This is a genomic window from Reyranella sp. GW821-FHT14A01 (assembly GCF_058803965.1).
Map to the genome: position 1 here is coordinate 1 of NZ_JBXAPM010000012.1, position 109,489 is coordinate 109,489.

Sequence of the window (109,489 nt, forward strand, 5' to 3'; positions counted from 1 at the left end):
GCCAGGTCATCGCCATCGACCGCGATCCCGATGCCATCGCCGCAGGCCAGGCGCTGGCCGAGCGCTATGCGGCGCGCTCCATTGAGATGCCGGTGTCAGACCGGCGTGATGATGAAGCCGGCGCGGGGGAAGTGGACCACCACGTCACCGACCTGATCATCACGACGCTGGATCGAGACGCGGTCGTTCGTCAGCCCGACCAGCACGCCGCTCACCGGCACCTTGCCGGTATCGTCGGGCGTCACGCTGATCGTCTGGCCCGCCTTCAGGCCGCTGGGATCGTTGGCGTCGACGCTCGTTGCTTCAGGTGTCGCGGCCTTCGCGATGGCGATCGCATCGGCGGCGCTGATCTCGGTCGGGCTGCCGCTGCCGGCCGCCTTCATGCGCTCCGACCAGGCGGTGATCAGCGGCAACCGGTCGAGCGGCGGCACGGTCTTTCCGCCGCCCAGCCGCTCCTTGATGAACCACACCGGGTTGTAGAGGGCGCAGTCGGCCAGGCACGGCGCATCGCCCAGAAGATAGGGCCGCCCGTCGGCCAGCATCTGCTCGGCCATCGCGAGCTGGGCGTAGGTCTGCTGCAGCGCCATCGGCGCGGCGGCCTTCAACGAAGCCGGATCGAAGGAGCGGCCGGAGAACGCGGCGCGATCCTTGAGGAAGGCTTCCGGCAGCTTGTCGCCCAAGGCACCCATCACCACGCCGACGGCGGCCCAGAAGATGGTGCGGTCGATCCACATGGCGAGCGCCCGCGCCTCGCCCTCCTTACCCTTGGGCAGGAGCGGCGGTGTCGGCGCGCGCTTCTCGATCTCCAGCATGATGAGCTGCGTGTCGCAGTAGATGTCGGCGCCGACCTGCATCACCGGCGTCTTGCGATAGCCGCCGGTCAGCGGCATCAGGTCGGGCTTGGGCAGCATGTTCGGGATCACGACCGACTTCCACGCGGCCTTCTTGACCCCGAAGGCGATCCGCACCTTCTCGGAATAAGGCGAGTTCGGATAGTGGTGCAGGATCATGTCGCTCATGAGCGCAGTGCCTCTATGTTGGCGGCATAACGTTCCGGCCCGCCCGTGAACACGGCGGTACCGGCCACGAGGACATCGGCACCGGCCTGGATGCAGCGCTTCGCCATCTCGACGTTGACGCCGCCATCGACCTCGAGGTCGATCGGCTTGCCCAGCGCATCGATCGCCTTGCGCAGGGCCGCGATCTTGGGGAGCTGGCTTTCGATGAAGGCCTGGCCCCCGAAGCCCGGATTGACGCTCATCACCAGCACCAGGTCGAGATCGCCCAGCACATGCTCGATGGTGGAAAGCGGCGTCGCGGGATTGAGCACGATGCCCGCCTTGCGGCCGAGGCTCTTGATGAGCTGGATCGTGCGATGGACGTGCGGGCCGGCCTCGGGATGGAACGAGATCACGTCGGCGCCGGCCTCGACATAGGCCGGCACCAGCGGATCGACCGGCGAGATCATGAGATGCACGTCGAAGGTCTGCTGGCTGTGCTTGCGCAGCGCCTTCACCACCATCGGGCCGATCGTGAGGTTGGGCACGAAATGCCCGTCCATCACGTCGACATGGATCCAGTCGGCGCCGGCCTCGGTGATGGCCTCGATCTCGCGGCCGAGGGCGGCGAAATCGGCCGACAGGATGGACGGCGCGATGCGGACGGGCTGTTGCGGCATGAAAGAGACCTCAGGTGCCGGGACGGGTCGGGGCTTCCCAGCCCTTGCGTCGGAAGGGATTGGTCGGGAAGGAGCCCAGCAGCTTCAGCTCGTCGGAGAAGAAATCCAGCTCCTCGAGCGCCAGGCTGACATTGTGCTGCTCCGGATGGCCCTCGACCTCGGCATAGAACAGCGCCTGCTCGAAGCGCGCACCGGAGAGGTAGCTTTCGAGCTTCACGATGTTGACGCCGTTGGTCGCGAACCCGCCCAGCGCCTTGTAGAGCGCCGCCGGCCGGCTCCTGACCCGGAACATGAAGGCCGTCATGCACTGGACGGTGCGCCAGTCGGGATGGGCCTCCTCGCGCGAGAAGACCAGCATGCGCGTGGTGTTGTGGTCGGCGTCCTCGATGTTCTTGGCCAGGATCTTGAGGTCGTAGATGCGGGCAGCCAGCGACGAGGCGATGGCGCCGACGCTGGCGTCGCCGATCTCGGCGATCTCGCGGGCGGCCCCGGCCGTGTCGGCATGGACCACCGGCTGCAGCCGGTGCTTGCGCAGGAAGTTGCGACACTGGGCCAGCGCCTGGACGTGGCTCTTCACCGTCCGGATGGATTTCAGCGACGCGCCCGGCAGGGCCACCAGGCAATGCTCGACCCGCTGGAAGTGCTCGGCCACGATCTTGAGCTTCGTGTGGGGCAGCAGGCTGTGCAGGTCGGCGACACGGCCGGCGATCGAGTTCTCGACCGGGATGATGGCCAGCTCCGCCTTGCCGGCCTGGACGGCGCCCATGGCGGCGTCGAAGGTCGGGCACGGCAGGGTCGTCATGTAGGGAAAGGCCGCCCGGCAGGCCATGTCGGAATTGGCGCCGGGCTCGCCCTGGAAGGCGATGATGTTGCTGGCGGCGGCCTTGCCCTGCCGCTTCTCGCCCCGACTTTTTGCCATTTCCCGAACTCTCCCGTGCCCCGTTCCGAGGCCCACCGATAGGCGAAAAACCTCGTAATATCCGGCACTTGCGACGTTCCGCCGCGCGATCAACCGGACACGATGGAATACTACTGACGGCCGTGCGGGCATGCTACAGCAGCGTCCGTAGAATTTGCCGCTTCGGGATTTGATATGGCCAGTTTCAACACGATCGCCGGCTGCGTTTTGGCTTCCGCCCTCTTCGCGATGGTGGTCGGCAAGGTCTCCAATGCCGTCGTGCATCCGCACAAGCTGGAGAAGCCCGCCCTCGCGGTCACCGACGACGCGCCCGTCGCGACGGCCGCCGCGGCCGCCCCCATTGAGATTCCGCCGATCGGACCGAAGCTGGCCGGCGCCAATGTCGAGGCCGGCAAGGCGATGTTCCAGAAGCAGTGCTTCACCTGCCACACGGTCGACAAGGGCGGCGCCAACAAGGTCGGCCCGAACCTGTGGGGCGTGGTCAACCGTCCGAAGGCCAGCCATGCCGGCTTCAGCTACTCGTCGGTGCTGACCGCCAAGGGCGGCGACTGGAACTACGAAGACATCGACCACATGATCTTCAAGCCGACCGCCTATGTGCGCGGCACGAAGATGGCGTTCGCCGGCCTTCCCAAGGAGCAGGATCGCGCCGACGTGATCGCCTACCTGCGCACGATGGCCGACACGCCGGCGCCGCTGCCCTAGGTGGTCCCTTCCGACCTCGTCGCGTTGGCCCATCAGCTGGCCGACGCCGCCCGGCCGATCGCGGCCCGCTATTTCCGTACCGGCGTCACGGTCGACGACAAGACCGACCAGAGCCCCGTCACCATCGCCGACCGCGAAGCCGAGACGGCGATGCGCGATCTGCTGACCCGCCACGTGCCCGATCATGGCGTGTTCGGCGAGGAGCATGGCGCGGTCCGCACCGATGCCGAGTATGTCTGGGTTCTCGATCCGATCGACGGCACCAAGGCCTTCATCACCGGCCTGCCGCTGTTCGGCACGCTGATCGGCCTGTTCCATCGCGGCAAGCCGGTGCTGGGCATCATCGACCAGCCGATCCTGCAGGAGCGCTGGCTGGGCGTCGACGGCGAGCGCTCGACCCTGAACGGCCAGCCGATCTCGGTGCGCGCCTGTGCAAGCGTCGCCAGCGCCTACATGTATTCGACCGCGCCGGCCATGTTCGCCGGCGGCTACGCCAGGCCGCATCAGACGCTCACCGAAAAGGTGAAGCTCTTCCGCTGGGGTGGCGACTGCTACGCCTACGGCCTGCTGGCCGCGGGCCATGTCGACCTCGTCGTCGAGGCCGACCTCAAGCTCTACGACTATGCCGCGCTCATTCCCGTCATCACGGGCGCGGGCGGCATCATCACCGACTGGAAGGGCGGCGCGCTCGACATGCAGTCCGAGGGAGCAGTCGTCGCGGCCGGCGACCGCGCCGTTCACCGCGCCGCGCTGGACATCCTTTCGGCATAAGTCGCGCGATCGACGTCGTACCAGACGATGTCGGTGAAACCCTTGTAGTCGACCCGCTTGCGGTAGGTGAGGCCGATCCGCTCCATCACGGCACGTGACGCGCGGTTCTCCTCCAGCGTGATCGCGAAGATATGGTCGAGTTCGAGCGTCTCGAAACCATAGGCCAATGCGGCGCGCGCCACTTCCGTCGCATAGCCCTTGCCCTGGGCCTCGGGATGCAGCGACCACAGGACTTCGACCCCGTCGAACTGCTCGATGAAATTGAGGCCGGCATGGCCGATCAGCCTGCCGTCGAGGAACACGCCCCAGGGCGCGTAGCGGCGTTCCTGCCAGGAAACGTTGAAGCGCTCGATGGCGGCGTGGGCCAACGCCACGAAATCGCCTTCCTGCACCTTGCCCGGCGCGGGCGGCAGCCACTTCGCCACTTCGGGATGAAAGCGCATGGCCGCGTAATCTTCGGCATCGGCGGGCAGTAAAGGTCTGAGCGACAGGCGCTCGGTCGTCACGATCGTCATGGTGGGGGCACTTTACACAACTTTACCGCCGCGAGATGGGCGCGAAACCGGGACCCTCCATCTTGGCTTCACGGGGACAGCAACCCGAAACAGATGGAGACAGACATGACGAACCTCAGCATCAAGACGGTAATGGCCGCCCTCCTCGCCGGCAGCCTCGCGGCCACGGCCGGCATGCCGGCCTTTGCCCGGGCGGACGGCGGGTCGGTCGATCCGGCCAAGTTCCAGCAGGGCATCGAGAAGCGCGTGGACAAGGCGCTGAACGGTACCGACGCCACGCAGGACCAGAAGAAGCAGATCGTCGGCATCCTGAAGGCCGCCTTCACCGACCTGAAGCCGATGCACGCCCTGCGCAAGGAGAACCGCGACGCGATGCGCGCGGCGCTCGAGGCCCCGACCATCGATCCGGCGAAGATCGAGCAGATCCGCCAGGCCGAGATGAAGATCGCGGACGACAGCTCTAAGCGCTTCACCAAGGCGCTGACCGACGCGGGCAACGTGCTGAACGCCAACCAGCGCCAGGCCTTCTTCAAGACCTGGAGCGAACGCAGCCACGGCCCGAAGAAGGGCTAACGGCAGATGACATCGGGGCCGCGCCGGTCGGATACTGAGCCAATGGCCGAGCGCATCCTGATGATCGACGACGACGACCGCCTCGCCGGGATGGTTTCAGACTATCTCGGCGGGGCGGGCTTTCGCGTGACCGTTGCCGGCACCGGCCGCGACGGCGAAGCCCAGCTGAAGCGCGAGACCTTCGATGCGGTCATCCTCGACCTCATGCTGCCCGACGCCGACGGGCTCGACCTCTGCCGCCGCCTGCGCGGCACCAGCGACGTGCCGATCCTGATGCTGACCGCGCGCGGCGAGCCGATGGACAGGGTCGTCGGCCTCGAACTCGGCGCCGACGATTATCTGTCCAAGCCGTTCGAGCCGCGCGAGCTGCAGGCCCGCCTGCGCGCCATCCTGCGCCGCAAGGGATCGGCCGCACCGAAGGCGGACGTGCTGCGCTTCGGCCGCCTCGAGATCGACAAGGGCGCGCGCGTCGTACGCGTCGACGGCGAGGAGCGGGCCATCACCTCCTACCAGTTCGCGCTGCTGCTGGCGCTGGCCGAGCGCGCCGGTCGCGTGCTCTCGCGCGATGCGCTGATGGACGTGCTGAAGGGCGAGAAGCTCGAAGCCTTCGACCGCTCGGTCGACGTCCATGTCAGCCGCATCCGCGCCGCCATCGAGGACGATCCCAAGAAGCCGCGCCGTATCCTGACGCTACGCGGCACCGGCTACGTCTTCGCCAAGGACCAGGATCGTTAGGAATGTCGTCGCAACGAAATACCTGTCATCCCGAGCGTAGCGAGGGACCTTTGAGGCCACAGGAAAGGTCCCTCGCTACGCTCGGGATGACAATTTTCGTGTCGCGCGCATCCCGCTAACCATGCAGCGCCTCTACCTGCAGTTCTACGTCACCATCCTCATCGTGCTGGCGGTGTTCGTCGGCGCGGCGGTGCTGTTGTGGCGGCTGGCCGATGACGACAACCGCACGCCGCAATATCTCGACGTCGCCGCCGAGCTGACCGGCGCGCTGCTGCCCGACATCAATGCACCACGACCCGAGCAGCAGCGCGCGATCGAGGGGCTGCAGCGCAAGCTGCGCTTCGACATCGCGCTCTACGAGCCCGATGGCGACATGATCGCCATGGCCGGAAAGCCGCCGCCGCGCTTCGAGCCCAGCCGCGCCCGCACCGGCTGGCGGCGCGGACCGGCCGGGCCGAACTTCGTGCTGCAACTGCCGGACGGCCGCTGGCTGGTGGCGCGCCAGGTGCGCGAACGGCCCAATCCTATCTTCTGGATCGCCGCGGCGCTGGGCATGGTCGCCATCGCCGTCGCGATCGTTTCCTTTCCCGTCGTGCGCGGCCTCGGAAGGCGGCTCGAACGGCTCAAGGCCGGCGTCGACCGGCTGGGCCACGGCGATCTCGGCGCCCGCGTGAAGGTCGAGGGCCGCGACGAACTGGCGGCCCTTGCCGCCAGCTTCAACCGCTCCGCCGAACGCATCGAGGAGCTGGTGGCCGCTCATCGCCTGCTGCTGGCCAATGCCAGCCACGAGCTGCGCACGCCGCTCACCCGCATCGCCGTCGCCGCCTCGCTCCTGGGCGACGCCGCCGATCCCACGACCCGCGAATCGCTGAAGCGCGACGTGGCCGAACTCGACCAGCTGATCGAGCAGATCCTGCTGGCGAGCCGGCTGGAGGCGCTGCCGACGCTTGAACAGCGCGAGCCGGTCGACCTGCTGGCGCTGGCGGCCGAGGAAGCCTCGCACTACGACGTCGAAGTCACCGGCGAACCGGTGACCGTCTCGGGCGACCGCACCCTGCTGCGCCGCCTGGTCCGCAACCTCGTCGAGAACGCCCAGCGATACAGCGGCGCCACGGAGGGCGACGGCTCGATCACCGTTTCCGTCACCCGCGAGTCCAACTGCGCAGTCCTCGACGTCACCGATCGCGGCCCCGGCGTGCCCGAGGCCGAGCGCCAGCGCATCTTCGAGCCCTTCTACCGCATGGCCGGCGCAGCCGAGAGCGGTCGCGGCAGCGGGCTCGGCCTCGCTTTAGTCCTCGACATCGCGCGCCGCCATGGCGGCGACGCCGTTTGCCTTGCGGCAGAGGGCGGCGGCAGCCGGTTCCGGGTCGACCTACCGGCGGCGGCCTAGTCGTTACGAGCAAAAGCCTACGGTGCACCGAGCGGCTCAACTAGAACACGTGCAGGCGACGAACCAGGAAAACGAGAAGCATGCAGTAAGCTATGAACAAAAGCGCTAGTTTCGCGTGGAAAAGGAGGTCGACTGGCCAGACCAGCAAGGAAGAATGCAGCGGCAAATCTTTGTCGACCGTGTGCCCGTCCCTTTCGAGTTCCCGCACGTAGGCGCCCCAGATAATGCTCTTGACTACATACTGAAAGAAGTCGGTGGCGAGCGTCAGGACGAGAAAAAGAGAGGGCCAAACAAGTCCCGGCGGAACACTCCTTGCAGTATCCTTGCCTTCCGCAAACACCCAGACGACGGCAATACCGGCGAATGCGAGCTGGCGGCATACATCGCTCGCCTTGGTAGAGGCTTCTGCGTAGAATTTCCTGTAGTCTTCAATCTTCATCAGCCTGCGCCCGCGCCTCCGGTGACACTCTTGATCGCGTTCACAGCGTCGGTGCCATAACCGAGAAATTTGTTCGCCTTTTTCAGGACCTCGGTCACGTTGGGCATGTTCTGGGCGACAGTGTTCAAATTCGTCGTCGCGGTCTGCAGACGCATCAACGCCTGATCGAGTACCGGGCTGTCGAGGATATCATCGGCGGCTGCGGTCATGATATCGGCCTGCTTGTTCAGCATATTCTGCAGGCACTGTAGCTGGGCCGGCGTTGGCTGCTGGATCGCGCCCAGCTTGGCGATCGGTCCGTCGAACTGGTCGGCCGCCGCCTGGGCCTCTAGAACAATGTCGCCTGTCGTCGCCATGATCTATGCTCCCTTCTTGCTGGAACCGGCAGCCGGCGTAGCGGCCTCGAGCGCGGACTGCAGCGCCGACACCTTTTCCTTCAGGTCACCCAGAGTCTTCACGAGCTGCGCGAAATCGACCTTCGGATTGTTGACGGCCTTGACCAGTTCCTCGTGAGCCTTGGCTAAACCCTGGGCCGCCGCCATCGGATCGGTCTTGCGCAGGGCATCGACGTTTGCGAGGAGGAACTCCAGGTCAGCAAGGCGTGCTCTGTAGGTTTCCTCGCTCATGCCGGGGCCAATCTTAGTGCGCACGAGATCGGCATCGGCCAGCAGCTGATTTCGACGCCTGAGGGTTAACGCTGCGAGCCTCGGGCCTAGTTCGTTGGCGAAAACCTGCATGGGCTTCTCGCCGTTGTCCAAGGGCTTGTCGACATAGTCGACCGCTTGGCGCAGCGCGTCGTAGCGCTGCTGGTCGAGTGCAGTGCCGACCAGCCAACCGAAAAGATTGATGCCGACACCAATAACCGGGGCAGCCGTGGCACCAACACCTGTGGCCGCGACGAGACCCTGGATTGACTTGCTGAGGGTGGCGACTTCTTTGTCGAATTCGGCGCGGTCACTCGCCTTGGTGACCGCTGCGAGCGCGCCGGTATAGCCCTTCAACGCGGCGAGCATGGTCTTGAGCTTGGGCGCGATGGGCGCCGGATCCGCTGGAATGGGCGTGCCGCCGACAGCAAAGGCGAGGCATGGCGGGTCGCCCTCGGTGGCCCGGCCCGGCTGCTGCCGGCAACTCGGCGGAATGGCGACAGGCCGTTGATGATAGATGAGGTCGCGGCGCTTGCTAGCCGCGGTATCGTTCAGTAGCGACTGATGTCCCGAGTTCACCGACGCGGTCAAGCCGGAGACACTACTATCCAAGTCACCGACTTCTTTGGAAAAGCCGTAGGGCGAGCAGCCCGACAGTGTGGCCAGCAATACTGCCAGCACGACTGAACGAAGATTCCCCATAAGCCCCCCTTATTAGCGATTAGCGCTAGCCAATACTCTCTTTGGTTGAGTTAGCAGTCAAACAATATTCACGCATAACGCGCCTTCTCTCGGCCCGACAACCTCCAGATGAATCCGAGGAACAACCCCAACATCGCTGGCATTCCTGCGGTTCGGAGAAATCAACTGCCGTCGCTTTCCTTCTTTGCACCTCGGCCTCGCGCACGCGGCGCGTCGGGTCTGGGGGATGGGTCTCGCCCTGGTCCTCGATATCGCCCGCCGCCACGGCGGCGACGCCGTTTGCCTTGCGGTAGAAGGTGGTGGCAGCCGCTTCCGGGTCGACCTGCCGGCTGCGTAAACTCTTCCGGCAAAGGGAGGAGCACATTCATGGATTTCAATATTCCCGCGGAGATCGCGGCGTATCTGCGCGAGCTCGACGAGTTCATCGAGCGCGAGATCCGGCCGCTCGAGCGCGAGAACGACAATATCCGCTTCTTCGACCATCGCCGCGAGCATGCGCGCACCGACTGGGACAATGACGGCCAGCCGCGCCACGAGTGGGAGGAGCTGCTGGCCGAGATGAAGCGCCGCGCCGACAAGGCCGGGCACCTGCGCTTCGGACTCCCCAAAGCGCTGGGTGGCAAGGACGGCTCCAACCTCGCCATGGCGTTGATCCGCGAGCATCTCGCGCACAAGGGACTCGGCCTGCACAACGACCTGCAGAACGAGAGCTCGATCGTCGGCAACTTCCCGGTGGCCCTGCTGCTCCATCGCTTCGGCACGCAGGAGCAGAAGGACCGCTACATCGAGGGCATGTTCCGCGGCACCGAGCGCATCGGCTTCGGCCTCACCGAGCCGCTGCACGGCTCCGACGCGACCTTCATGGAAACGACGGCGGTCAAGCAGGGCTCGGACTGGGCGATCAACGGCATGAAGCGGTTCAACACCGGCATGCACACCGCCACCGTCGACCTCGTCTTCGCGCGTACCTCGGGCAAGGTCGGCGAGGCGCGCGGCATCTCGGCGTTCCTGGTGCCGGTGAAGACACCGGGCTTCAGGATCGAATACATGTGGTGGACGTTCAACATGCCGTCCGACCATGCCGAGGTGTCGCTCAGCAACGTCACCGTGCCGGGCTCGACCATGCTGGGCGAGGAAGGCCGCGGCCTCGACGTGGCGCAGACCTTCGTGCACGAGAACCGCATCCGCCAGGCCGCGTCGAGCCTCGGCGCCGCGCAATACTGCATCGACATGTCGGTGGCCTATGCCAGGAACCGCAAGGTGTTCGGCAAGGCGTTGGCGACCAACCAGGCGATCCAGTTCCCGCTGGCCGAGCTGCACACCGAGGCCGAGATGGTCCGCGGCCTGGTGCGCAAGACCGCCTGGCATCTCGACCACCAGCACCACATGCAGGTGAGCGAATGGGTGGCGATGTCGAACTACCGCGCCAACCGGCTGGTCTGCGATGCCGCCGACCGCGCCATGCAGGTCCATGGCGGCATCGGCTATTCGCGCCACACGCCGTTCGAGCACATCTACCGCCACCATCGCCGCTACCGCATCACCGAGGGCTCCGAGGAGATCCAGATCCGCCGCGTCGCCGGCACGCTGTTCGGCTTCTGGGGCGCGCAGAAGGCGTCGACCGCTCCGAAATCGTAGACTGAATGTCGAAAAGACGAAGACCCACCTCACCTACCCCGCGCTCCGCGCGGGTCCCCTTCCTCTCCCCCCGCTGCGCGGGCGGAGAGGACTGAGGAACGCGTGAAAGCTGAACGCCGCTACACCGGCGACCTCGTCATGTTCGGCACGGCCATGCTGATGGGATCGAGCTATCCTTTCGCCAAGGACGTGCTGCAGGTCATGAGCCCGCTGCTCTACAGCGGCTCGCGGTACCTGATCGCCAGCCTCTTCCTGTTCGTCGCCATGGCGCTGATGCGCCGGCCGCTCGGGCTGGCGCGGCGCGACTGGCTGCCGTTGTTCCTGCTGTCGCTGATCGGCGTCACGCTCTTCCAGGCCTGCTGGGGCCTCGCCATGACGCGCACGGCGCCGAGCCTCGGCTCGATCGTGATGACCACGACCACCGCTTTCTCGGCGATCCTCGCCTGGTTCGGCGGACGGCGGCTGCCCGGGTTGGGCTGGGCCGGCATCGGGCTCGCCTTCGCAGGCGTCGTGCTGGTGGTGAACAACAGCCTCGACCGGATCACGCTCTCGTTCGGCAGCCTCGACGGCACGCTCCTTTGGATGCTTTCAGCCTTCGCCTGGGCGCTCTATGTCGAGCGCTGCGCGCCCTACAACCAGCGGCTCGGAGCATTGCCGGTCATGGCCTGGACGACCCTGTTCGGCTCGCTGGTGCTGGTGCCGATTTCGCTCGCCTTCGATTCCCTCTCCGAGTTCGCGAAACTCGACGACCGGCTGCTGGGCTTCTGGTTCTACACAGCCATCTTCCCCGTGGGCGTCGCCTTCCTCGGCCTCACGGCCGGGCTGGAGCGGCTCGGGGTCTCCAGGGTCATGGTCTACATGTACCTGATCCCGGTGGCCGGCGTGGGCCTGTCGGCCGCCTTCTTTGGCGATTCGCTGACCGCCGCCCGCGTGCTGGGCGGGCTGATCGTGCTGTCCGGCGTCATTCTGACGCGTGTCGCGCTCGACCGTGCCGCCCGCGTTCCTGTATGAACCTGCCCATGGCCACGACCACCCAACTCCCCCTGGCGACGCCCGGCACCGGCGGACGACGTGCGTCCGTGGAGCGGGCGACGAAGGAAACCCGCATCGCCGCCGCCATCAACCTGGACGGCACCGGCGTCTACGACATCAAGACCGGCATCGGCTTCCTCGACCATATGCTGGAGCAGCTCTCGCGCCACAGCCTGATCGACATCACGCTGCGGGCCGAGGGCGACCTGCACATCGACTACCACCACACGACGGAAGATGCCGGCATCGTGCTGGGCGAGTGCCTGACCAAGGCGCTGGGCGACCGCAAGGGCATCCGCCGCTACGGAAGCGCCACCATCCCGATGGACGAGACGCTGACCGAAGTCGCGCTCGACGCGTCGAACCGGCCCTACCTGATCTGGAAGGTGAATTTCACCAAGCCCAAGCTCGGCACGATGGACACGGAGCTGTTCAAGGAATGGTTCCAGGCCTTTGCCCAGCTCGGCGGGCTGACACTGCATGTGTGGAACCACTACGGCGAGAACAACCACCACATCGTCGAGAGCTGCTTCAAGGGCATCGCCCGGGCGCTCCGCGTCGCGGTCGAGATCGACCCGCGGCAGACGATGGCGGTGCCCAGCACCAAGGGCGTGCTCTAGTTGTCCGTCCTGATTCAGCGCTGGGGGCGCGCCACTCCAGTGGCGCGTCATGTGTCCGGGGAAGCGAAGACGCGCCACTGGAGTGGCACGCCCCCGGCAAACCGACTCCACCATCTCCCATGACTGTCGCCATCGTCGATTACGGCTCGGGCAATCTCCGCTCCGCCGCCAAGGCCTTCGAGCGCGCCGCGCGCGAGGCGGGTGCCGACGATCGCGTGCTGGTCACGTCGTCGCCGGCCGAGGTCGCCGCCGCCGACCGCATCGTGCTGCCGGGTGTCGGCGCCTTCGCCGACTGCCGTGCCGGCCTCTACGGCGTGCCGGGCATGGTCGACACGCTGCAGCGCGAGGTGATCGAGCGCGGCAAGCCGTTCCTCGGCATCTGCGTCGGCATGCAGCTCATGGCCACGCGCGGTGTCGAGTACGGCATCCATGCCGGCCTCGACTGGATCGCGGGTGACGTGGTGCGCATAGAACCCGGCAAGGATCATCTCAAGATCCCGCACATGGGCTGGAACGAGCTGACGGAGCTCAAGCCGCACGCGCTGCTCGAAGGGATTGCGCCGCGGGCCCATGCCTATTTCGTGCATTCCTTCCAGCTCGCGGCCAGCAAGCCCGAGACGGTGCTGGCGCTGACCGATTACGGCGGGCCGGTCACGGCCGTCGTCGGCCGCGACAATCTCGCGGGCACGCAGTTCCATCCCGAGAAAAGCCAGGCGACCGGCCTGCGGCTGATCGCCAACTTCCTGCGCTGGAAGCCCTGATCCCGTAACCAACCTTCGATGGGCGCGTTTCTCCGCTGTTCATGAACAGAGGAAACGTCCCCATGCACGCGCGTGAAACGCCCTCCCGCTTCCCGCCGGCCCGAGGCTTGCTCGACGCGCCGCTCCAGCGCGCCATGGAGGCCTGCCACACCTGCGCCGAGGCTTGCATCGACTGTGCGGAGGCCAGTCTCGACGATCCGGCGGCGATCCAACTCGAACATTGTATCCAGCTGACGGTCAGTTGCGCCGACGCCTGTTCCACCACCGGCCCTGCCCTGGCGCGCCGCAGGACTGCAAATACAGCCCTGCTGCGCCAGATGGTCGGAACCTGCGCCGACCTGTGCCAGGCCTGCGCCGCCGAATGCGACCGCCATGCCCAGGAACACGAGCCTTGCCGCCTGTGTGCCGAGGCCTGCCGGAGCTGCGAAACCGCCTGCCGGGAAGCCGCGACCGCTCTGGGCGCAACCGGCCCCTGAGCGCTTGTCCTGAGCGGGCGGATCGTCGATGTTCCGCCTGCATGTCCCTCGGCCCCTTCGACGCGTTGTTCAGCTTCCTCCAAGGACTGGCCAACGGAAACCTTCACCTCGCCGGCTTCCTCGTCCTCCTGCTGCTGCTGGCGGCCCTCGAAACCGGCGTCCAGCTCGGCAAGTTCGTCAGCCGGCGAAGGTCGCCGACCGACGGCGAGAAATCCTCCGTGAACTTCGCGACGGCGGGCCTGATGGGCCTGCTCGCCTTCCTGCTCGGCGTCTCGCTGTCCATGGCCTCGGATCGCTACCAGCAGCGACGCGATTCGGTGCTGGCCGAGGCCAATGCCATCGGCACCGTCTGGCTGCGCGCGTCGGTGGCGACCGGCGCCGAGGGTGACGCCATGCAGCGTCTGCTGCGCGACTATACCGAGACGCGCATCGCCTTGGTCCGCGGCAGTACCGATCCGGCCGAGGTCGATCGGCTCAACCAGCGCACCAACACGATCCAGAACGAACTCTGGCGTCTCGCCCGCGGCGTCGCCGAGCGTTCGCCGACGCCGATCTCGGGCCTGCTGCTCTCCTCGCTGAACGACATGATCGACCTGTCGCTCACCAACCGGCGCAACTTCACCAGCCACGTGCCGCCCTACATCCTGCGGCTGCTTCTGACCGTCTCGCTCTTTGCCGTCGGCGCGGTCGGTTACGGGTTCGGCCTGGTCGGCAGTCGCCAGCCGACGCTATCGATCCTGCTGCTGGGTGTCTGGACGCTGGCCATCGTGCTGATCATCGACATCGACCGGCCGCAGACCGGCGAGGTGCGCATCGATCCGGCCCCGCTCGTCTGGACGTTGCAGGGGTTCGGGCCGGCGAAGTAACGAACCGACTCATCCGCGCAGGAATGCCCGCAGCGAGCGCTCGATCGCGGCGCGCTCGAGACCGTCGATGATGAACACCAGTCGCGAGCGGCGCTCCTCGTCGGGCCAGGCGGCCATGTGCACCGGCGGATGCACGAGATGCTGCACGCCATGGATCGCCACCGGCGTGGCGCTGCCCTCGACGTTCAGCATGCCCTTCACGCGCAGGACCTTCTCGCCATGCCGGTTGAGCAGCATGGTCAGCCAGAGGCCGAAGCGGGTCCAGTCGACCGCATCGTCGAGCACGAGCGCGAACGCCTGCACGCCCGCGCCATGCGCCGCTGCGCCCGCCTCGATCGTGAACCAGCGACGCGCCGATTCGCTGCGGGCGGCGGTCGCGAAGAGATCGTGTGCCAGCAGCGAATCGGCGTCGATCGCACCCTCCGCCGCGCGCACCAGCGGTGCCGAAGGATTGAGCCCACGCAGCCGCGCGATCAGCGTGTCCGCCACTTCCGTCGCAACGAGGTCGGTCTTGGTGAGCACGAGCCGGTCGGCGACCGCGGCCTGCTTCACGCTCTCGGGCCGCGAGTCGAGCTGCGAGCCGCCGTTCACCGCATCGATCGTGGTGACGATATTGCCCCAGCGGAAGTGGTGCCGCAGCACCGGATCGGCCTGCACCGTCGACAGGATGGGAAAGGGGTCGGCAAGCCCCGTGCTCTCGACGACGAGGCGCCGAAACGCCGGTACGTCGCCGCGCTCGCGCCTTTCGTGCAGATCGCGGATCGCCGCCGAGAGTTCGCCGCGGATCGTGCAGCACAGGCAGCCCGACGGCAGCAGCACCATGGTCTCGTCGATCCGGTCCAGCAGATGATGGTCGAGCCCGACCTCGCCGAATTCGTTGATCAGCACGGCCGTGTCGGCCAGCGCCGGGTCGTCCAGCAGGCGTTGCAGCAACGTCGTCTTGCCCGATCCCAGGAAACCCGTGATCAGGTTGACGGGCGTGAAAGCGGGCACGTCATCCATCGCCGTCCCGCAGGCGTGCGATCGTCGCGGCATCGAGCGGATCGCAGGGCCGCCCCGTGAGCTTCTCGGCCGTGGCCCAGAGGTGGGCGAGATTGTCGACCAGTTCGGTCTTGCCCGTCGCCGTCGACAGCACGAACGACGCGCCTTGCCAGTCGGAAAGCGACAGGCCGTAGAGCCTGAGGATGCGGTTGGCGCCTGCGACGCGGGCCATGCGCTCGCGCCGCCGGGCAAGCCCGTCGGTATTGCGCGTGAAAACGCCGGGGCGCGGCGCGGCATCGGTCCAGTGCCCGTCGCCGCCCAGCACACCGCAGAGCGCGCACATCGTTACTTCTTGCGCGGAGAACGTTTGGCGAAGTCGTCGGCCATCTCGTTCATGGTGACGAACTTCACGCCGGGATGGCCGGCCATGTAGTGATAGAGCCGCTCCAGCATCATCAGCACATGCGGCCGGCCCGAGACGTCGGGATGGATGGTCATGGGGAACACCGCATAGTCGTATTCGCGATAGACCCAGTCGAACTGGTCGCGCCACATCTCCTCGATGTCGCGCGGGTTCACGAAGCCGTGGCTGTTGGGCGACTTCTTGATGAACATCATGGGCGGCAGGTCGTCGAGATACCAGCTCGCGGGAATCTCGATCAGGTCCGTCTCCTTGCCGCGCTGCAATGGCACCATCCATTCGCGTGGCTTCTTCGAATAGTCGATCTTGGTCCAGGCATCGCCCACGCGCACGTAATAGGGCTGGTGGTCGTGATGCATCAGCGAATGATCGTACTTGATGCCGCGCTCCAGCAGCAGCTCGTTGGTGACGGGCGAGAACTCCCACCATGGCGCGACATATCCGGTCGGCCGCTTGCCCGAGAGCTGCGTCACCAGGTCGATGCACTTGTCGAGGATCTCGGTTTCCTGCTCACGCGTCATGGCGATCGGGTTCTCGTGGCTGTAACCATGGATGCCGATCTCGTGACCGGCATCGGCGACCGCCTTCATCTCCTTCGGGAAGGTCTCGATCGAATGGCCGGGGATGAACCAGGTCGTCTTGATGCCCAACCGCTCGAACATCTTGAGCAGGCGGGGGCTGCCGACTTCGCCGGCGAACAGGCCGCGCGAGATATCGTCGGGCGAATCCTCGCCGCCGTAACTACCGAGCCAGCCCGCCACCGCGTCGACGTCGACACCGAAACCGCACAGAATTTCCTTGGCCATGGTCGCTCCTCCTCTTTTTCAACCGCGGAAGCCCAGCAAGAAACGCGCCTCGATTGCTCCACCGTATCGGCATGGATATCGTGGACGAAGTGCTGAATTCGATCCTCCGCCACGTTGCCCTGCTGATGGCCTTCTGCCTCGTTGCGAACTCTGCCGAGGCGCAGCAGCGGCAACGACAGGCTGCCCGGGCGGCGCAGACCTCGCAGACGCAAAGCGGCGATGTCTGGGAGACGCCGACCGTCGGGCTGCAATACCGGATCGACAGGAACTGGTCGTTCAACCTCGAGGGCCAGCTGCGCTTCGACCAGAACATGAGCCGCCTGCGCGCGCTGCAGGTCCGCCCGGGCTTCGAGTATGCGCTCACGCCCAACTGGGCGCTGGCGGCGGGCTACGTGCAGAACACGCGATATCTCCCGGGCGCCCGGCAATCGCGCGGGCCCTTCCAGGACATCCTCTACCGCACCCGCATCGACGGTCTGCCGGTCACCGGGCGGCTGCGCTGGGAGGAACTGTTCTTCGACAACAACACGGTGCTGGTGCGTACGCGCGCCCTGGCCGGCGTGCGCATTCCCCTCGGCAAATCACCCTGGGAACTCGCTTTGTCGAACGAGGTCTACATCAACCTCACGATCGAAAGACCGGGCCTTCCGGCAGGCTTCGCCGACAACCATGCCTTCGTGGGTTTCGGGCGCCAGCTGAACGCCTGGAGCCGGGCGTCGATGGGCTACGAACTCGTGACGTCGCGCGAGCGCAACGGCTTCCGCAACAACCACAACATCAAGCTGAACCTTATCTTCAGCCTGAACTGACCGTCGCCACGTTGCCGGTGCGGCTTGCCGCCGAGGGCAGTGCCTGGCGGTGGGGATTGCGCGCCGCGGCATCCCACATCAGGCGTGGATCGAAGGCTTCGGCCGCGAAGATGGTGACGATCACCACGGCGCAGAAAGCCAGCGCACCCATGCCGGGATCGATCGTGACCGCGCGGCCGAACTGGACGAGCGCCCCCAGCAGCGACTCCATGAAGATGTCGACCATCGACCAGCGGCCGATCCAGGCAACGATCCAGTAAAGCTTCGTGCGCTGGCGCAGCAGCACGCCGGCATTCTCCGCCGTACCCGCGAGCGAGGTCGCGCCGATCATGCTGACGAGGCCGATCAGCTTGAACAGCGGCACCAGGACGCTGGCGAAGAAGACCAGCAGCGCCAGCGGATACATCTTGGACGAGACCAGCTCCTCGACGCCGCCCATGATGGTGCTGGGCGCGCCGGAGCCGAGCTGGATGACGGTCAGCACAGGATAGATATTGGCCGGGATGTAGAGGATGACGCCGGCGATCACCAAAGCGAGCGTGCGGTTGATGGCGTCGGGCTTGCGCTCGTGCACGCGGGCGCCGCAGCGCGGACAGCGTCCGTCATGTTCCGCCGGCACGCAGACCAGCCCGCACTCCTCGCAGCCGGCAGCGCCCGGCCGGTACTCCAGCGGCGCAGCCGGCGGCATGGGCGCATGCGTCTGGCCGCGACGCTCGATCTCCTCCCACACCGCCTGCGGATCGAGCGCGAGCTCGGCCCAGACGACCACCACGGTGAGGATGCCCAGCGCATAGACCGCCGGACCGAGCTGGATCGTCACCAGGTCGCCCAGCTTGGTGTAGGCCACGAACACGCCCAGCAGCAGCACCTCGAGCATCGCCCAGGTGCCCACGCGGCGGGAGATCAGGAAGATGCCGCGCAGGTTGGGCGGCAGGGTCCGCATGCGCAGGCCCACCAGCACATAGAGCGTGCCGGCGAACTTGATGAGCGGCGCCAGCGCCGTGGTGAAGGAGACGGCGATGGCCAGCGGCCACAGCCCGTGTCGCACCAGCTCGGCCGGTCCGGAGAGGATCGTCGTCTCGTGTACGATGCCGGCCGTCGAGACCTTCATCAGCATGGAGAGCCACAGGACCCCGAACAGCACCAGCGACGCGAAGGTGAGCGCCAGGCAATGGCCGGTCGGATCGGCGCGCGTGGCCCGGAGCGGCGTGCCGCAGCGCTGACAATCGGAGCGCATGTTGGCCGCCATCGCCGGCACGATCTGGAACAGGCCGCAGCCCGGACACTCGCGCAGCTGCGGCGGCGTCACCAGCGGGCCGGGATCGCGTCGCGCGGCGAAGGCCCGCAGCATGGCGTTACTGGAGAAGCGTGGCGATGCCGTCCGACAGCTCGCCCAGGGCATCGCTCATGGCGGCGACATGGCCCGGCGTGTCCGGCGTCGGCACGGGCCGGGTGATCGAGAAGTTGCGCGCCGCCGTCCGGGCCGGCCGGTTGAACTGGATGGCGACCTGGGCCAGCAGGACGACGTTGCCCGCCTTGTCGGCGTCGAAGCGCTGGATGTCGATGCCGACGGTGGCATAGGGATCCATCGTGATCGAACCGGCCTCGCTGTAGACTTGGCTGCCGGGCAGGCGCTGCGAGAGTTCGAGCACGATCGTGCGCGACAGCATCCCGCCCACCGGCTCGCCCCACCAGGCATTGGAACGGACGTCGAGCTTGAAGTCCTCGGTCGAGCGGACGATCTCCTTGCGGTCGAGATAACCCGGCAGGCCGATGTCGCGCACCTGCACGATGCGCGGTCCGCGCGACAGCACGGGACCGGGGCGCACCGACAGCGTGTAAAGCGTCGGCTCCGGAGAGGAGCCGCAGGCCTGCAGCGCCGGCGCCGCGAGGAGCGGAAGGGCGAGGAGGCCGAAACGGCGGCGGCCGAGGCGAGTGCCGAAGCGAGTGGAGATCATTCCTTGCCCGTGTTGGTGCGGCCCTTGATCAGGGCCTCGGGGTGACGCGACAGAAGGTCGGCCAGGGCGCGGATCGAGCGCGCGGCGTCGGTGATCTGCGGCAGCAGGCGGTCGAGGTCGCGATGGAACTTCGACGTGTCGCCGTAGCCCTTGTCGACGGAGCCGATCAGCTTGTTGGCCTTGGTGACGGCGTCCTGCAGCTGAAGGGCGATGTCGGGCAGGCGCTTCAGCGCCGGCGTCGCGTCGGCATCGAGCTTGCGGGCGATGTCCTGCACGTCGATCATCGCCTTCTCCAGCGCCGCCAGGGTCGCCTTGATCTGCGGCCCGTTGACCGTCTGGTCGATGCCGGTGGCGGCGCTGAGCAGGCTATTGCCGATCCTGTCGAAGTCGATGCGGTTGATCTTGCTCAACAGTTCGCTGGCCGAGGCGGTGATGCTGTCGAAGCCGCCGACTTCAGCGGCCGGAATGACGTAGTGATCGCCTTCCTTGGCGAGATCGGCCGGCTTGCTGTCCGGCACGACCTCCAGCGAGATGATCTTCTGCGGGCTGATCAGGCTCGGCGCCTGCAGGGTGGCGCGCAGGCCGCGCTTGATCATCTCCTCGGCGACGTTGATGGGCTCCATGCCCTGCGCCTTGGCAAGGTTGCTGACGCGACCGGCTTCGACGCGATAGTGGACGGGCGCCACGACGCGATCAGTCTTCGGGTCATAGACCAGTCCGACACGGGTGACCTCGCCGATCTTGAGGCCGTGGAACCTGACTTCGGCCCCTTCGGTGACACCGGCGACCGAGCCCGGGAAGTAGGAGATCAACTTGATCTGCTGGCCGAAGCCCGCCGACTTGGCCTCCTCGATATTGGGATAGAGCCTGAAGCGCTGGCCCTCCGAGCTGATCGGTGCAGTCGAGTCATGCGCCGTGTCGAATGCGATGCCGCCCAGCAGGATGGCGCGCAGCGATTCCATCTGGATGTTGAGGCCGTTGGCGCCGAGCGAGACCGACAGGCCGGACGCATTCCAGAAATTGGAGTCGTTGCGCACGTAGCGGTCGAATGGCGCGCGCACGAAGGCATGGATGGCGACGCGGCTGGCGAGATCGTGGAGATCCCAGCCCAGCACCGTGCCGACCTCGATGTCGCGGAAGAAGATCGGGGCGCCGAGGCTGATCGACCCCAGTCGTGCCGTATCGAGCCGGAACGTGGTGCCCTTCACCGAGGCCTGCAGGATCGGCGGATCCTCCTGGCCCACGAAATCGCGCTTGGCCACGCCCGGCGCGGTCGAGGGCCGCATGCCGATATAGGAGCCGGACAGGATGGTCTCGAGACCGGAGATGTTGCCGGCGAAGAGCTGCGGCTTCACCACCCAGAAGATCGTCTTGTCGGTGAGGAGCGCTTCGGCTTCCTTCACCGTCTCGATCTCCACCAGCACCTTGGACAGGTCGGGCGGGATGGTGATGCTCCTCACCGTGCCCATGACGACGTTGCGGTACCGGAGCTGCGACTGGCCGGCCGTGAGGCCGGCGGCACTGTCGAAGGAGACAATGATGGTCGGGCCGCGCTTGGAGAAAGTGTCCCAGGCGAGCCAGCCGGCGATCAGCGCCGTCAGGATGGGCACGATCCAGACGAGCGGGAGGCGCCGCCGGTGACGGACCGAGGCCGTCGCGGCGGGCGCGCTTCCCGCAGCTTGTGGCCTCGGGATGGATCCTGGCGGGGCTTGATCGCTCATCGTTCCTCGTTCGCCCCGGGTGAGGGGGGCTCAGCGCTCGCGATTGTCGATGTCGCGGGCCAGGACTTCGCGCTTACCGACGTGGTTGGCGGAGCTGACCACGCCCTCGCGCTCCATGCGCTCGACGATGCGGGCGGCCCTGTTATAGCCGATCTGGAGGTAGCGCTGGATGAAAGACGTGCTGCATTTCCGCTCGCGGGCGACCAGGGCGATGGCCTGGTCGTAGAGCTGGTCGCTCTCGCTCTCCTCGCCCTCGCCCGGTAGCCCCGTACCTTCGCCCTCGCCGTCGGGATCGTCGGTGACCGATTCGATATAGGCCGGCGCGCCCTGGGCGCGCAGGTGGCGGACCACCTCCTCGACCTCGCCGTCACTGACGAACGGGCCGTGAACACGAGCGATCTTGCCGCCGCCGGCCATGTACAGCATGTCGCCCTGGCCCAGCAGCTGCTCGCCGCCCTGCTCGCCCAGGATGGTGCGGCTGTCGATCTTGGACGTCACCTGGAAGGAGATTCGGGTCGGGAAGTTTGCCTTGATGGTGCCGGTGATGACGTCGACCGACGGGCGCTGCGTGGCCATCACGACATGGATGCCGGCGGCGCGCGCCATCTGCGCCAGGCGCTGCACGGTCGCCTCGATCTCCTTGCCCGCGACCAGCATCAGGTCGGCCATCTCGTCGATGATGACGACGATGAAGGGCAACGGCGAAAGGTCCATCTCCTCGTCTTCGAAGGTGGGCTTGCGCGTCTCGGGATCGATGCCGGTCTGGACCTTGCGGGTCAGCACGCCGCCCTTGCGCGCCGTCTCGGCGAGCTTCTCGTTGTAGCCCGCGATGTTGCGCACGGCGACCGCGCTCATGGCGCGATAGCGGTCCTCCATCTCGCGCACCACCCACTTCAGGGCGACGATCGCCTTGCGCGGCTCGGTGACGACCGGCGTCAGCAGATGCGGGATGTCCTGGTAGACGCTGAGTTCCAGCATCTTCGGGTCGATCATGATGAAGCGGCACTGGTTCGGCGACAGCCGGTAGAGCAGCGACAGGATCATGGTGTTGACCGCCACCGACTTGCCCGAGCCGGTGGTGCCGCCGATCAGCAGATGCGGCATGCGGGCGAGGTCGGCGATGACCGGATCGCCGCCGATATCCTTGCCCAGCGCCAGCGGCAGGGCGAGACGGCCATCCTCGTAGTGCTTGGTCGACAGCAGCTCGCGCAGGAACACCGTCTCGCGCTTGGCGTTGGGCAGCTCGATGCCGATGACGTTGCGGCCCGGCACGGTCGCGACGCGCGCGGAGACCGCACTCATCGAGCGGGCGATGTCGTCGGCCAGACCGATGACCCGGCTCGACTTCGTTCCGGGCGCGGGCTCCAGCTCGTAGAGCGTCACGACCGGACCCGGCCGCACCTTCACGATCTGTCCCTTCACGCCGAAATCGTCGAGCACCGTCTCGAGCAGGCGCGCATTCTGCTCCAGCGCCTCCTCGTCGATCTTGGGCTGGGCGTTGACCCGCGAGGGCAGCGACAGGATATCGAGCGGCGGCAGCTGGTACTCGCTCCCGAGAGCGAGTTCGCGCTGGCCGGCCTTGGCCGCGCGCTTGCCCTGTGCGGCGGCCGACTTGCGCGGCACGATCTTGACGGCCGGGGTGGCTACAGGCGCCACGGCAGGCTGCTCGACGTCGAGCGTATTGTCGGGCGCAAAGGGATTCTCGTCGGACTGGTCGTACGCCTGCTCGTCGACCGGCTCTTCGGCCACGGGCTGGTGCGGCACCGGCGCGGCGACCGGCTGCGGCGCCTCATAAAACTCTTCGTCGGCGACGGGCTGCCGGTAGTGCTGCGCGGGCGGCGCGGCCTCATGGCCCCCGAAGCCAGGCTCGATCCGTTCGGCCGTGTGCACGGAAGCCGGCGCCGCGCGGCGCATGAAGGGCTCGATGCGCATGCCGCCGGTGAGGCGGCTGAGGAAGGTGCGCTCCTGCACGCGCGACGGCGCAGCTTCGTCCAGCACCGGCGAATGCATCCGAAGCCCCTCGGGCGCTTCCGGGATCTCGTCGGCCGGCCGTTCGATCGGCGCATAGGGCGCGTCGACCATCAGCGAATCGCGGGCCGGCATCGACGTGCCTTCCTCGGGGATCTGCTCGTAGCGGTTCTCGAAGCGCGCCGGATCGTACTGGCTGGCGTCGATCTCGCCCGGGATCTCGGCATAGCCGATGTGCGGCGCCGGCGGCTCGTTCTCTTCTTCCAGCGCCTGCGGCTTGCCGCGCCACAGCTCGACGGCCGCGCGCATGGCCCACACGCTCCACAGGAAGGGCGCGCGCAGGATGCGGAAGATCAGCGGCAGGTCGGTGCGGTTCATGCCCAGCGCCGGCGCCATCGCGATGAAGGCGAGGGCCGCCGCGCCCGGCTCGATGAAGGTCAACGCGCCGCCGCTCGAATGGGTGAGGACCAGCTCGCGGAAGCGGCCGACCAAGGCGAGGCCGACCAGGCCGCCCGGCCCGGCATGGGTGGCGGCGCCGCCGACATCGCCCAGGCCCACACAGGCCACACTCATCATCAGCAGCGCCAGCAGCAGCAGCGAGAGCCGCAGCCCGAAGAAGCCGAGATGATGGGTGCGCACCATGCGGACGCCCCAGGTGATGAAGGCGACCGGCGCCAGGATGATGGCGAGGCCGAAGGTCTGCAGCAGCAGGTCGGAGATATAGGCGCCGGGCAGGCCGAGCAGGTTGTTGGGCGCCCGCGCCGTGGCGTGGTTGAGCGAGGGATCGCCGGGGCTGTAGGTGAACAGCGCCATCATCAGCATCAGGCCGAAGCCCGCCACGCCAACGCCCACGATCTCCATCATGCGGCGGCGCAGGAAATCGCGCCCGCCCTCCGGCAGGATGGAGGTCTTGGGCTGCAACGCTGAAGAGACGCTCAGCATGGCCATGCGCGGTTGCGCTCCCTACAGAACGGCCGCGAGGCGCTGGAGCCCCTCGCGTGTGGTCTTCTCGTCGTGCACCAGCGCCACGCGGATGTAGCGCTCGGCCGTGTTGATTCCGTTGGTTTCGCGGCAGGCATAGGCGCCCGGCAGCACCTTGACGTGCGCCTCGCCCCATAGCTTGCGCGTGGCCTCCTCGCCGTCGCCGACGTCGAGCCACAGGAAGAAGCCGCCGCCCGGCGTATAGTAGGAGAAGCGGTTGTGCAGGATCTGCTCGGCGACGCGGAAATTCTTCGCGTACCATTCGCGCGTCTGGACCGGATGCGTCTCCTCGCGCCACAGCGCGGCCGACGCCTTCTGGACAGCGAACGGGATCTGCGGGCCGCCATAGGTGCGCCAGCGCAGCACCATCGCCACGAGCTTGGGATCGCCCGCCATGAAGCCCGAGCGCAGGCCCGCGGCGTTCGAGCGCTTCGACAGCGAGTGGAAGACCACGAGGTTCTGGAAAGGATCCTTGAGCCCGGTCTCGTCGATCTCGAGCGCCGCTTCGAGCGCGCCCGGCGGCGGAGCGCCGGTGTAGATCTCGGCGTAGCACTCGTCGACCGCCAGCACGGTGTCGTACTTGCGGCAGAGCTTCAGCAGCCGCTGCAGGTAGTCCTTGCCGGCGATGGCGCCCTGCGGATTGGCCGGCGAGCAGAGGTAGACGACCGACAGGCGCTTCCAGGTCGCCTCGTCGAGGCTCTCATAGTCCGGCAGGAAGCCGTTCGAGGCCTCGGCATTGACCAGCAGCGGCTCGCCGCCCGAGAGGACCGCGCCGCCGAGATAGGCCTGGTAGAACGGGTTGGGCAGCGCGACGATCGGCTTGGCGCCGCCCTTCTCCTGCGGCGTCGCCACCGTGGAGATGATGTAGACGCCTTCCTTGCTGCCGGCCGTCGGATGGACATGCACGTTCGGATCGAGCAGGCCCTCGGGCAGCTTGTAGCGCCGCGTCAGCCACTCGCAGATCGCAAGGTTGAGGTCGGGCAGGCCCTGGTTCGGCGGATAGCGGTTCCAGCCGTCGACCTCGTCCATCACGATCTGGCGCGCGAAGGCGGGCATCGCGCCCTGCGGCTCGCCGACCGACATGTTGATCATCGACAGATGCGCCGGCGGCGTGATGGGAGCGATCAGCGAGTTCAGCCGCGCAAACGGGAAATCGGTCAGCGTCTCGGTCAGGCGCGGATTGAACATTCTCGTATCCAATGGCCGAACCGGCCGAACAAAAAACACGGTGCCAGCCGAAAGCGGCCAGCCTATCGCCACATTCTAGGGAACAAATTAGCCAGTCACAACAAGGGAATAGGCTTGTTTCTTGAGATGCTGGAAGGGCTTGCGGCCGGGTCTGGTCCAACCACAAGCAGTGGTTCGGTCAAGGCGCCGCAGGGGGCGGCGAAACTGCCTATTCCGTGATCACCTGCGATCGCTCTTTCTTCAACGCTCTCGGACATTGCCCGGAGGCAATGTCCTGACGCTCCTCGGACCGAGCTTCGCTCGGCCTACAGCGCGTTGGAGCCCGACTCGCCGGTGCGGATCCGCACGGCCTGCTCGACCGGCGTGATGAAGATCTTGCCGTCGCCGATCTTGCCGGTATGGGCGGCCTTCTGGATGACCTCGATGGCGCGCTCGACCTGGCTGTCGTCGACCACGATCTCGATCTTCACCTTGGGCAGGAAGCTCACGAGGTACTCGGCGCCGCGATAGATCTCGGTCTGGCCCTTCTGGCGGCCGAAACCCTTGACCTCGCTCACCGTCAGGCCCGACACGCCGACACCGGTCAGCGCGTCGCGCACCTCGTCGAGCTTGAACGGTTTGATGATGGCGGACACGAGCTTCATTTGCTTCCCCTCCGGCCTTTCGGCATGCCGCGACAGACTGGCGTCTGGCGCGGACGGCGTCAAATTACAGACAGAAAAAGGGCCCGGCGGGAGAGTGCCGGGCCCCAGTGTCCGCCGCGATGGAGCGGCGGATGAGAGGGAACCAGGAGGAGAGGGGTTCCCGATCTCGATGGACGAGACGACTTAGTGGATCGTCTCGCCGTGCATGTTGATGTCGAGGCCTTCGATCTCTTCCTCGGCCGTCACGCGCAGCCCGATCAGGGCGTCTACGACCTTGAGGATGATGAAGGTGGCGACCGCGCACCAGGCGATGCAGACCAGCGTGCCCCAGAGCTGCGTCAGGACCTGGCCGGCATTGCCGTCGATCAGACCCTTCTTGCCCTCGCCGCCGATCACTTCGACGGCGAAGACGCCGGTCAGGATGGCGCCGACGAAGCCGCCGATGCCGTGCACGCCGAACGCGTCGAGCGAGTCGTCGTAGCCCATCGCCTTCTTGAGGCCGGTGGCGCCCCAGAAGCAGACCAGGCCGGCGACGATGCCGATGGCCAGCGAGCCCATCGGGTTGACGAAGCCGGAGGCCGGGGTGATCGCGACGAGGCCGGCAACCGCACCCGAGATGATGCCGAGGACCGACGGCTTGCCGCGCGTCACCCACTCCGCGAACATCCAGGCCAGAGCCGCCGCGGCCGTGGCGAACTGCGTCACCGCCATCGCCATGCCGGCGTTGGGGCTGGCGCCGACCGCGGAGCCGGCGTTGAAGCCGAACCAGCCCACCCACAGGAGGGAGGCGCCGATCACCGAGTAGACCAGGTTGTGCGGCGCCATGTTCTCGGTGCCGTAGCCCTTGCGCTTGCCCAGGACGAGGGCGCAGACGAGGCCCGCCACGCCGGCATTGACGTGCACGACGGTGCCGCCGGCGAAGTCGAGGACGCCCCAGTCGCCCAGGAAGCCGCCGCCCCACACCCAGTGGGCGATCGGCGCGTAGACGATCAGCGACCACAGCGCCATGAACCACATCATGGCCGAGAACTTCATGCGCTCGGCGAAGGCGCCGGCGATCAGGGCCGGCGTGATGATGGCGAAGGTGAGCTGGAAGCACATGAAGACGGTCTCGGGGATCGTCTTGGCCAGGTCATGCACGCTGTCGAGGGCGAGGCCCGCCATGAAGATGCGGCTGAGGCCGCCCAGGATCGAGCTGCCCGGCGTGAAGGCGAGGCTGTAGCCGACGACCAGCCAGATGATCGAGATCAGGCAGGTGATGGCGAAGCTCTGCATCACCGTCGACAGCACGTTCTTCTTGCGGACCATGCCGCCGTAGAACAGGGCGAGGCCGGGGATGGTCATCATCAGCACGAGTGCCACAGAGACGAGCATCCACGCCGTGTCGCCGGTATCGAACTTGGGCGCCGCCGGAGCGGCCGGAGCCGGCGTCGCGGCGGCCTGGGCCAGCGCCAGCGCTGGCAGGAACAGTGCCGCGGCGGCCCCTGCGCCCGCAAGCACTGAATTGGTCTTGAACTTCATCGTTATCGTCCCCTGGTTCTTGAGTTGATTGTCGTGTGTCGGATCACAGAGCTTCGATACCGGACTCGCCGGTGCGGATGCGGACCGCCTGCTCGACCGGCATGACGAACACCTTGCCGTCGCCGATCTTGCCGGTGCCCGCCGCCTTGCGGATGGTCTCGACCGCGCGCTCGACCAGGATGTCGTCGATCACGACCTCGATCTTCACTTTCGGCAGGAAGCTCACGGCGTATTCAGCGCCGCGATAAATCTCGGTCTGGCCCTTCTGCCGACCGAACCCCTTCACTTCACTCACGGTCAGGCCCTGGATCCCGAGCGACGTCAGGGCGTCCCTGACTTCGTCGAGCTTGAAGGGCTTGAAGATTGCCACGATCATTTTCATTTGCGCCTGTCCTCCAACGGGCGGCACGCCCGCCCCCAAAGTTTGATTCGTCGAGAGCAAGAGCCGTGCCAACACATTGTGAGAACTTGGCCGCGCGACTTGGCACGCCCCTTGCAGGGATTGGGGCGGAAACAAGTCATAAGTCTTTGGGGGTGGTCGTGTTGCTTAAAAAACTAGCTATTCTGGGCACTGCAGTGGTCACGACGTGTGCAGCCAACGTAGCGTATGCACAGGGTACGCCAAATCCGCAGACCGTGACGGTTACGCAGGATCAGCAGACGGCTCAGGGCACGCCTGATCCGGCGACGGCGGCCCCGCCGGAGAAGGAGACGTGGAAGGCGCCGTTCGGCGGCACCTTCACCGCCGGCCTCGCCGTCCTCAACGAATACTCCTACCGCGGTATCTCGCAGACCCAGCGCCAGGTCGCCGTCCAGGGCTCGCTCGGCTACGAGACCGCCCCGGTCAGCGAGAAGGTCCCCCTCACCGCCTATCTCGGCGCCTGGGGCTCCAACGTCGACTTCCCCGGCACCGGCACATGGGCCGAAATCGACGTCGTCACCGGCCTCAAGCTCAAGCTCCTCGACGACAAGCTCACCTTCGACCTCGGCTACATCCGCTACAACTACCTCGGCGCCCCGGCCAATCTCTCCTACGACTTCAACGAGTTCGGCCTCGTCGCCGGCTACGATTTCGGCGTCGCCCAGGTCAGCGCCGCCGTCCGCTACAGCCCCAACTTCTTCGCCAACTCCGGAAACGCCTGGTACAAGTGGGCGTCCGTCACCGTGCCGCTCCCCTTCATCCAGGTGAACGAGAACGTCGCCTTCAAGGCCTTCGGCACCATCGGCAATCAATACGTCGAGCGCTTCACCAACTACGGCATCCCCAACAACAACTACTGGGACTGGCAGCTCGGCCTCGTCATCTCCGTCTACGGCTTCGACCTCTCCGCCGCCTATACCGGCACCAACCTCAGCGTCCAGGACTGCCTCGGCACACAGAACTGCGCCAGCCGCGTCATCGTCGGTATCTCCAAGACGTTCTGATCGCAGGACCATTTGACCATAGAGGGTTGCCGCCCCGCGGGGCGGCTGCCATCTATGGTCCATGGATAGCCGTCCTTTCGACCTTGCTGTCGTAGGCGCGGGCCTCAACGGCAGCCTTCTTGCCCTCGCTGCCGGTGAAACGGGGCTCTCGACCGCGCTCATCGACCGCGTGCCGCTCGCTTCGCTGACCGAGGCGGGCTTCGACGGCCGCACCACCGCCATCGCCTATACCAGCCAGCGCCTGTTCGCGGCCCTCGGCCTCTGGGACGAGCTGGCATCGGTTGCCGAACCGATCCGCGACATCCGCATCTCCGATGCCGGCCATGACGGCCGCGCCAGTCCCCTCTTCCTCCATTTCGACCATCGCGAAGCCGCCGAGGAGAATGAACCCGCGGCGCCGATGGGCTGGATCATCGAGAACCGCTTCCTGCGCGCGGCCCTGCTGCGCCGGCTCGCCACCTGCCCCAAGGTCGAGCTCGTGTCGCCCGACGAGGTGGTCGAGAGCCAGCGCGAGACCCATCGCGCCAGCCTGGTGCTGAAGAGCGGCCGCCGCATCGCCACCCGCCTGATCGCCTCGGCCGAAGGACGCTTTGGCTCGATGCGCGAGGAGGCCGGCATCGGCGCACGCAGCTGGTCCTACGAGCAGATCGCGATCGTCCTGGTGGCGCACCATGCCCAACCTCATCGCGGCATCGCGCAGGAGAAATTCCTGCCCGGCGGTCCCTTCGCCATCCTGCCGATGACGGACGGGCCGAACGGCGAGCATCGTTCGTCGATCGTGTGGACCGAGCGGGCCGACCTCGCGCGCCGCCTGCTCGAGCTCGACGAACCGCGCTTCCAGGTCGAGTTCGCGCGGCGCTTCGGCGATCATCTCGGCCATGTCGCGCCGGCCGGACCGCGCTGGTCGTATCCGCTGCGCCTCGTCCATGCCGAGCGCTACATCGACACGCGGCTGGTGCTGGTGGGCGACGCCGCGCACGGCATCCATCCCATCGCGGGCCAGGGCTACAATCTCGGCGTTCGCGACATCGCGGCGCTGGTCGAGGTGCTGGTCGACGCCAAGCGGCTCGGCCTCGATGTCGGCGGCGCCGACACGCTCGAGCGCTATGCGCAATGGCGCCGCGCCGACAATCTCACCATGGTCGCCGCCACCGACCTGCTGAACCGCCTGTTCTCCAACGACATCACGCCGCTCAGGCTGGTGCGCGACGCGGGCCTCGCCGCGGTGAACCGCGTGCCGGCGCTGCGCAAGTTCTTCGTCCGCCACGCGATGGGCCTGGTCGGCGACCTGCCCAAGCTGATCAGGGGCGAACGGCCCTGACTCTTGCCATCAAGGCGTTGGAGACGGTGCGACTTCGGCTGCGCCCGCGCACGCTGGAAGATCTCGAAGAGATCATGGCGATGGACACGGATCCCCTAGTGCGGCGCTACTTCACCGGCCCGTTCGATCCCGTCGCGCATCGGGCCGACATTCAGTCCAACATCCACAACGGCCCAAAGCCTGGTGAATGGCGCTGGGTGATCGAATGGCTGGGCCGGCCCGGATTCCTCGGCCAATGCGGCGTACGGGCCTCACACCTTCCCGGCGTGAGCGAACTCAGTTGGCGGCTGGTGCCATCGGCATGGGGCCAGGGGATCGCCAGCGAAGCCGGCGCCGCGATGATTGGCTATTTGCGCGGCGAGGCCGGCATTGGGCCGCTCGCGGCCTTGATCCATCCCGACAATGCCGCTTCGCTGGCGGTGGCGCGCAAGCTTGGACTGAGACCAGCGGGCGAAACCATCGCCTGGAATGCCCGCCAGATCATCTATCGGCTGGATTGACCGGCTGACGGGCCCCGGCTGGACTCCGGCCCCTTGCCACCCTATCTCAGGGGCCAATTTTCAAGGACCTTCACATGGCCAGCCCTCAGACATCGGCGCAAGTGCCCGTCACCGTGCTCACCGGCTATCTCGGCGCCGGCAAGACCACGCTTCTCAACCGGATCCTGAGCGAGCAGCACGGCAAGAAATACGCCGTCATCGTGAATGAATTCGGCGAGCTGGGCATCGACAACGACCTCGTGGTGAATGCCGACGAGGAAGTGTTCGAGATGAACAACGGCTGCATCTGCTGCACCGTGCGCGGCGACCTGATCCGCATCATCGAAGGGCTGATGAAGCGCAAGGACAAGTTCGACGGCATCCTGGTCGAGACGACCGGCCTCGCCGATCCCGGCCCCGTCGCGCAGACCTTCTTCACCGACGACGACGTCAAGGCCAAGACGCGCCTCGACGCCATCGTCACGGTCATCGACGCCAAGCACTTCTTCGGCCAGCTCGAGCAGGGCAGCGAGGCCGAGCAGCAGGTGGCCTTCGCCGACGTGATCCTGCTCAACAAGACCGACCTGGTGAGCCCCGACGAGCTCAAGAAGGTCGAGGACAAGATCCGTGGCATCAACCGCTACGCCCGCATCTTCCACACGCAGAAGAGCCAGATCGAGCTCGATGCGATCCTCGACAAGGGCGCGTTCGACCTCGGCCGCATCCTCGAGTTCGAGCCCGACTTCCTGCACAGCGGCCACGACCATCATCACGAGGACGAGGTCAGGAGCCTGTCGATCACCGCCGACCGGCCGGTCGATCCCGACAAGTTCCAGAAGTGGATGGGCGCGCTGCTGCAGATCAAGGGCGCCGACATCTTCCGCAGCAAGGGCATCCTCGCCATCGACGGCGCGCCGCGCCGCTACGTCTACCAGGGCGTCCACATGATGATGGACAGCGCCTGGGGCACGCTCTGGAAGGATGGCGACAAGCGGTCGAGCAAGCTGGTCTTCATCGGCCGCAACCTCGACGGCGACAACCTGCAGCGCGGCTTCGAAGAGTGCCTGAAGTAACACCGTGAAGATCGATCTCGCCAACCCGGCCTGGCAGCAGACCCTGCCGCCGGCCCGTTCCGTCGCGACCGACGCACCCGTCGCCGCCTGCGCCTTCAACAAGGACGGCACGACCGTCGCCTTCGCGCTGGGCGACGGCCAGGTCCGTCTCCTGCCCGCCGACATCGCGGCGCCGGCGCCCGACGCGGCGCCACCCGTTCACAACGGCGTCGTGCTGTCGCTGGTCGGCGATCCAACAAGCGATGGCTTCGTGAGCGGCGGCGACGATGGACGTGTGCTGCGCATCGCCGCCGACGGTTCGGCGACGGAGCTGCTGGCGCAGAAGGGCAAGTGGATCGAGCATCTCGTCGCCCACAAGACCGGCGCGGTCGCCGCCTCTTCGGCCAGGAACATGTTCCTGTTGCGCGACGGCGAGGTCCGCGAATTCGGCCCGCACCCGAGCACGGTGGCGGGTCTCGACTTCAGCAAGGACGGCAGCCGGGTCGCCTGCGCGCATTACGGCGGCATCACGGTGTGGAGCCTGAGCAAGGAAGTCGTTCTGCCGCCGCGCCGCTTCGCCTGGCAGGGCAGCCACGTGGCGTTGCGCTGGAGCACCGACGGCAAGTTCATCGCGACGGGCACGCAGGAAAACGACATCCATGTCTGGCGCGTGGCGCAGGCCACCGACATGCGCATGCAGGGCTATCCCGCCAAGGTGAAGTCGCTGTCGTGGACCGCCGACGCGCGCTTCCTCTACACCTCCTCGCAGCCGGTCTTCACGGCCTGGCCCTTCTCCGGCAAGGGCCCCGAAGGCAAACCGCCGCTGCAGTTCGGCGACGAGGGCGCCGGCCTCATGACGGTGGTCGCCGCTCATCCTTCCGCCGAGTTCGTGGCCGGCGGCTACGATTCGGGTGAACTCCAGCTCGGCGACATCAGGACCAGGCGCTCGGTCGTGCTGAAGATGGCCGATGGCGCGGCGATCACCTGCCTCGCCTGGTCGCCGGATGGTTTCAAGCTGGCCGTCGGCAACGACCGCGGCGATCTCCTGACGATCGATTTGCGGCGCTAACTCGTCAGCCCCGCCGCACCAGCGCGCGGTGGGAAACGAGGCAGAGGATGCCGGCGATGCCCATCGCGGTCGTCATCGGCGCGATGGTGCCGTCGAAGGTCTGGCCGACGATGGCGCCGAAGATCGCGCCGGCGCCGAACGTCATGACGCCCATCAGCGACGACGCCGTGCCCGCCATGTGCGGGTAACGTTGCATCGCCATCGCCGTCGAATTGGGCGCGATCAGGCTCAGCGTCGCGATCTGGAAGACCAGGCAGACCAGGAAGGGCCACAGGCCGATCGTGCCGTAGCGCGCCTCGATCCAGCCCATGACCATCGCCGCCGCGCCGGACACCGCCGGCACGATCACCGCGAAGCGCAGGATGCGCCCGGCTCCGAGGAGGCGCACGAACCGCGCATTGAGCAGGCTGCCGATGGTCATGAAGACCACCATGCCGCCGAACACCACGCCGTAGAAGCGGGGCGAGATCCCGTAGCGCTCGATGAAGACGAACGGCGACCCCGAGATGTATGAGAACAGGGCGGCGAACATGAAGGACGAGGTCAGGGCGTAGCCGATGAAGGTGCGCGTGGTCAGCAGCTCGCCGAACCGCTTCAGGATCTGGGTGAAGACCAGCGGCTGGCGATACTCCGGCTTCAGCGTCTCGGGCAGGTGGAACCAGGCGACGACGAAGGCGATCACGCCGGCGGACGCCAGCACCCAGAAGATGGTGCGCCAGCCGGCAAACCACATCACCTGGCCACCGATCACCGGCGCCAGCATCGGCGCGATCGAGGTGCAGGCCATCATGAGCGACATGGCGCGCGCGGCGTGATCCTTTTCGGCAAGGTCGCGGACCATCGTGCGCGCCAGCACGACGCCACCGCAGGCGGCGAGGCCCTGCAGGAAACGAAGGGCGATGAGATGGCCTGCCTCCGCGGCAAACGCACAACCGATGCTCGCCAGCATGTAGATCACCAGGCCGATCAGGATGACCGGGCGGCGGCCGAACCGGTCGCCCGCCGGGCCATAGAAGACCTGGCCCACGCCGAAGGCGATCATGAAGGCCGACAAGGTGAGCTGAATGTCGCCGACCGAGGATCGGAGATCGACTGCGATCACCGGCAGGGCCGGCAGGTACATGTCGATCGAAAGCGGGGTGAAGGCCGACAGCAGCGCGAGCACCGCGAGGAGGAGCGGCGTCAGCGTCGGACGAGTTGTGGTGTTCATTGCGCGATGGCTCTACAGGCATCCATGGCATCTCACCATGCTATAAGCGGACCATGACATCGCTGCCTGACCTGTCGGAAACGCAGATCCGCCGCTACGCGCGACATATCGTGCTGGCGGAGATTGGCGGCATCGGCCAGTCGCGGCTGATCGCGGCGAAGGTCCTGGTGGTCGGCGCCGGCGGCCTCGGCGCACCCCTCCTGCAGTATCTCGCGGCGGCCGGAATCGGCACCTTGGGCGTGATCGACCACGACACGGTCGATCTTTCCAACCTGCAGCGCCAGGTGATTCACCGCACGTCCGACGTGGGCGTTTCCAAGGTCGAAAGCGCACGGCGCGCGCTGCATGACATCAATCCCGAAGTGCAGGTGCAGGCGCATGACGAGCGCCTCACGGCGGAGAATGCCGACCGCATCCTCGCCGCCTACGACATCGTGGCCGACGGCAGCGACAACTTCGCCACGCGCTACCTGCTGAACGATTCCTGCTTCCGCCTGCGCAAGACGCTGGTCGCTGCGGCCATCCTGCGCTTCGACGGCCAGATCTCGACCTACAAGGCCTGGCAGGGCGCGGGCCATCCCTGCCTGCGCTGCCTGTTTCCCGAGGCCCCTTCGGAAGAGGCCGTGCCGAGCTGCGCGCAGGCCGGCGTCCTGGGGGCGCTGGCCGGCACGCTGGGCACGCTGCAGGCCACCGAGGTGGTGAAGGAGATCCTGGGGGTCGGCCGCTCGCTCTCGGGCTCGCTCCTGATGTACGACGCGCTCAATGCCTCGTTCGAGACGCTGGCGGTCACCAAGCGACCCGATTGCCCGACCTGCGGCACCTCTGCGGGAGCAGGCGCATGAGCGAAGGCGGCGTCTCCGTCATCCTGCGCTCCGACGATTACGAGAGCGCCCATTACGGCCTGGCGCTCGCGGCGGCCGCGCTGGCCGTCAACAAGCCAGCCGTTCTGTTCTTCACCATGGGCGGCATCCGCGCCCTGCAGGGCCCGCCCCCGCCCCTTCGCGACTGGGATCGCGACGCGGCAAACCGGGCGCGCGGCGTCGGCGACTTCGAGACCTTGCTGCAAGCCTGTATCGAGCTTGGCGCGCGCGTGATCGTGTGCGAAATGGGCCTGCGGTCGCTCGACATCGATCGTGCGAGCCTGCGGGCCGACGTCCCGTTCACGGTCGCCGGCATCGTGACCTTGCTGGAAGAGACCAAGCCGGGCATGCACCTGGTATCACTGTGATCCTGTGGGAGACTTCATGACATCCGTGCCCTTCGACGTGCTGGGAATCGGCAACGCCATCGTCGACGTCATCTCGCGCTCCGACGAAGCCTTCCTCGGCAAGCATGGCCTGGTGAAGGGCAGCATGATGCTGATCGACGAAGCCCGTGCCGAGCAACTCTACGAGGGCATGGGTCCCGGTGTCGAAGTATCGGGCGGCTCCTGCGGCAACACGATGGCCGGCATCGCCTCGTTCGGCGGCAAGGGCGCCTATATCGGCAAGGTGCGCAACGACCAGCTGGGCAAGGTCTTCGGCCACGACCTCAAGGCGACCGGCGTGTCCTTCGCCACGCCGGCTGCGACCGAGGGTCCGGCGACGGCGCGCTGCCTGATCCTGGTGACGCCCGACGCCCAGCGCACCATGAATACCTATCTCGGCGCCTGCACGGGCCTCGGGCCGGCCGACATCGACACCAAGCTCGTCGCCTCCGCGCAGGTCACCTATGTCGAAGGCTATCTCTGGGATGCGCCGGCTGCCAAGCAGGCGGTGCTCAAGGCCTTCGACGCCGCCCGCGCCGCCGGCCGCAAGGTCTCGATCACGCTCTCGGATTCCTTCTGCGTCCATCGCTATCGCGACGAGTTCCGCGACCTGATCCGCGACAAGGTCGACATCCTGTTCGGCAACGAGGCCGAGATCAAAGCGCTCTACGAGGTCGAGACCTTCGAGGAAGCGCTCGCGGCCACACGCAAGGAGGCGAAGATCGCCGCCCTCACGCGCAGCGAGAAGGGCTCGGTCGTGATCAAGGGCAGCGAGACCTATGAAGTCCCGGCGGCTCCCGTCTCGAAGGTCGTCGACACGACCGGCGCCGGCGATCTCTACGCCGCGGGCTTCCTGTTCGGCTTCACCCATGGCAAGTCGCTGGCCGAATGCGCGCGGCTGGGCGGCATCGCCGCGGCCGAGGTCATCTCCCATGTCGGCGCGCGGCCCGAGCAGGCGCTGAAGGCGCTGATTTGAGCCTGGGCCAGAGCAGCCAGTCGACCTGGGGTCGCTGGCTCAAGGCGGCCGAGGTCTATCGCGACCGCCGCCAGCTCATCATCCTGCTGATGGGCTTCTCCAGCGGCATGCCTCTGCTGCTGACGCTTTCAGTGCTGACCTACTGGATGGCCAAGGTCGGCGTCGATCTCACGACGATTGGATTTTTCGCCCTCGTCGGCACGCCTTACGCCTTCAAGTTCGCGTGGGCGCCACTCGTCGACCAGATGCCGCTGCCGGTGCTCGACCGCCTGCTCGGCCGCCGGCGAAGCTGGATGCTCCTGGCCCAGGTCGGCATCTTCCTGTCGACGCTCGGCATGGCCTTCAGCGATCCGGTCAACGCGCCTTGGACCACCGCCTTGGCTGCCGTGGCCGTCGCCTTCTTCTCCGCAACCCAGGACATCGCGGTCGACGCCTATCGCATCGAGATCCTGAACGACGACGAACAGGGCGCCGGCTCGGCAACGACCCAGCTCGGTTATCGGATTGCGCTCTGGATCGTCGATGCCATGGCGCTGCTGTTGCCCAGCTTCCTGCCCTGGTCGACCGTGCTCAGCCTGATCGCCGTGCTGATTCTCGTCGGCGTTGCCACGACGCTCTTTGCCGAGGAACCCAAGGCGCTGCGCCCGCGTCTCCACTCGGCCAATGCCTGGATCAAGGAAGCGGTCATCCGGCCGTTCGCCGAGTTCCTCGCCTATCGCGGCTGGGTGATCATCCTGTTGTTTGCGCTGCTCTACAAATACGGCGATGCGCTGGGCGGCACGATGGCACGGCCGTTCTACAATGCGCTGGGCTTCACCGGCCCGGAGATATTCGGAGTCACCAAGAGCTTCGGCGTTGCGGCAACCATCCTGGGCGGACTGATCGGTGGCGTCATGGTGGCGCGCTACGGCCTGTTCAAGTCGCTGCTCGTCGCCGGCATCCTGCAAGCGGTGACAAATCTCCTGTTCTCCTGGCAGGCCCAGGTCGGCCACGATCTCTTCGTCCTCACCATCGCGATCAGCGCCGACAATTTCACCGGCGCGTTGGGCGGCGTCGCCTTCATCGGCTACCTGTCGAGCCTCTGCACCACCGGCATGGCGGGCACTCAATATGCCTTGCTGACTTCGTTGATGGCGTTCGGCCGCACCACCCTGTCGGCGGGCGGCGGCTGGATGGCGGCAGAAACCGGCTGGACCACGTTCTGGATGCTGACCACGCTGCTGGCGATCCCGGGCCTGATGTTGCTGCTCTGGCTCTGGCGATCGGCACAAAAAGAAACCCCTCCTTCCTGACGGAAGGAGGGGTCAGTAAATCGGCTGCGGGTATCGTGCCCGAGCCGGGGGAACCGGCCCATTCCGGAAGCGGGGCGTGGGATGCCGGCCGGGAATGGGCGCACCCTTCCTAGGGGCTCGAGGCTACGGAACCATGACTGATAATGTGGAAAACCCAGCGGCCCTGTGGGCCAATTCCCCTGCCTTCAGGCAAGGGGAAACGGCAGAAGAGGGGCGGGGGTCAGCTCGGCGTCGAGTCGAGCGCGTAGCCGGCGGCGCGGACGGTGCGGATCACGTCGGCGTGGCTCTCGCCGTTCAGCGCGATGCGCAGGCGGCGGATGTGGACGTCGACGGTGCGGGCCTCGACATAGACGTCCTTGCCCCACACCGAATCGAGGAGCTGCTCGCGCGAGAAGACGCGACCGGGATGCTCCATGAAATGGCGCAGCAGGCGGAACTCGGTGGGGCCGAGATGGAGCGGCTTGCCGCCGCGCGTCACGCGATGCGCCACCAGGTCCATGACGATGTCGGCATAGGACAGCGCCTCGTCGGCCAGCGCCGGGCGGATGCGCCGCAGGACGGCGCGGATGCGCGCCACCAGCTCGGTGGGCGAGAAGGGCTTGGGCACGTAGTCGTCGGCGCCGGCGTCGAGGCCGCGCACGCGATCGCCCTCCTCGCCGCGCGCCGTCAGCATGATGATCGGCACGTTGGCGGTCGACGTCTGGCGGCGCAGCTGGCGGCAGACCTCGATGCCCGACATCAGGGGCAGCATCCAGTCGAGCAGGATGAGGTCGGGAACGTCCTCCTGCACCGAGCGCAGCGCCTCCTCGCCGTCATAGGCGACGGCGACCTTGAAGCCCGACTGTTCGAGATTGTAGCGCAGCAGCTCGACCAGAGCCGTTTCGTCCTCGACGATCAGCACCTGCGGCTTCATCGATGAGGTCTGTGCGTCGCGACGCGAAGGACTGGTAGCCACAACCATACTCACGGCGTTTCACTCGCTGCATACATTGCCGCGCTGCCCTTGGGACGGGCCTCGTCGAAGCCGTGGCCGGTCGTGCGGAAGCTCACCAGCTCGGCGATGTTGGTGACGTGGTCGCCGGCGCGCTCGATGTTCTTGGCCATGAACATGAGGTGCGTGCACGCGGTGATCGTGCGCGGATCCTCCATCATGTAGGTGAGCAGCTCGCGGAACAGGCCGGTGTAGACCTGGTCGATCTCCTCGTCGCGCTCCCACACGTCGTGGGCCTTGACCACGTCGCCATTGGCGAAGGCGTCGAGCACGTCCTTGAGCGCGGCCCGTACCAGACGGCCAAGCCGTTCGATGCCGTTCACCGCCGAGACCGGCGCATTGCCCTGGCTCAGCACGATGGTGCGCTTGGCGGTGTTCTTGGCGTAGTCGGCGATGCGCTCGAGCGCCGCCGCGATCTTGATCGACGAGAGTATGACACGCAGGTCGACCGCCATCGGCTGGCGCAGGGCCAGGAGCCGTACGGTCTGTTCCTGCACCGCCACATCGAGCGCGTCGACACGGGCATCGTCGATGATCACCTTCTCGGCGATCTCCGAGTCGCGCTCGCGCAGGGCCCGCAGCGATTGCGCGAGCTGGCTCTCGGCCAGGCCGCCCATCTCGCTGATCGTGGCGCTCAGCCGTTCCAGCTCCTCGTCGAAGCGCTTCAGGGTATGCTCGGGCATGATCTGTCCCTTCTTCTCTTTGTCGTGCCGGCTCAGCCGAAGCGGCCGGTGATGTAGGCCTGGGTGCGCTTGTCGGTCGGGGTGGTGAACAGCGTGGCCGTTGCACCGAACTCGACCAGTTCGCCCAGGTACATGAAGGCGGTGAAGTCGGAAACGCGGGCGGCCTGCTGCATGTTGTGCGTCACGATGACGATCGTGTAGTCCTGCTTCAGCTCGTCGATCAGTTCCTCGATCTTCGCCGTCGAGATCGGATCGAGCGCCGAGCACGGCTCGTCGAACAGGATGACTTCGGGCTTCACCGCCACGGTGCGGGCGATGCAAAGACGCTGCTGCTGGCCGCCCGACAGGCTGAGGCCGCTGGCGTTCAGCTTGTCCTTGACCTCGTCCCACAGGGCGCCGCGACGCAGGGCATGCTCGACCCGGCCGTCGAGTTCCGACTTGGGCAGGTTCTCGTAGAGGCGGACGCCGAAGGCGATGTTCTCGTAGATCGACATCGGAAACGGCGTCGGCTTCTGGAACACCATGCCGATGCGGGCGCGCAGCAGGTTGATATCCTGGCCTTCGCGCAGGAGATTGTCGCCGTCGAACATCACGTCGCCGGTGGCCTTCTGGCCTGGGTAGAGGTCGTACATGCGGTTCAGGATGCGCAGCAGGGTCGACTTGCCGCAGCCCGACGGTCCGATGAACGCCGTCGCCTTGTTGGCGTAGAGCGACATGGTGATGCCCTTGAGCGCCCGGCTGTCGCCGTAGAAGAACTCGAGGTTCTTGATCGAGATCTTGGGCGTGAGCTTCGAGACGTCGAGCTTGGCGTGGGTGGCGACGGGAACGGCGACGCTGGGGCCGTCCGTGGATTGCATGGACATTAGGACTTCCTCGCAGAGGTGAGCGAACGGGCCAGGACGCTGAGTCCCAGAACGGTGACAGTGATCAGGAGCGCGCCGGTCCAGGCGAGCTTCTGCCATTCGGCATAGGGCGACAGGGCGAACTGGAAGATGACCACCGGCAGGCTGGGCATCGGCGCGCTCATGTTCATGCTGAAGAACTGGTTGTTCAGCGCGGTGAACAGGAGCGGCGCGGTCTCGCCGCTGATACGGGCGATGGCCAGGAGGATGCCGGTGACGATGCCCGCCTGCGCCGCACGATAGGCGATGCGGACGATCATGTGGGCCCGCGGCAGGCCGATCGAGGCGGCCGCCTCGCGCAGCGTATCGGGCACCAGCGTGAGCATGTCCTCGGTCGTGCGGACGACAACCGGGATGACGATCACCGCCAGCGCAACGGCGCCCGCCCATCCCGAGAAGTGACCCATCGGCGCCACCAGGATCTCGTAGACGAACAGGCCGATCACGATCGACGGCGCGCTGAGCAGGATGTCGTTGATGAAGCGCACGACGCTCGACAGCTTGTCGTGACGGCCGTATTCCGCGAGGTAGGTGCCGGCCAGGATGCCGATCGGCGTGCCGATCAGCACCGCCAGCACGGTCATCACGATGCTGCCCATGATCGCGTTGAGCAGACCGCCCGCGGCGCCCGGGGGCGGCGTGTTCTCGGTGAACACGGCGAGCGAGAGGCCGCCAATGCCCTGGTAGAGCAGCACGCCGAGGATGAGTACCAGCCAGCCCAGGCCGAAGGCCGTGGCGGCGTACGCCAGGCCCGTGGCGATGGTATTGCGGCGGCGGCGGCCGGCGTAAAGGGGGCTGTCCATGGCAGCCGTCTTGGATGCGGTGGTGGCCATGACGTTACTTCCCCTGCTGCTGGAGGCGCAGCAGCATGTAGCGCGCGATCGCCAGCACGATGAAGGTGATGAAGAAGAGGATGAGGCCGAGGGCGATCAGCGACGAGGTGTAGAGATCGCCCACCGCCTCGGTGAATTCGTTGGCGATCGACGCCGAGATCGTGGTGCCGGGCGCGAACAGCGAGGCCGAGACGTGATGGGCGTTGCCGATCACGAAGGTGACGGCCATCGTCTCGCCCAGCGCACGGCCGAGGCCCAGCATGAAGCCGCCGATGACGCCCACGCGCGTGAACGGCAGGACGACATAGCGGAACACTTCCCAGGTCGTGCAGCCGACACCGTAGGCGGCTTCCTTGAGGACCGGCGGCACCGCGTCGAACACGTCGCGCGAGATCGAGGTCACGAAGGGCAGCACCATGATCGCCAGGATCAGGCCGGCGGTGAACATGCCGATGCCGTACGGCGGGCCCGCGAACAGCGTCGACAGGATCGGCACGTTGGCGAAGGTATCGATGAAGAGAGGCTGCACGTATTGCTGCAGAAACGGCGCGAACACGAACAGGCCCCAGATGCCGTAGATGATGCTGGGGATGCCGGCCAGCAGCTCGATGGCGATGCCGATCGGGCGCCGCAGCATCTTCGGGCAGAGCTCGGTGAGGAAGAAGGCGACCATCAGGCCGACCGGTACCGCGATCAGCATGGCGATGAACGAGGTGACCAGGGTGCCGAAGATCGGCGCCAGGGCGCCGAACCGCTCGGTCACCGGGTTCCACGATTCGTCGAACAGGAAGCCGAAGCCGAAGGTGCCGAGCGCGGGCGCCGCACCGATGATGAGGGCGATGATGACGCCGCTCAGCAGGGCAAGCACGGCGAGCGAGGCGCCGCGCGTCAGCCCGTGGAAAATCATGTCGGTCAGGCGCAGCTTTCTCAGGACGGCCGCCCGCGAAGCCGATACCGCTGCCGGCGCACTGGCGCCCTTTATTGCAACTTCACTCACGTTCGGTTCCCCCGAAGCCATTCTCTTCCCCAAGAGTGAGGGGCGGGTGTTTTCACCCGCCCCATCGCAGTCGCAGTCTTAGTTGGTCGGCGAGTAGAGCGGCTTGCCGTCGGCGCCCTTGACGTCGGCCTGCCACATCTTCTGGATGTCGGCCACGACGTTGGCCGGCATCGGCACGTAGTCGAGTTCCTCGGCCGACTTGCCACCCTTGGCGTAGGACCAGGCGAAGAACTTCAGCGCTTCGGCGGTCTCGGCGGGCTTCTCCGGCTTCTTGTAGAGCAGGATCCAGGTCGCGGCCGTCATCGGCCAGGACTGGTCGCCGGGCTGGTTGGCGAGGATCACGCCGTAGCCGGGCTGGGACTTCCAGTCGGCGTTGGCGGCGGCGGCCTGGAAGGTGGCCGAGGTCGGCTCGACCGTCTTGCCGGCCTTGTTGACCATCTTGGTGTGGATCAGCTTGTTCTGCTTGGCGTAGGCGTACTCGACATAGCCGATCGAGCCCTTGGTCTGCGCCACGTTGCCGGCAACGCCTTCGTTGCCCTTGGCGCCGATGCCCACCGGCCACTGCAGCGCCGTGCTGACGCCGACCTTCGTCTTCCAGTCCGGGCTCACCTCGGCCAGGTAGTAGGCGAAGTTGTAGGTCGTGCCCGACCCGTCCGAACGACGCACCGGCACGATCGCCTGCTTCGGCAGCTTGGCGTTCGGGTTCAGCTTGGCGATCGCCGGATCATCCCAGTTCTTGACCTCGCCGAGGTAGATCTTGGCGACGGTCGGGCCGTCGAGCGTCAGTTCGCCCGGCTTGATGCCGTCGAGGTTCACGACCGGAACGATCGCGCCCATCACCATCGGGAACTGAGCGAGGCCCGACTCGTCGAGCTCCTTGCCCGTCAGCGGCGCATCGGTGGCGCCGAAGGTCACGGTCTTGGCCTTGATCTGCTTGATGCCGCCGCCCGAGCCGATCGACTGGTAGTTGAGACCATTGCCGGTCTCCTTCTTGTAGCTGTCGGCCCACTTGGCATAGATCGGGTACGGGAAGGTCGCGCCGGCGCCGGAAATGTCGATGGCGTAAGCGGCGGCCGGGGACAGCGCGAAGGCTGTCGCGAGGACGATCTTGGTAAGGTTCACGGGGGTTTCTCCTTCGTATGAATTTCGAAGCGCCCGTCATCTAGAAGCCGTACGTCTCTCTCCTATGACGGATATATTACAATCCTGTGACGGAGAGCCCATTTCATCGGGAATGAAACTCCGACTCGAATAATTAATCCATACTTTTCAATGAGTTAAGTCGGCGACGCTCACTCACCGACCGTCACACGAACTTAACGCCGCTCCCTTCGAACCGTAACGAAGCCTGCGGATGGTGCGCCTCCTTTCACGGGTGCCCATGTCCGCCAACCCTTCCATCGAGCGCCGCCGCCGGTGGCTTTCCGTTCTTGCGAAAGCGCCCGGCCCCCGCCTCCAGATGCTGTGGCAAGCGATCGGCCCGACGCCGTCCCATGTCGTCCTGCGCAAACCCGAGATCGGCCTCGTCATGGTCCAGGGGCGCATCTCCGGCACGGGCGCGCCATTCTGCGCCGGCGAGATGACGGTGACGCGCGCCGCGGTACGACTCGAAACCGGTGAAATGGGCTTCGGCTATGTCGGCGGCCGCGATGCCCGGCATGCCGAGATCGTCGCCGTCATCGATGCGCTGGGCCTGCGCACCGAATGGACGGACAGACTGGAAACCGGGATCGTGGCACCGCTCGCCGACGAAGCGGCCGCGCGTCATCGCCTGATCGCCGCGCGCGCCGCCGCCACCAAGGTGGATTTCTTCACCGTCGCCCGCGAGGCCGGCACATGAGCATCACCACGTCCCTCGCGCCGGGCCTCGCCGATCCGTCGCACGACGCGCAGCGCCTGTTCCGCGGCGTGCTCGATGCCTTCTCCCATCCCGGCCGCATCGTCGAGCTGCGCGACGCGCCGGCCGGACCCGGCACGCTCAGCCCGGCGGCCGTCGCCTTCCTGCTGACCTTCGCCGACCGCGAGACGCCGCTCTGGCTCGAGGCCGGACTGGACACGCAGGAGATCCGCGACTTCCTGCGCTTCCATGCCGGCGCCCCGATCGTCGACGCGCGCGATGCCGCCACCTTCGCGGTGATCACGGCCGGCGGCGACGATCCCTTTGCCGGCTTCGCCATCGGCACCGACACCTATCCCGACCGCGCGGCCACGCTGGTGGTCGAGGTGCCGTCGCTCGACGGCGGGCCCGCCTATCTCTGGCGCGGTCCCGGCATCGCCGGCGAAGCAAGTGTCGCCGTCGAGGGACTGGGCCGCGACTTCTGGCCGGCCTGGGCCAACAACCACGCCCTCTTCCCCTGCGGCGTCGACCTGGTCTTCACCTCGGGAACCCGACTCCTTGCGCTGCCACGCAGCGTCGCCGTGGAGGCCTGACCATGTATGTCGCGGTCAAGGGCGGCGAGACCGCCATCGCCCATTCGCTCGATCTCGTGGCCAACAAGCGCCGCGGCGACCGCGACGTCGCCGAGCTGTCGCTGGAGCAGATCGACCAGCAGCTCGGCCTTGCCGTCGATCGCGTCATGACGGAAGGATCCTGCTACGACCGCAGCCTCGCGGCCCTGGCGATCAAGCAGGCGCGCGGCGATCTCATCGAAGCGATCTTCCTGCTGCGCGCCTATCGCACCACCCTGCCGCGCTTCGGGGCGTCGGAGCCGCTCGACACCACCCGCATGGTCGCGGAGCGCCGCATCTCCTCGACCTTCAAGGACGTGCCGGGTGGCCAGGTCCTGGGGCCGACCTATGACTATACCCACCGCCTGCTCGACTTCTCGCTGGCCGCCTCGGGTGAGCGGCCCGATGCGCCGACGGCGCCGGCCGACGCCGCCAATGCCCTGCCGAGGGTCGGCGATATCCTGCAGCGCGACGGCCTGCTCGAACCGCCGCCGCCGGCCACCGCGGAAGAAGCGGGCGACCTGACGCGCCAGCCGCTGGTGCTGCCGGCCAGCCGGCCGCTGCGCCTGCAGAACCTCGCGCGCGGCGACGAGGGCTTCCTGCTGGCGCTCGGCTATTCGACGCAGCGCGGCTACGGCAACAACCATCCCTTCGTCGGCGAGATCCGCTACGGCCATGTGCCGGTGTCGTTCGTGCCGGAGGAGCTGGGCTTCGCCATCGAGATCGGCGAGATCGAAGTGACCGAGTGCGACATGGTCAACCAGTTCGCGGGCTCGCACGACGTGCCGCCGCAGTTCACGCGCGGCTACGGCCTGGCGTTCGGCCATGCCGAGCGCAAGGCAATGGCCATGGCGCTGGTCGATCGCGCCCTGCGGGCCGACGAGTTGGGCGAGGCCGCGACCTCGCCCGCCCAGGACGAGGAGTTCGTGCTGGCCCATAGCGACAATGTCGAGGGCTCGGGCTTCGTGCAGCACCTCAAGCTGCCGCACTATGTCGATTTCCAGTCCGAACTCGTGGTGGTGCGCATGCTGCGCGCCGAGGTCGAGAAGCGCCGCGAGCAGGCCGCGCTCAGCCAGGCGGCGGAGTAAGGCCATGCCCGACACCATGCAGCCGACCACCGCTCCCGAAGACGGCGCCTACAACTACGCCTATCTCGACGAGCAGACGAAGCGGATGATCCGCCGCGCCATCCTGAAGGCGGTGGCGGTGCCGGGTTATCAGGTGCCGTTCGGCGGCCGCGAGATGCCGCTGCCCTATGGCTGGGGCACCGGCGGCATCCAGGTGACCGCGGCCATCATCGGCCGCGACGATACGCTGAAGGTGATCGACCAGGGCGCCGACGACACGACCAACGCCGTCTCGATCCGCCGCTTCTTCGCCAAGGTGGCCGACGTGGCCACGACCACGCACACCGACGAAGCCACCATCATCCAGACGCGGCATCGCGTGCCCGAGACGCCGCTCAGCGATGGCCAGATCCTGGTCTTCCAGGTGCCGATTCCCGAGCCGCTGCGCATGCTGGAGCCACGCGAGACCGAGACGCGGACCCTGCATGCGCTGTCCGAATACGGCGTCATGCAGGTGAGCCTCTATGAGAGCATCGCCCGCCATGGCCGCATCGCCAAGACCTACAACTACCCGGTGATGGTGAACGGGCGCTACATCATGAGCCCCTCGCCGATCCCGAAGTTCGACAATCCCAAGCTCGACCGCAGCCCCGCGCTGCAGCTCTATGGCGCCGGCCGCGAGAAGCGCATCTATGCCGTGCCGCCGCACACGCCGGTGAAGAGCCTCGACTTCGACGACCATCCCTTCGAGATCGAGACCTGGAGCGAATGCTGCGCGCTCTGCGGCTCGAAGGAGAGCTTCCTCGACGAGATGATCGTCGACGATGCCGGCAAGCGCCTGTTCGTCTGCTCCGACACCGATTATTGCGAGAGCCGGCGATGAGCGTTCCGCTCCTCTCCGCCCGCGACGTCACCAAGCGCTTCGGCGGCCGCATCGCCTGCCGCGACGTGAGCTTCGACCTGTGGCCCGGCGAGGTGCTGGGCATCGTGGGCGAATCGGGCTCGGGCAAGACGACCTTGCTCAATTGCCTGGCCGGACGGCTCGTGCCCGACGGCGGCTCCGTCGCCTACGAGACGCGGTCCGACGGCACCGTGGACGTGCATCGCCTGTCCGAGGCGCGCCGCCGGCTGCTGGCGCGGACCGAATGGGGCTTCGTGAACCAGGACGCGCGCGAGGGCCTGCGCATGGGCGTCAGTGCCGGCGCAAACATCGGCGAGCGGCTGATGGCAGTGGGCGCGCGCCACTATGGCGAGATCCGCGGCCAGGCCGCCGACTGGATGGCGCGGGTCGAGATCGATGCCGACCGGCTCGACGACCGGCCGACCACCTATTCCGGCGGCATGCGCCAGCGCCTGCAGATCGCCCGCAACCTCGTGAGCAATCCGCGCCTCGTTTTCATGGACGAGCCGACCGGCGGCCTCGACGTCTCGGTGCAGGCCCGCATCCTCGACCTGCTGCGCAGCCTCGTCGAAGGGCTGCACCTGTCGGCGGTGCTGGTGACCCACGATCTCGGCGTGGCGCGGCTGCTGACGCATCGGCTGATGGTGATGCAGGGCGGCACGGTGGTGGAGCAGGGCCTGACCGACCAGGTGCTCGACGATCCGCAGCACGCCTACACCCAGATGCTCGTCGCCTCGATCCTGCCGGTGTGACTCAAGCCATGATGTCCTCCCAGCCCGCCCTCCGCGTCTGCGGCCTCGCCAAATCCTTCATCGTCCATGCCCAGGGCGACCTGGCGCTCCCCGTACTGCGCGACGTGTCGTTGGCCGTGTCGCCGGGCGAATGCCTGGCGCTGGTCGGCCCCTCGGGCGCCGGCAAGAGCACGCTGCTGCGCTCGCTCTACGGCAACTATCGCGCCGATGCGGGCTCGATCCGCGTGCGCCAGGACGAGGAATGGACCGAGCTGGTCGGCGCCGAGCCGCGCACCGTGCTCGACGTGCGTCACCGGACCATGGGCTTCGTCAGCCAGTTCCTGCGCGTGATCCCGCGCGTCTCCGCCGTCGATCTCGTCGCCGAACCGCTGCGCAGGCGCGGCACCGACGCGCTCGAGGCGAGACACAAAGCGGAGTTCCTGTTGGGCATGCTCGGCATCCCCGCCCGGCTGTGGGCGCTGCCGCCCGCGACCTTCTCGGGCGGCGAGCAACAGAGGGTGAACATCGCCCGCTCGCTGATCGTCGACTATCCGATCCTGCTGCTCGACGAACCGACGGCCTCGCTCGACACCGCCAACCGCGACGGTGTGGTCGAACTCATCTGCCAGCGCCGCGACGCCGGTGCCGCCATCGTCGGCATCTTCCACGACACCGATGTGCGCGACGCGGTCGCGACGCGGGTCCACGAGGTCGTTCCCCCCGCCCAGCCGGCTGGAGTTGCCCCATGAGTCACGAGATCATCCTGACCAACGCCCGTGTGGTCACCGCCGATGCCGAGTTCGACGGCACCGTCGTCGTGCGCGACGGAAAGATCGCCGAGATCGCCACCGAACTGTCGCACGCACCCGGCGCCATCGACCTCGAGGGCGAGTATCTCCTGCCCGGCCTGGTCGAGCTGCATACCGACAACATGGAGAAGCACTTCGCGCCGCGACCGGGCGTGAAATGGCCGAGCGTCTCGGCGGTCATGGCACACGACACCCAGGTCAGCGCCGCCGGCATCACGACGGTGTTCGACTCGCTGGCGCTGGGCGACGTCCATGGCACGTCGGACCGCGTGCAGAACCGCGAGCGCATGATCGAGGCGGTCTGTGTCGCCAGCGACCGGCGCATGATGCGCGCCGAGCATCGCATCCACCTGCGCTGCGAGATCACCGCCGACGATGCCGTCGAGGCGGTCGACAAATGGATCGACCTGCCGCTGGTCGGCCTCGTATCGATCAACGATCATACGCCCGGCCAGCGCCAGTTCCTCGATCCGGAGAAGCTGAAGCAGTACTACAAGGGCAAGTATTCGATGACCGACGCGCAGTTCGAGGAATTCTCGGCCCGCGTCACCGAGCTGCATCATCGCAATGCCGTCCGGCATCGCAGCGAGATCGTGAGCCGCGCCCAGGCCCGCGCCCTGCCGATCGCCAGCCATGACGATGCCACCCATGGGCACGTCCAGGAAGCCGTCGCCAACGGCATGACCATCGCCGAATTCCCGACCACGCGCGAAGCGGCCCAGGCCTCGGCCGAGGCCGGCCTCGCCGTCCTGGTCGGCGCGCCCAACCTCGTGCTGGGCGGCTCGCACTCCGGCAACATCGCCGCCATCGACCTGCTGCGCGCCGGCCATGTCGACATCCTGTCGTCGGACTACGTGCCGGCGAGCCTGATGGAGAGCGTGTTCAAGCTACCCTCGTCCGGCATCGGCATCTCGCTGCCGCAGGCGGTGCGGCTGGCGACGCTCAATCCGGCGCGCGCCGTCGGCCTTGGCGACCGCGGCGAGATCGCTCCCGAACGCCGGGCCGACCTGGTGCGCGTGCGCACCGTCGACGGCGCGGCCGTCGTGCGCGCCGTGTGGCGCGAGGGCGAACGCGTCGTCTGAGCCGGGAGACCGTGATGGAAGGCTCGCTGGTCTACGTCATGGGTCCTTCCGGCGCCGGCAAGGACTCCGTCCTCGGACGCGCACGGGCCCTGTTGCCACCCGAAGCGCCCGTGGTGTTCGCCCACCGCTACATCACCCGGCCGGCCGACATCGGCGGCGAGAACCATGTCGCGGTGACGCGCGCGGAGTTCGCCCTGCGGCGGGCCTACGGCCTGCTCGCCTATCACTGGCACGCCCATGGCAACGACTACGGCGTCGGCCGCGAGATCCACGACTGGCGGGCGGCCGGCATGACCGTCGTGGTGAGCGGCTCACGCGACCATTTCCTGCGGACCGGCGGCCTCGATTCGCAGGCGCGGCCCGTGCTGATCACGGCCCCCGCCGAACGTCTGAAGCAGCGCCTCGCCGGTCGCGGCCGCGAATCTTCCATCGAGGCGGCGGAGCGACTTCAGCGTGCCGATGCCTACGAGATCGACGATCCGCGCCTTGTGACGATCGTCAACGACGGCACGCTCGACGACGCGGCCGCTTCCTTCGTCAGGCTGCTCGCCAGACTTGAGTGGCCAGACGCCGCCCTCCGCCGAGCCTGAACCGCGCCAGCACGGTGAAGGGCCGGCCCGGCGCCGGTTGACGGAAGACACAAAGATCGCGCACCGCCAGCGGCCGCTCGACGAAGGCCATGAAGCGCCGGCGCAGCTCGTCCAGGACCACGCCGCGTTCGCGCGCGTCCTTGATCCGCCCGGTGAGGGTCAGGTGGAAGCTTCCCTGCTCGAGGATATAGGGATAGCCCCAGCGCAGCAGCAGATCCTCCTGCCGCTGGGTCAGGCCGGGCGCGCGGCGGCGGGCCAGCTCGGCCTCGTCGGCCGGGCGGCGGAACTCGTCGAACTCCACGACGCAGCGATCCGAGAAATCCTGCAGCGCGGCGCACCGCTCCGACGGCACCAGCGCCAGGAAGCCCTGCACCTCGGCCAAGGCCAGCGCCGGCACGTCGATCTGGCGTTCGGCCACGGCGAGCGTGCCGACGGCATCGAGGAAGTCGCGCTCGGTCGCGCCCTCGACCAGGGCGATCGGCGGCTTCAGCGTGCCGTGGAAGCCGTAGAGCCGCGGATCGGCCACGATCTCCGACAGCCGCTCATGGGAGACGCCGCCGACCGGCACGATGTCCCGCGCCTCACCGGAGTCCGGGTTACGGCCGAGCCATCGGCTGGCGGCCACGGCAAGCGCCTCTTCCGCACGCGGTGCATAGTAGAGGGCATAGCGGGGCAGTTCGGTGGACGGATCGCTCATTTACCTATCCCTGCGCGGCGGCCGATCATGGCGAAGCGAAGCTGGCTGGAGACGACGTCGATGGCGGCGACCGTCACCAGGATCATCAGGATGATGAACGAGGTCTGCTGCAGCTCCAGCGTGCGGATCGCCTCGGCGAGATGCAGGCCGATGCCGCCCGCACCGACGATGCCGATGATGGTGGCCGAACGCGTATTGGACTCGAAATAGTAGAGGACCTGGCTCGCCAGCACCGGGAAGACCTCGGGCAGGATGCCGAAGCGGATGCCCATGAAATGGCTGCCGCCGGTCGAGGCGATGCCTTCGACCGGCTTGCGGTCAGCGGCCTCGATGGCCTCGGAGAAGAGCTTGCCGAAGCTGCCGATGTCGGCGGTCATGATGGCGAGCGCCCCGGCGAAGGGGCCGAGGCCCACGACGTTGATCCAGATCAGTGCCCAGATGAGGATGTCGACGCTGCGGATCGTGTCGAGCGAGCGTCGGGCGAAGAAGCGGACGATGCGCTGGGCGGTGACGTTGCGCGCCGCCAGCAGGCCGACCGGCAAAGCGAGGACCGCCGCCGACAAGGTCCCGAGCAGCGCGATGGCCACGGTCTCGATCAGCGCCATGCCATAGGCCCTTGCATGCGCCCACGAGCCCGGGTCGGGCGGCAGCATCAGCCCGGCGATCTCGAACAGGCGGCCCATGCCGGCCAGCAGCTTGCCGTCGAAGAAGCCCAGCTCGCCCATGCCGAACAACAGCAGCGCAAGCAGGGCAACGGCGACGCCGACCATCACGAAGCGCTGATGGCTCCAGCGCTTGAAATGCTCGGGATAGCGCGCGCGCACGGCTTCCATCAGTGCTTCCCCTCGAGGCCGATCAAGCGATGACGCAACATTGAGGTCAGGCTGTCGATGATCGCCACGGTGAGCAGGATCATCACCAGGATCGCCGAGACGTCGGAGTAGTAGAACTTGCGGATAGCCTCGATCAGGTCCTGGCCGATGCCGCCGGCGCCGACGAAGCCCATGACGGCAGCGCCGCGCACGTTGATCTCGAAGCGCAGCAGCGTGTAGCTGGTGAAGTTCGACAGGACCTGCGGCAGCGCGCCGAAGCGCATCGCGACATGCCACGGCGCGCCCGTCGACGACACGCCCTCGACCGGCTTCATGTCGATGTTCTCGACGACCTCGGCGAACAGCTTGCCGAGCGCGCCCAGCGTATGGATGGCCACCGCCAGCACGCCGGCCATCGGCCCAAGGCCGAAGGCGATGACGAACAGCAGGGCGAAGACCAGTTCCGGCACGGTGCGGCAGAGCTCGCAGAAGCGGCGCGTGACGAGGCGCAGCCAGCGGCCGGGCGCGACATTGGCCGCCGCCAGGAAGGAGAGACAGAATGCCGCCAGCGCCCCCAGGAGCGTGCCGACATAGGCCATCAGCAAGGTTTCGCCGAGCAGCCGCAGCCAGCGTTTCAGGCCCCAGAACCACTCCCCGAAATCCGTCCAGACCGGCTGGCCGTTCTCGAGAAAGAACAGGCGGATGATGTAGCTCGGGAACCGGTGGATGTTCTCGAAGAACTTGACCGGGGCCACCTCGGCCGAGATCGAGGCCAGCACCATGGCGGCCACGACGCACGCCGTGAAGAGCAGCGTGCGTCCGCGGCGGCTGCGGACCGAGGCGTCGTAGGCCGCCATCAGCGGCCTCAACTGCGCCTCGGGCAGCCGGACGACTGTCGAGCTCACGGGCTGGACGGGCTCAAGGAGCCGTCAGGTACCGATCAGCTCTTCTGCTTGCGGAGCTGGTCGATGAACTTGATGAGTTCGACGACGGGCTCGTAGTACTGCGCGTCGACCGCCTTGAACTCGCGGTCCTTGCCGTCGGACAGCTTGTCGAACGCCGCCTTGGCCTTGGTCGGCGATTCCATGAACGCCTTGGTGATCGCCGCCTTCAGGTCGGCCGGCAGGCTGGCGAGATAGGCGTAGGGCGAGTTCGGGATCAGGTCCGACTTGTAGATGATGCGGAAGTCTTCCTGCTTGGCCAGGCCCTTGGAGACCATGCGCGTCAGGTTCGAGTCGTTCTCGGCATTCCACCAGTTGGCGGCGACGTCGACCGTCTTCTGCTGCAGCGCGATCACCGCATTCTCGTGGCTGCCGGTGTAGGTCACGCGGGCGAAGAAGGTCTCGGGGTTGAGGTTCAGCTTGTTCAGCGCGAAGCGCGGGACGTTGTTGCCCGAGGTCGAGTTCGGGTCGACGAGGCCGAGGTTCTTGCCCTTGAGATCGTCGATCGTCTTGTAGGGGCTGTCGGCGCGCACGTAGAAGACCGAGTAGTAGCCGATCGTGCCGTCATTGTTCACGGTGGTGACGAAGGGCTCGACCTTGACGCCGGTCACGATGGCGCGGGCGTAGGAGGCCGGGCCGTAGCCCGCGATGTGGATCGAGCCGTTGCGCTGGCCTTCGATGACCGCGGCATAGTCGTTGGCGACGCGCAGGGTCACCTTGGTGCCCAGCGTCTGCGACAGGTATTCGACGAACGGGCCAAAGCGCTCGGTGACGCCGGACGCGTTCTCGGCCGGGATGACGGCGAAGACGAGTTCGGGATAGGCGCTCTTCCAGGACTGGGCGCGGGCGCCCCCGGCGAGAGCAACGGACGAGGCAGCGAGGGCAGTGCCCAGGGCGTGACGGCGGGTAAGCATGCGTGTTCTCCTTGGATGAAGAGGGATCATCTGAACGTCAGGAACCGGCAGCCGCGAGACCGGGCTGCAGGCCGGCCGGCACGGGGACGGGAGCCGGGGCGCCATGGCCCATGACGTCACCGGCTTCGAGCCCGTAGAGCTCGCGGGCGGTCGCCTCGGTGAGGGCAGCCGGCACGTCGTCGAACACGACCCGGCCGCCGGCCATGCCGACCAGCCGGTCGCAATAGCCGCGCGCCAGGTCGAGGCTGTGGAGGTTGCACATCACGGTGATGCCGAGATGCTTGTTGATGTGCTGCAGCGCGTCCATCACCACCTTGGTGTTGCGCGGGTCGAGCGAGGCGATGGGCTCGTCGGCAAGGACGATGTCGGGCTGCTGGATCAGCGCGCGGGCGATCGCGACCCGCTGCTGCTGGCCGCCGGACAGGGTCTCGGCGCGCTGGCCGGCCATCCGCGCCATGTCGAGGCTTTCGAGCGCCGACAGGGCCTGGGCCTTCTCGTCGTCGCTCCACATCTTCAGGAGCGCCCGGGTCGCCGGCAGGTGGAAGGCGCGGCCCATCATGACGTTGGTCAGCACGTCGAGGCGGCCGGCGAGATTGAACTGCTGGAAGATCATGGCGCAGCGGGCGCGCCAGGCGCGTAGCGGCCGGCCGCGCAGGGCCGTGACGTCGGTGTCGCCGAACAGGATGCGGCCCGAGGTCGGATCGCCCAGGCGATTGATCATGCGCAGGAGGGTCGACTTGCCAGCCCCGGAACGGCCGATCACGCCGACGAGCTGGCCGGCGGGCACGACCAGCGAAACGCTGTCCACAGCGTGCTTGCCACCGAAGCTCTTCGTAACGCCTTCCAGTCGCAGCATCCGGCCACCCTTTCCCACCGGACGCTCGGTACCGGCCGCAAGCGTCGTCCGTGCGACGTTTCCGTTACAGACTGAAGACAGTGGTGGAGAAGCGCTTCACTCGGATGAACCGGCAGCCCCATTACGCGCGCGGCAGGCCAAGGCACGCGTCGGGGCGTGCATCGCCCATTTGATGGACAGGTAAAGCGCCACGCCGATTCCGGCCAGCAGGCCGCCCATCAGGAAGAAGCCGCCGGTCTCGTCACCTTGCGGATAAAAGCGCGCCGTCAGCATGGCGGCCGCGATCACCGCCAGCATGAAACCCGCGACATGGGCCAGGAACTGCCAGCCGAAGGCCCGCACGAACCTGTTGCGCTCCTCGACCGTCACGACGATCGGCGGCCCCTTGCGGTCCTGACGGTAGAGGAAGCCTTTTTGGTGCGGCTCGAACTGGGTGGCCATGGTCCAGCCGAAGGCCTCGACGATGCTCATCGGCTGGAAAACGCGCAGGCTTCGCGGCTTGTTCCGCGCGCACGCGATCCCTACGGACCGACACCCCGCGGACCGAAGCCGGCAGCCTTCCCGCCCGACGAAAGGAAGGTGAAGAGGCCGAAGCGGCGGCCTCGTGTCACCGGATTGACCTGGTGCAACAGGGCAGACGAGAACACGACGGCGCAGCCGACGGCCGGACGATAGAGCTGCCGGCCGAACTCGGGGAAGCGCAGCTCGCCGCCGTCATACTCGTCGTCCGGATTGAGATTGACGCTGATCGCGAACTGGCGATGAGCGGTCAGTCGGCTGGTATTGTCGCGATGACGACGGAACCAGCCACCCGCAACCGCATCGTAGCAGCCGATGCAGGGCGTCTCGATCAAGGACGTGCCGACATGCGTGGCCTGCTCTATGGCCGGCGCGACGCGACGCACCAGCGCATCCCGCACGTCGATGAACAGGGCCGGATCCTCGAGATGGACGTCGAGGCGGCGCTTCGTATCGGCATCGACGATGTTGCCCACGCTGGAGGCGACGATGCTGGCCACCTTGCCATGGGCCTGCCAATACTCGATGAGACGGCGGCAGAGATCGGCTTCGAGGACGCGACTGAGCAGCAGCACCGGCGCGGCGGCCCGCACCACCACCGGCTCCGACGCGGCATGAAGGCGTTCGACGAAGGCAGCGACGTCTTCGAGCGCCGGCGCCAGCATCACCGCCGCCACGTGGTCGCCGGCATCGACGACGACGGCGAGCGGCGCCACGGCGCCGAAAGCGCGTCCGAATTCACCGTTGCGATCGACGATACAGGAGATATCCGGATCGAAGCCGTGTACCGGCCGGGATGCGACGACATACAAGCTCGCCTCGCAGGCGGCGAGCCGGGCGACCAGCGTCGCCGTGCACACGCCGACGGGCAGCGCACCCATCCAGTAGACACGCATGGAACCCGCCTTGGCGGCATCCCAGGAATCGAAAAGAGGGCCGGACGAAAGCGGCAGGGTGATGCGTGGCATGGGATCGCCGATGCGCAGCCCGGGAGCGGGCTGCGGCCTCGCCATCACCATCGCATCGGACCTTCGAATACGCGTCATGACGTTGATACTCCTCGACGTCATTAGAGCGCTGCACCCTGAACCAATCCTTACGCTGCGCCCGAGAAGCCCCTATGCAAACGCCCGACAGTTGCCATGCACATGACATCACAACTGAAGGGAGAGGCTCGAAATCAGCGCAAGGCGTGCGAACAGGACCGCGCTTCTGTCGCCGCGCGAGCCGCCACCACAGGCTTCATCAGATAGCCGACGCCGCGGATCGTGTGGATCTCGACGTTGGAGCCGGCATCGGCAAGCAGGCGGCGCAGACGATGAACATAGACCTCGACGGCATTGGACGACTTGTCGTGGGCCCCACCGAACACCATTGCGTCGAGCACCTCGTGGACGAGGACACGCTCGCCGCGCTTCAGGAAGACCTCGAGCAACTCGGCTTCCCGCGCCGGGACGACCAGCGTCCTGCCCTCGACGACGGCCCGGCGACTGTCGGCATCGAGCGACACGTTGCCCATTGAAAGGACATGGGGCTGAACGGGCGGTGGCCGCTGCATGAGGGCCCGCAGGCGCGCCACGAGTTCGGCCATGGCGAAGGGCTTGACCATGTAGTCGCTCGCGCCTTCGCCCAGTCCGGCCAACCGGTCGTCGAGGGCACTTCGCGCGGACAGGATCAGGACCGGCGTGGGGTCGTGCCGCTTCTTCAACTGCCTGAGCACCGCCATGCCGTCGCTGTCGGGCAGGCCGAGGTCGAGAACGATGGCGGCGTATTGCACGGCCTCGGCCGCGAGCCTGGCGTCGTCCGCCAGGCCCACGATGTCGACATCCATGCCGGCGCGCTTGAGGGCGCTGGCGATCAGCTGTGCCAGCTCCCGGCTGTCCTCGACGATGAGCACACGCATGGCCGGACCTCCCTTGTGCCAAGAGTTACCCGCGCGGCGGCAGGTCGATCTTGGCGTTGATGAGCGCCTTCTCGATCACGGGAATGCCGCTCGCATCGCCCGCCTTGCATTTCTCGACGGCGGCCCGGGTATCCAGGCTTTGCGGCTGCTGGGTGTGTCCCGTGCCCATGTCGAGGTACCGTTCGTACTTCTGCGTGAGCGCCGCGCAGTAGGCCGCGTTGGCGGACTGGGCGGTCGCGGCGACGGGCAGAAGAGCGACCGCCACGATCGCGGAACTGAGCAACATCATCCTGGTCATCTCATCCTCCATGGCTCTCGAAGAGCGGCCCCATTGGGAGCCTGGACAGAGGCTGGATTGCGGCGACCCGGTTTCGCCCGGCTTACAACAAGTTACTTGTGGCCGAGCATCCGCAGCGCCTGCAGCATCGTCGGCGTGACGGCAGCCATGGGTGAGCCATCCGGCGGGGCCGCGGCCGCCATCGCCCGATAGGCCGTGGCCAAGGCCTCGCCGTCGGCGAGCGAGGGCCAGGATTTCACCACGTCGAGGCCTGCCCGGATCATTTGGGGAGTCACGACGATCCCGTTCGGTTCGCTGGCTTTCGAAGTCATGCCACCACTATGGCGCGTGAAACTTACAGGGGGCTTTCAGGCCGCTTCGCGACGGCCGAGGCGAAACCGTCAGCCCGCGGCCGAAGCCGGCAGGGTCACCGTGAAGGTCGAGCCCTTGCCGGGCGTGCTCTGGATGTCGAGCCGGCCGCGATGGCGGTTGACGATGTGCTTCACGATGGCGAGGCCGAGACCGGTGCCGCCGAGCTGGCGCGAGCGGGCGGTGTCCACCCGGTAGAAGCGTTCGGTGAGCCGCGGCAGATGCGCGGCCGGAATCCCGTCGCCCTCGTCCTTGACCGCGATCGCCACGCGATCCTTGCCCGTGGGCCGGGCCTCGACGAGGACGACCGTGGCCGGCCGCGAATACTTGACCGCGTTGTCGATCAGGTTCTGGAACACGATGATGAGCTCGTCGCGATCGCCGATCGCGTTCGGCAGGTCGGACGGCAGGTCGAGCTCGATCTTGACCTTGCGCGCGGACGCCTTGAGCTGCAGCAGGTCGAGCACGGAGCGCAGCGCGGGACCGAGGTCGACGGCGGCGGCGGGCCTCGCATGTTCGTGCTGCTCGATGCGCGACAGCATCAGGAGGTCGTCGACCAGGCGACGCATGCGGTCGGCCTGCTCGGCCATGATGCCGAGGAAGCGCTCGCGTGCCGCCGTATCCTCGCGGGCGGGGCCGCGCAGGGTCTCGATGAAGCCCGCCAGGCCCGCGATCGGCGTCTTCAGCTCGTGGCTGGCATTGGCGACGAAATCGGCCCGCATCCGCTCGGCGCGGCGCAGGGCCGTCGTGTCGTGCAGCACGATCAGCGCCAGCGAACCGTCCGCCGCCGCGCGCGGCAGGCGACGCAGATGCGCCACGACGTCGAGTTCGGGCGGTCCCGCCAGCACCAGCTCGACGGCGCTGTGGTCGGGCCGCGTGAAGTTGCCGTCGGCTCCCGCCTCCAGCAGCGCATCGATGGCGGCGAGAAGCTGCGGCTGACGTAACACGGTCGAAACATCGCGCTCGGGGCCCCCGGTGCTGCCGAGCAGGAGGGCGGCGGCGAGGTTGGTGCGCACGATGCGGCGGTGCCGGTCGACCGAGATCAGCGCGTCGGGCAGGCCATCGACGATGGCCTGTGCCGACTCCGCCAGGTTGTCGATCGACGCCCGATGCCGGCGCCAGCCGACCGAAAGCGTCGCCGCCGCGCTCGCGAGCTCTTCGGTCGCCGGCGCGAAGGAGAGCCGCGGCATCACCGGCTCGCGCTCGTCGGAAAGTTCGCCCACGAAACGCGCGAAACTCGCCAGCGAGCCGAGATAGCGCTGGACCAGGAACGTCGTGACGGCGGCAATGCCGGCCATCGCGATCAGCGTGGTCCTTCCCGACAGTTCGCCGAGGCCGAAGAGGATGGCCAGCGCGCCCCAGGACGGCGCCAACGCCACGGCGTTGGCGACGAGCGTGCGACGGAGGGGGATCGCGTTGTCGGCCATCGGCCGACTATAGCGGCTTAACTCATCCGTGGTGTGAAGAAGCGAATACTCGCAAGGCCGAACAGGAAGCCCGCGATATGCGCCACCCAGGCGACCGATTCGCCACCTGCGCCTGGCGTGCCGCCGAAGATGCCGAAGAAGACGTTGAGGCCGATCCAGATGCCGGCGACCGGCAGCAGCGATGTCAGGCTGCCGACATAGCGCATCAGCATCAGCACGGCGCCGAAGATGCCGCTGATGGCGCCCGACGCACCGACCACGGGGTCGGGCGAATCGGGATAGACGAGGATGTGCACCAGACCGGCGACGACGCCGCACAGGAGATAGAAGAGCACGAAGCGGCGTACGCCCAGCAGTCGCTCGACCGGCGCGCCGAACGCCGCCAGGGTCAGCATGTTGATGCCGAGATGCATCCAACCGCCATGGAGGAACTGGTAGGTGACCGGCGCCACCAGCAGCGAGAAGAGGTCCTGGCCGCTGTCGGTCGTGTAGGCGGCCGGGATGAGGCCGAACTGCAGGATGATCTCCTGATCGGCCTGTTCGCCCAGAAGCTGGCGCAGCAGATGGACGGCGACGTTGATGCCGATCAGCCACAGCACGGCGGGCGGCAGGTTGATGGCCCGCTCGCCCGTGCCGCGTCCGCCGGGGAGGCGGCGCTGGTCGTCGTCATCGAAAGGCATGCGCCGTTCCCGTCAGGTCAGAGGATCAGCTCTTTGGGCCACTAGCTCTTGGGACCACCTTGGCCGAGCGCGCGCAGGCGCAGCCTGAGCGCGTTCAGCTTGATGAAGCCCTCGGCGTCGCGCTGGTTATAGGCGCCCTGGTCTTCCTCGAAGGTCACGTGCTGCATCGAGTAGAGCGAGACCGGCGACTTGCGGCCGACCACCGTGGTGTTGCCCTTGTAGAGTTTGAGCCGCACCGTGCCGGTGACGTTCTCCTGGCTCTTGTCGATCAGCGCCTGCAGCATCTCGCGCTCCGGCGAGTACCAGAAGCCGTAGTAGATCAGCTCGGCATACTTCGGCATCACCTCGTCCTTGAGGTGGCCGGCACCGCGGTCGAGCGTGATCGATTCGATGCCGCGATGGGCGGCGTAGAGGATCGTGCCGCCCGGCGTCTCGTAGATGCCGCGGCTCTTCATGCCGACGAAGCGGTTCTCGACCAGATCGAGGCGGCCGATGCCGTTGGCCTTGCCCAGCTCGTTCAGCTTGGTGAGCAGGGTCGCGGGCGACATCTTCACGCCGTCGATGGCGACGGCGTCGCCGCGCTCGAACTCGATCTCGATATAGGTCGCCTTGTCCGGCGCACTCTCGGGCGAGATCGTGCGCTGGTAGACCATCTCATCGGCCTCTTCCCACGGATCTTCGAGGATCTTGCCCTCGCTGGAGGAGTGCAGGAGGTTGGCGTCGACCGAGAACGGCGCCTCGCCGCGCTTGTCCTTGGCGATCGGGATCTGGTGCGTCTCGGCGAACTCGAGCAGCTTGGTGCGCGAGGTCAGTTCCCATTCGCGCCACGGCGCGATCACCTTGATGTCGGGCTTCAGCGCATAATAGGAGAGCTCGAAGCGGACCTGGTCGTTGCCCTTGCCGGTCGCGCCGTGACACACCGCGTCGGCGCCGGTCTTCAGCGCGAGGTCGATCTGGTGCTTGGCGATCAGCGGCCGCGCGATCGAGGTGCCCAGCAGGTACTGGCCCTCGTAGAGCGCGTTGGCGCGGAACATCGGGAACACGAAGTCCTTCACGAACTCTTCGCGGACATCCTCGATGAAGATGTTCCCGGGCTTGATGCCCAGCAACTCCGCCTTCTTGCGGGCCGGCGACAGTTCCTCGCCCTGGCCGAGATCGGCGGTGAAGGTTACCACCTCGCAACCATAGGCCGTCTGCAGCCACTTCAGGATGACCGAGGTGTCGAGGCCGCCGGAATAGGCCAGGACGACCTTCTTGATGTCGCCCTTCTTGTAGGCGCCGGTATAAGAAACGCTCATGCTGGCCGCTTTCTTGTCGATTCTGTAAACGCGCGCGGAATATAGCGGTCGACCCCGATGGGGCAAGCGCGCCGCAAAGACGCTACAATCCGGGTGAGAATCGCAGAAACATGGTTTCCCCCCTCGATCGCCTCTCCTACGCCGCCCGCCAGACCGCGCGGGTCGCCTGGTATGCCGGCCACTACGCCGCCGGCCGCCGCATCCTGAAGCCCATGCCCAAGCCCGATTTTGCGGTCGGGCCGACGCCCAGCCGGGCCGAGATGACCGCCGAGATGCGTGCACTGTTCGAGCGCGAATGGCGGGACGTCGCCGCCGGCCTGTTCCCCGCCCCGCGCCTGCTGGGGCCCGAGCCGGCCGAGTTCCTGCGCCGCAGCCTGCTCTATTTCCGCGACCTGCCGCAGGTCGATGCGCGCCGGCACGGCACGCTCGACGACGAGCTGCCGCCCGGCACCCAGGCCGACGGCCTGCCCGACTATTACCGGCAGAATTTCCATTTCCAGAGCGACGGCTGGCTCTCGGACCACTCGGCCGCCCTGTACGACACCCAGGTCGAGGTCCTGTTCACCGGCGCCGCCGACGTGATGCGCCGGCGCGCGCTGGCGCCGATCGCGACCTGGCTCGCGGGCCGCAACCAGCGCGACGTCCGTGGCCTCGATGTCGGCTGCGGCACCGGCCGCCTGCTTGCCGCCCTGCACGGCGCGTGGCCCGGGATGAAGCTGACCGGCATCGATCTCAGCAAACCCTATCTCGAGGAAGCGCGCCGCCTGATCGGCCGCACGGCGCGGGTGAAGCTTGAGGAAGCGGCGGCCGAGACGCTGCCCTTCGACGAAGCGAGCCTCGACCTCATCGTCTCCTCGTTCCTGCTGCACGAGCTGCCGCAGGAGATCCGTGCGAAGGCGATCACCGAGATGGCGCGCGTCGTGAAGCCCGACGGCCTGGTCGTGGTCGTCGACTCACTGCAGAAGGGCGACCGCCCCGACTGGGACGGCCTGCTCGACCTCTTCCCGCATTACTTCCACGAGCCGTATTACGCGGAGTATGCGGGCGGCAGTCTCGACGAATGGTTCGGCGACGCGGGGTTGCGACCGATATCGAGCGAGCTGGCCTTCCTGTCTAAGGTCACTGCTTTCACGCGCTGATAGCCTTGGAGCGCGCCACTCCAGTGGCGCTTATGATCATGATTGCGCCACTGGAGTGGCGCGCTCCATTGAGAGACCTCTTACAGTGCGACCTTCACGCCGCGTTGGCGCAGGCTGGCGCTCTTGAGCTGGCCGCAGGCGGCGGAGATGTCTCGGCCGCGCGGCGTGCGCACCGGGGCGCTGAGGCCGCCATCGTTCACGATCTCGGCGAAGCGGTGGATGCGGTTGTTCGAGCTGCACTCGTAGGGCGCGCCCGGCCAGGGATTGAACGGGATCAGGTTCACCTTGGCATGGATCGGCTTCAGGATGCGCACCAGCTCGCGCGCATCGGCGTCGCTGTCGTTGACGCCCTTCAGCATCGCGTATTCGAAGGTGATGCGCCGGCTGTTGCGCGCGCCGGGATAGTCGGCGCAAGCCTTGAGCAGCTCGGCGATCGGCCACTTCCTGTTGATCGGCACCAGCGTGTCGCGCACCTCGTCGTTCACGGCATGCAGCGATACCGCGAGGTTGACGTCGAGCGCCTCGCCCACCTTGCCGATCATCGGCACGACGCCCGAGGTCGAGAGCGTGATGCGGCGGCGGCTGAGCGCGATGCCCTGGTCGTCCATAACGATCTTCAGCGCCGTGACGACATTGTCGAAGTTATAGAGCGGCTCGCCCATGCCCATCATGACGATGTTGCTGAGCATGCGCTGCGCATCGGCGGTCGGCGTCGGCCACTCGCCGTAGCTGTCGCGCGCCACCATGAACTGGCCGACGATCTCGTCGGGTGTGAGATTGCGCACCAGCGGCTGAGTGCCAGTATGGCAGAAGGTGCAGGTGAGCGTGCAGCCGACCTGGCTCGACACGCAGACCGAGCCGCGATCCGTCTCGGGAATGTTGACCGTCTCGGCCTCGTTGCCGTCGGCGAAGCGCAGCAGCCATTTGCGGGTGCCGTCTGTCGAGCGCTGCTCGGTCACGATCGAGGGCCGGTCGATCACGAACTGGTCGGCCAGCCGGTCGCGCGCCTTCTTGGCGATGTTGGTCATGCGACCGAAGTCGGTGACGCCGTGCCAGTAGATCCACTGCCAGATCTGGGCAGCGCGGAACGGCTCCAGGCCCGCTTCCGCCAGCGCCGTCTTCAGCCCGTCGCGCGACAGGCCGATCAGGTTGCGGCGCAGGTCGTTGCGCCCGTGCGCGGGCGCGCCGGGCTCCAGAATCTGCAGCGGTTCGGTGGGCAGAACGGACATTGGAGCGCGTGAAATAGTCGCCGCACCCTCTCTGCGCAACTGCGCCCGGCCAAACTATTGTTTTGATTGCGCTTTTTGCCGCAGCCGCTGCTTGCGCTTGTACATCGGCTCGCCGAACACCGGCGTTTCGAGGGCCTCGGTCGGTGCGCCCTCGCCGACCGGCCGCGGCGCATGACGGCCGAGACTGATCAGCCGGTCGTACATCACGAGGGCGCCGGCGGTGCCGAGATTGACCGAGAACCGGGTCGGGATTTTCACGACGTAATCGCACACCGCCTGAACGCCGGGGGAAAGGCCTTCGCGCTCCGAACCCAGGATATAGGCGCACTGGCGCGGATGCCGGAACGTCGGCAGCTCGATCGCATCGTCGGTGATCTCGATGCCGACCAGCCGGCAGCCCAGCGGCAGGCGGAAGGAGTCGAGATCGGCGAAACGGTAGGTCGGCACCGACTGCGGCGCATCCGATGTATCGGCGAGCGCACCGGCGCGAACGTCGTACTGGGCGCGCAGGGTGAAGACGAACGAGGCGCCGAACGCGTGGGCGGTCCGGAACAAGGTGCCGACGTTCATCGACTTGCTCGGACCCTCGATGCCGATGCCGAAATAGCCTTTCATGGCCCTTCGATTTGTTGCACTAATGATTCGCAGGCGTTGCCATCCCCCCGGTAGCGCCCCGCCCGCCGTCAAACAAGGCCCTGATGACCGTTTCCTCGCCGTTGGACAGCGTTCGCGCCCAGTACGAGGCGCTGCCCTATCCTTCCCGAGACCCGCGCGACGAGGCGATCCGCCTGATCACGGGCACGCCAAGCCATGTTCTCGAGATCAATCACTATCTCTTCTCCGGCCGGCTGAACTTCATCCGTCCCTTCCGCGCGCTGGTCGCCGGCGGCGGCACGGGCGATGCCTGCATCATGCTGGCCCAGCAGCTCGTCGATCGCCGTTGCCCCGGCGAGGTTATCTATCTCGATCTGTCGACGGCCTCGCGGCAGATTTGCGAGGCCCGTGCCAAGGCGCGTGGCCTGCGCAACATCACGTTCCTGACTGGCTCTCTGCTCGACCTGCCGACGATGAACATCGGCCAGTTCGACTACATCGATTGCACCGGCGTGCTGCACCACCTGCCCGATCCGACGGCCGGCATGCAGGCGCTGGCCAGCGTGCTGCACAACGAAGGCGGCATGGGCGTCATGCTCTACGGCGAGTATGGCCGCAGCGGCGTCTACCCCCTGCAGGAGATGCTGCAGACCTTGGCGCCGCCGTCGATGGCGATCGAGGACCGGCTGGCGATGGCCAAGCGCCTGATCCGCTTCCTGCCGACGACCAACCTGTTCCGCCGCAATCCCTACCTCAACGACCATGTGACGGGCGGTGATGCCGGTCTCTACGACCTGCTGCTGCACAGTTGCGATCGCGCTTTCACGGTGCCGCAGATCGGCGCGATGGCCGCCGCCTCCGGCCTCCGGGTCGTCGCCTTCCTCGAGCCCGTGCGCTACGAGCCCGCGACCTACATGAGCGATCCGATGATCGCCCGTCAGATGAGCTCGCTGCCGCTGCTCGAACGCGCGGCCTTCGCCGAGCGCCTCGCCGGCAACCTGCGCACCCACATCTTCTATGCCACGCGCGCCGGCTTCGACACGGTCGCGCGGCCGGAGGACACGTCGGCCATTCCGGTGCTGCGCGAGATGGATGCGCAGAAGTTCGCCGCCGGCCTGCAGCCCGGCGCGCCGCTGGTCGCCAATCTCGACGGCTTCCCGTGGCGGGCGCAGTTGCCGCCGCTGGCGCCGCGCATCATCTCGCAGATCGACGGCCGGCGGACGGTCGCGGAGATCTATACCTCGCTCGGCAGCCAGGGCGGCCTGCCGCAGTGGGAGGACTTCTACACGCAGTTCGAGGACCTCTACGTCAAGCTGAACGGCGTCAATCACCTGCTGCTGCGCTTCCGTACCTGAAATAGCGCCTGCGAGATCCGCAATGAGCGGTCACGTCCTGGCCATCGCGCTCGGCAACTCCCTCCTCTGGTCGGTCTATCTCCTGCTGACGCGCCATGTCGTGAGCGGCGCCCAGCTCGATGCCTGGGCCTATACGCTGGTGCAGCTCCTGAGCGCCGGCCTTGCCATGCTGTGGGTCGGCCGGCGCACGCCGGGAAGCTGGGCCGACCTGCTGGTGCCGTGGACGGTCTGCTACGCCTTCATGCGCGTGATCATCAACGGCTGCACCGCCGCCGCCATCGTCTGGCTCGCGGTCACGCAGAGCACGCTCATCTCGACCGTGAGCGTGCTGATCGGCGCCGGGACAGGCTGGGCCCTGTCGCGCCAGTCGCCCGCGCGGCGCGACTGGCCGGGCCTCGCGCTGCTGGCCCTCGGCGTAGTGGCCTTCGTCGCCGGGCTGGGCTCCGATACGGCTTGGCGCGGCGTTGCCTGGCTGATCGCCTCCGAGGCCGTGGCCGTCGCGGCGTCGTGGATGATCGCCTATCACCCGCGCAACCGGGCGAGCGACGCGGCGGCGCGCAGCCGCTTCACCGGCGAGATCCTGGTCGCCGCCTCGCTGGCGCTGATCCTCGTCTGGACGCTTGCGGGCCTCATCGGCGCGATGGCCTCGCCGTGGGCCGGCGGCGGCGACGCCTTCGGCCGCCTCGAGCTCTGGCTCTACGCGATCCTGGCCGGCCTGCTGTTCCGCGCGCCGGGCACGTGGCTCGGCTTCTGGACCATCAACCATTCGGGCGTGCAGACCTACCTGATCGCCCTCACCGCGATGCCGTTCTTCGCCATCGCGCTCGAAGCCTTGCTGGCGCATGCCGGCTGGCTGACGCCCGCGAGGCTCACCACGCCCGAATGGCTGGCCGCCGGCGTGATCCTCGCCGGCGCCGTCTGGCTGATCGTCGTTCGTGTGCGAACGACGTGATATGCTCACTGGAGCGCGCAACTCCAGTTGCGCTCATACCTTGGCTAACGACAAAGCTTGAGCGCCACTGGAGTGGCGCGCTCCATTGCGGCCGCCTTACGCTTTCTTCAGCGCATCCGGGTTGAGGACGTTGATCGGCTTGCCGTCGAGCCATGCCTCGACGTCCTTGATCGTGCCTTCGTAGAAGTGGCGGTAGCTCTCCTCGACGACGTAGCCCAGGTGGGGAATGAGCGTGATGTTGTCGAGCTTGGTGAAGGGATGGTCGGCCGACATCGGTTCCTTGTCGTAGACGTCGAGGCCGGCGTGCAGGATCGCGCGGTTCTTCAGCGCTTCGATGAGTGCTGCTTCGTCGACGATCGGGCCGCGCGAGGTGTTCACCAGGATCGCGGTCTTCTTCATCTTGGCCAAATCGGCCGCGCCGATCAGGCCGCGCGTGCGGTCCGACAGAGCGAGATGGATCGACACGAAGTCCGATGTCGCCAGCAGCTCGTCCTTGGTGACGTACTTGGCGCCGCCCGCTTCGGCCTTCTCGGGCGTGAGGTTCTGGCTCCAGGCCACGACCTCCATGCCGAACGCCTTGGCATAGTGAGCCGCACGGCTGCCGAGCTTGCCGAGACCGAGGATGCCCAGACGCTTGCCCTCGAGCACGACCATCTGCTCGATGCCGTCGTGCCACTTGCCCTGGCGCGCCAGCCGCTCGGCCCTGGCGAGATCGCGGGCGCACATCATCAGCAGCGCCCAGCCGAGCTCCGCTGTCGGCGCGTTCGAGGTGCCGCCGGGCGTGGTGGAGATCGGGATGCCGCGCTCGGCCGCAGCCTTGTCGTCGAGGCTCGCGGCGCGGGCGCCGGTCAGCACCATGAACTTGAGATTGGGCAGCTTCTCGATCAGCGCCCGCGGGAAAGCGGTTCGCTCCCGCAGCAATCCCAGCATGTCGAAGGGCGCGAGTTTTTGCGCCGCATCATCGATCGAGGTGAAGGGTTCGTGGAAGACCGTGATCTCGACGCCGCGCTTCCTGAGCCGATCCCAATCGGCCATGCGCATGGCTACCTTCTGATAATCGTCGAGCAGGGCGAGCTTCATCGTTTGCGGCATGGCGTTTCCTGGGAGAGAATGTTTGCAAACGTACTATAGCCGCGGGAGGCGGTTATGAGCATCACCGTTACGCCAACTCACCCTGAATTCGTCGCCGAGATTTCCGGCATCGACATTTCGCAGCCGCTGAAGCCGGCCGACCGTCTGGCGATCGAGAACGCCATCAACCGCTACGCGGTCGTGGTGTTCCACGACCAGAAACTGGTCGACGACCAGCAGGTGGCTTTCGCCCGCAACTTTGGCCCCGTTGAATCCTCAGCAATCAGGCTCAGGCAGCGCGACATCAAGCACCGCCTGGAGTCGAACGAGCTTGCCGATATTTCCAACCTCGACGCCGACGGCAATGTCCTGGAGCCCAACGCGCGCCGCCGGCTCGACGGCCTGGCCAACCGGCTCTGGCACACCGACGCCTCGTTCCGCGCCGTGCCCGGCGGCCTGTCCATGCTTTACGCGCACATCATTCCCGACGAAGGCGGCGACACCGAGTTCGCCGATCTGCGGGCGGCCTACGACGCGCTGCCCGGGACGAAGAAGAAGGAGCTGGAAGGCCTGGTCGCCGAACATTCGATCTGGCGCTCGCGCGAGCAGCTGGGCGTCGTGCAGTACAGCGACGAGGAGCGAGCCTCGCTGCCGCCGGTGCCGCAGCGGGTCGTGCGCACCCATCCCGGCTCGCATCGCAAGACGCTCTATCTCGCCGCGCACGCTTCGCACATTCTCGGCCTGCCGGTGGCCGACGGGCGCCTGATCATCCTCGACCTGATCGAGCATGCGACACAGCCTCGCTTCGTGCATTCGCACAACTGGAAGAAGGGCGACCTCGTGATCTGGGACAATCGCTGCACCATGCATCGCGCGCGGCCGTTCGACACGACCAAGGTGCGCGACCTGCGCCGCGTCACCACGCGCGACGTCGCCTCGACGCTCGAACAGGCCGCCTAGGCCCAACGATGAGGCGGGCGGCCGACATCTGGCTGGCGGCCGGCGTCCGCACGCCCTTCTCCAAGGTCGATGGCGCGCTGGCCGGGCTCGACGCGATCGAGCTGTCGGTGCCGGTGGCACGGCACATGGTCGACCAGTTGAAGGGCGGCAAGCCGGACTTCGCGGTCTGGGGCGCCGTCGTGCCCAACCTCACCTGGAGCAACATCGCGCGCGAGGTGCTGATGGAAGCCGGCATCGACGCCACGGTGCCCGCCTTCTCCACCATCATGGCCTGTTCGACCAGCATGATGGGCGTGATCGAGGCCGCCGGCATGATCGACGGCGACAGCACCAACCTCGCGATGGTGGGCGGCGTCGACAGTCTCAGCCGCATCCAGATCGGCCTCGACCAGCGCCTCTCCGACTGGCTGCGCAAATTCCAGCAGGCGCGCTCGCTCGGCCAGAAGATCGACCATCTGACCCACCTGCACCTCAGCGACCTCAAGCTCTACATCCCGGCAATCAGCAACCGCACCACCGGGCTCAGCATGGGCGAGCACACGGAGATCACCGCCAAGGAATGGCAGATCGGGCGCGCCGAGCAGGACGAGATCGCGCTCAGCAGCCATCGCAATGCCGTGGCGGCCTGGGATCGCGGCTTCTTCGACGATCTGGTGATCGCCATCGGCGACGTGAAGCGCGACACCATCCCGCGCAAGGACACGACGCTCGAGAAGCTGGCGCGCCTGCAGCCGTCGTTCGACCGCACCAGCGGCAAGGGCAGCCTGACCGCCGGCAACTCCTCGCCGCTCACCGATGGCGCCGCCGCTGTGTGGGTGGCCTCGGAGAAGGGCCTCGACCGACTTCCCACGAATACGCCGCGCGTAAAACTGGTCGACTGGGAGATCGGCGCCGTCGACTTCCGCGTCGAGGGACTGCTGATGGCGCCGGCCTTCGCCATCCCGCGCCTGCTGGCGCGCCACGACCTCACCTACGGCGACATCCATCTCTGGGAAATCCACGAGGCCTTTGCCGCACAGGTCGCCTTCCACCTGAAGGCGCTGCAGGATCCGGTCTTCCTGCGCGATCGCGCCAAGGTCCCGCGCGACTTCGGCCCCTTCCCGCGCGAGCGGATGAATCCCAATGGCGGCAGCACCGCGCTGGGCCATCCGTTCGGTGCCACCGGCGCCCGCATCATCGGCCAGACGACCAAGGAACTCGCCGCGATGCAAAGGGGCCAGCGCGCCATCGTCAGCATCTGTGCCGACGGCGGCCAGGGAAGCGTGCTGCTGCTCGAAGCGGCTTAAACGGCCAAGTTATCGATCAGGCGCGTGCGGCCGAGACGGGCGGCGGCGACGACGCGGGCCGGGCCCGCGACATGTTCGAGCGGCTTCAGGCTGTCGGCATCGACGACGGTGAAATATTCGACGATGTCGAAGCCGCCGTCGCGCAGCGCCTGCGACGCTGCTGCCGTGGCTTCAGAGCAGGACTTCTTTCCATCGCGCACCGTGTCGGCGACCGTCACGAGCTGCCTGTACATGCCCAGTGCCTTGGTGCGCTCCTCGGCGCTGAGGTAGCGATTGCGCGACGACATGGCGAGCCCGTCCTTCTCGCGCACCGTCGGCATGCCCACGATCTCGAACGGCATCGCGAGGTCGCGCACCATGCGCTTGATGACTTGGAGCTGCTGGTAATCCTTCTCGCCGAAATAGGCGCGATCCGGCATCGCCATCAGCATGAGCTTAGCGACCACCGTGGCGACGCCCTGGAAATGGCCGGGCCGCAGCGGACCACAGAGGCCGTCGGTGATGCCCGCGACCGTCACCGTCGTGAGCTGCTCGCCGGGATACATCTCTTCCTTGGTCGGCGCGTAGGCGATGCGGCAACCCGCTTCGCGCAGCTTGTCGAAGTCGCCCTGCTCGTCGCGCGGATAGGCGGAGAAATCTTCCTTGGGCCCGAACTGCGTCGGATTGACGAAGATGCTGGTGACGGGAACGTCGCCCCGATCGAGCGCGCCCTTGACCAGGCTGACATGGCCCTCGTGCAGCGCGCCCATGGTCGGCACGAGACCGATCGTGCGGCCGGCTTTCCGGAAATCGGCCACGGCGCGGCGCAGATCGGCCACGGTGCGGACGACGAGAAGGCCCTGATCGGTCGATGTGTTCATTTGAATCATCTCACGCATTGACGAGCCCGCCGCTTAGGCGATCCCGGCGGCGAAAATGGACGCGCAATCTATCGGAAGAGAACCGAAAGCATTAGACCTCATCCCAGTTCGGACCGGGATGCGAACCGGCGACCGGTTCGGGCAAGATACCTTTAGAAATTGGAGCGGGCGAAGGGATTCGAGCCCTCGACCCCGCCTCGGCTCGCAGATCCGGCCCGCAGGTGATGTTGAAACCCTAAACAAATCGAACTTCGTGGCACCCGCCCTGAACGATCACTACTGCGTGCCTCACGGCTGCCGACCGTGCTACAACTTCGGGTGAGGGGGGCAGAAAGCATAGCAAGCCCCGAGTGCAGGGGACTTGTACGTCATGGCGAAGATTCACATTCCGGCCGCTCGCGTGAAGCAAGGCGATCTCTTGCTGTACACCACAGCACTGAAAGTCAAAGACCTAGTGGCGGATAACTTCTATAGCGTCGAGAAGCTGGATACGGCGGATGAGAGCGACAAAGGGTATCAGCGCGTTCTGAATCTGGCCCGTGCCCGGAAACTTGCTGATTACATCATAAAGGGCCAGGAAAGCCGTGATGCATTCTTGCCGACGTCGGTGTTCTTGGCGACGGACAAGTCCATCGACTTCGATGAAGCGAGCCACATGTTGGGCTTCGATACTGCGGAAACAGGACCATTCAGCGTTGTAGACGGCCAGCATCGCCTCGAAGGGCTAAAAATGGCCGCGCAGAAGGATGACCGAGTTCTGGAATTCGAAGTGCCGGTGAACATAGCCACCAACCTGTCGAACATTGCTCAGATGTGTCACTTCCTGATCGTAAACACGACGCAGAAAAGCGTCGACAAGTCGGTGGAGCAGCGAATCATTGCTCGCCTCACTGATGCGCTCGACGTCGAGGACTTGCCGAGCCTGCCAAGCTGGATACTGCGCACGGTCGAAAGAGGCGAGGTAGAGAGAGCAATAAAGTATGCGGACTATTTGAACGATACGGAGGATTCGCCGTGGTTTGGCAAAGTGCGTATGGCCAATTCTGAATCGTCGGATGGTAAGGTCAATCAGAGATCTTTTGTTAAGGCCATCGTCAAATACGTGCTGACCGCAAACAACCCAATTAGCATCATCAAGGATTTTGATAAGGAGAAGCGGATTTTTCTGAACTACTGGAAGGCCATCAAATCCAACCTGGACGATGGCGACTCTGAAACTCTCTACAAGTATGGCGGGGTCGAATTGTTCTGCAAATTTTCGATCCCGTTCTTTATGAAACTTCAGGACCGTGGCAGCTACACGGTTGGCACGATGGAAAAGCTTCTTAAGGACTGTCTGGAGAATGTTGAAGGCGACTATGCCGGCGTAGGTCATCCAGATTGGTGGAAGACAGGCGGGCAAGCAGGACGTCTAAACGCGGGCGCCCTGAATATCGTTTGCCAAGAAATGACTAAGGCACTTCACAAGGTATCGGCTCAGACGGCTATTGAAATATGAAAATTGGAGCTTTGGTGCCTTTGCCTACTGGATGCGAGCCCTTCAAACGCAACCGTGAACGCTTTATCCCAGAAAAGCCCGGATGCTATGTGCTGACCACCTTTACAAAGGAGGTCTTGTACGTCGGATTGGCGGACAACCTTCGAAGGCGGATGAACGATCACTTGGATAGTCCGATTAAGACAGGCGAAACAAAGCTTGGGCGGGCAGTCCTGTTCCACTGGATCGAGAGTGTCGACACTAACAAGATCGAGCGCACATGGATGAATATCCATATTCAGAATGAAGGGATCATCCCGGTGCTCAATCGGATTTACTCTCCAACTCCTACGTAAACCGTGTCTCTAGTTGGTCGTCGGTGAAAATGGCTAGGTGGTCTCGCCGTGAACCACGCGTGACAACTGCACTTCTTAGATTTTTCGACTGCGGAAGGACCGCTAAGAGCCTCATGGCTCTTAACAGAAATTGGAGCGGGCGAAGGGATTCGAACCCTCGACCCCGACCTTGGCAAGGTCGTGCTCTACCCCTGAGCTACGCCCGCGCTCCAGATCCGGCCGGGTAGGTTGCCGGAAGGCGGCGTTGATAGGGCTTTTCCTTCGCCTTGGCAAGGGGCTGGCAAACGGCGCGTTTCATGGGGTAGAGCCCTCACCCACCATGCTTGATCCGCAACAACTGCTCAGCCGCCTCGACGCGCTCGGCATCGCCCATCGCACCGTCCAGCATCCGCCGGTCTACACGGTCGAGGAAGCCAAGGCGCTGCGCGGCGACCTGCCCGGCCATCACATCAAGAACCTCTTCCTGCGCAACAGGAAGGAGGAGATGTGGCTGGTGGTGGCGCTGGAGGACCGCGCCATCGACCTCAAGCGCCTGGGCGAGCGGCTGGGCGCGGGCAAGTTCTCGTTCGGCAGCCCCGAGCGGCTGCGGCGCCATCTCGGGGTCGCGCCGGGCTCGGTGACGCCGCTCGCCGTCGTCAACGACCCGGAGCACAAGGTCCGGCTGGTCCTCGACCGCGGCATCGCCGAGGGCGGGCCGGTCAATGCCCATCCGCTGGTCAACACCATGACCACGGCGCTGAGTCTCGCCGACCTGCTGCGCTTCTTCGAGGCGACGGGTCACACCCCGGAGTGGCTCGACTTTCCGGTCTGACGTTATATTGTAACGATATGCTGTTCCGTGCGCTTCTTCTGGCCCTGGGCCTGGCTGCCGTCTCCCTGCCGGCCTCGGCGGAGACGAAGATCAAGGCCGTGGCGACCTTCTCGATCCTGGGCGACCTGCTGGCCGAGGTGGCCGGCGACAAGGCCATCCTGTCGGTCGTGGTCGGCCCGGACATCGACGCCCATGCCTACCAGCCCCGCCCCAGCGACGCGCGCGCGCTGGCCGACGCGCAGGTGCTGGTGAGCAACGGGCTGGGCTTCGAGGGCTGGATCGACCGCCTCGCCAAGGCCGCGCCCTTCAAGGGCAAGGCGATCGTGGCGACGACCGGCGTCGCGACCCTCCAGGCGGGATCAAGTCACGGCCATTCGCACGCACACGGGCCCGACCCGCATTGCTGGCAGGACGTCCAGAAGATCCGCACCTACGTCGCCAACATCGCCAAGGGCCTGGCCGAAGCCGATCCGGCGAACGCCGCCCACTATCGCGAGCGCGCCGAGGCCTTCGATCGCCGCCTGGTCGAGCTCGATGCCTGGGTGAAGGAAGAGATCGCCAAGGTGCCGGCCGACAAGCGCCGCGCCATCACCGGCCACGATTCGTTTCGCTATTTCTCCGCCGCCTATGGCGTGAAGTTCCAGTCGCCGCGCGGCTACAACACCAGCAGCGAGCCCTCGGCGCGCGATGTCGCGCTGCTGATCCGCGAGGCGCGCGAACAGCGCATCAAGGCGCTGTTCGTCGAGAACATGACCAACCCCGGCCTGGTCGACCAGATCGCGCGCGAATCGGGCGCGGTGGTCGGCCCACGCCTCTACACCGACGCGCTGTCAGGGCCCGATGGGCCGGCGCCGACCTACGAGAAGATGATGCGCCACAACGTGACCGCGCTGGTTGCAGGCATGCTGAAGAACTGATCAGACGGCAACGAACGGTAATCCGGCGACGTTCCGCGTGGCCTGCAGCGTGTTGTACATCAGGCAGGCCACCGTCATCGGGCCAACGCCGCCCGGTACGGGCGTGATGTGTCCCGCCACCTTCTGCGCCTCGGCGAAGGCCACGTCGCCGACCAGCCGGCTCTTGCCCTCCGGCGTCGGGATGCGGTTGATGCCGACATCGATCACAGCGGCGCCCGGCTTGATCCAGTCGCCCTTCACGAATTCGGTCCGGCCGATCGCCACGACCAGGATGTCGGCCTGACGGCAGACCGCGGCTAGGTCACGGGTGCGCGAATGGGTGATCGTCACCGTGCAATCGGCGCGCAGCAGCAGTTGCGCCACCGGTCGGCCGACGAGGTTGGAGCGACCGACGATCACCGCGTTGAGGCCGGACAGGGAACCCAGCGCATCCTGCAGCAGCATCGAGACGCCGAGCGGCGTGCACGGTACCGGGAAGTCGAGCGGCGCGCCCGGCGCGATCGAGCCGAGGCGGCCGACATTCACCGGATGGAAACCGTCGACATCCTTGGCCGGGTCGATGGCGATCAGGATCTTCGCCGTGTCGATGTGCTTGGGCAGCGGCAACTGGACCAGGATGCCGTTGACGGCAGGATCGGTATTGAGGCGCGCGATCAGGGCCAAGAGCTCGTCCTGCGTCGTATTCTCCGGCAACTGGTGATCGAAGCTCGCCATGCCGAGCTCGACCGCGAGCTTGCCCTTGCTGCGTACATAGACCTGGCTGGCCGGGTCGGCGCCGACCAGCACCGTGGCGAGGCCGGGCTTCGGCCCACCCTTGGCGATCAGGTCGGCCACCTCGGCGCCCACCCTTTGGCGCAGGCCAACCGCGAAGGCCTTTCCATCGATCAGTTTCGCATCAGCCATTCTTGCGCACCCATTCCGAAATCCGCTCGGCGAGCCCGGCCGGCTCGCCCGTGATCTTGAGAGTCTTCTCCCGTGCCGTCCCGCCGCGCACGATCTCGATGGTCGATTTCGGAAAGCGCCAGGCCTGCGCCAGCAGCGCGACGACGGCGTCGTTGGCTTTGCCATCCTCGGGCGCCGCCGTCACTGCGGCCTTGAGCCCGCCGTCGGCCGTGCAGTCGAGCGCCAGACGGCGCGCGCGAGGCTGCACGCGGAGCTGGATCGTCACGCCGCCGGAGGTTCGGCGCAGGAAAGCGGGGTCGGCCGGGGCTGGGCTCAGCGGACGAAGGACGGCCAGACATACTCCCACAGCAGGCTGCGGATGAAGAACAGGCCGAGCAGGAGGATGACGGGCGAGATGTCGACGCCGCCGAGATTGGGCAGCGCGCGCCGGATCGGGCGCAGGACCGGCTCGGTCAGGCGGAACAGCAGATCGACCACGACACGGATGAACTGGTTGCGGATGTTCACCACGCCGAACGCCACCAGCCAGCTCATGATCGCGCTGGCGATCACGATCCAGGTGTAGATGTCGATAATCTTGTCGATCAGCACCGCCAACGACAGCATCGGGCCCCCGCGCCTTGAGGCCGGCCAACCGCCGGCCGCGGCACCCTACTCGGCAGCGATTGCCGATCACAAGTCCATTCAGGCTCGCGTCAGTGCAAGCTCCACGCTGCCGAGGCGGATCGAGCGCACCGCGCTGATGTCGCGCGGTCCATGCTCGGGCAGCAGCCGGGCGCCATCGATGAAGGTGCCGCCCGGCGTGCCGAGATCTTCCAGGCCCAGCCGGCTGCCCGAGAGCAGGAGCCGGGCATGGGGCTGGCCGACCGACGGATCGGGCACGCTGAGATCGGTCGGCGCCCCGGTTTGCGCGCCCGTCAGCGCATAGGTGCCGGACGTGCCGGCGACCGCGAGGGAGACCGAGCCGCCATTGCCGAGCCTGCCGGCGAGCCGCCAACCGCGTGAATCGGGCAAGGCCATCGAGGGGCCTGCAAGAGCCATTGGACCGGTCGGAGGCGCGAAGCCGCCGCCGGCCCCGACTGCGGGTTCGTCGCGCGGCCAGCGCATGAAGGCGAAGACCCAGAGCAGGATCAGCGGCACGATGGTGCCCACGGCGGTCAGGGTGAGCAGGATGGCGCCCAGCCCCGTCCATCCCGGCAGGCCCGCTTTCTCGACGATGCGCCAGGCCATCCATCCCGCGAGCACCGTGCCGATCAGCGCGAAGGCGCCGGTCAGGCCGAACAGGCCGGTGAGGGCCGCGATTTCCACACCGAACATCTAGCGCCCCGGCGGCGCTTCGCCATTGGGCCAGGTGCTGAAGGCCAGCATGCCCATGACGATGAAGGAGCCGATGACCGGCACCAGATGGAACAGCGACAGCGCGCCGGAGAAGCCGGCGCGCGTGCAGATGCGCCAGGTCGGGATGATCAGCACGAGCGCCAGCAGCAGGTGCACGACCAGCAGGACGAACACCGTGAAGGAGCCGAGCGCCAGCAGCCAGGTCACCGGATCGGCCATGATCTCAGACCAGGGCGACGACTTCGATCTCGACCATGACGTCGCGCGGCAGGCGGGCGACTTCGACGGTCGAGCGCGCGGGCGTGGCGCTGCCGAAATATTCGGGCAGGCCATAGACCTCGTTCATGGCCACGAAACTGTCCATGCTCTTCAGGAACACGGTCGTCTTCACGGCCTGGTCGAGATCGCTGCCGGCCGCCTTCAGGACCGCACGCAGGTTCTTCAGCACCTGGTGGGTCTGTTCGGCGATGCCGCCCTCGACGATGTCGCCGGTCGCGGGATTGAGCGGGATCTGCCCCGCGCAGAACACCAGGCCGTTGGCGACGACCGCCTGCGAATAGGGGCCGAGCGCCTTGGGGGCGGCATCCGTCTGGACGATCTTCTTCGCGTTGGCCACGGTCGTACCTCTCGATCAAAAACAGGGGGCGGACGCTAACACAGGCCGCATTGCTTGACAGGGGGCCCGGCAACCATTATCCGCGCGGTTCTCCAAGGGTCGGAGGGGGCTGTAGCTCAGCTGGGAGAGCGCCTCGTTCGCAATGAGGAGGTCAGGGGTTCGATCCCCCTCAGCTCCACCAACCACCCCGATCCTTCACTGGCCTGTCACGGCGCGTCACGGCACTATTGCACACGATGCGCAGACGCCAACGCCCCACGCCTGCCGAACTGGGTCTCACCGCCGCCGAAGGACGCATCCTTGCGTCCCTGCGCACGCCGCAACGCGTTCAGGAATACGTCTCGGCCCTTCCGGCCAATTTCGAGCCGGGCGGCGACAGCCTGCGGTCGGTGCGCGGCGTGCTGCGTCATCGCGAGGCCCATTGCCTCGAGGCGGCCTTCGTCGCGGCCTGCGCGCTGTGGCTGCAGGGCGAGCCGCCGCTGGTCATGGACCTGACGGCCACGCGCGAGGATGCCGACCACGTCGTCACGCTCTTTCGCCGCAACGGCTGCTGGGGCGCGATCTCCAAGAGCAACCATGCCTGGCTGCGCTGGCGCGACCCTGTCTATCGCAGCCTGCGCGAGCTCGCGATGTCGTACTTCCACGAATACTTCAACAAGGGCCGCAAGACCCTGCGCACCTATTCGACCTCGATCGACCTGCGCCGCTTCGCGCCCGACACCTGGATCACCAACGGAGAGGATTGCTGGGAGGTCGGCGCCGCGCTCGACGATGCCCGCCATTACCCGCTGATCAAGCCGGCGCAGAGGCGCTGGCTGATGCCGCCCGACGCCACCGTGCTCAAGGCCGACGACATCGTCCAATACGAAAGCCGCGATCGGAAGACGGCCCGCAAATATTAAGGGAGCCTGCCATGAAACGACTCCTCTCGATCCTGATGCTGGTCCTGCTCGGCACCGCCACGCCGGCGGCCGCGCAAATCCCGCCCGAATGGCAGTCCGCCGCCCAAGTTGTGATCGGCGAGCTGGAACGCGACACGCCGCTGGCCGCCAAGCCGTGGACCGGCGCGGAGCTGACGCAAGGCTGGAACCTCGCGCGCGCCTGGCGCCGGCACAACAACGGCAACATCGAGATCATCCTTGCCGAGTACCTGATGTTCGTCGCCCTCTGCCGCATCGGCTGCGCCGGCAGCACGATCGAGGGCCAGGGCTATATCGGTGTGGCCGGAGAGGTGAAGGCGCTGATCGCCCAGAATGGCGGGTCGTATGCACTGGCCGCGAACGCCAGCACCTGGCTCGCCGGCCTTACCGACCCGACGGGCGCGGCCAAGAAGAACGTGGCGCTCTGGGCAAAGGATCCCGACATCCCCTCGGCCGACTTCGCGACCGGCAACATCTACGCCTTGAGCTGGCTGCTCGCGCGCAAGAAAGCAACGCCCGCCGAACAGGCCGATACCTTCGCCCGCTACGCGATCTTCGTGCAGACCAAGGCCTGGATCGGCACGCGCTGCCTCGACATCTCCAAGGTCGCAACCGTGCTCGGCGCGGCGTCGCGTATTGATACTTGCCAGTAACAATTGTCGTCCTGAGCGACAGCGAAGGACCTTGCCGAGCGACCGGCGGACTCCCTTGCGGGCGTGAGGTCCTTCGCTGCGCTCAGGATGACAAGAAAAGAAAAAGGGGCCGTGAGGCCCCCTTCTCCATTCCGTCTGCGACCAACCGCTACTCGGCGGCGATCTGTTCCTTCACGAACTTCTTGGCGTCGAAATCGTCGGCGACCTTGAGGTCGTTGCCGATCATCTGCTCGATATCGAGTTCGGCGTAGCCCAGCACGCCCATCTGGCCCAGCGCGTGCTGCACCTTCGGGCCGAACAGGCCGATCTCCTTGAGGATCGGCACGATGCGGGTGAAGAGGCGCGTGCGGAACTGCTGCATGGCGCCCGACTGGTAGGCGTATTCCAGCATTTCCTTCACCGGCAGGCCGGACCGCATCCAGACCTCGGCCTGGTTGAAGCGGTCGCGCATGAAGTAGAGCGCCTCGACCACGAACTCCTCGCGCTCGGCACGCTCGGCATCGGAGAGGTGCGGGTAGTATTCGCGCAGCGCCATGCGGCCGAACGTGACGTGGCGCGCCTCGTCCTGCATCACATAGGCGTTCACGGCGCCGGCCAGGTTGTTCTTGGCGGTGTCGCGGATGCGCTGGAAGGCGGCGAGCGCCAGGCCCTCGATCAGCACCTGCATGCCGAGATAGGTCATGTCCCAGCGACGATCGGACAGCGTCTGCTCGAGCAGGTTCTTCAGCGAGTCCGTGATCGGATAGGCCGCCTTGAACTTCTCATGGATCAGCCGCTTGTAGCTCTCGACGTGGCGGGCTTCGTCCATCACCTGGGTGGCGGCATAGAACTTGGCGTTCATGTCCGGCACGGTGGCGACGATCTTCGAGGTCGCGATCAGCGCGCCCTGCTCGCCGTGCATGAACTGGCAGATGGAATGGCACTGCAGGTTGAAGCGCAGCCAGTCCTTCTCCTTGTCGGTCATCTTCTCCCAGAAGGGCGAGCCGTAGATCGCGATCGACTCGTCGGGCATGCCCATCGGGTTGCCTTCGTCGAGCTGCTGGGTCCAGTCGATGCGGGTGCTGGTGTCCCACTGCTGCTGCTTGCCCTTCTCGTAGAGGTTCAACAGGTCGGCCGAGCCGTCCTCGTATTCCCAGTTGAAGGCGATCTCGGTGGCGCCATCGAACTTCCAGTTCGTGACGTCGACCGGCAGCTGATAAATTTTTTGCGTCGTCATCGGCTCTTGCCTCCTGGCCCTGAACCTTGTCCCATCCCATACGGAGCGTTGAAGATGACGCTCCGCTCATTTTTCTCGGCGGAACTTAACACAGTCTGCTAGGAGAGTCCGCCCGGAAATCGGGCCCTAAAGACGAGTTTTTGATGTCCTACAACCAACTGCGCATCGCCAAGATCATCCAGGAAACGCCGGACGCCCGCTCCTTCGTCCTCGAGATCCCCGCCGACCTCGCCGAAAAGTACCGGTATCGCGCCGGCCAGTTCCTGACCTTCCGCGTCCCGCACCCCGACGGTGCCTTCAACCGCTGCTACTCGCTGTCCAGCGCCCCCGAGACCGACGGGCTGCCCAAGGTCACGATCAAGCGCGTCCAGGGCGGCAGGGGCTCCAACTGGTTCCACGACGCGGTGACCGAAGGCGGCATGCTCGAAGTGCTGCCGCCAGCCGGCCGCTTCGTACTGGGCGAGGGCGACGCACCGCTCCTGCTGTTCGGCGGCGGCAGCGGCATCACGCCCATGATGTCGCTGATCAAGAGCGCTCTGAAGCAGGGCAAGCGGACGATCCGGCTGTTCTACGCCAACCGCGACAAGCCATCGGTCATCTTCGACGCCGAGTTCGAGGCACTGCTCAAGGCGCATCCCGGCAGGCTGGAGGTGATCCACCACCTCGATTCGACCCAGGGCATCATCAAGCCCGAGGAGATCGTGGCGGCGATGAAGGGCTTCGAGATGGGCGACGTCTATCTCTGTGGCCCCGGCCCGTTCATGAGCCTGGTCGAGGAGACCTTGTTCGAGCACGGCATGCCGCACGAGAAGGTGCGCATCGAGCGGTTCGAGGCCTCGGGCAACGACGCCATTCCCATCCAGCCCAGCGAGGAAGGCGACGTGATCCCGAGCGAGATCACGATCCATTTCGAGGGCAAGGTCCACAAGGTGGCCTACGCCAAGGGCCAGACCATCCTCGAAGCGGCGCGCGGCGGCGGCCTCAACCCGCTCTCCTCCTGCGAGGAAGGCTTCTGCGCCTCGTGCGCGGCCAAGACCATCAAGGGCAAGGTCGTGCTGGCCAAGAACGACATCTACACGCCCGACGATCTCGCCAATAACTGGATCCTGACCTGCCAGGGCCATTGTTTCGGGGCCGAGGTCGAGATCACCTACGACGTGGTGTAGCCATCAGCGTCCGTCCTCTCGCACTGGCGACCCTGCTGACGGTGGTCGCCGGCATCGCCGACGCCATCGGCTACGTCACCATGAACGGCGTGTTCGCCGCGAACATGACCGGCAACACGGTGCTGGCCGGCATCGACCTGGCGAAGGGCAACCATCCCGGCGCCTGGAACCATCTCACGCCGCTGGTCGCCTTCTTCCCGGGCGCCATGCTGGCCCGCGTGATGCTGCGGCTGCTGAAGTCGCCGGCCCCCGGTCTGTTGCTCGAAGCGGCGATCCTCGCCGGGGTGGGCTTCCTGCCCGTCGGCCAGGAGGAGGCGGTGATGATCGTGGCCTTCGCCATGGGCCTGCAGGCCTCGACGATCACCAGCTTCGCCGGCCACGCCGTCAGCACGGTCGTGGTGACCAGCACGCTGGCCCGAACCGCCGACGCAGTCGTCGATCGGCTGTGGCGCGGCGCCGACACGCCGCTGCCCTCGGCTTCCAACACGTGGCTTCTGACACTGACCTGGACCGGCTACCTGGTCGGCGCGGTGATCGGCGGCCTGCTGCTGACGGCCATGCCCTATCCGCTGCTCGTACCGGCTGCGCTTCTGGTGCTGGCGCTTCTTTTCTGAATCCGGCGGGGGGTCGCCCTCCCGTTTCATTTGTTTCGTTTATTTCGTTTATTTCGTTTGTGCGCCTTTATGGCGCGGCGCTACTCCGCCGCGATCGACTTCTCGACGAACATCTTCCTGTCGAACTCGTCGGCCACCTTGCCGTCGTTGGCGAGGACTTCCGCGACGTTGATCATAGCATAGTTCATCACGCCCATCTCGGCGAAAGCCTTCTGAACCCGCGGACCCCACAGGCCGATATCCTTCACCGTCGGCACGACGCGGCTGAACAGGCGGCCGCGGAAGGAATTCATCTGCTTGGAATTGTAGTGGATGTCGTCCAGCACCTTGGCCGGCAGGCCGAGCCGTTCCCAGACCTCGGACTGGTTGAAGCGGTCGCGCATGAAATGGAGCGCCTCGACCACGAACTCCTCGCGCTCGTCGCGCTCGGCATCGGAGAGATGCGGATAGTATTCGCGCAGCGCCAGGCGCCCGAACGAGACGTGGCGCGCCTCGTCCTGCATGACATAGGCGTTGACCGCGCCGGCCAGCGTGTTGCCCGCCTTGTCGCGGATCGACTGGAAGGCGGCGAGCGCCAGGCCCTCGATCAGCACCTGCATACCGAGATAGGTCATGTCCCAGCGCCGGTCGGTCAGTGTCTGCTCCAGCAGGGTCTGCAGCGCCTTGTTGATCGGATAGGCGACCTTGAACTTCTCATGCAGCAGCCGCTTGTAGGCCTCGACGTGACGGGCTTCGTCCATCACCTGGGTCGCGGCATAGAACTTGGCATTCATGTCGGGCACGGTGCCGACGATCTTGGAGCTGGCGATCAGCGCGCCCTGCTCGCCATGCATGAACTGCGAGATCGAGTTGGCCTGGAGATGGAGCCGGAGCCAGCTCCGCTCCTTCTCCGTCATCTTGTTCCAGTGATCGGTGCCGTAGATCGAGATGGCCTCGTCCTTCAGCTCCATCGGATTGTCGGGATTGAGCTCGAGCGACCAGTCCAGCCGCGTGCTGGCGTCCCACTGCTGCTGCTTGCCCTTCTCGTAGAGTTCGAGCAGCGACGCGGAGCCGTCGTCATATTCCCAGTTGAACTGGATGTCGGTCGCGCCGTCGAACTTCCACTGCGTCACGTCGACGGGCAGGGCGTAGATCCGCTGCGTGCTCATGGCGTCCGCCCTCCCAGGGCAAGGCTGTGAATATTGCTTACCGAAAAGATGACGCCCCGTTCACGAATTGGCAAGACCTAGGGTTGAAGCCGGTAGCCGCCCCGGTCGGTCACCAGGATGGCGGCGCTGGCCGGATCCTTCTCGATCTTCTGGCGCAGGCGATAGATGTGGGTTTCCAGCGTGTGGGTCGTGACGCCGGCATTGTAGCCCCAGACCTCGTTCAGCAGGACGTCGCGGGCGACCGGCCGGTCGCCGGCCCGGAACAGGTATTTCAGGATCGAGGCTTCCTTGTCGGTCAGGCGGACCTTCTTCTTGCCGGCCTTCTCCACCAGCATCTTGCCCGCCGGATGGAATTCGTAGGGGCCGATGGTCATGACCGCGTCCTCGCTGCGCTCGTGCTGGCGCAGATGCGCGCGCAGGCGGGCCAGCAGGACATTGATGCGGAACGGCTTGGTGACATAGTCGTTGGCGCCCGATTCGAGGCCGAGAATGGTGTCGGCATCGCTGTCGGCCGCGGTCAGCATGATCACCGGCGCGCGCACGCCCTGGCGCCGCATCAGCTTGCACAATTCGCGGCCGTCCATATCTGGAAGACCGATGTCGAGCAGGATGGCGTCGTAGTGGGCGAGCTTGGCTTTCTCCAGGCCTTCGGCCGCGGTGCCGACCTGGATCGTCGTGAAACCGTCGTAAAGGTCGAGCTGTTCGGCGAGCACGGCGCGCAACGCCTGGTCGTCATCGACCAACAGGATTTTCTTGCCACGATTGTTCACGGACATGCGTTTGCTACCGGTCAGCCATCTGCAAATTCACTCTATCCGGTACGATCTGGGCACAAAAGCGGTTCACTTCGGCGAAATCCCGTGGCGTGATACCTAGAGTCATGAGTACCAGCCCCACCCATTCCCGCACGGCACATGCAGTCGCCACCGTCGAACGCGCCATGGCGGAGCTGCGCCGCGGCGGCATCGTGGTGCTGCGCGACGAGACCGGTGCCGGCGGCCTGGTGATCGCGGCCGAATCCTGCGGCCCGCGCGCGCTCCAGCGCCTGCAGGGCCTGGCCCAAAACCCACCTGTGCTTGTTACAACGCGCCGTCGCGCCGAGGCGATCGGCATGGACATCCCGCCCCACATCGCGGGCGGCATGGGCGAGACCAACAAGCCCATCACCCTCGACCTGCCCGAGGGCGTGCCGGTCGACGTCATCCTGCGGCCGCATGAGAGCGACAAATCCGGCCGCCATGTGGCGCTGCGCCACCTCTCCCGGCCCGTCGCCAGTCACGCACCTGTGATCGCCCAGGCGGCGATCGAGCTCGCCAAGCTCGCGCGCCTCCTGCCGGCCGTCGTGGTGGGACCCCTCACCCGCGACCCCGGCAACAAGCGCCGCGACTGGGCGCGCGAGCAGGACCTCGTCTATGTCGATGCCGCCGACGTCTCGAGCTACGAGGAGACCGCCTCGCGCACCTTGCAGCAGGTCGCCCAGGCGCATGTGCCACTGGAAGGCGCCGAGAACACCCGCATCCTCGCCTGGCGCCCCAGCGACGGCGGCAAGGAACATCTCGCCATCGTCGTCGGCGAGATCGACACGACCGAGCCGGTCCTGATCCGCCTCCATTCGGAATGCTTCACCGGCGACCTGCTGGGCTCTCTGCGCTGCGATTGCGGCGTCCAGCTGCGCAGCGCCATCGCCGAGATCGCCAAGCAGGGATCGGGCGTGCTGCTCTATCTCGCGCAGGAAGGCCGCGGCATCGGCCTGGTCAACAAGCTGCGCGCCTACGAACTCCAGGACGACGGTTTCGACACGATCGACGCCAACGAACAGCTCGGCTTCGACGCCGACGAGCGCATCTATGCGCCGGCCGCCACCATGCTCGCGCGCATGGGCATCCAGCGCGTGCGGCTGATGACCAACAATCCCGAGAAGATCGCCCAGCTCGAGCGCTACGGCATCGAGGTCGCGGCGCGGGTCCAGCATTCCTTCCCGTCCAACGGGCACAACGAGAATTACCTCCGCACCAAGGCCGAACGCGCCGGGCATATGCTGTAGCCATACGACGCTGGCCAACGGCGCGCTGACGCGCCGGTGAAGGCGGCCCACATGACCGATGCCGCGATTCAGAACGGCAGGCCGACATAGTTCTCGGCCAGCGCCGTCCGGGCGGCGCGTGAGCTCGCGAGATAGTCGAGTTCGGCCTGCTGCATCTGGGCTTCGAAGCTGTCTTCCGCGTGAAGCCTGTGCAGCATCGTCGTCATCCACCAGGAGAAGCGCTCGGCCTTCCAGACGCGGGCCAGCGCGGTCTCGCTGTAGGCGGCGAGCCGGTCGTCCGTGCCCTTGCCGTAATGGTCGACCAGCGCACGGCAGAGATACTGGGCATCGGATGCCGCGAGATTAAGGCCCTTGGCGCCGGTCGGCGGCACGATGTGCGCAGCGTCGCCGGCGATGAACAGGCGGCCGTGCTGCATCGGCGTCGACACGAAGCTGCGCAGCGGCGCGATGCTCTTCTCGATCGACGGGCCGCGCGTGATGTTCGGTGCGGGCTCGGAACCGAGGCGTAGCTCGAGCTCGTCCCAGATCCGTTCGTCCGGCCAGTCCTCAAGCTTGTCGTCGAGATCGCATTGTACGTAATAGCGGCTGCGGGTCGGCGAACGCATCGAGGCCAGCGCGAAGCCGCGCTCGTGGCGGGCGTAGATCAGCTCGGGCGAACAGGGCGGCACGTCGGCCAGGATGCCGAGCCAGCCGAACGGATAGGTTCGATCGAAGGTCTGCGACGCCGGCAGCCTCGTGCGGCTGACGCCGTGATAGCCATCGCAGCCGGCAATGAAATCGCAGGTGAGCGTGCGCTCGACGCCATCGAGCCGGTAGGTGAGGCGCGGCCTGGTCGTGTCGATATCGTGCACGGCGACGGCGGCGGCTTCCCACACGATCGGCCCGTCACCGGCCAGGCGCGCGGCGATCAGGTCCTTGGTCAGCTCGGTCTGGCCATAGACGGTGACGGCCTTGCCGGTCAGTTCGCGGAAGTCGATGCGGAAGCGCCGACCGCGCACGGCGATCTCGGCGCCGTCATGCACCAGCCCCTCGCGGTGCAGCCGGTCGGCGACACCGGCCTCCTCCATCAGGTCGACCGTGCCCTGCTCGAGCACGCCAGCGCGGATGCGGCCCTCGACATAGTCTCGCGTCCTCGCCTCGAGGATCACGCTCTCGATGCCGTACACCTTGAGCAGGCGGGCCAGCAGCAGTCCGGCAGGCCCTGCCCCGACGATCCCGACCTGCGTGCGTTCTTGCAGCGCCACTCTTTCCTCCCGGCGCTCAGTCTAGGCTGCCAATTGTTTTGGGTCCAAACGAAATGGCCTGCGCTGCCGGCGCCGGGTTGCCTCGTCGACGACGTGACATAGTACTTTTAGTCATCCGCCCCTTTTTTCATACCGAGCGTAGCGAGGGACGACAGACTTTGTGCGGGCCAACCGACAGCGCGGGCACAATGAAGGACAGCGCGATGTGACGGAGTGTTCGGGATGACAGGCCTACCGACCTGAGCGACACTCCCTCCCAACGATCCCAAATCGGGACGCCACAGGAGGAAACATGACCAAGATGCGTCGCCGCGTTTTCGCGGCCGGTGGTGCTGCGTTCGCGTTCTCCCCGTATATCGTGCGTGCCCAGAAGAAGTACGACCCGGGCGTCACCGACAAGGAGATCAAGCTCGGCCACACCAACCCGTACAGTGGGCCGCTTTCGGCCTACGGCACGATCGGCAAGGCGATCGAGGCCTACTGGAAGATGGTGAACGACAATGGCGGCATCAACGGCCGCAAGATCAACTTCATCACCTACGACGACGGCTTCGTGCCACCCAAGACCGTCGAGATGGTCCGCAAGCTCGTAGAGGACGACAAGGTCTTCGCGATCTTCCAGCTGCTCGGCACCCCGACCAACACGGTCGTGCAGAAGTATCTGAACCAGAAGAAGGTGCCGCAGCTCTTCGTGGCCACCGGCGCCTCGAAGTGGGGCATGCCCAAGGAGTTCCCGTGGACCATGGGCTGGCAGCCCGACTATCACACCGAGGCGGCGATCTACGCCAAGCACGTCCTGTCCAAGTACAAGGACAATCTCAAGGACCTGCGCATCGGCATGCTCTACCAGAACGACGATTCGGGTAAGGACTATACCGGCGGCTTCCTCGCCGGCCTCGGCAAGGAGAACGAGAAGTACGTCACCGCTAAGGTGAGCTACGAGGTCACCGATCCCACGGTCGACAGCCAGATCATCCAGATCAAGAACACCGGCGCCAACGTCTTCTTCAACGACGCCGCGCCCAAGGCGGCGGCGCAGGCCATCCGCAAGGTCGCCGACCTCGGCTGGAAGCCCGACCATTATCTCGCCAATGTCTCGGCGTCCGTTGCCGCCGTGCTGAAGCCCGCCGGGTTCGAGAACAGCAAGGGCATCATCACGGCCGCCTACCTCAAGGACGCCACCGACAAGCAGTGGGTCGACGACGCGGACTACAAGGAATGGGACGCGTGGATGAAGAAGTACCTACCCGATGCCAACCCCGCCGATTCGGGCAACACCTATGCCTATGCCGTCTCCGCCACCATGAAGCACTGCCTCGAAGCCTGCGGCGACAACCTCACGCGCGAGAACCTGATGAAGCAGGCCGCCAGCATGAAGAAGCTGGTCGTGCCGATGCTGCTGCCCGGCATCACCATCAACACCAGCCCCATGGACTTCTATCCCATCCAGTCGATCCGCCTCTCCGCCTTCGACGGCGAGACGTGGAAGCTGTTCGGAGACGTGTTGAGCAACGAAAGCGCCTGACCGGAGACTCAGGGGCCCGCCAGGCTGCTGAGACCGTCCGTGGTAAGCGGGCCCCCGAGTGCCGGCTAGGGACCGGCCCTCACCAACGGAAACTTCGATTAAGGTTGCCGAGCTTCTGCCGATGTTTCGAAGCGCGGCGAATCCATCATCACGGCTAAACCTATTCCAGCGACTTCTCGGCCCCGAATCCTACTCGTGGTTCACGAGACGCGATTTCATCGCGGACCGCCGTCAACGATGCTTGAATGATCGAGAGTTCTCCAAGTGCGTCGGCGGACAGCGTCCCTTCCAAAGCGATCTTTTGGATCAGTTCAAGGCGAGCCGCTTCCAGATTGTCTCGAAGAGTGTGTATCGGTTGATCTGTCGGCATCGTCGCCTCTCTCTTGTTGGTGCTTCAATCGGTTATCCGCCCAAGCTGTCCGGCTCGGGTACCGCGCGGGACTTTTCGCCGTCGGCGGTTCGGGGATGAGCGTTGTGCAAAAGAGCGGCCAGCGGCTCTCGAGCAGTCGAACCCGAAAGGCGCACGGCCGCTTCGAACAGGTCGTGCTGCACGGTGGCGGGCAGTTCTCCCCAGATGGCCGTGACGGCCCGCCCCAGCGCATGCGTCAGATCTTCGGAATTCATGTGCCATCCTTGCGGTGTTCAAGCGGCAAACGCCCTTGGCTGGGGATGGCTGCAAACTTGCGGACCGGCCCGGCATGGCCTTCGATATCTGGGGTGTCGTCACTCGATCCGGATACCGTGAGCGCCTCGTACCAAGGTATGAACTGGCCATACAAAGTGCCGGTCCGCACCAGACGACCGCGCGGTGGCCTCGCCCAGGGCACGGCGCGAGACTTCACCCCGTCGAAGTCACGCCGCTGGAGCCCGCCGGTTCCGGCGCCCCAACAGCCGGAGGCGATCGTCATGAGCACCTATCTCATCAACCACCTGCGTATTCCCGCCGACATGCCCAACGCCGAGGCGCTGGATTACCTGGAGCAGGTCGAGGCGACCGTGGCGCCCTATGGCGGCAGGTGGCTGGCCCAGGGACAGGGAGACGTCATCGAAGGTGCCTGGCCCGGCTCCGTCGTACTCATGGAGTTCCCCGACCGAGCCGCAGCCACGGCATGGTACGACTCCGCCGCGTATCGGGCGATCCGGCCGCTGCGCGTCCGCAACGCCATCTCCGACATCATCCTGATCGATCGGCTCCCCGAGGGCTTCTCGATCAAGGGATTCGCCGCCGGACTGCGCGACGCGATCGGGAAAGGCTAAGCCCAGATGGCGCGCCTGTTCGCGCTCGTCGATTGCAACAACTTCCATGCCTCGTGCGGTGGAAGCTGTTCGGAGACGTGCTGAGTAACGAAAGCGCCTAAAAACTGAAACCTGCCCGCGCGAGGCGGGATGGCACGCGGGATGCTTCCGTACGGTCTGTGACCGACCGGAGTTGCCGAACCTGATGCGTTTCAATCTGACCCGCCGCCGCGCGCTGCTCACCGCGGCGGGTGCGGCGGCGCTTGCCGCCACGACCTACGGCTCTGCCCATACCGCCCCCCGCAACTCCCAGAGCCCGCGCCGGCTGGCGGCGGGCTTTCCCGAGGGATTCCGCTGGGGCACCGCCACCTCGGCCTATCAGGTCGAGGGCGCCGCCCAAGAAGCCGGTCGCGGTCCCTCGATCTGGGACACGTTCACCGGAGAGCCCGGCCGCATCCGCGACGGCTCGAACGGCCATGTCAGCGTCGACCATTACAATCGCTATAAGGAAGACGTGGCGCTGATGAAGTCGATCGGCGCGCGCACCTACCGCTTCTCGATCGCCTGGCCGCGCGTCTTCCCCGAGGGAAGGGGCACGGCCAATCCCAAGGGCCTCGATTTCTACGACCGGCTGGTCGACGAGCTGCTCGCCGCCGGCATCGAGCCCTACGCGACGCTCTATCACTGGGACCTGCCGCAGGCGCTGCAGGATCGCGGCGGCTGGGAATCGCGCGACACCGCCGAGGCATTCGGCGAATACGCGTCCTACATTGCCAGCCGGCTCACCGATCGCGTGCGCCAGATCTTCACCCTCAACGAGATGCAGACCTTCGTCGAGCAGGGCCATGAGACCGGCAACTTCGCCCCGGGCCTCAAGCTGCCGCTCGGACGATTGAACCAGGTCCGCCACCATGCGGTGCTGGCGCATGGCCTCGCCGTGCAGGCGGTGCGGGCCAGCGGCAAGCGCGGCACCCGGGTTGGGCCGGCGGAAAACATCGCCACGGCGCTCCCCGCCGTCGAGACGGTCGAGAACATCAGGGCCGCCGAGCTGGCGACGCGCGAGCTGAACGCCCCCTATCTCACGGTGATGATGGAAGGCCGCTACACCGACGCCTATCTGGCGAAGATGGGCCGCGACGCACCGCGCTTCACCGACCAGGAGCTGAAGATCATCTCCGGCAAGGTCGATTTCGTCGGCCTGAACGTCTATGCGCCCAGCCAATACGTGCTGGCGAGCGAGGCGGCGCCCGGCTTCACCCCGGTGCCCTTCCCCTCGTCGCACCCGCACATGGCATCGACGTGGCTGCTCCTGGGGCCGGAGGCGCTGTACTGGGCGCCGCGCCATGCCGCCCGGCTGTGGGGCGTGAAGGACATCTTCATCACCGAAAACGGCGCCTCGGCGGCCGACGAGCCGACGCAGGACGGCGTGGTCTACGACGTCGATCGCGTGATGTACCTGCGGAACTGCCTGACCCACCTGCAGCGTGCGACGGCCGAGGGCGTGCCGGTCCGCGGCTACTTCCTGTGGAGCCTGCTCGACAATTTCGAATGGGCCGACGGTTACGCCACGCGCTTCGGCCTCGTCCATGTCGATTATGCGACGCAGAAGCGGACGCCCAAGCTCAGCGCCGCCTTCTATCGCGAGGTCATCGCGCGCAACGCGCCGGCATAGGCGCACCGGCAAATCGCAGGCCACAAAACGGCGCTGATCGTCATGGCATGGAAATAGGATTTCCTTTCCCCATTGTCTGCGAAACTTGGAAACAGATTTCGCGCATGAAAGGATCGTCGCCTAATATAAGAATTCCTGACGTGCCCGCTGTGCCAAGATGGGCGACGCTGTGAAAGGCAAGAGAGGAACTGGAATGATGCTGCCCGTAGCGACGCTCGATCACGTGGTCATCAATGCCCGCGACGACATGGACCATGCGGCCGATGTCTATACGCGGCTGGGCTTTACGCTCACCGAACGCGGCTATCATTCGCTGGGTTCGATGAACCACCTCGCCATGTTCGGCACCGACTATCTCGAGCTGATCGCCATTCCGAAGAGCGCCACGTCGGGTCGCCTGGACCTGCTCACCTTCCCGTTTGGCCTCAACGGCCTCGTGTTCGGCGCCGAGGATTCCGCCATCACCTACGCGTCGCTGAGCAAGGCGGGCGTGCCGATCGATGCGCCGGTCGAATTCACCCGTCCCGTGAAGGTCGACGGCGAGATGCGCGATGCACGCTTCCGCACCGTCCGCATGAAGGCGGGCGTCGTGCCCTACGGCCGCGTCTACTACTGTCACCACTTCACCCGTGACGTCGTATGGCGCGACGAGTGGCGTCACCATGCCAACGGCACGGTCGCCATCGCGCGCTTCCTGATCGTCGAACCGGATCCCGCGGCGGCCTCCAAGCTCTATGCCGACATGTTCGGACCGGAAGCCGTGCGCGACATCAAGGGCGGCAAGTCCGTCGTGGTCGGCAATTCGAGGGTCGACATCGTGACCGAGGACGAGCTGAAGGCGCAGTTCGGCGATGCCGTGCCGGATGCCGAGGGCCGCAAGGCCTACATGGCCGGGCTCACCTTCCGCACCCTGTCCGCCGCCAAGGCGGCACGTGCCTTGCAGGACGGCAAGATCGGCGGCGTGGTCCAGAGCGCGGGCCGGGTGGTCGTGCCGGCCAAGCAGGCCTTGAACGCGGTATTGGAGTTCATCGAATAGTCTGACGCGTACGGCAGGGCTGCTGGGGAGCGGCCGAGAAGGGATTCGATGGAATATTACGATTGCTTCGCCGCGAGCTATGCGAACGCGCGGGCGAAGTTCCTGAAGGCGGCGACGGCCGCCCGAGGCGAGGTGCGCTCGTTCCTGCACCCCGCGAAAAAGGCGCCCGACGGCGGGCCGCTGGCGATCGACGTCGCCTGCTTCGGCGATCGCAAGGCGCCGCGCCAGGCCTTGTTCGTGAGCGGCACGCACGGCCAGGAAGGCTTCTCCGGCTCGGCCGTCCAGATCGGCTGGCTCAATTCCGGCGGTGCGTCACGCCTGCCGGCCGACATGGGCGTCGTGCTGGTGCACGGCCTCAATCCCTACGGCTTCGCGCATTTCACGCGCACGACCGAGAACAACGTCGACCTCAACCGCAACTTCATCGACCGCGACGCGGGTCCCGCGCCCGCCAATCCGCACTACGAGACGCTTCACAGCGACCTGCTGATCCACGAATGGACCGACGCCGAGAACGCTCGCGTCGCCGGCGTGCTCGACCGCTTCACCGAGACCAACGGCCGCGACGTGCTGTTCGACACGCTGGCGCGCGGCCAGTACGAGCACCAGGACGGGCTGATGTTCGGCGGCAAGGGCGCCGAATGGTCCAACCGGACCCTGGAGACGATCGTCAAGGAGACGCTGGCCGGCGCCGAGCGGGTGGCCTTCATCGACTGGCACACCGGCATCGGCGAGTACGGCAAGCCGTTCTTCCTCTGCTTCAACGATCCCGACGGTCCATTGTTCGCGCGCGCCTGCGACTGGTGGGGCAAGGACAATGTCGATGGCGTGCGGCCGCACGGCATGGCGCGACCCAATTACACCGGCCTCGTCTTCCAGGGCGTGCAGCGCTTCCTCGGCAATCGCGACATGTGCGGCGCGGTGATCGAGTTCGGCACCCGCGGCGTCAACATGCGCCGCGTGCTGCGGCTCGACCAGTGGCTGCGCCGCCACCATCACGGGATCGATCCGGATGTCCTGTCCACCCTGCAGGCCGACATGATGGATGCCTTCTGTCCGTTCGACGGACAGTGGCGCAAGGACACGCTCGACTACGGGCTGAAGCTCACCGACCAGGCACTTTCGGGACTCGCAAAATGGTGACCATCAAGTACGACAACCAGGGCGACGCGATCTCGCGAGACGTGCCCTCCGACAACCTGGCGCTGATCGATGCGGGCGGGAACGGGACCGAGCGCAGCTACAGCTACGGCGACATCATGCGCCTGAGCGGCGCCGTCGCGCGCGGGCTGCTGAAGCGCGGCCTGCAACGCGGCGATAGGGTCGCGATCCTCTCGGCCAACCGCGCCGAGTTCCTGCTCACCTTCCTCGGCACCATGCAGGCGGGCCTCGTCTCGGTGCCCGTGAACTACAAGCTGCCGGCCGAGATGGTCGCCTACGTCGTGGGCGACAGCGACGCCAAGCTGGTGATCGGCGACGATGCGCGGCTGCCGCTGGCGCCGGATACGGTGCCGAAGCTCTCCTTCGACAGGGACTTCGAGAGCCTGCTCGACGAGGGGCCGTTCACGCCGCTGCCGATGAAGCCCGAGGAACCGGCGATGTTCCTCTACACGTCGGGCTCGACGGGACGGCCCAAGGGCGTGGTACTGTCGCACTATTCCCATCTCTGGGCGATCAGCCAGCGTGTGCGTCGGCCGGTGCCGCTCGGCCAGCGCGCCCTCGTGGCCGCGCCGCTCTATCACATGAATGGGCTGGCCATGTGCCAGACCACCTTCTCGCACGGCGACACCGTGGTGCTGCTGCCGCAGTTCACGACCAAGGGCTACATCGAGGCCGCCGCGAAGCATCGCGTGGCCTTCCTGACCTCCGTGCCGACGATGATCGCGATGATGCTGCGCGAGCGTGAATTGCTCGCCAGCACCGATCTCTCGGCCGTCGAGGCGGTCCGCATGGGCTCCGCGCCCGTCACCCAATCGCTGATCGACCAGGTGCACGCGGTGTTTCCCAAGGCGATGGTCAGCAATGGCTACGGCACCACCGAGGCCGGCCCCGTCGTGTTCGGCCCACATCCCAAGGGCCTGCCGCAGCCGGTCCTCTCGACCGGCTATCCGCACCCCGACGTCCAGCTCCGCCTCGTGCGCGACGGCAAGGAAGTGCAGGACGAGGGCGAGCTCCAGATGAAGTGCGGTGCGCTGATGACGCACTATCACAAGCTGCCGGCCAAGACCGCCGAGGTGATGACGCCGGACGGTTACTACCGGACCAGCGACGTCTTCCGCCGCGACGAGAACGGCTTCTTCTATTTCGTCGGCCGGGTCGACGACATGTTCGTCTGCGGCGGCGAGAACATCTATCCCGGCGAGGTCGAGAAGATGCTCGAACGCCATCCCGGCATCCACCAGGCCGCGGTGATCCCGGTGCCCGACGAGCTGAAGGGCCACAAGCCGATCGCCTTCGTCGTGAAGGCCGCCAACGCCCAGCTCGACGAGCTGGCGGTGAAGAATTACGCGCTGGCCAATGCGCCGGCCTACCAGCACCCGAGGCGCGTGCTGTTCGTCGACGAGATGCCGCTCGCCGGCACCAACAAGATCGACAAGCGCGTGCTCGCCCAGCAGATCCCAACCGGAGACGTATAACAATGAAAGCAGCAGTCGTTCGTGAACATGGCGGACCGGACCGCCTTGTCTTCGAGACCAGCTTCCCCGACCCGACGCCCGGAGAGGGCGACGTCATCGTCGCGGTGAAGGCCTCGTCGCTGAACTATCACGACGTCTTCACGCGGCGCGGCATGCCGGGCATCAAGGTGCCGATGCCGGCCATCATGGGCCTCGACGTCGCCGGCGAGATCGCCGAAGTGGGTCCCGGCGTCACCGGCTGGAAGAAGGGCGACCGCGTCCTGGTCGATCCGATCAACCGGGTCGAAGGCGGCCTGATGGGCGAGACGGTGCATGGCGGCCTGGCCGAACTGTGCAAGGCGCGCGCGCACCAGCTGATCAAGATTCCCGATGGCGTGAGCTACGCCGATGCCGCAGCACTTCCCGTGGCCTACGGCACGGCGCTGCGCATGATGGTCACCAACGGCCATGTCGCGAAGGGCGAGAAAGTCCTGATCCTCGGCGCTTCCGGCGGCGTCGGCGTCTGCTGCCTGCAGCTCGCCAAGCTCGCTGGCTGCGAGGTCATCGCCTGTGCCGGCACCGACGCCAAGGCCCAGCGCCTGGCCGAGCTCGGCGCCGACAAGACGATCAACTACATCGAGAAGGACTTCATGAAGGAAGCCTGGGCGATGTACGGCAAGCCGACGCGCCGCGGCTCGCTCAGCCATCAGGGCATCGATGTGGTCGTGAACTACACCGGCGGTGACACCTGGGTGCCGTCGCTGAAGACGCTGAAGGTCGGCGGCCGCCTGCTGACCTGCGGCGCCACCGCCGGCTACGCGCCGACCGAGGACATCCGCTTCATCTGGACCTTCGAGCTCAAGGTCCTGGGTTCCAACGGCTGGATGCGCACCGATATCGAGAAGCTCCTGGAGCTGGTGCAGAGCGGCAAGCTCAAGGTGCTGGTGGACAAGGTGTTCCCGCTCGCCGAGGCGCGCGAGGCGCTGCGCGTGATCGAGGACCGCGAAGTGTTCGGCAAGATCGTGGTGGCGCCATGAGCGACAAGCTCCAGCCGCTGACCTCGGAGGAGATGCAGGCGCAGCTCGACCGCTCGCCCTTCATCGCCTTCCTCGGCCTCAAGGTGACCGCGACCGATCCGACCAAGGAGGAGGTCACCATGACCTGCTCCATGCGGCCGGAGTTCGAGCGCGGCGCCGGCACCGGCCAATGGCACGGCGGCCCGATCGCGGCGATCATCGACACGGTCGGCGACTATGCGCTGGTCATGGCGCTGCGCCGCGGCCTGCCGACCATCAATTTCCGCGTCGATTACCTGCGGCCGGCGATCAAGACCGCGCTCACGACGACGGCGCGCGTGCGCCGTGCGGGCAAGAGCGTCGGTGTGGTCGATGTCGATGTGTTCAACGACCAGGGCGCGCTCGTCGCCGTCGGCCGCGCGACCTATTCGACATTGCCGGCTTAGACCACACGGTATGAAGTTTGCTTAAGGCGTTATCGGGGATTGGGGTAACGGAGGGGTTCATGACGATCAAGGTTTCACGCCGCGTGTTCGGCGCGGGTATCGTTGCCGCCGGCCTGGCCGGCACGTCGGGAGCATCGTTCGCACAGGGCACGCCCAAGCGCGGCGGCACCTTGGTCGCGACCTGGGGCGGCGGCGAGCCGCAGGCCTGCTACGTGCCGGCCGGCGGCGGCTCGAGCCCGACCTTCTCCTCGTCCAAGCTGTTCGAGCGGCTGGCCAAGCGCACCATGGACGGCAAGTTCGAGGGCGTGCTGGCCGAGTCGTGGAAACCGTCGGCCGACTTCAAGTCCTACACGGTGAAGATCCGCAAGGGCGTGAAGTTCCATGACGGCAAGGACATGACGGTCGACGACGTCATCTATTCCGTCAGCGAGATCTGGAAGAAGTACGCAGCGGCCTCGGCGCTCACCGACTTCGTCGGCATCGAGGCGCCGGACGCCGAGACGGTCGTCTTCAAGTACAACAACCCGACGCCGGAATTCTTCTTCTCGTCGAGCCTGTGCGGCATCGTCTCCTACATCGTGCCGAAGCACGTCTATGCCGGCAGCGATCCCGTCACCAATCCGGCCAACAACGCGCCGATCGCGACCGGCCCGTGGAAGTTCAAGGAGTGGGTGCGCGGCAGCCACTTCGAGTACGTGAAGAACGAGAATTACTGGAAGAAGGACGAGCCCTATCTCGACCGCCTGATCATCCGCTACGTGCGCGATCCGGCCGGTCGTGCCGCGGCGATGGAAGCGGGCGACATCCATATCGGCGTGTTCAATCCGGTCGCGCCGCCGGATATCAAGCGCCTGACCGGCACCGGCAAGTTCGTCGCCACGCCCAAGGGCTACGAGGAAGCCGTCTGGTCGGCCACGCTCGAATGCAACATGCGCAACCCGATCTTCGCCAAGCGCGAAGTGCGGCAGGCGATGTTCAACGCCGTCAATCGCGACTTCATCGCCAAGACGGTGTTCTACGGCTACGCCCGCCCGGGCACGAGCCCGATCTACTCGCCGAACAAGGAGTTCTTCACCACCGACACCTTCAAGACGCCGTTCGATCCCAAGAAGGCGGCGGCGCTGCTCGATGCGGCGGGCTTCCCGAAGAAGGCCGACGGCAAGCGGTTCACCCTGAACCTGCTGGCGGCCGGCTGGTTCCCGGAGAACGGCAAGATCGGCGCCTACGTGAAGCAGGCGCTCGAGGATGTCGGCGTCGGCGTCAACCTCACGGTCCCCGACCGCCCGACCTCGATCAAGCGTATCTACACCGACTACGATTTCGACCTGGCGATCTCCAACCAGGCCAATCCGTCGGAGCCGGTGCCGTCAACGACGCAATACTACACGACCGACGGCATCCTGAAGGGCGTGCCCTTCCGCAACGCCTCGGGTTACTCCAACCCCGACGTCGACAAGCTGGTCGACAGGATCAAGGTTGAGACCGATCCGGCCAAGCGCAAGGCGCTGGTCGTCGAGTTCCAGAAGATCACCACGCAGGAAGCCCCGCTCCTGCCGCTGGTCGAGCTGGAATCGATCACCCTGGCCAGCACCAAGGTGCAGAACCACTCGAACGACCCGAACTTCCTCGCGGCGGGCTGGGGAGACCTATGGCTGGCGAGCTAGTCTCGCCGACACCCGCCCTTCGTGGATCGGCGCGCCGCACGGCGGCGTTCCGGCTCCTGCGGCGACGGCTGATCCAGGCCGTCCCGCTGATGCTGGGCGTGGTGATCATCAATTTCTGCCTGATCCAGATGGCGCCGGGCAGCTTCCTCGAGCTGATGACGGCCGAGAACCAGGTGAGCGACCCGGCGACGGTGGCGCTGCTGCGCAAGACCTATGGTCTTGAGGATCCCGTGTGGATGCAGCTCCTGAAATACATCTGGGCGCTGCTGCATTTCGACTTCGGCTTCTCCTACAGGCAGAACATGCCGGTCATCCAGGCGATCTGGATCCACCTGCCGGCGACCGTCCTGCTCATGGTGTCGAGCATTGCGCTCGCCGTCACCATCGGCGTGGCGGCGGGCGTCGTCGCCTCGATGAAGGTGCGCACTTTCTGGGACAGTCTGGTCTCGATCGCCGCCATGTTCTTCTACGCCGCGCCCAGCTTCTGGCTCGGCATCATGATGATCGTGCTGTTCTCGGTGAAGCTCGGCTGGCTGCCGGTCGGCGGCATGATGAAGATCGGCGGCGCCTCAAGCGGAACCTGGGGCGGCGTGCTGGAGATCCTGCATCACCTGATCCTGCCGACCCTGGCCTTGGGCCTGTTCTATGCCGCGATCTACACCCGCGTGATGCGTTCCTCGATGCTGGAGGTGGCGCAGGCCGACTTCGTGCGCACCGCGCGCGCCAAGGGCCTCAGCCGGAACAAGGTCACGATCCACCACGTGCTGCGCAACGCGTTGCTGCCCGTGGTCACGATCCTGGGCGTGCAGATGGGCACCGTGCTGGCCGGCAGCGTGGTGATCGAGAGCGTGTTCAGCTGGCCGGGCGTCGGCTCGCTGCTGTTCGACAGCGTGAGCTCGCGCAACTATCCGGTCGTGCTGGGCATCATGGTCCTAGGCTCGCTGGTGGTCATCGCCGCCAACATCGCCGTCGACCTGATCTACATGTGGCTCGATCCGCGAATCGAGATCCGCTGATGCAGCGCTTCGAGTTTCCCCGCTTCGAGTTCGTCGCCCGCTTCTCACGTAACCGCGGTGCCCTCGTGGGTGCCTGCCTCATCCTGGTCGTTGCCCTGATGGCGGTCTTCGCCTCGATCCTCTTCCCAACCGATCCGCTGCGCATCGTGGGACTTCCCGAATTGTGGCCCGGCGAGGATCCCGAGTTTCCGCTGGGCACCGATTCGCTGGGCCGCGACATCCTCTCGATGATCGTGCATGGCGCGCGGGCGACCCTGCTGATCGGGCTGTTCGCCTCGGCGGTCGCCACCCTCATCGGCGTGAGCGTCGGCGCCATTGCCGGCTATTTCGGCGGCTGGGTCGACGAGGTCTCGATGCGCGCAGCCGAACTGTTCCAGACCATCCCGAACCTGATCTTCGTGCTCACCATCGTGGTCATCCTGGGTTCGACCCTGACCAACATCGTGATCGCCATCGGCATCGTGAGCTGGACGCCGATCGCGCGCATGACGCGGGCCGAGTTCCTGTCGCTCAGGGATCGCGAGTTCGTGCAGGCCTGCCGCTCCATGGGCATGAGCGACTTCCGCATCATCGTCTCGGAAATCCTGCCCAACGCCCTGCCGCCGGTGATCGTACTGTCGTCGCTGGTCGTGGCCGGCGCCATCCTGTTCGAATCCGCCGTGTCGTTCCTGGGCCTGGGCGATCCCAACGTCGCGAGCTGGGGCCGGCTGGTCGGCGACGGGCGGCAGCTCATCCGCAGCTCCTGGTACATCTGCGCCATCCCGGGCATCGCCATCATGATCACCGTGCTCTGCCTCAACCTGGTGGGCGACGGGCTGAACGACGCGCTCAATCCGAAACTGAGGGATCGCTGACGATGGCGCTTCCTCTCGAGGTCCGCGACCTCCGCACCACGCTCTTCACCCGCCGCGGCGAGATCAAGGCGGTCGATGGGCTGAGCCTCACCGTCGGCGCCGGCGAGACCGTGGCGCTGGTGGGCGAATCGGGCTGCGGCAAGTCGCTGTCGGCGCTGTCGATCATGCGCCTGCTACCCGATCCGCCGGCCCGCATCGTCGGCGGCGAGGTCAGGCTGAACGGTCGGGACATCGTTCCCGTGTCCGAGGAGACCATGCTCGGCATCCGCGGCAAGGAGATCGGCATGATCTTCCAGGATCCGATCAGCTCGCTGAACCCGGTGGCCACGGTCGAGAAGCAGATCGTCGAAGTGCTGATGACCCACACCGAGCTCGGCCGCGGCCAGGCCCGCGTGCGGGCGCATGAGCTGCTGGAGCTGGTCGGCATGCCCGACGCGGCGCGCCGACTCGATGCCTATCCGCACCAGCTCTCTGGCGGCATGTGCCAGCGGGTCGTCATCGCCATGGCGATCGCCTGCAGCCCCTCGGTGCTGATCGCCGACGAACCGACCACGGCGCTCGACGTCACGGTGCAGGCGCAGGTGCTGGCGCTGCTCAAGAAGCTGCAGGCCGACGCCGGCATGGCGATGATCTTCATCACCCACGATCTCGGCGTCGTGGCCGAGACGGCCGACCGGGTCGTCGTCATGTATGCCGGCCGCAAGGTCGAGGAAGCCCTGGTCGACGACCTGTTCGAGAACCCGCTGCATCCCTACACGGTGGGCCTGATCGGCGCGACGCCGACACCGGGCGCCGAGCGCGCCGAACGGCTGGCCGACATTCCCGGCATGGTGCCGCCGCTCAACGCCCTGCCGCAGGGCTGCGCCTTCGCCCCGCGCTGCAAGCGGGTGATGGAGCGCTGCCTCACCGAGAAGCCCGCGCTCACGGTTCCGGGGCCGGGCCGGCTGGTCGCCTGCTTCGCGGCCGAGGCGGGTTGAGCATGTCGCTGCTCTCCCTGCGCGACGTGCGCGTCCAGTTCAACACCGCGGGCGGCGTCGTGCGCGCCGTGAATGGTGTCAGCCTCGACCTCGCGGTCGGCGAGACGCTGGGTCTCGTCGGCGAATCGGGCTGCGGCAAGTCCACCCTGGGCAAGGCGATCATGAAGCTGGTGCCGGTCGCCGGCGGCGAGATCGTCGTCGAGGGCGTCGACATCGCGCCGCTCAACCGCGAGCAGCTCACCGAGATGCGCCGCAAGGTGCAGATGATCTTTCAGGACCCCTACGGCTCCCTGAACCCGCGCTCGACGGTGGGCCGCTCGGTGGCCCAGCCCATGGTGCTGGCCGGCTGGAAGGCCGAGGCCACGGCCGAGCGGGTCGAAACCCTGCTGCGCTGGGTCGGCCTGCCGAGCGATGCCAAGCAGCGCTACCCGCACGAATTCTCCGGCGGCCAGCGCCAGCGCATCGGCATCGCCCGCGCCCTGGCGCTCAGCCCCAGGCTGATCATCTGCGACGAGCCGGTCTCGGCGCTCGACGTGTCGGTCCGCGCCCAGGTCATCAACCTGCTGGAAGACCTGAAGAGCCAGTTCGGCGTCTCCTACCTCTTCATCAGCCACGACCTCAGCGTGGTCGAGCACATCGCCGACCGGGTGGCGGTGATGTATCTCGGCATGCTGTTCGAGGTCGGCGGCCGCGACCAGATCTGGAAGAGCCCGCAGCACCCCTACACCAAGGCCCTGCTGGCGGCCGCACCGATCGCCAACCCCAAGCTGGCCCGCGCCCGCCAGCGCACCGTCCTGCAGGGCGAGCTGCCCAGCCCCCTCAACCCGCCGGCCGGCTGCCCTTTCAATTCGCGCTGCCCGATGGCCCAGGACCGCTGCCGGACCGAAAAGCCGGTGTTGCGGCCGGTTGGCAACGGCGCGCAGGCGGCGTGCCATTTCGTCTGATTTGGCTATGATCCGGGCCATGAAACTGCCCGCCTTCTTCGCCGCCTTGCTCGCCGCCGGTGCCGCCTCCGGCGCCGCCTCCGCCCAGACCATGGAGTTCGCCTGCCCCGACCCGGGCACGACCTTCACCTACGACAGCGGCGTCAAGGTCGTGGCCCGCGGCCGCGAGGGCATGGACTGCACCATGGATCGCGTCGGCGGGAAGCCCTTCAAGCTGCGGGCCCTGCTGTTCGACAATCCCTCGGCCGACGGTGCCGATCTCACCGCCTATATCGCGGCGCTGCGGCCCGAGCGCCTGTGGCCGCTCCAGGTCGGCAAGAAGATCGAAGCGAGCTACAAGGTCGGCAGCGGCACCTGGACCTATACGCTCGCCGTGGCCCGCTACGAGCGGCGCACCGGACCTGGCGACAAGATGATCGACACCTTCCTGATCGAGATGAACGAGACCGGCGACAAGGGCCAGCGCTCGATCTCGCGCTGGTGGATCTCGCCCGCCGACAAGTTCGCCATCCGCTACGATTTCAGCGACGGCGCCGGCAAGGCCAACCGCGCCGTGGTGACCGAGGTCACAAAGTAGATTGCGGGCTTACTTCCGCCAGTAGGTCTGGGCCTGCACGTTCGAGCCGGGGCCGACATAGGCCCGGATGAACAGGTCGCCTTCGGGCTGACATTGACCGTTGTTAACGCCGCGGATTTTCTCGGTACACAGAAGACAATCGGGGCAGTCCGCAACGGGACGGGGCGAGCAGTCGTACCCCGAGTAGGTGAGTTGCTGCCGCCCATTCGCCTCGATGATCCCACGAAGGTAAGAGGCCATCCGTGTATTGTCGATCCAGGCATTGGCCGGCAGCGTGTAATGAAAAGGGCCAGTCACCATGGTGCGAGTGGAAGCTCGCTCGATGTTATCGCAGAAAAACGTACAGCCACCGATAGCGAGCAAGAAAGCAAGGACTGACGCGAGGCGATATTGGAAGAATCTCGGCATGCCGCACCTCATTGTGAAAGCGCAGCATGCCGGGAAGTCCTTCTCATTCCACCAATCTATGGTTGCAATCCGGCGGAAGCATCACGGAGCGTCTCTCACCGGGAAGGCCGGCGGCGCCACGTAACGCTTGTACTTCGGATCGAGCAGGTCACGCTTCCATCCGGAGAAGCGGCGGCTCTCGTCTTGCTCCTGCAGAACGCGATCGGCGGCAGCCTCCACCCCCATGGCCTTGGCGATCGTGTAGGCGACCGAATTGCTGTTCTGGATCTGGCCACCGTCGGTGCCAAGCTCGTACGATGGGTCATGGGCCTTGTAGTCGAAGTCCCCCTCCGTGATAGCTGAAGCCGCTGCGGCACCTTTCGCCCAGATTTTCTCGATTTCTTCCCTGCTGCCGGCCTTCACTACTCCGATAGATTTCGTATCTCTCAGCATATCCGGACGAGATTCCGTGCCCTGCAGGTGAGCTCCATCGGTTGCCAGCATCTGCCGTTTGTCCGTGTGCCTTGAATGACCAAAGCCATGGAGTTCACTGACTATCTCGCCCTTATGGACAAGCGCCAGAAACGCATGCCCGCGATGGGCAATCGGTCGCTGCCTCAGTTCTATCTTCCAGTCTCCTTCCTGATCGGGATACATGATCTCGGCGGCTCTGCGGTCGGTCATCGGTCGTTCCTTCGGAATGGTTGCGAGGCATGCCAAGCGACGGCTTCGGCTCCGCGCGCGTCGAGCCATCCGCAACAAGCGGAGGCGCGCGCGACGAGACCGTTCGCGGTTTGGCTTTTTCCTGGAGTGCTGGCACTGCCGGCACGACGCGCTTCGGCGAAGCAGCACGGCCCCATCATCGATGAGGGCGGGCTAACCTTTTAGACGCTAAAGACTGATCGTGACGGGCAGAGAAGGCCGACGCATTGCGTCGAGACCGGACGGTAGTATGGCAGGTTTTTGCTCAATCTCAATTTGCGCTACGCTACCGAACCCGGATCGGTGTTGGCGCCGCGGATCAAGGTCGCCACGCGCCCGCCAGTTCAGCGCCGATGCTTCCGACGAAACAGTCAAAGACCGAGCCGATAGAACCTCGATGCCGTGTCGTGGAACAGGTCGGCCTTCTCCGCCGCACTCGCGCCCTGCGCCAGTCTCTTGCAGGCGTTCCAGAACACGCCGTAGCCGTAGGAGCCCTTGTCGACGGGGAAGTTGCTTTCGAACATCGCGCGGCTGGGGCCGAACGCAGCGATGCAGGTCTCCACATAAGGCCGCCAGGCGGCGGCGAGCTGCTCCGAGCTGGGCGGCAGCTCGCCTTCATGGACGTCGAAGCCGAACATATGCATGCCGAGACCGCCCAGCTTCATGTGAACGTTGGGGCACGCCGCCAGCTCGCGGATGCGGGCGCTCCAGTCGGCGAACACCTCGTCGCGCTTGCCCTTGTAGCGGCCAAGTCCGATCGGGCCGCCGACATGGTTCATCACGATCGGCGTCGCCGGAAAGGCGCGCGCCAGGTCGACCACATCGCCGAGCTGGGGATGGAAGGCCCAGGCGTCGAAGCTGAGACCGAGCGGCGCCAGTTGCGCGAAGCCCTCGCGCACGCGCTTGTCGAGCAGCAGCCCCTGCGGCCGGACGAATGTGGCGCCCCACTGCGCCTGGTCCGGATCGCTGGACGCGATATAGCGGATGCCACGGAACCGCCCGCCGCCCACCGCGATCATCGCCTCGAGGACCTCGGCCACCCTTGCTCCCAGCATGAGGTCGGCATGGCCCACGATGCCGGCACAGAGGCGCGGCTTGCCGTAGCCGCCACTGGCGCTCATCGCCGCGACCCCGTTCGCGAACTCGATCTCGCCCACCGGCCGCATCTCCTCGGGTCCGCCGGCGCGATACATCGACAGCCACTCCAGATAGACGGTGGCGACGATGTTGTGGCCGCTGCCGATATCCTCCAGCAGGTCCGACATCAGGTATGTGCCGCTCTCCGGCCGGTCGATCAGGTGATGGTGCGGATCGACGATCGGCAAGGCGGGATCGAGCGGGTCCTCCCGGCGGAGGCCGAGCCATTCCTTGCGGATGGCCAGGTGCGAGCTGATCTGCGCACTGATCGCGGACGACATCGCTTCCTCCTCAGTAGCTCGGCTTGGTCGAGAACGGCGTCAGCTGCAGCTCGTGCGTCCAGACCGAGCGGTCCTGCGTGTGAAGGTAGTAGAAGGCCTCGGCGATCTTCACCGGGTTCATCACCTGCTCGGGATTCTGCCGGGCGCGCGGCAGGGCGTGGGTGCCGGGCGAATCGATGAGGCCGTCGATCACGACATTGGCGACGTGCACGCCATGCTCGGAATATTCCTCGGTGAGGACCTGGGCCAGCGTGCGCATCATCACCCGCGGATAGTAGAGCGACTGGCCCGTCATCCGCTTTCGCCCGCGCAACGAGCTCGAATTGTTGGAAAAGAAGAACGAGCCCTCGCCGCGCTTGCGCATCGCCGGCAGGACCTCCTTGGCAACGAGGAACGGGCCGCGGCTGGCGATGTGCTGGGCGGTGTCGAACATCTCCACCGGGATGTGCTCGAGCAGCTCCTTCTCGGGCGGCAGGTCGCGGCCTTCGAGATAGCCCGCATTGTAGACCACGACATGGGGATCGCCGGCGTCGCTACGGATCGTGGCGAAGGCCGCGGCGACCGACTCCTGCCGCGAGAGATCGAGCTCGACGGTGGTGCAGTCGCCGCCCTGCGTCCGGATCGCCGCTTCGAGCGCCGATGCGTTGGCGGCCGTTCGGGTCGTCAGCACGACGAAGAACCCCTCGGCCGCGAACTTCTGGGCGATGGCGCCGCCGATGCCCCAGCGCACACCGACCGGCAGATCACTGTCGTCCACCGCCTTCCCATGGGCCAGTCTGGTGTTGCGGCCATCGGCCTGCCATTTCGACGTGGCGCCGATGACGACGGCGACCGGCTTGCCGCTGGTGTTCTTTGCCATTTGAACTGCTCCCCTAGCTGATCGCGATACTCCCCGGGATAGCAGCGAATGGAAAGGGCTAGGCCACCGACCCTGGATCGGTGTTGGCGCCGCAGATCAGAGTGGCGACGCGCTCGCCCGCCGCCGGCTTATAGGCGCCAGCCATCAACGCGGCGAGGCCGGTGGCGCCGGCCGGTTCGGCGACGACACGCAGCTCTTCCCATAGCGCGCGCTGTGCGGCGCGCACCGCGTCATCGCTCACCAGCACGGAGTGCTTCACGAATTTCTGCGCGACCTCGAAGTTGGGTGTGCCGATGCGGCTGGCGCCCAGCGCGTCGGCGGCGATGCCGGAGATCGCGACATCGACCGGCTTCCCGGCCTTCAGTGCTTCGTGCAGGGTCGGCGTGCCTTCGGTCTCGACGGCGACGATCTTCTTCACCGCGCCGATCGCGGCGGCGCAGCCGGCGATCAGGCCGCCGCCGCCCACGGCGATCAGCAGCGTGTCGAACTCGGCCTGTTCGGCGAATTCGAGCGCGACACTGCCGGCGCCGGCGAACACCACCTCGTCCTCATAGGCCGGCACGGTGAGCGCGCCGGTTTCCGCCGCGCGTGCTTCGGAAGCGGCGCGGGCCTCGGCATAGACCGCGCCGATCTGGTTCACGACCGCGCCGTAGCTGCGTAGCCGCGCCACCTTGGCGGGCGCGGCGATGGTCGGCACAAAGATCTCGGCCTTGTGGCCCAGGGCGCGCGCGGCGTAGGCCGCAGCGGCGCCATGATTGCCGCCCGAGGCCGCGACGATGCCGGCCGCCGGCACCTTCGAGGCGAGCAGCTTGTGGAACGCCCCGCGTCCCTTGAACGAGCCGCTGACCTGCAGCGATTCAAGCTTCAGTGCCAGCGGTGCCGTCACGCCCAGCGCGCCGGAGCTGAGCTCGATCACCGGCGTGCGGCGCACATGCGGACGGATCAGGCCCCAGGCGGCCTCGACTTCGGTGCGGGAGATCATCGTATTCGTCTTCCTGTTCCTGGCTCTTTGAGGAAAGTGAAAGGTCCCTCACTGCGTTCGGGATGACAGCGTTTGTTGGATCGGCGCACTGCGCAAACGCCAACAAAATTGTCATCCCGAACGCAGTGAGGGACCTTTACCTCATATGCGACGTCATCGGTGGAGGCGATTAAAGCCGGCAGGCCGGGACGTGGCGCAGGTAGTAGTCGAAGTCGGGCGTGCTGGCGCGCGGATCCTTGGCTTCCTCGTCGTAGCGGCGCAGCCGCACGGCTTCGGCGTGGTACGGATTGGCGCGGAAGGCTTCGACCTCGTCGGGCGACATCAGGCCGCCCTGCAGCTGCAGGCTGCGCACCGAGTCGGGCGCCAGCTTGCCGAAGTAATCGGACTCGACCGTGCAGAGATAGCGCTTGGCGGTGACATGCAGGCGGACCGGTTCGCTGACCGCGGGACCGAAGCGCTCGGCCAGCCATTGCGCGCCCAGCTCCTCATGCACGTCGTCGACGCCGCGCGAGGCAGGGTCTTCGCCCAGTCTATGGATCATGTGGCCGACATCGTGCAACAGCGAGGCCAGCACGGTGGCCGGCGGCGCGCCATCGGCCTCGGCCAGCGCGGCTGCCTGCAGCGCATGCTGGAGCTGGTTGATCTCGGAGAGGCCGTAGCGCCGCGTGGCGCGGCCGACGAAGATGTCCAGGAGCTCCTGGCGCAGGGGATCGCTCATGCGCTCTTTTTACCATGAACCGGGGCGTAGCCGGGAATCATGGATAGGGCCTGTTCCAGCGGGTCGGCCTGCCACGCGCGCGTAACAAAATCGCCATGCATGTCGAGGCCGCCGGTGGGACCCACGAAAGCCGCGGTGCCCGGCGTCAGGCTCTTCGGGACAGTGCGGCTGAAGGGGATGCGCCGCTTGGTCAGCAGCCCCTGTAGCGTGGCGTTCTCGTCCTTGGTCGAGTCCGTGAAGGCGCTCAACAGGAAGGCCTGCTGGCGGCGGGCGGCGAACCAGGCGGCGAATTTGTCCTCGTCGCCGTACAGCGCATCCAGAAGGATGAGCCCCTTCACGCGATGGTTGGCGCCGCCGCGCTGCAGCGCATAGGCGGCCGACAGGTAGCCGCCGCTGTAGGCGACGATCACCACGGAGGCGAGGTTGAAGCCGCGGCCGGCGCTCTGGTTGCCGTAGAGGCGCATCAGCCGCTCGGCCGCCTCGTCGAGATACTTCGCGAAATGCCCGCCGCGCCAGAAGTTGCCGGCGCTCGAATCGAGCGCGTCGAGCGCGAGCTGCGGCGCGACCAGGGCGATGTTCTGGCCCGACTCCGCGATCTGCCGCGGCACGGCCTGGCGTACCGCCACGTCGCGCTCGAGCGTGGCGCCCTGCCCGTGAAGGAAGAGCACGATCAGGACCGGCCGTGTCGGATCAAAGCCCTGCGGCAGGTAGAGCAGCGAGCGGCGGTCGCTGTAGGCCACCTCTTCCCAATAGACGTCGCCGCGCCCCGTCGTGTGGCCGCGCCGCTTGCCGTCGCGCGCATCGAGAAACGGCTTGGTCGTGTCGGGGATGAAGCCGCGATAGGGGAAGGGCGAAGCGTCGAAGGCTGCGAGCTGCGTCTTCGCTTCCTTGAGCGCGGCCGAGGGCGGTGGCGCGGCAGGCTTGGCCGCATGCACCGGCGCCGGCTTGGCGGCAGGCTTGGTCGCCTGCCGCTTTGTCGGCTTCTTGGGTTTCTTCGGTTGGGCGTGCGCAGCGGTCGGCATCAGCAGAGCCCCCAGCAGCAGCGCCCGCCGCTTCACGCGGCGGCGGGCCGCCCCGCGCCCGGGAGCGGCATGAGCACGGAGAAGAACGTCGGCAGCGCGATCAGGTAGGCAAAGGCGCCGACCAGCACCACGGCCGGCAGGCCGAAGCTGGTCGCCACGATCGGCACCAGCGCCGCGCCGATCACCGAGAAGCAGCCGTTGATGCCCCAGGCCCACAGGAACATGTGGTCCTTGCCGAGGCGGCCGAGCGTCGTCATCGCCGTCGGCATGGGGAAGCCCATGAGGAAGGCCGGCGGGAAGATGATCAGCAGGCAGAGAGCGATGCGCAGCGCGTAGGGCAGCGTGCCGATCCAGTCGAGCGCGTAGTCGATGGTGAAGGCATAGGTCACCAGGATCGCGAAGATCGCCAGGAAGACCTTCGGCATGAAGGTGCGCGACCGGTCGAGGAAGCGTTCGGAGAAGAAGCTGCCGATGCCGGAGAAGACCAGCATGCCGGTGATCAGCACCGACGCCGAGACCGTGGCGTTGGAGAGCGCCAGGATGAAGTGGGAAATCATGCCCACCTCGACGATGATGTACCCGAGCCCCAGGCAGAGGAAGTAGATCATCGTGCCGGCCTTGCCCGGGTAGCGGCTGAAGATCGTGCGCCAGCCGAACACCACCGGGAACAGCACGAGCGTGAGCGCGAAGACCGTCGCGATGCCCAGCGTCGCCCACAGCAGCAGGTAGCCCCATTCGTCCTGCACCAGCTCGAGCCGGTCGGTGAACTTCAGCAGGTCCGGCACCTTGATGTAGGCGGCAAAGTACGGCTGGTGGTTGGTGAGGATACGGGTGTCGAAGACATATTCGTCCGCGACCTTCTGCCAGCCGCCTTCGAGCAGGTAGTGCCAGGCGAGGCGGCCCAGCACGGTGGCCGGAATCTTGGGCGTGGGTGGCGCTTCGTCAGCCTTCACCTCGGTCGGGGCGGCGCCGGGCGCAGCCTCGGTCGTCATGCCCGGCGGCGGCTTGTCGTTCGGCTCCTTCTCGGACGGCGCCGTCGGATCGGTCTGCTCGCCGGTGAAGAAGAACTGGTCGTGATAGTCGGAGAGGATCTGCTTGAGGTCCGACTCGTCGACCTTGATGCCCGGATAATAGATCTCGTCGAACGACATCGCCTTGGTATGGGCGTTGAGTTCCGCGATCTCCTTGGGCGTGAAGCCGTCGCGCTTGTAGAGCACGGTGGCGGTCGAGAGGTAGGACGAGACGACGTAGAACTTCTGCGCGATGTCCTTGCCGCCATCCACGTCCCGCGCGGCGGCGGCCATCGTGGCGTAGAGCTTCAGCACCGACTTCGGCGGCTCTTCCTTGTTCCACAAGGTCACCGACAGGATGCCGCCCGGCGTGAGCGCGCGCATGTAGGCGCTCATCGCCTCGCGCGTGTACGAATACTTCTCGACGATCGAGAAGCCGCCGGGGCTCGACAGGCCGGCCGAATCGGCCAGCGACAGGTCGATCACGTCGTAGCGGTTCTTGGTGTGGGCAACGTAGAGGCGGCCGTCATAGTCGACGACGTTGACCTTGGGGTTGTTCAGGATGTCGCCGGTGAAGTCCCGAAGGTGCTTGTCCTCGCGGAAGGCCGTCAGCAGCGCGGGATTGCCCTCGGCCACCGTGACCTGGCTGGAGCCCGACTTCAGCGCCACCGCCGTCGAGATGCCGCCGCCGAACTGGACCACGAAGGTCTTCGGGTCCTTCTTCAGCAGGTACGGGTAGTACATCGGCAGGAACCGGAAGTACGCCGTTTCGTCGGCCGGCAGGTCCTTGATGATGCCGGCGGGACCCTCGGAATCGATGTAGAGGCCGAGATAGGCGTTCGACGGCATCTTCTTCAGGTTGAAGGCCGCGTTGTCGGACTGGCCCGGCGCGAAATGCAGGTAGGAGCTGGAATAGACTTCGAGGTAGCCGAACGGCGAGGCGCGCTCGTAGACGCGCACGGCGTCGGGGAACTTGCGGGCGTAGGAAACGCCCTTGTAGTCGGACACGGCGAGCTTCGGAATGCCCAGCACCTGTGGCGCCAGGTGATGCACTGCAGCCGCCAGGATCGCGACGATGATGATGGCGAGCATGCCCTTGCGGTCGCCCAGCGCCACGAACCACAGCACGCCGCCGGCCAGCCACAGGATCAGCGGCGCCATGATGAGGTCGTCGGGCCGCCAGGCATACATCGCCAGCAGCACGGTGAGGCCGCACAGGCCCGAGCCGACGAGATCGGCGAAGTAGACGCGGCTGAAGGTCTTCTGCGCCTTCAGGAAGATGACGCCGAGATACAGCGCACCGGCCAGGAACGGCAGGAAGTAGAGGACGAAGTTGGCGAACAGGCGCCACTTCTGCATCGGGTCGGAGATCAGGAAGATCGCGTTGAACGGCACCTGCTGGGCGGCGAGGTTGCACACCACCATCAGCGGCCCGAAGGCCAGCAGCGCGCCCTTGACCGAACCCACCCAATGCCGCTCGAACCAGCTCTTGCCGACGCACATCACGGCGCTGGTGAGACCGAAGCCGAACATGGCGAGGCTCACCACCAGCGAGCCGAAATGCGCCCAGCTGCCGACCGAGAACACGCGCATGATGCCGATCTGCAGCGCGATGATGCTGCCGGCGACCAGGCCTACGGACAGATAGAAAGCGAGCGGCGGGCGATGATCGAGATCGACCGTGA

The 109,489-nt window shown here is 66.5% G+C and carries 120 protein-coding genes and 2 tRNA genes (1 of these 122 cut by a window edge); 58 read left to right on the plus strand and 64 right to left on the minus strand.

Annotated features, from left to right (window positions below; all coding sequences use genetic code 11):
• Window positions 1-95: 95 nt before the first annotated feature.
• From AC1ROX_RS21085 to AC1ROX_RS21095, 3 genes are read right to left on the minus strand one after another with little or no spacing between them, the layout of a single operon-like run.
• Entirely contained in the window at window positions 96-1,019 is a 924-nt protein-coding gene (locus AC1ROX_RS21085) for a glutathione S-transferase family protein (RefSeq protein WP_493128772.1), read from the minus strand.
• Entirely contained in the window at window positions 1,016-1,678 is a 663-nt protein-coding gene (gene rpe / locus AC1ROX_RS21090; RefSeq protein WP_493128774.1) for a ribulose-phosphate 3-epimerase, read from the minus strand. Before rpe ends, AC1ROX_RS21085 begins: the two co-directional genes overlap by 4 nt.
• 10 nt (window positions 1,679-1,688) lie before the next feature.
• The gene (locus AC1ROX_RS21095; protein WP_493128776.1) at window positions 1,689-2,597 is read right to left on the minus strand and encodes a prephenate dehydratase; all 909 of its coding nucleotides are present in this window, start codon (window positions 2,595-2,597) and stop codon (window positions 1,689-1,691) included.
• 174 nt (window positions 2,598-2,771) lie between these two features.
• On the opposite strand from AC1ROX_RS21095, the gene AC1ROX_RS21100 reads away from it, so the two are divergent.
• Both AC1ROX_RS21100 and hisN read left to right on the plus strand, forming a co-directional pair.
• Window positions 2,772-3,302 carry a c-type cytochrome gene (locus AC1ROX_RS21100; RefSeq protein WP_493128778.1) on the plus strand — a complete coding sequence of 177 codons (531 nt, stop codon included), beginning with the start codon at window positions 2,772-2,774 and terminating at the stop codon, window positions 3,300-3,302.
• On the plus strand, window positions 3,303-4,073 hold the full coding sequence (gene hisN / locus AC1ROX_RS21105) for a histidinol-phosphatase (protein ID WP_493128780.1): 771 nt from the start codon (window positions 3,303-3,305) through the stop codon (window positions 4,071-4,073).
• On the opposite strand, the gene AC1ROX_RS21110 is transcribed toward hisN, so the two are convergent.
• Window positions 4,040-4,588, minus strand: coding sequence for a GNAT family N-acetyltransferase (locus AC1ROX_RS21110; protein ID WP_493128782.1), 549 nt, complete (start codon window positions 4,586-4,588; stop codon window positions 4,040-4,042). The genes hisN and AC1ROX_RS21110 overlap by 34 nt on opposite strands.
• A gap of 105 nt (window positions 4,589-4,693) precedes the next feature.
• On the opposite strand from AC1ROX_RS21110, the gene AC1ROX_RS21115 reads away from it, so the two are divergent.
• From AC1ROX_RS21115 to AC1ROX_RS21125, 3 genes are all read left to right on the plus strand, one after another.
• Window positions 4,694-5,161: a Spy/CpxP family protein refolding chaperone gene (locus tag AC1ROX_RS21115; protein ID WP_493128784.1), complete on the plus strand. Its 468-nt coding sequence runs from the start codon at window positions 4,694-4,696 to the stop codon at window positions 5,159-5,161.
• A 42-nt stretch (window positions 5,162-5,203) separates the two neighbouring features.
• The gene (locus tag AC1ROX_RS21120) at window positions 5,204-5,896 is read left to right on the plus strand and encodes a response regulator (protein WP_493128787.1); all 693 of its coding nucleotides are present in this window, start codon (window positions 5,204-5,206) and stop codon (window positions 5,894-5,896) included.
• A 121-nt stretch (window positions 5,897-6,017) separates the two neighbouring features.
• The gene (locus tag AC1ROX_RS21125) at window positions 6,018-7,286 is read left to right on the plus strand and encodes a sensor histidine kinase (RefSeq protein ID WP_493128789.1); all 1,269 of its coding nucleotides are present in this window, start codon (window positions 6,018-6,020) and stop codon (window positions 7,284-7,286) included.
• Between the two features lie 40 nt (window positions 7,287-7,326).
• Here the strand turns inward: AC1ROX_RS21125 and AC1ROX_RS21130 are convergent, their stop codons facing one another.
• Genes AC1ROX_RS21130 through AC1ROX_RS21140 form a run of 3 tightly spaced genes read right to left on the minus strand, consistent with a single transcriptional unit; the run spans window position 7,327 to window position 9,050 of the window.
• The gene (locus AC1ROX_RS21130; RefSeq protein WP_493128791.1) at window positions 7,327-7,725 is read right to left on the minus strand and encodes a hypothetical protein; all 399 of its coding nucleotides are present in this window, start codon (window positions 7,723-7,725) and stop codon (window positions 7,327-7,329) included.
• Window positions 7,725-8,081: a hypothetical protein gene (locus AC1ROX_RS21135; protein ID WP_493128792.1), complete on the minus strand. Its 357-nt coding sequence runs from the start codon at window positions 8,079-8,081 to the stop codon at window positions 7,725-7,727. The genes AC1ROX_RS21130 and AC1ROX_RS21135 overlap by 1 nt, the downstream gene beginning before the upstream one ends.
• A 3-nt stretch (window positions 8,082-8,084) precedes the next feature.
• On the minus strand, window positions 8,085-9,050 hold the full coding sequence (locus AC1ROX_RS21140; protein ID WP_493128794.1) for a hypothetical protein: 966 nt from the start codon (window positions 9,048-9,050) through the stop codon (window positions 8,085-8,087).
• A gap of 387 nt (window positions 9,051-9,437) precedes the next feature.
• Between AC1ROX_RS21140 and AC1ROX_RS21145 the strand changes: the two genes are divergently transcribed.
• The 6 genes from AC1ROX_RS21145 (at window position 9,438) to AC1ROX_RS21170 (ending at window position 14,464) form a co-directional block, all read left to right on the plus strand.
• Window positions 9,438-10,709, plus strand: coding sequence for an acyl-CoA dehydrogenase family protein (locus tag AC1ROX_RS21145; RefSeq protein ID WP_493128796.1), 1,272 nt, complete (start codon window positions 9,438-9,440; stop codon window positions 10,707-10,709).
• Window positions 10,710-10,811: 102 nt separating this feature from the next.
• The gene (locus AC1ROX_RS21150; RefSeq protein ID WP_493128798.1) at window positions 10,812-11,720 is read left to right on the plus strand and encodes a DMT family transporter; all 909 of its coding nucleotides are present in this window, start codon (window positions 10,812-10,814) and stop codon (window positions 11,718-11,720) included.
• 8 nt (window positions 11,721-11,728) lie between these two features.
• A complete protein-coding gene (hisB, locus tag AC1ROX_RS21155; protein ID WP_493128800.1) occupies window positions 11,729-12,361 on the plus strand; it encodes an imidazoleglycerol-phosphate dehydratase HisB in 633 nt (210 codons plus the stop codon).
• A gap of 119 nt (window positions 12,362-12,480) precedes the next feature.
• Entirely contained in the window at window positions 12,481-13,122 is a 642-nt protein-coding gene (gene hisH, locus AC1ROX_RS21160) for an imidazole glycerol phosphate synthase subunit HisH (RefSeq protein WP_493128802.1), read from the plus strand.
• Between the two features lie 62 nt (window positions 13,123-13,184).
• Window positions 13,185-13,598: a four-helix bundle copper-binding protein gene (locus tag AC1ROX_RS21165; protein ID WP_493128804.1), complete on the plus strand. Its 414-nt coding sequence runs from the start codon at window positions 13,185-13,187 to the stop codon at window positions 13,596-13,598.
• A gap of 41 nt (window positions 13,599-13,639) precedes the next feature.
• Window positions 13,640-14,464: a bestrophin-like domain gene (locus AC1ROX_RS21170; protein ID WP_493128806.1), complete on the plus strand. Its 825-nt coding sequence runs from the start codon at window positions 13,640-13,642 to the stop codon at window positions 14,462-14,464.
• 9 nt (window positions 14,465-14,473) lie between these two features.
• On the opposite strand, the gene AC1ROX_RS21175 is transcribed toward AC1ROX_RS21170, so the two are convergent.
• From AC1ROX_RS21175 to AC1ROX_RS21185, 3 genes are read right to left on the minus strand one after another with little or no spacing between them, the layout of a single operon-like run.
• Window positions 14,474-15,466: a CobW family GTP-binding protein gene (locus tag AC1ROX_RS21175; protein ID WP_493129298.1), complete on the minus strand. Its 993-nt coding sequence runs from the start codon at window positions 15,464-15,466 to the stop codon at window positions 14,474-14,476.
• Window positions 15,459-15,788, minus strand: a complete 330-nt coding sequence (locus AC1ROX_RS21180; protein ID WP_493128808.1) for a hypothetical protein — start codon at window positions 15,786-15,788, stop codon at window positions 15,459-15,461. The genes AC1ROX_RS21175 and AC1ROX_RS21180 overlap by 8 nt, the downstream gene beginning before the upstream one ends.
• 2 nt (window positions 15,789-15,790) lie before the next feature.
• Entirely contained in the window at window positions 15,791-16,672 is an 882-nt protein-coding gene (locus AC1ROX_RS21185; RefSeq protein WP_493128810.1) for a polysaccharide deacetylase family protein, read from the minus strand.
• Window positions 16,673-16,725: 53 nt separating this feature from the next.
• On the opposite strand from AC1ROX_RS21185, the gene AC1ROX_RS21190 reads away from it, so the two are divergent.
• Complete coding sequence (locus AC1ROX_RS21190) at window positions 16,726-17,481, plus strand: DUF2490 domain-containing protein (RefSeq protein ID WP_493128812.1); 756 nt, start codon at window positions 16,726-16,728, stop codon at window positions 17,479-17,481.
• Here AC1ROX_RS21190 and AC1ROX_RS21195 read toward each other — a convergent pair.
• The 8 genes from AC1ROX_RS21195 to AC1ROX_RS21230 form a co-directional block, all read right to left on the minus strand.
• On the minus strand, window positions 17,468-18,832 hold the full coding sequence (locus AC1ROX_RS21195) for a paraquat-inducible protein A (protein ID WP_493128814.1): 1,365 nt from the start codon (window positions 18,830-18,832) through the stop codon (window positions 17,468-17,470). The genes AC1ROX_RS21190 and AC1ROX_RS21195 overlap by 14 nt on opposite strands.
• A 4-nt stretch (window positions 18,833-18,836) precedes the next feature.
• Window positions 18,837-19,439 (minus strand): PqiC family protein, encoded by a 603-nt coding sequence (locus AC1ROX_RS21200; protein ID WP_493128816.1) that lies wholly within the window; start codon window positions 19,437-19,439, stop codon window positions 18,837-18,839.
• Entirely contained in the window at window positions 19,436-21,160 is a 1,725-nt protein-coding gene (locus tag AC1ROX_RS21205; RefSeq protein WP_493128817.1) for a PqiB family protein, read from the minus strand. The genes AC1ROX_RS21200 and AC1ROX_RS21205 overlap by 4 nt, the downstream gene beginning before the upstream one ends.
• Window positions 21,161-21,190: 30 nt before the next feature.
• Window positions 21,191-24,076: a DNA translocase FtsK gene (locus tag AC1ROX_RS21210; protein WP_493128819.1), complete on the minus strand. Its 2,886-nt coding sequence runs from the start codon at window positions 24,074-24,076 to the stop codon at window positions 21,191-21,193.
• Window positions 24,077-24,091: 15 nt separating this feature from the next.
• Window positions 24,092-25,297 carry an aminotransferase class I/II-fold pyridoxal phosphate-dependent enzyme gene (locus tag AC1ROX_RS21215; protein WP_493128821.1) on the minus strand — a complete coding sequence of 402 codons (1,206 nt, stop codon included), beginning with the start codon at window positions 25,295-25,297 and terminating at the stop codon, window positions 24,092-24,094.
• Window positions 25,298-25,602: 305 nt separating this feature from the next.
• Window positions 25,603-25,941, minus strand: a complete 339-nt coding sequence (locus tag AC1ROX_RS21220; RefSeq protein ID WP_493128823.1) for a P-II family nitrogen regulator — start codon at window positions 25,939-25,941, stop codon at window positions 25,603-25,605.
• 183 nt (window positions 25,942-26,124) lie between these two features.
• Complete coding sequence (locus AC1ROX_RS21225) at window positions 26,125-27,462, minus strand: ammonium transporter (protein WP_493128825.1); 1,338 nt, start codon at window positions 27,460-27,462, stop codon at window positions 26,125-26,127.
• A 43-nt stretch (window positions 27,463-27,505) separates the two neighbouring features.
• Entirely contained in the window at window positions 27,506-27,844 is a 339-nt protein-coding gene (locus tag AC1ROX_RS21230) for a P-II family nitrogen regulator (protein WP_493128827.1), read from the minus strand.
• A 254-nt stretch (window positions 27,845-28,098) separates the two neighbouring features.
• Between AC1ROX_RS21230 and AC1ROX_RS21235 the strand changes: the two genes are divergently transcribed.
• The 5 genes from AC1ROX_RS21235 to AC1ROX_RS21255 all read left to right on the plus strand — a co-directional run bounded on the left by AC1ROX_RS21235 (window position 28,099) and on the right by AC1ROX_RS21255 (window position 32,808).
• Entirely contained in the window at window positions 28,099-28,887 is a 789-nt protein-coding gene (locus AC1ROX_RS21235; RefSeq protein ID WP_493128829.1) for a TorF family putative porin, read from the plus strand.
• A gap of 61 nt (window positions 28,888-28,948) precedes the next feature.
• Window positions 28,949-30,208 carry a UbiH/UbiF/VisC/COQ6 family ubiquinone biosynthesis hydroxylase gene (locus AC1ROX_RS21240; protein ID WP_493128831.1) on the plus strand — a complete coding sequence of 420 codons (1,260 nt, stop codon included), beginning with the start codon at window positions 28,949-28,951 and terminating at the stop codon, window positions 30,206-30,208.
• A gap of 26 nt (window positions 30,209-30,234) precedes the next feature.
• A complete protein-coding gene (locus tag AC1ROX_RS21245; RefSeq protein ID WP_493128833.1) occupies window positions 30,235-30,708 on the plus strand; it encodes a GNAT family N-acetyltransferase in 474 nt (157 codons plus the stop codon).
• Window positions 30,709-30,782: 74 nt separating this feature from the next.
• Window positions 30,783-31,760 (plus strand): CobW family GTP-binding protein, encoded by a 978-nt coding sequence (locus AC1ROX_RS21250; protein ID WP_493128835.1) that lies wholly within the window; start codon window positions 30,783-30,785, stop codon window positions 31,758-31,760.
• A 4-nt stretch (window positions 31,761-31,764) separates the two neighbouring features.
• The gene (locus AC1ROX_RS21255; RefSeq protein ID WP_493128837.1) at window positions 31,765-32,808 is read left to right on the plus strand and encodes a WD40 repeat domain-containing protein; all 1,044 of its coding nucleotides are present in this window, start codon (window positions 31,765-31,767) and stop codon (window positions 32,806-32,808) included.
• 4 nt (window positions 32,809-32,812) lie between these two features.
• Here the strand turns inward: AC1ROX_RS21255 and AC1ROX_RS21260 are convergent, their stop codons facing one another.
• Entirely contained in the window at window positions 32,813-34,018 is a 1,206-nt protein-coding gene (locus AC1ROX_RS21260; protein WP_493128839.1) for a Bcr/CflA family multidrug efflux MFS transporter, read from the minus strand.
• A 53-nt stretch (window positions 34,019-34,071) separates the two neighbouring features.
• Here AC1ROX_RS21260 and AC1ROX_RS21265 point away from each other — a divergent pair, with 53 nt between their 5' ends.
• The 4 genes from AC1ROX_RS21265 to AC1ROX_RS21280 are packed head-to-tail and all read left to right on the plus strand — an operon-like array spanning window position 34,072 to window position 37,532.
• The gene (locus AC1ROX_RS21265) at window positions 34,072-34,860 is read left to right on the plus strand and encodes a HesA/MoeB/ThiF family protein (RefSeq protein WP_493128841.1); all 789 of its coding nucleotides are present in this window, start codon (window positions 34,072-34,074) and stop codon (window positions 34,858-34,860) included.
• A complete protein-coding gene (locus tag AC1ROX_RS21270; RefSeq protein WP_493128843.1) occupies window positions 34,857-35,246 on the plus strand; it encodes a DsrE family protein in 390 nt (129 codons plus the stop codon). The genes AC1ROX_RS21265 and AC1ROX_RS21270 overlap by 4 nt, the downstream gene beginning before the upstream one ends.
• A 16-nt stretch (window positions 35,247-35,262) precedes the next feature.
• Window positions 35,263-36,240, plus strand: coding sequence for an adenosine kinase (locus tag AC1ROX_RS21275; protein ID WP_493128845.1), 978 nt, complete (start codon window positions 35,263-35,265; stop codon window positions 36,238-36,240).
• Window positions 36,237-37,532 (plus strand): AmpG family muropeptide MFS transporter, encoded by a 1,296-nt coding sequence (locus AC1ROX_RS21280; protein ID WP_493128847.1) that lies wholly within the window; start codon window positions 36,237-36,239, stop codon window positions 37,530-37,532. Before AC1ROX_RS21275 ends, AC1ROX_RS21280 begins: the two co-directional genes overlap by 4 nt.
• Window positions 37,533-37,752: 220 nt before the next feature.
• On the opposite strand, the gene phoB is transcribed toward AC1ROX_RS21280, so the two are convergent.
• The 6 genes from phoB to pstS form a co-directional block, all read right to left on the minus strand.
• A complete protein-coding gene (gene phoB, locus AC1ROX_RS21285) occupies window positions 37,753-38,445 on the minus strand; it encodes a phosphate regulon transcriptional regulator PhoB (RefSeq protein WP_493129299.1) in 693 nt (230 codons plus the stop codon).
• 50 nt (window positions 38,446-38,495) lie between these two features.
• Entirely contained in the window at window positions 38,496-39,206 is a 711-nt protein-coding gene (phoU, locus tag AC1ROX_RS21290) for a phosphate signaling complex protein PhoU (RefSeq protein ID WP_493128848.1), read from the minus strand.
• 32 nt (window positions 39,207-39,238) lie between these two features.
• A complete protein-coding gene (gene pstB / locus AC1ROX_RS21295) occupies window positions 39,239-40,063 on the minus strand; it encodes a phosphate ABC transporter ATP-binding protein PstB (protein WP_493129300.1) in 825 nt (274 codons plus the stop codon).
• 5 nt (window positions 40,064-40,068) lie between these two features.
• The gene (gene pstA, locus AC1ROX_RS21300; protein WP_493128850.1) at window positions 40,069-40,941 is read right to left on the minus strand and encodes a phosphate ABC transporter permease PstA; all 873 of its coding nucleotides are present in this window, start codon (window positions 40,939-40,941) and stop codon (window positions 40,069-40,071) included.
• Between the two features lie 4 nt (window positions 40,942-40,945).
• Window positions 40,946-41,848, minus strand: a complete 903-nt coding sequence (pstC, locus tag AC1ROX_RS21305) for a phosphate ABC transporter permease subunit PstC (protein ID WP_493129301.1) — start codon at window positions 41,846-41,848, stop codon at window positions 40,946-40,948.
• 168 nt (window positions 41,849-42,016) lie between these two features.
• Window positions 42,017-43,060, minus strand: a complete 1,044-nt coding sequence (gene pstS / locus AC1ROX_RS21310; protein ID WP_493128852.1) for a phosphate ABC transporter substrate-binding protein PstS — start codon at window positions 43,058-43,060, stop codon at window positions 42,017-42,019.
• Window positions 43,061-43,319: 259 nt separating this feature from the next.
• On the opposite strand from pstS, the gene phnG reads away from it, so the two are divergent.
• The 8 genes from phnG to phnN are packed head-to-tail and all read left to right on the plus strand — an operon-like array spanning window position 43,320 to window position 49,566.
• Complete coding sequence (gene phnG, locus AC1ROX_RS21315) at window positions 43,320-43,778, plus strand: phosphonate C-P lyase system protein PhnG (protein WP_493128854.1); 459 nt, start codon at window positions 43,320-43,322, stop codon at window positions 43,776-43,778.
• Window positions 43,775-44,368 carry a phosphonate C-P lyase system protein PhnH gene (gene phnH / locus AC1ROX_RS21320; protein WP_493128856.1) on the plus strand — a complete coding sequence of 198 codons (594 nt, stop codon included), beginning with the start codon at window positions 43,775-43,777 and terminating at the stop codon, window positions 44,366-44,368. The genes phnG and phnH overlap by 4 nt, the downstream gene beginning before the upstream one ends.
• A gap of 2 nt (window positions 44,369-44,370) precedes the next feature.
• Window positions 44,371-45,474, plus strand: coding sequence for a carbon-phosphorus lyase complex subunit (locus AC1ROX_RS21325; RefSeq protein ID WP_493128858.1), 1,104 nt, complete (start codon window positions 44,371-44,373; stop codon window positions 45,472-45,474).
• 4 nt (window positions 45,475-45,478) lie between these two features.
• Window positions 45,479-46,336, plus strand: coding sequence for an alpha-D-ribose 1-methylphosphonate 5-phosphate C-P-lyase PhnJ (locus AC1ROX_RS21330; RefSeq protein WP_493128860.1), 858 nt, complete (start codon window positions 45,479-45,481; stop codon window positions 46,334-46,336).
• Entirely contained in the window at window positions 46,333-47,106 is a 774-nt protein-coding gene (phnK, locus tag AC1ROX_RS21335; protein ID WP_493128862.1) for a phosphonate C-P lyase system protein PhnK, read from the plus strand. Before AC1ROX_RS21330 ends, phnK begins: the two co-directional genes overlap by 4 nt.
• A gap of 11 nt (window positions 47,107-47,117) precedes the next feature.
• Window positions 47,118-47,834 (plus strand): phosphonate C-P lyase system protein PhnL, encoded by a 717-nt coding sequence (phnL, locus tag AC1ROX_RS21340; RefSeq protein WP_493129302.1) that lies wholly within the window; start codon window positions 47,118-47,120, stop codon window positions 47,832-47,834.
• Entirely contained in the window at window positions 47,831-48,976 is a 1,146-nt protein-coding gene (locus AC1ROX_RS21345) for an alpha-D-ribose 1-methylphosphonate 5-triphosphate diphosphatase (protein ID WP_493128864.1), read from the plus strand. The genes phnL and AC1ROX_RS21345 overlap by 4 nt, the downstream gene beginning before the upstream one ends.
• 14 nt (window positions 48,977-48,990) lie before the next feature.
• Window positions 48,991-49,566: a phosphonate metabolism protein/1,5-bisphosphokinase (PRPP-forming) PhnN gene (phnN, locus tag AC1ROX_RS21350; RefSeq protein WP_493128865.1), complete on the plus strand. Its 576-nt coding sequence runs from the start codon at window positions 48,991-48,993 to the stop codon at window positions 49,564-49,566.
• On the opposite strand, the gene AC1ROX_RS21355 is transcribed toward phnN, so the two are convergent.
• From AC1ROX_RS21355 to AC1ROX_RS21415, 13 genes are all read right to left on the minus strand, one after another.
• The gene (locus AC1ROX_RS21355; protein WP_493128867.1) at window positions 49,514-50,263 is read right to left on the minus strand and encodes a DUF1045 domain-containing protein; all 750 of its coding nucleotides are present in this window, start codon (window positions 50,261-50,263) and stop codon (window positions 49,514-49,516) included. The genes phnN and AC1ROX_RS21355 overlap by 53 nt on opposite strands.
• Window positions 50,260-51,096, minus strand: coding sequence for a phosphonate ABC transporter, permease protein PhnE (gene phnE / locus AC1ROX_RS21360; protein WP_493128869.1), 837 nt, complete (start codon window positions 51,094-51,096; stop codon window positions 50,260-50,262). Before phnE (AC1ROX_RS21360) ends, AC1ROX_RS21355 begins: the two co-directional genes overlap by 4 nt.
• On the minus strand, window positions 51,096-51,980 hold the full coding sequence (phnE, locus tag AC1ROX_RS21365; protein WP_493128871.1) for a phosphonate ABC transporter, permease protein PhnE: 885 nt from the start codon (window positions 51,978-51,980) through the stop codon (window positions 51,096-51,098). The genes phnE (AC1ROX_RS21360) and phnE (AC1ROX_RS21365) overlap by 1 nt, the downstream gene beginning before the upstream one ends.
• A 35-nt stretch (window positions 51,981-52,015) precedes the next feature.
• The gene (gene phnD, locus AC1ROX_RS21370) at window positions 52,016-52,930 is read right to left on the minus strand and encodes a phosphonate ABC transporter substrate-binding protein (protein ID WP_493128873.1); all 915 of its coding nucleotides are present in this window, start codon (window positions 52,928-52,930) and stop codon (window positions 52,016-52,018) included.
• Between the two features lie 37 nt (window positions 52,931-52,967).
• Window positions 52,968-53,786, minus strand: a complete 819-nt coding sequence (phnC, locus tag AC1ROX_RS21375; protein WP_493128875.1) for a phosphonate ABC transporter ATP-binding protein — start codon at window positions 53,784-53,786, stop codon at window positions 52,968-52,970.
• A 96-nt stretch (window positions 53,787-53,882) separates the two neighbouring features.
• Window positions 53,883-54,257 (minus strand): hypothetical protein, encoded by a 375-nt coding sequence (locus tag AC1ROX_RS21380; RefSeq protein ID WP_493128877.1) that lies wholly within the window; start codon window positions 54,255-54,257, stop codon window positions 53,883-53,885.
• 50 nt (window positions 54,258-54,307) lie between these two features.
• Window positions 54,308-55,351 carry a 2OG-Fe(II) oxygenase family protein gene (locus AC1ROX_RS21385; protein ID WP_493128879.1) on the minus strand — a complete coding sequence of 348 codons (1,044 nt, stop codon included), beginning with the start codon at window positions 55,349-55,351 and terminating at the stop codon, window positions 54,308-54,310.
• A gap of 134 nt (window positions 55,352-55,485) precedes the next feature.
• A complete protein-coding gene (locus tag AC1ROX_RS21390) occupies window positions 55,486-56,208 on the minus strand; it encodes a response regulator transcription factor (protein ID WP_493128881.1) in 723 nt (240 codons plus the stop codon).
• A gap of 25 nt (window positions 56,209-56,233) precedes the next feature.
• The gene (locus AC1ROX_RS21395; protein WP_493128883.1) at window positions 56,234-56,506 is read right to left on the minus strand and encodes a hypothetical protein; all 273 of its coding nucleotides are present in this window, start codon (window positions 56,504-56,506) and stop codon (window positions 56,234-56,236) included.
• 92 nt (window positions 56,507-56,598) lie between these two features.
• Complete coding sequence (locus AC1ROX_RS21400) at window positions 56,599-56,817, minus strand: hypothetical protein (RefSeq protein ID WP_493128885.1); 219 nt, start codon at window positions 56,815-56,817, stop codon at window positions 56,599-56,601.
• A 69-nt stretch (window positions 56,818-56,886) separates the two neighbouring features.
• Window positions 56,887-58,281 (minus strand): ATP-binding protein, encoded by a 1,395-nt coding sequence (locus AC1ROX_RS21405; protein ID WP_493128887.1) that lies wholly within the window; start codon window positions 58,279-58,281, stop codon window positions 56,887-56,889.
• A 17-nt stretch (window positions 58,282-58,298) separates the two neighbouring features.
• Entirely contained in the window at window positions 58,299-58,961 is a 663-nt protein-coding gene (locus AC1ROX_RS21410) for a rhomboid family intramembrane serine protease (protein ID WP_493128889.1), read from the minus strand.
• Between the two features lie 41 nt (window positions 58,962-59,002).
• The gene (locus tag AC1ROX_RS21415; RefSeq protein WP_493128891.1) at window positions 59,003-60,259 is read right to left on the minus strand and encodes an argininosuccinate synthase; all 1,257 of its coding nucleotides are present in this window, start codon (window positions 60,257-60,259) and stop codon (window positions 59,003-59,005) included.
• Between the two features lie 110 nt (window positions 60,260-60,369).
• On the opposite strand from AC1ROX_RS21415, the gene AC1ROX_RS21420 reads away from it, so the two are divergent.
• On the plus strand, window positions 60,370-61,398 hold the full coding sequence (locus AC1ROX_RS21420; RefSeq protein ID WP_493128893.1) for a class I SAM-dependent methyltransferase: 1,029 nt from the start codon (window positions 60,370-60,372) through the stop codon (window positions 61,396-61,398).
• An 80-nt stretch (window positions 61,399-61,478) separates the two neighbouring features.
• On the opposite strand, the gene rlmN is transcribed toward AC1ROX_RS21420, so the two are convergent.
• On the minus strand, window positions 61,479-62,627 hold the full coding sequence (rlmN, locus tag AC1ROX_RS21425) for a dual-specificity RNA methyltransferase RlmN (protein WP_493128895.1): 1,149 nt from the start codon (window positions 62,625-62,627) through the stop codon (window positions 61,479-61,481).
• A 54-nt stretch (window positions 62,628-62,681) separates the two neighbouring features.
• Entirely contained in the window at window positions 62,682-63,242 is a 561-nt protein-coding gene (locus tag AC1ROX_RS21430) for an RNA methyltransferase (RefSeq protein WP_493128897.1), read from the minus strand.
• An 83-nt stretch (window positions 63,243-63,325) separates the two neighbouring features.
• Between AC1ROX_RS21430 and AC1ROX_RS21435 the strand changes: the two genes are divergently transcribed.
• Window positions 63,326-64,576, plus strand: a complete 1,251-nt coding sequence (locus AC1ROX_RS21435) for a class I SAM-dependent methyltransferase (protein WP_493128899.1) — start codon at window positions 63,326-63,328, stop codon at window positions 64,574-64,576.
• A 22-nt stretch (window positions 64,577-64,598) separates the two neighbouring features.
• The gene (locus AC1ROX_RS21440; protein ID WP_493128901.1) at window positions 64,599-65,528 is read left to right on the plus strand and encodes a hypothetical protein; all 930 of its coding nucleotides are present in this window, start codon (window positions 64,599-64,601) and stop codon (window positions 65,526-65,528) included.
• Between the two features lie 96 nt (window positions 65,529-65,624).
• On the opposite strand, the gene AC1ROX_RS21445 is transcribed toward AC1ROX_RS21440, so the two are convergent.
• Window positions 65,625-66,620, minus strand: coding sequence for a D-2-hydroxyacid dehydrogenase family protein (locus tag AC1ROX_RS21445; RefSeq protein WP_493128903.1), 996 nt, complete (start codon window positions 66,618-66,620; stop codon window positions 65,625-65,627).
• A 54-nt stretch (window positions 66,621-66,674) separates the two neighbouring features.
• On the opposite strand from AC1ROX_RS21445, the gene AC1ROX_RS21450 reads away from it, so the two are divergent.
• Window positions 66,675-67,559, plus strand: a complete 885-nt coding sequence (locus AC1ROX_RS21450) for a TauD/TfdA dioxygenase family protein (protein WP_493128904.1) — start codon at window positions 66,675-66,677, stop codon at window positions 67,557-67,559.
• An 8-nt stretch (window positions 67,560-67,567) separates the two neighbouring features.
• The gene (locus tag AC1ROX_RS21455; RefSeq protein WP_493128906.1) at window positions 67,568-68,845 is read left to right on the plus strand and encodes an acetyl-CoA C-acyltransferase; all 1,278 of its coding nucleotides are present in this window, start codon (window positions 67,568-67,570) and stop codon (window positions 68,843-68,845) included.
• Here the strand turns inward: AC1ROX_RS21455 and panC are convergent.
• On the minus strand, window positions 68,842-69,705 hold the full coding sequence (gene panC, locus AC1ROX_RS21460; protein WP_493128908.1) for a pantoate--beta-alanine ligase: 864 nt from the start codon (window positions 69,703-69,705) through the stop codon (window positions 68,842-68,844). The genes AC1ROX_RS21455 and panC overlap by 4 nt on opposite strands.
• 370 nt (window positions 69,706-70,075) lie before the next feature.
• On the opposite strand from panC, the gene AC1ROX_RS21465 reads away from it, so the two are divergent.
• Window positions 70,076-71,203 carry a DGQHR domain-containing protein gene (locus AC1ROX_RS21465; RefSeq protein WP_493128910.1) on the plus strand — a complete coding sequence of 376 codons (1,128 nt, stop codon included), beginning with the start codon at window positions 70,076-70,078 and terminating at the stop codon, window positions 71,201-71,203.
• The gene (locus AC1ROX_RS21470) at window positions 71,200-71,538 is read left to right on the plus strand and encodes a GIY-YIG nuclease family protein (protein WP_493128912.1); all 339 of its coding nucleotides are present in this window, start codon (window positions 71,200-71,202) and stop codon (window positions 71,536-71,538) included. Before AC1ROX_RS21465 ends, AC1ROX_RS21470 begins: the two co-directional genes overlap by 4 nt.
• A 131-nt stretch (window positions 71,539-71,669) precedes the next feature.
• Here AC1ROX_RS21470 and AC1ROX_RS21475 read toward each other — a convergent pair.
• Window positions 71,670-71,744, minus strand: a tRNA-Gly gene (locus AC1ROX_RS21475).
• Window positions 71,745-71,857: 113 nt separating this feature from the next.
• Here AC1ROX_RS21475 and AC1ROX_RS21480 point away from each other — a divergent pair.
• Together AC1ROX_RS21480 and AC1ROX_RS21485 are read left to right on the plus strand one after the other, a co-directional pair.
• Window positions 71,858-72,349 carry a prolyl-tRNA synthetase associated domain-containing protein gene (locus tag AC1ROX_RS21480; RefSeq protein WP_493128914.1) on the plus strand — a complete coding sequence of 164 codons (492 nt, stop codon included), beginning with the start codon at window positions 71,858-71,860 and terminating at the stop codon, window positions 72,347-72,349.
• 17 nt (window positions 72,350-72,366) lie between these two features.
• Window positions 72,367-73,266, plus strand: coding sequence for a metal ABC transporter solute-binding protein, Zn/Mn family (locus AC1ROX_RS21485; protein ID WP_493128916.1), 900 nt, complete (start codon window positions 72,367-72,369; stop codon window positions 73,264-73,266).
• Here AC1ROX_RS21485 and folD read toward each other — a convergent pair whose 3' ends face one another.
• The 6 genes from folD to AC1ROX_RS21515 all read right to left on the minus strand — a co-directional run bounded on the left by folD (window position 73,267) and on the right by AC1ROX_RS21515 (window position 76,123).
• A complete protein-coding gene (gene folD / locus AC1ROX_RS21490) occupies window positions 73,267-74,169 on the minus strand; it encodes a bifunctional methylenetetrahydrofolate dehydrogenase/methenyltetrahydrofolate cyclohydrolase FolD (protein WP_493128918.1) in 903 nt (300 codons plus the stop codon).
• Window positions 74,162-74,434 carry a DUF167 domain-containing protein gene (locus tag AC1ROX_RS21495; protein WP_493128920.1) on the minus strand — a complete coding sequence of 91 codons (273 nt, stop codon included), beginning with the start codon at window positions 74,432-74,434 and terminating at the stop codon, window positions 74,162-74,164. Before AC1ROX_RS21495 ends, folD begins: the two co-directional genes overlap by 8 nt.
• A 47-nt stretch (window positions 74,435-74,481) precedes the next feature.
• Window positions 74,482-74,775: a YggT family protein gene (locus AC1ROX_RS21500; protein ID WP_493128922.1), complete on the minus strand. Its 294-nt coding sequence runs from the start codon at window positions 74,773-74,775 to the stop codon at window positions 74,482-74,484.
• Window positions 74,776-74,853: 78 nt separating this feature from the next.
• On the minus strand, window positions 74,854-75,486 hold the full coding sequence (locus AC1ROX_RS21505; RefSeq protein WP_493128924.1) for an FHA domain-containing protein: 633 nt from the start codon (window positions 75,484-75,486) through the stop codon (window positions 74,854-74,856).
• Window positions 75,487-75,726 carry a hypothetical protein gene (locus AC1ROX_RS21510; RefSeq protein ID WP_493128926.1) on the minus strand — a complete coding sequence of 80 codons (240 nt, stop codon included), beginning with the start codon at window positions 75,724-75,726 and terminating at the stop codon, window positions 75,487-75,489.
• A 4-nt stretch (window positions 75,727-75,730) separates the two neighbouring features.
• Window positions 75,731-76,123, minus strand: coding sequence for a RidA family protein (locus AC1ROX_RS21515; RefSeq protein WP_493128928.1), 393 nt, complete (start codon window positions 76,121-76,123; stop codon window positions 75,731-75,733).
• 105 nt (window positions 76,124-76,228) lie between these two features.
• Here AC1ROX_RS21515 and AC1ROX_RS21520 point away from each other — a divergent pair.
• The 3 genes from AC1ROX_RS21520 (at window position 76,229) to AC1ROX_RS21530 (ending at window position 77,696) form a co-directional block, all read left to right on the plus strand.
• A tRNA-Ala gene (locus AC1ROX_RS21520) sits at window positions 76,229-76,304 on the plus strand.
• A gap of 55 nt (window positions 76,305-76,359) precedes the next feature.
• Window positions 76,360-77,025 carry a hypothetical protein gene (locus AC1ROX_RS21525; protein WP_493128930.1) on the plus strand — a complete coding sequence of 222 codons (666 nt, stop codon included), beginning with the start codon at window positions 76,360-76,362 and terminating at the stop codon, window positions 77,023-77,025.
• An 11-nt stretch (window positions 77,026-77,036) separates the two neighbouring features.
• Entirely contained in the window at window positions 77,037-77,696 is a 660-nt protein-coding gene (locus AC1ROX_RS21530) for a hypothetical protein (RefSeq protein ID WP_493128932.1), read from the plus strand.
• Window positions 77,697-77,844: 148 nt separating this feature from the next.
• On the opposite strand, the gene AC1ROX_RS21535 is transcribed toward AC1ROX_RS21530, so the two are convergent.
• Complete coding sequence (locus tag AC1ROX_RS21535) at window positions 77,845-78,912, minus strand: ferritin-like domain-containing protein (RefSeq protein ID WP_493128934.1); 1,068 nt, start codon at window positions 78,910-78,912, stop codon at window positions 77,845-77,847.
• 143 nt (window positions 78,913-79,055) lie between these two features.
• On the opposite strand from AC1ROX_RS21535, the gene AC1ROX_RS21540 reads away from it, so the two are divergent.
• Both AC1ROX_RS21540 and AC1ROX_RS21545 read left to right on the plus strand, forming a co-directional pair.
• Complete coding sequence (locus AC1ROX_RS21540; RefSeq protein ID WP_493128936.1) at window positions 79,056-80,078, plus strand: 2Fe-2S iron-sulfur cluster-binding protein; 1,023 nt, start codon at window positions 79,056-79,058, stop codon at window positions 80,076-80,078.
• A complete protein-coding gene (locus AC1ROX_RS21545) occupies window positions 80,036-80,692 on the plus strand; it encodes a YoaK family protein (RefSeq protein WP_493128938.1) in 657 nt (218 codons plus the stop codon). The genes AC1ROX_RS21540 and AC1ROX_RS21545 overlap by 43 nt, the downstream gene beginning before the upstream one ends.
• Before the next feature lie 80 nt (window positions 80,693-80,772).
• Here AC1ROX_RS21545 and AC1ROX_RS21550 read toward each other — a convergent pair whose 3' ends face one another.
• Together AC1ROX_RS21550 and AC1ROX_RS21555 are read right to left on the minus strand one after the other, a co-directional pair.
• On the minus strand, window positions 80,773-81,840 hold the full coding sequence (locus AC1ROX_RS21550) for a ferritin-like domain-containing protein (RefSeq protein WP_493128940.1): 1,068 nt from the start codon (window positions 81,838-81,840) through the stop codon (window positions 80,773-80,775).
• 77 nt (window positions 81,841-81,917) lie between these two features.
• Window positions 81,918-82,616, minus strand: a complete 699-nt coding sequence (locus tag AC1ROX_RS21555; RefSeq protein WP_493128942.1) for a response regulator transcription factor — start codon at window positions 82,614-82,616, stop codon at window positions 81,918-81,920.
• 104 nt (window positions 82,617-82,720) lie between these two features.
• Between AC1ROX_RS21555 and ribA the strand changes: the two genes are divergently transcribed.
• On the plus strand, window positions 82,721-83,884 hold the full coding sequence (gene ribA / locus AC1ROX_RS21560) for a GTP cyclohydrolase II (protein WP_493128944.1): 1,164 nt from the start codon (window positions 82,721-82,723) through the stop codon (window positions 83,882-83,884).
• Between the two features lie 68 nt (window positions 83,885-83,952).
• Here ribA and pobA read toward each other — a convergent pair whose 3' ends face one another.
• Window positions 83,953-85,128 (minus strand): 4-hydroxybenzoate 3-monooxygenase, encoded by a 1,176-nt coding sequence (pobA, locus tag AC1ROX_RS21565; RefSeq protein WP_493128946.1) that lies wholly within the window; start codon window positions 85,126-85,128, stop codon window positions 83,953-83,955.
• 292 nt (window positions 85,129-85,420) lie between these two features.
• Here pobA and AC1ROX_RS21570 point away from each other — a divergent pair, with 292 nt between their 5' ends.
• Window positions 85,421-86,653, plus strand: coding sequence for an ABC transporter substrate-binding protein (locus AC1ROX_RS21570; RefSeq protein ID WP_493128948.1), 1,233 nt, complete (start codon window positions 85,421-85,423; stop codon window positions 86,651-86,653).
• A gap of 160 nt (window positions 86,654-86,813) precedes the next feature.
• On the opposite strand, the gene AC1ROX_RS21575 is transcribed toward AC1ROX_RS21570, so the two are convergent.
• From AC1ROX_RS21575 to AC1ROX_RS21585, 3 genes are read right to left on the minus strand one after another with little or no spacing between them, the layout of a single operon-like run.
• Window positions 86,814-87,023, minus strand: a complete 210-nt coding sequence (locus tag AC1ROX_RS21575; RefSeq protein ID WP_493128950.1) for a hypothetical protein — start codon at window positions 87,021-87,023, stop codon at window positions 86,814-86,816.
• A gap of 32 nt (window positions 87,024-87,055) precedes the next feature.
• Window positions 87,056-87,277 carry a hypothetical protein gene (locus tag AC1ROX_RS21580; RefSeq protein WP_493128952.1) on the minus strand — a complete coding sequence of 74 codons (222 nt, stop codon included), beginning with the start codon at window positions 87,275-87,277 and terminating at the stop codon, window positions 87,056-87,058.
• Complete coding sequence (locus tag AC1ROX_RS21585) at window positions 87,274-87,561, minus strand: hypothetical protein (RefSeq protein WP_493128954.1); 288 nt, start codon at window positions 87,559-87,561, stop codon at window positions 87,274-87,276. The genes AC1ROX_RS21580 and AC1ROX_RS21585 overlap by 4 nt, the downstream gene beginning before the upstream one ends.
• Here AC1ROX_RS21585 and AC1ROX_RS21590 point away from each other — a divergent pair.
• The 13 genes from AC1ROX_RS21590 (at window position 87,560) to AC1ROX_RS21650 (ending at window position 100,706) form a co-directional block, all read left to right on the plus strand.
• Entirely contained in the window at window positions 87,560-87,910 is a 351-nt protein-coding gene (locus tag AC1ROX_RS21590; RefSeq protein WP_493128956.1) for a DUF1330 domain-containing protein, read from the plus strand. The two genes, AC1ROX_RS21585 and AC1ROX_RS21590, sit on opposite strands and share 2 nt — an antisense overlap.
• 184 nt (window positions 87,911-88,094) lie before the next feature.
• Window positions 88,095-89,561 carry a GH1 family beta-glucosidase gene (locus tag AC1ROX_RS21595; protein WP_493128958.1) on the plus strand — a complete coding sequence of 489 codons (1,467 nt, stop codon included), beginning with the start codon at window positions 88,095-88,097 and terminating at the stop codon, window positions 89,559-89,561.
• 193 nt (window positions 89,562-89,754) lie between these two features.
• Window positions 89,755-90,597, plus strand: a complete 843-nt coding sequence (locus AC1ROX_RS21600) for a VOC family protein (protein ID WP_493128960.1) — start codon at window positions 89,755-89,757, stop codon at window positions 90,595-90,597.
• Window positions 90,598-90,645: 48 nt separating this feature from the next.
• Window positions 90,646-91,740, plus strand: coding sequence for a M14 family metallopeptidase (locus AC1ROX_RS21605; protein WP_493128962.1), 1,095 nt, complete (start codon window positions 90,646-90,648; stop codon window positions 91,738-91,740).
• Window positions 91,734-93,233, plus strand: a complete 1,500-nt coding sequence (locus tag AC1ROX_RS21610) for a class I adenylate-forming enzyme family protein (protein WP_493128964.1) — start codon at window positions 91,734-91,736, stop codon at window positions 93,231-93,233. The genes AC1ROX_RS21605 and AC1ROX_RS21610 overlap by 7 nt, the downstream gene beginning before the upstream one ends.
• 2 nt (window positions 93,234-93,235) lie before the next feature.
• Window positions 93,236-94,249, plus strand: coding sequence for a zinc-binding dehydrogenase (locus tag AC1ROX_RS21615; protein WP_493128966.1), 1,014 nt, complete (start codon window positions 93,236-93,238; stop codon window positions 94,247-94,249).
• Window positions 94,246-94,674 carry a PaaI family thioesterase gene (locus AC1ROX_RS21620; protein WP_493128968.1) on the plus strand — a complete coding sequence of 143 codons (429 nt, stop codon included), beginning with the start codon at window positions 94,246-94,248 and terminating at the stop codon, window positions 94,672-94,674. Before AC1ROX_RS21615 ends, AC1ROX_RS21620 begins: the two co-directional genes overlap by 4 nt.
• Window positions 94,675-94,733: 59 nt before the next feature.
• Window positions 94,734-96,338, plus strand: coding sequence for an ABC transporter substrate-binding protein (locus AC1ROX_RS21625; RefSeq protein WP_493128970.1), 1,605 nt, complete (start codon window positions 94,734-94,736; stop codon window positions 96,336-96,338).
• Window positions 96,323-97,354: an ABC transporter permease gene (locus AC1ROX_RS21630; protein WP_493128972.1), complete on the plus strand. Its 1,032-nt coding sequence runs from the start codon at window positions 96,323-96,325 to the stop codon at window positions 97,352-97,354. Before AC1ROX_RS21625 ends, AC1ROX_RS21630 begins: the two co-directional genes overlap by 16 nt.
• Window positions 97,354-98,208 (plus strand): ABC transporter permease, encoded by an 855-nt coding sequence (locus AC1ROX_RS21635; protein WP_493128974.1) that lies wholly within the window; start codon window positions 97,354-97,356, stop codon window positions 98,206-98,208. The genes AC1ROX_RS21630 and AC1ROX_RS21635 overlap by 1 nt, the downstream gene beginning before the upstream one ends.
• 2 nt (window positions 98,209-98,210) lie before the next feature.
• On the plus strand, window positions 98,211-99,185 hold the full coding sequence (locus AC1ROX_RS21640; protein ID WP_493128977.1) for an ABC transporter ATP-binding protein: 975 nt from the start codon (window positions 98,211-98,213) through the stop codon (window positions 99,183-99,185).
• A 2-nt stretch (window positions 99,186-99,187) separates the two neighbouring features.
• Window positions 99,188-100,129, plus strand: a complete 942-nt coding sequence (locus AC1ROX_RS21645) for an ABC transporter ATP-binding protein (protein WP_493128979.1) — start codon at window positions 99,188-99,190, stop codon at window positions 100,127-100,129.
• Between the two features lie 19 nt (window positions 100,130-100,148).
• The gene (locus AC1ROX_RS21650; protein ID WP_493128981.1) at window positions 100,149-100,706 is read left to right on the plus strand and encodes a hypothetical protein; all 558 of its coding nucleotides are present in this window, start codon (window positions 100,149-100,151) and stop codon (window positions 100,704-100,706) included.
• A 9-nt stretch (window positions 100,707-100,715) separates the two neighbouring features.
• Here AC1ROX_RS21650 and AC1ROX_RS21655 read toward each other — a convergent pair whose 3' ends face one another.
• From AC1ROX_RS21655 to AC1ROX_RS21690, 8 genes are all read right to left on the minus strand, one after another.
• Complete coding sequence (locus AC1ROX_RS21655; RefSeq protein ID WP_493128983.1) at window positions 100,716-101,114, minus strand: hypothetical protein; 399 nt, start codon at window positions 101,112-101,114, stop codon at window positions 100,716-100,718.
• 81 nt (window positions 101,115-101,195) lie between these two features.
• Window positions 101,196-101,777, minus strand: coding sequence for a hypothetical protein (locus AC1ROX_RS21660; protein ID WP_493128985.1), 582 nt, complete (start codon window positions 101,775-101,777; stop codon window positions 101,196-101,198).
• Window positions 101,778-102,166: 389 nt separating this feature from the next.
• A complete protein-coding gene (locus AC1ROX_RS21665; RefSeq protein WP_493128987.1) occupies window positions 102,167-103,213 on the minus strand; it encodes an amidohydrolase family protein in 1,047 nt (348 codons plus the stop codon).
• Window positions 103,214-103,223: 10 nt separating this feature from the next.
• Window positions 103,224-104,072 carry an SDR family oxidoreductase gene (locus tag AC1ROX_RS21670; RefSeq protein WP_493128989.1) on the minus strand — a complete coding sequence of 283 codons (849 nt, stop codon included), beginning with the start codon at window positions 104,070-104,072 and terminating at the stop codon, window positions 103,224-103,226.
• A gap of 58 nt (window positions 104,073-104,130) precedes the next feature.
• Window positions 104,131-105,054: a serine/threonine dehydratase gene (locus AC1ROX_RS21675; RefSeq protein ID WP_493128991.1), complete on the minus strand. Its 924-nt coding sequence runs from the start codon at window positions 105,052-105,054 to the stop codon at window positions 104,131-104,133.
• A gap of 169 nt (window positions 105,055-105,223) precedes the next feature.
• On the minus strand, window positions 105,224-105,772 hold the full coding sequence (locus tag AC1ROX_RS21680) for an HD domain-containing protein (protein WP_493128992.1): 549 nt from the start codon (window positions 105,770-105,772) through the stop codon (window positions 105,224-105,226).
• A complete protein-coding gene (locus AC1ROX_RS21685; RefSeq protein WP_493128994.1) occupies window positions 105,769-106,830 on the minus strand; it encodes an alpha/beta hydrolase in 1,062 nt (353 codons plus the stop codon). Before AC1ROX_RS21685 ends, AC1ROX_RS21680 begins: the two co-directional genes overlap by 4 nt.
• Window positions 106,827-109,489, minus strand: partial view of a hypothetical protein gene (locus AC1ROX_RS21690; RefSeq protein ID WP_493128996.1) — the 3' portion only. 7 nt of this gene lie beyond the right edge of the window; 2,663 of the gene's 2,670 nt are visible here — the last part of the coding sequence; its start codon lies off the right edge, out of view; its stop codon occupies window positions 106,827-106,829. Before AC1ROX_RS21690 ends, AC1ROX_RS21685 begins: the two co-directional genes overlap by 4 nt.

Coding starts and splice junctions, on each gene's coding strand:
- AC1ROX_RS21085 (WP_493128772.1), bottom strand. CDS start 1,019: ATGAGCGACATGATCCTGCACCACTATCCGAACTCGCCTTATTCCGAG.
- rpe (WP_493128774.1), bottom strand. CDS start 1,678: ATGCCGCAACAGCCCGTCCGCATCGCGCCGTCCATCCTGTCGGCCGAT.
- AC1ROX_RS21095 (WP_493128776.1), bottom strand. CDS start 2,597: ATGGCAAAAAGTCGGGGCGAGAAGCGGCAGGGCAAGGCCGCCGCCAGC.
- AC1ROX_RS21100 (WP_493128778.1), top strand. CDS start 2,772: ATGGCCAGTTTCAACACGATCGCCGGCTGCGTTTTGGCTTCCGCCCTC.
- AC1ROX_RS21110 (WP_493128782.1), bottom strand. CDS start 4,588: ATGACGATCGTGACGACCGAGCGCCTGTCGCTCAGACCTTTACTGCCC.
- AC1ROX_RS21115 (WP_493128784.1), top strand. CDS start 4,694: ATGACGAACCTCAGCATCAAGACGGTAATGGCCGCCCTCCTCGCCGGC.
- AC1ROX_RS21120 (WP_493128787.1), top strand. CDS start 5,204: ATGGCCGAGCGCATCCTGATGATCGACGACGACGACCGCCTCGCCGGG.
- AC1ROX_RS21125 (WP_493128789.1), top strand. CDS start 6,018: ATGCAGCGCCTCTACCTGCAGTTCTACGTCACCATCCTCATCGTGCTG.
- AC1ROX_RS21130 (WP_493128791.1), bottom strand. CDS start 7,725: ATGAAGATTGAAGACTACAGGAAATTCTACGCAGAAGCCTCTACCAAG.
- AC1ROX_RS21135 (WP_493128792.1), bottom strand. CDS start 8,081: ATGGCGACGACAGGCGACATTGTTCTAGAGGCCCAGGCGGCGGCCGAC.
- AC1ROX_RS21145 (WP_493128796.1), top strand. CDS start 9,438: ATGGATTTCAATATTCCCGCGGAGATCGCGGCGTATCTGCGCGAGCTC.
- hisB (WP_493128800.1), top strand. CDS start 11,729: ATGGCCACGACCACCCAACTCCCCCTGGCGACGCCCGGCACCGGCGGA.
- hisH (WP_493128802.1), top strand. CDS start 12,481: ATGACTGTCGCCATCGTCGATTACGGCTCGGGCAATCTCCGCTCCGCC.
- AC1ROX_RS21165 (WP_493128804.1), top strand. CDS start 13,185: ATGCACGCGCGTGAAACGCCCTCCCGCTTCCCGCCGGCCCGAGGCTTG.
- AC1ROX_RS21170 (WP_493128806.1), top strand. CDS start 13,640: ATGTCCCTCGGCCCCTTCGACGCGTTGTTCAGCTTCCTCCAAGGACTG.
- AC1ROX_RS21175 (WP_493129298.1), bottom strand. CDS start 15,466: ATGGATGACGTGCCCGCTTTCACGCCCGTCAACCTGATCACGGGTTTC.
- AC1ROX_RS21180 (WP_493128808.1), bottom strand. CDS start 15,788: ATGTGCGCGCTCTGCGGTGTGCTGGGCGGCGACGGGCACTGGACCGAT.
- AC1ROX_RS21185 (WP_493128810.1), bottom strand. CDS start 16,672: ATGGCCAAGGAAATTCTGTGCGGTTTCGGTGTCGACGTCGACGCGGTG.
- AC1ROX_RS21195 (WP_493128814.1), bottom strand. CDS start 18,832: ATGCTGCGGGCCTTCGCCGCGCGACGCGATCCCGGCCCGCTGGTGACG.
- AC1ROX_RS21200 (WP_493128816.1), bottom strand. CDS start 19,439: ATGATCTCCACTCGCTTCGGCACTCGCCTCGGCCGCCGCCGTTTCGGC.
- AC1ROX_RS21205 (WP_493128817.1), bottom strand. CDS start 21,160: ATGAGCGATCAAGCCCCGCCAGGATCCATCCCGAGGCCACAAGCTGCG.
- AC1ROX_RS21210 (WP_493128819.1), bottom strand. CDS start 24,076: ATGGCCATGCTGAGCGTCTCTTCAGCGTTGCAGCCCAAGACCTCCATC.
- AC1ROX_RS21215 (WP_493128821.1), bottom strand. CDS start 25,297: ATGTTCAATCCGCGCCTGACCGAGACGCTGACCGATTTCCCGTTTGCG.
- AC1ROX_RS21220 (WP_493128823.1), bottom strand. CDS start 25,941: ATGAAGCTCGTGTCCGCCATCATCAAACCGTTCAAGCTCGACGAGGTG.
- AC1ROX_RS21225 (WP_493128825.1), bottom strand. CDS start 27,462: ATGAAGTTCAAGACCAATTCAGTGCTTGCGGGCGCAGGGGCCGCCGCG.
- AC1ROX_RS21230 (WP_493128827.1), bottom strand. CDS start 27,844: ATGAAAATGATCGTGGCAATCTTCAAGCCCTTCAAGCTCGACGAAGTC.
- AC1ROX_RS21240 (WP_493128831.1), top strand. CDS start 28,949: ATGGATAGCCGTCCTTTCGACCTTGCTGTCGTAGGCGCGGGCCTCAAC.
- AC1ROX_RS21250 (WP_493128835.1), top strand. CDS start 30,783: ATGGCCAGCCCTCAGACATCGGCGCAAGTGCCCGTCACCGTGCTCACC.
- AC1ROX_RS21260 (WP_493128839.1), bottom strand. CDS start 34,018: ATGAACACCACAACTCGTCCGACGCTGACGCCGCTCCTCCTCGCGGTG.
- AC1ROX_RS21265 (WP_493128841.1), top strand. CDS start 34,072: ATGACATCGCTGCCTGACCTGTCGGAAACGCAGATCCGCCGCTACGCG.
- AC1ROX_RS21270 (WP_493128843.1), top strand. CDS start 34,857: ATGAGCGAAGGCGGCGTCTCCGTCATCCTGCGCTCCGACGATTACGAG.
- AC1ROX_RS21275 (WP_493128845.1), top strand. CDS start 35,263: ATGACATCCGTGCCCTTCGACGTGCTGGGAATCGGCAACGCCATCGTC.
- phoB (WP_493129299.1), bottom strand. CDS start 38,445: ATGAAGCCGCAGGTGCTGATCGTCGAGGACGAAACGGCTCTGGTCGAG.
- phoU (WP_493128848.1), bottom strand. CDS start 39,206: ATGCCCGAGCATACCCTGAAGCGCTTCGACGAGGAGCTGGAACGGCTG.
- pstB (WP_493129300.1), bottom strand. CDS start 40,063: ATGCAATCCACGGACGGCCCCAGCGTCGCCGTTCCCGTCGCCACCCAC.
- pstA (WP_493128850.1), bottom strand. CDS start 40,941: ATGGCCACCACCGCATCCAAGACGGCTGCCATGGACAGCCCCCTTTAC.
- pstC (WP_493129301.1), bottom strand. CDS start 41,848: ATGATTTTCCACGGGCTGACGCGCGGCGCCTCGCTCGCCGTGCTTGCC.
- phnG (WP_493128854.1), top strand. CDS start 43,320: ATGTCCGCCAACCCTTCCATCGAGCGCCGCCGCCGGTGGCTTTCCGTT.
- phnH (WP_493128856.1), top strand. CDS start 43,775: ATGAGCATCACCACGTCCCTCGCGCCGGGCCTCGCCGATCCGTCGCAC.
- AC1ROX_RS21325 (WP_493128858.1), top strand. CDS start 44,371: ATGTATGTCGCGGTCAAGGGCGGCGAGACCGCCATCGCCCATTCGCTC.
- AC1ROX_RS21330 (WP_493128860.1), top strand. CDS start 45,479: ATGCCCGACACCATGCAGCCGACCACCGCTCCCGAAGACGGCGCCTAC.
- phnK (WP_493128862.1), top strand. CDS start 46,333: ATGAGCGTTCCGCTCCTCTCCGCCCGCGACGTCACCAAGCGCTTCGGC.
- phnL (WP_493129302.1), top strand. CDS start 47,118: ATGTCCTCCCAGCCCGCCCTCCGCGTCTGCGGCCTCGCCAAATCCTTC.
- AC1ROX_RS21345 (WP_493128864.1), top strand. CDS start 47,831: ATGAGTCACGAGATCATCCTGACCAACGCCCGTGTGGTCACCGCCGAT.
- phnN (WP_493128865.1), top strand. CDS start 48,991: ATGGAAGGCTCGCTGGTCTACGTCATGGGTCCTTCCGGCGCCGGCAAG.
- AC1ROX_RS21355 (WP_493128867.1), bottom strand. CDS start 50,263: ATGAGCGATCCGTCCACCGAACTGCCCCGCTATGCCCTCTACTATGCA.
- phnE (WP_493128869.1), bottom strand. CDS start 51,096: ATGGAAGCCGTGCGCGCGCGCTATCCCGAGCATTTCAAGCGCTGGAGC.
- phnD (WP_493128873.1), bottom strand. CDS start 52,930: ATGCTTACCCGCCGTCACGCCCTGGGCACTGCCCTCGCTGCCTCGTCC.
- phnC (WP_493128875.1), bottom strand. CDS start 53,786: ATGCTGCGACTGGAAGGCGTTACGAAGAGCTTCGGTGGCAAGCACGCT.
- AC1ROX_RS21380 (WP_493128877.1), bottom strand. CDS start 54,257: ATGAGCATCGTCGAGGCCTTCGGCTGGACCATGGCCACCCAGTTCGAG.
- AC1ROX_RS21385 (WP_493128879.1), bottom strand. CDS start 55,351: ATGACGCGTATTCGAAGGTCCGATGCGATGGTGATGGCGAGGCCGCAG.
- AC1ROX_RS21390 (WP_493128881.1), bottom strand. CDS start 56,208: ATGCGTGTGCTCATCGTCGAGGACAGCCGGGAGCTGGCACAGCTGATC.
- AC1ROX_RS21395 (WP_493128883.1), bottom strand. CDS start 56,506: ATGACCAGGATGATGTTGCTCAGTTCCGCGATCGTGGCGGTCGCTCTT.
- AC1ROX_RS21400 (WP_493128885.1), bottom strand. CDS start 56,817: ATGACTTCGAAAGCCAGCGAACCGAACGGGATCGTCGTGACTCCCCAA.
- AC1ROX_RS21405 (WP_493128887.1), bottom strand. CDS start 58,281: ATGGCCGACAACGCGATCCCCCTCCGTCGCACGCTCGTCGCCAACGCC.
- AC1ROX_RS21410 (WP_493128889.1), bottom strand. CDS start 58,961: ATGCCTTTCGATGACGACGACCAGCGCCGCCTCCCCGGCGGACGCGGC.
- AC1ROX_RS21415 (WP_493128891.1), bottom strand. CDS start 60,259: ATGAGCGTTTCTTATACCGGCGCCTACAAGAAGGGCGACATCAAGAAG.
- AC1ROX_RS21420 (WP_493128893.1), top strand. CDS start 60,370: ATGGTTTCCCCCCTCGATCGCCTCTCCTACGCCGCCCGCCAGACCGCG.
- rlmN (WP_493128895.1), bottom strand. CDS start 62,627: ATGTCCGTTCTGCCCACCGAACCGCTGCAGATTCTGGAGCCCGGCGCG.
- AC1ROX_RS21430 (WP_493128897.1), bottom strand. CDS start 63,242: ATGAAAGGCTATTTCGGCATCGGCATCGAGGGTCCGAGCAAGTCGATG.
- AC1ROX_RS21435 (WP_493128899.1), top strand. CDS start 63,326: ATGACCGTTTCCTCGCCGTTGGACAGCGTTCGCGCCCAGTACGAGGCG.
- AC1ROX_RS21440 (WP_493128901.1), top strand. CDS start 64,599: ATGAGCGGTCACGTCCTGGCCATCGCGCTCGGCAACTCCCTCCTCTGG.
- AC1ROX_RS21445 (WP_493128903.1), bottom strand. CDS start 66,620: ATGCCGCAAACGATGAAGCTCGCCCTGCTCGACGATTATCAGAAGGTA.
- AC1ROX_RS21450 (WP_493128904.1), top strand. CDS start 66,675: ATGAGCATCACCGTTACGCCAACTCACCCTGAATTCGTCGCCGAGATT.
- AC1ROX_RS21455 (WP_493128906.1), top strand. CDS start 67,568: ATGAGGCGGGCGGCCGACATCTGGCTGGCGGCCGGCGTCCGCACGCCC.
- panC (WP_493128908.1), bottom strand. CDS start 69,705: ATGAACACATCGACCGATCAGGGCCTTCTCGTCGTCCGCACCGTGGCC.
- AC1ROX_RS21465 (WP_493128910.1), top strand. CDS start 70,076: ATGGCGAAGATTCACATTCCGGCCGCTCGCGTGAAGCAAGGCGATCTC.
- AC1ROX_RS21470 (WP_493128912.1), top strand. CDS start 71,200: ATGAAAATTGGAGCTTTGGTGCCTTTGCCTACTGGATGCGAGCCCTTC.
- AC1ROX_RS21480 (WP_493128914.1), top strand. CDS start 71,858: ATGCTTGATCCGCAACAACTGCTCAGCCGCCTCGACGCGCTCGGCATC.
- AC1ROX_RS21485 (WP_493128916.1), top strand. CDS start 72,367: ATGCTGTTCCGTGCGCTTCTTCTGGCCCTGGGCCTGGCTGCCGTCTCC.
- folD (WP_493128918.1), bottom strand. CDS start 74,169: ATGGCTGATGCGAAACTGATCGATGGAAAGGCCTTCGCGGTTGGCCTG.
- AC1ROX_RS21500 (WP_493128922.1), bottom strand. CDS start 74,775: ATGCTGTCGTTGGCGGTGCTGATCGACAAGATTATCGACATCTACACC.
- AC1ROX_RS21505 (WP_493128924.1), bottom strand. CDS start 75,486: ATGTTCGGTGTGGAAATCGCGGCCCTCACCGGCCTGTTCGGCCTGACC.
- AC1ROX_RS21510 (WP_493128926.1), bottom strand. CDS start 75,726: ATGGCCGATCCGGTGACCTGGCTGCTGGCGCTCGGCTCCTTCACGGTG.
- AC1ROX_RS21525 (WP_493128930.1), top strand. CDS start 76,360: ATGCGCAGACGCCAACGCCCCACGCCTGCCGAACTGGGTCTCACCGCC.
- AC1ROX_RS21530 (WP_493128932.1), top strand. CDS start 77,037: ATGAAACGACTCCTCTCGATCCTGATGCTGGTCCTGCTCGGCACCGCC.
- AC1ROX_RS21535 (WP_493128934.1), bottom strand. CDS start 78,912: ATGACGACGCAAAAAATTTATCAGCTGCCGGTCGACGTCACGAACTGG.
- AC1ROX_RS21540 (WP_493128936.1), top strand. CDS start 79,056: ATGTCCTACAACCAACTGCGCATCGCCAAGATCATCCAGGAAACGCCG.
- AC1ROX_RS21550 (WP_493128940.1), bottom strand. CDS start 81,840: ATGAGCACGCAGCGGATCTACGCCCTGCCCGTCGACGTGACGCAGTGG.
- AC1ROX_RS21555 (WP_493128942.1), bottom strand. CDS start 82,616: ATGTCCGTGAACAATCGTGGCAAGAAAATCCTGTTGGTCGATGACGAC.
- ribA (WP_493128944.1), top strand. CDS start 82,721: ATGAGTACCAGCCCCACCCATTCCCGCACGGCACATGCAGTCGCCACC.
- AC1ROX_RS21570 (WP_493128948.1), top strand. CDS start 85,421: ATGACCAAGATGCGTCGCCGCGTTTTCGCGGCCGGTGGTGCTGCGTTC.
- AC1ROX_RS21575 (WP_493128950.1), bottom strand. CDS start 87,023: ATGCCGACAGATCAACCGATACACACTCTTCGAGACAATCTGGAAGCG.
- AC1ROX_RS21580 (WP_493128952.1), bottom strand. CDS start 87,277: ATGAATTCCGAAGATCTGACGCATGCGCTGGGGCGGGCCGTCACGGCC.
- AC1ROX_RS21590 (WP_493128956.1), top strand. CDS start 87,560: ATGAGCACCTATCTCATCAACCACCTGCGTATTCCCGCCGACATGCCC.
- AC1ROX_RS21585 (WP_493128954.1), bottom strand. CDS start 87,561: ATGACGATCGCCTCCGGCTGTTGGGGCGCCGGAACCGGCGGGCTCCAG.
- AC1ROX_RS21595 (WP_493128958.1), top strand. CDS start 88,095: ATGCGTTTCAATCTGACCCGCCGCCGCGCGCTGCTCACCGCGGCGGGT.
- AC1ROX_RS21600 (WP_493128960.1), top strand. CDS start 89,755: ATGATGCTGCCCGTAGCGACGCTCGATCACGTGGTCATCAATGCCCGC.
- AC1ROX_RS21605 (WP_493128962.1), top strand. CDS start 90,646: ATGGAATATTACGATTGCTTCGCCGCGAGCTATGCGAACGCGCGGGCG.
- AC1ROX_RS21610 (WP_493128964.1), top strand. CDS start 91,734: ATGGTGACCATCAAGTACGACAACCAGGGCGACGCGATCTCGCGAGAC.
- AC1ROX_RS21615 (WP_493128966.1), top strand. CDS start 93,236: ATGAAAGCAGCAGTCGTTCGTGAACATGGCGGACCGGACCGCCTTGTC.
- AC1ROX_RS21620 (WP_493128968.1), top strand. CDS start 94,246: ATGAGCGACAAGCTCCAGCCGCTGACCTCGGAGGAGATGCAGGCGCAG.
- AC1ROX_RS21625 (WP_493128970.1), top strand. CDS start 94,734: ATGACGATCAAGGTTTCACGCCGCGTGTTCGGCGCGGGTATCGTTGCC.
- AC1ROX_RS21630 (WP_493128972.1), top strand. CDS start 96,323: ATGGCTGGCGAGCTAGTCTCGCCGACACCCGCCCTTCGTGGATCGGCG.
- AC1ROX_RS21635 (WP_493128974.1), top strand. CDS start 97,354: ATGCAGCGCTTCGAGTTTCCCCGCTTCGAGTTCGTCGCCCGCTTCTCA.
- AC1ROX_RS21640 (WP_493128977.1), top strand. CDS start 98,211: ATGGCGCTTCCTCTCGAGGTCCGCGACCTCCGCACCACGCTCTTCACC.
- AC1ROX_RS21645 (WP_493128979.1), top strand. CDS start 99,188: ATGTCGCTGCTCTCCCTGCGCGACGTGCGCGTCCAGTTCAACACCGCG.
- AC1ROX_RS21650 (WP_493128981.1), top strand. CDS start 100,149: ATGAAACTGCCCGCCTTCTTCGCCGCCTTGCTCGCCGCCGGTGCCGCC.
- AC1ROX_RS21655 (WP_493128983.1), bottom strand. CDS start 101,114: ATGCCGAGATTCTTCCAATATCGCCTCGCGTCAGTCCTTGCTTTCTTG.
- AC1ROX_RS21660 (WP_493128985.1), bottom strand. CDS start 101,777: ATGACCGACCGCAGAGCCGCCGAGATCATGTATCCCGATCAGGAAGGA.
- AC1ROX_RS21665 (WP_493128987.1), bottom strand. CDS start 103,213: ATGTCGTCCGCGATCAGTGCGCAGATCAGCTCGCACCTGGCCATCCGC.
- AC1ROX_RS21670 (WP_493128989.1), bottom strand. CDS start 104,072: ATGGCAAAGAACACCAGCGGCAAGCCGGTCGCCGTCGTCATCGGCGCC.
- AC1ROX_RS21675 (WP_493128991.1), bottom strand. CDS start 105,054: ATGATCTCCCGCACCGAAGTCGAGGCCGCCTGGGGCCTGATCCGTCCG.
- AC1ROX_RS21680 (WP_493128992.1), bottom strand. CDS start 105,772: ATGAGCGATCCCCTGCGCCAGGAGCTCCTGGACATCTTCGTCGGCCGC.